Source organism: Streptomyces violaceorubidus (assembly GCF_000717995.1).
Taxonomy (GTDB): Bacteria; Actinomycetota; Actinomycetes; order Streptomycetales; family Streptomycetaceae; genus Streptomyces; species Streptomyces violaceorubidus.
In genome coordinates, this window is record NZ_JODM01000001.1 from 221,616 (window position 1) to 333,951 (window position 112,336).

At 70.9% G+C, this 112,336-nt stretch carries 114 protein-coding genes and 1 pseudogene (2 of these 115 only partly in view); 86 read left to right on the top strand and 29 right to left on the bottom strand.

Annotated elements, in window-relative coordinates; genetic code table 11:
- From nusG to IE94_RS0101150, 9 genes are all read left to right on the top strand, one after another.
- Positions 1 to 686, top strand: partial view of a transcription termination/antitermination protein NusG gene (nusG, locus tag IE94_RS0101110; protein ID WP_030145436.1) — the 3' portion only. The gene continues 172 nt to the left of window position 1, outside the view; 686 of the gene's 858 nt are visible here — the last part of the coding sequence; its start codon lies off the left edge, out of view; the stop codon is at positions 684 to 686.
- A 178-nt stretch (positions 687 to 864) separates the two neighbouring features.
- Complete coding sequence (gene rplK / locus IE94_RS0101115) at positions 865 to 1,299, top strand: 50S ribosomal protein L11 (RefSeq protein ID WP_003974315.1); 435 nt, start codon at positions 865 to 867, stop codon at positions 1,297 to 1,299.
- Between the two features lie 85 nt (positions 1,300 to 1,384).
- Positions 1,385 to 2,110, top strand: coding sequence for a 50S ribosomal protein L1 (gene rplA, locus IE94_RS0101120; protein WP_030145437.1), 726 nt, complete (start codon positions 1,385 to 1,387; stop codon positions 2,108 to 2,110).
- Positions 2,111 to 2,255: 145 nt separating this feature from the next.
- Positions 2,256 to 3,122, top strand: a complete 867-nt coding sequence (locus IE94_RS0101125) for an SCO4651 family lipoprotein (RefSeq protein ID WP_030145438.1) — start codon at positions 2,256 to 2,258, stop codon at positions 3,120 to 3,122.
- Positions 3,123 to 3,293: 171 nt separating this feature from the next.
- The gene (locus IE94_RS0101130) at positions 3,294 to 4,142 is read left to right on the top strand and encodes an SCO4651 family lipoprotein (RefSeq protein WP_030145439.1); all 849 of its coding nucleotides are present in this window, start codon (positions 3,294 to 3,296) and stop codon (positions 4,140 to 4,142) included.
- Between the two features lie 315 nt (positions 4,143 to 4,457).
- Positions 4,458 to 4,988 carry a 50S ribosomal protein L10 gene (gene rplJ / locus IE94_RS0101135; protein WP_030145440.1) on the top strand — a complete coding sequence of 177 codons (531 nt, stop codon included), beginning with the start codon at positions 4,458 to 4,460 and terminating at the stop codon, positions 4,986 to 4,988.
- Between the two features lie 117 nt (positions 4,989 to 5,105).
- A complete protein-coding gene (gene rplL / locus IE94_RS0101140; protein ID WP_030145441.1) occupies positions 5,106 to 5,492 on the top strand; it encodes a 50S ribosomal protein L7/L12 in 387 nt (128 codons plus the stop codon).
- Positions 5,493 to 6,080: 588 nt separating this feature from the next.
- A complete protein-coding gene (gene rpoB / locus IE94_RS0101145; RefSeq protein ID WP_030145442.1) occupies positions 6,081 to 9,566 on the top strand; it encodes a DNA-directed RNA polymerase subunit beta in 3,486 nt (1,161 codons plus the stop codon).
- Positions 9,567 to 9,663: 97 nt separating this feature from the next.
- Positions 9,664 to 13,563, top strand: a complete 3,900-nt coding sequence (locus tag IE94_RS0101150) for a DNA-directed RNA polymerase subunit beta' (RefSeq protein ID WP_030145443.1) — start codon at positions 9,664 to 9,666, stop codon at positions 13,561 to 13,563.
- Between the two features lie 61 nt (positions 13,564 to 13,624).
- Here the strand turns inward: IE94_RS0101150 and IE94_RS0101155 are convergent, their stop codons facing one another.
- From IE94_RS0101155 to IE94_RS0101185, 7 genes are all read right to left on the bottom strand, one after another.
- Positions 13,625 to 14,626 (bottom strand): M48 family metalloprotease, encoded by a 1,002-nt coding sequence (locus tag IE94_RS0101155; protein WP_030145444.1) that lies wholly within the window; start codon positions 14,624 to 14,626, stop codon positions 13,625 to 13,627.
- A 45-nt stretch (positions 14,627 to 14,671) separates the two neighbouring features.
- Positions 14,672 to 15,190, bottom strand: coding sequence for a Pycsar system effector family protein (locus IE94_RS0101160; protein WP_051777150.1), 519 nt, complete (start codon positions 15,188 to 15,190; stop codon positions 14,672 to 14,674).
- Positions 15,187 to 16,209, bottom strand: a complete 1,023-nt coding sequence (locus IE94_RS0101165; RefSeq protein WP_063829697.1) for an SPFH domain-containing protein — start codon at positions 16,207 to 16,209, stop codon at positions 15,187 to 15,189. Before IE94_RS0101165 ends, IE94_RS0101160 begins: the two co-directional genes overlap by 4 nt.
- A gap of 20 nt (positions 16,210 to 16,229) precedes the next feature.
- Positions 16,230 to 18,356, bottom strand: a complete 2,127-nt coding sequence (locus IE94_RS0101170; RefSeq protein WP_030145447.1) for a hypothetical protein — start codon at positions 18,354 to 18,356, stop codon at positions 16,230 to 16,232.
- Entirely contained in the window at positions 18,353 to 19,096 is a 744-nt protein-coding gene (locus IE94_RS0101175; RefSeq protein WP_209441019.1) for a hypothetical protein, read from the bottom strand. Before IE94_RS0101175 ends, IE94_RS0101170 begins: the two co-directional genes overlap by 4 nt.
- Before the next feature lie 136 nt (positions 19,097 to 19,232).
- The gene (locus IE94_RS0101180; RefSeq protein WP_030145449.1) at positions 19,233 to 19,949 is read right to left on the bottom strand and encodes a Crp/Fnr family transcriptional regulator; all 717 of its coding nucleotides are present in this window, start codon (positions 19,947 to 19,949) and stop codon (positions 19,233 to 19,235) included.
- Positions 19,950 to 20,070: 121 nt separating this feature from the next.
- Complete coding sequence (locus IE94_RS0101185) at positions 20,071 to 21,372, bottom strand: hypothetical protein (protein WP_106977674.1); 1,302 nt, start codon at positions 21,370 to 21,372, stop codon at positions 20,071 to 20,073.
- 91 nt (positions 21,373 to 21,463) lie between these two features.
- Here IE94_RS0101185 and IE94_RS0101190 point away from each other — a divergent pair, with 91 nt between their 5' ends.
- From IE94_RS0101190 to tuf, 5 genes are all read left to right on the top strand, one after another.
- Entirely contained in the window at positions 21,464 to 22,549 is a 1,086-nt protein-coding gene (locus IE94_RS0101190; protein WP_245235145.1) for a glycosyltransferase family 2 protein, read from the top strand.
- A 289-nt stretch (positions 22,550 to 22,838) separates the two neighbouring features.
- Positions 22,839 to 23,210, top strand: coding sequence for a 30S ribosomal protein S12 (gene rpsL / locus IE94_RS0101195; protein WP_003948652.1), 372 nt, complete (start codon positions 22,839 to 22,841; stop codon positions 23,208 to 23,210).
- A 2-nt stretch (positions 23,211 to 23,212) separates the two neighbouring features.
- Complete coding sequence (gene rpsG, locus IE94_RS0101200) at positions 23,213 to 23,683, top strand: 30S ribosomal protein S7 (protein ID WP_003974303.1); 471 nt, start codon at positions 23,213 to 23,215, stop codon at positions 23,681 to 23,683.
- A gap of 39 nt (positions 23,684 to 23,722) precedes the next feature.
- Positions 23,723 to 25,849 carry an elongation factor G gene (fusA, locus tag IE94_RS0101205; protein ID WP_030145452.1) on the top strand — a complete coding sequence of 709 codons (2,127 nt, stop codon included), beginning with the start codon at positions 23,723 to 23,725 and terminating at the stop codon, positions 25,847 to 25,849.
- 171 nt (positions 25,850 to 26,020) lie between these two features.
- Positions 26,021 to 27,214 (top strand): elongation factor Tu, encoded by a 1,194-nt coding sequence (gene tuf, locus IE94_RS0101210; protein ID WP_030145453.1) that lies wholly within the window; start codon positions 26,021 to 26,023, stop codon positions 27,212 to 27,214.
- 162 nt (positions 27,215 to 27,376) lie between these two features.
- On the opposite strand, the gene IE94_RS0101215 is transcribed toward tuf, so the two are convergent.
- Positions 27,377 to 29,869 (bottom strand): ABC transporter permease, encoded by a 2,493-nt coding sequence (locus tag IE94_RS0101215; protein ID WP_030145454.1) that lies wholly within the window; start codon positions 29,867 to 29,869, stop codon positions 27,377 to 27,379.
- Between the two features lie 214 nt (positions 29,870 to 30,083).
- Positions 30,084 to 30,983 carry an ABC transporter ATP-binding protein gene (locus IE94_RS0101220; RefSeq protein WP_078606367.1) on the bottom strand — a complete coding sequence of 300 codons (900 nt, stop codon included), beginning with the start codon at positions 30,981 to 30,983 and terminating at the stop codon, positions 30,084 to 30,086.
- A gap of 188 nt (positions 30,984 to 31,171) precedes the next feature.
- On the opposite strand from IE94_RS0101220, the gene IE94_RS0101225 reads away from it, so the two are divergent.
- Positions 31,172 to 32,578 carry a sensor histidine kinase gene (locus IE94_RS0101225; RefSeq protein ID WP_078606368.1) on the top strand — a complete coding sequence of 469 codons (1,407 nt, stop codon included), beginning with the start codon at positions 31,172 to 31,174 and terminating at the stop codon, positions 32,576 to 32,578.
- Complete coding sequence (locus IE94_RS0101230; protein ID WP_030145457.1) at positions 32,551 to 33,210, top strand: response regulator transcription factor; 660 nt, start codon at positions 32,551 to 32,553, stop codon at positions 33,208 to 33,210. Before IE94_RS0101225 ends, IE94_RS0101230 begins: the two co-directional genes overlap by 28 nt.
- A 139-nt stretch (positions 33,211 to 33,349) precedes the next feature.
- Here the strand turns inward: IE94_RS0101230 and IE94_RS0101235 are convergent, their stop codons facing one another.
- From IE94_RS0101235 to IE94_RS0101245, 3 genes are all read right to left on the bottom strand, one after another.
- On the bottom strand, positions 33,350 to 34,726 hold the full coding sequence (locus IE94_RS0101235) for a carbohydrate-binding protein (protein ID WP_030145458.1): 1,377 nt from the start codon (positions 34,724 to 34,726) through the stop codon (positions 33,350 to 33,352).
- A gap of 92 nt (positions 34,727 to 34,818) precedes the next feature.
- Positions 34,819 to 35,766 (bottom strand): LysR family transcriptional regulator, encoded by a 948-nt coding sequence (locus IE94_RS0101240; protein ID WP_030145459.1) that lies wholly within the window; start codon positions 35,764 to 35,766, stop codon positions 34,819 to 34,821.
- Positions 35,767 to 35,830: 64 nt separating this feature from the next.
- Positions 35,831 to 36,796: a helix-turn-helix transcriptional regulator gene (locus IE94_RS0101245; protein ID WP_030145460.1), complete on the bottom strand. Its 966-nt coding sequence runs from the start codon at positions 36,794 to 36,796 to the stop codon at positions 35,831 to 35,833.
- 74 nt (positions 36,797 to 36,870) lie between these two features.
- Between IE94_RS0101245 and IE94_RS0101250 the strand changes: the two genes are divergently transcribed.
- Positions 36,871 to 37,263, top strand: coding sequence for a VOC family protein (locus tag IE94_RS0101250; protein ID WP_030145461.1), 393 nt, complete (start codon positions 36,871 to 36,873; stop codon positions 37,261 to 37,263).
- Positions 37,264 to 37,275: 12 nt separating this feature from the next.
- Here IE94_RS0101250 and IE94_RS0101255 read toward each other — a convergent pair whose 3' ends face one another.
- The 3 genes from IE94_RS0101255 to IE94_RS35110 all read right to left on the bottom strand — a co-directional run bounded on the left by IE94_RS0101255 (position 37,276) and on the right by IE94_RS35110 (position 39,685).
- Complete coding sequence (locus IE94_RS0101255; RefSeq protein ID WP_030145462.1) at positions 37,276 to 38,160, bottom strand: RpnC/YadD family protein; 885 nt, start codon at positions 38,158 to 38,160, stop codon at positions 37,276 to 37,278.
- A gap of 17 nt (positions 38,161 to 38,177) precedes the next feature.
- Entirely contained in the window at positions 38,178 to 39,053 is an 876-nt protein-coding gene (locus IE94_RS0101260; protein WP_030145463.1) for a helix-turn-helix domain-containing protein, read from the bottom strand.
- Positions 39,054 to 39,301: 248 nt separating this feature from the next.
- Positions 39,302 to 39,685 carry an ATP-binding protein gene (locus IE94_RS35110; RefSeq protein ID WP_051777152.1) on the bottom strand — a complete coding sequence of 128 codons (384 nt, stop codon included), beginning with the start codon at positions 39,683 to 39,685 and terminating at the stop codon, positions 39,302 to 39,304.
- A 205-nt stretch (positions 39,686 to 39,890) separates the two neighbouring features.
- Between IE94_RS35110 and IE94_RS35115 the strand changes: the two are divergent.
- Both IE94_RS35115 and IE94_RS0101275 read left to right on the top strand, forming a co-directional pair.
- Positions 39,891 to 40,740: pseudogene (locus tag IE94_RS35115) on the top strand (helix-turn-helix domain-containing protein).
- On the top strand, positions 40,737 to 40,928 hold the full coding sequence (locus IE94_RS0101275) for a DUF397 domain-containing protein (RefSeq protein ID WP_030145464.1): 192 nt from the start codon (positions 40,737 to 40,739) through the stop codon (positions 40,926 to 40,928). Before IE94_RS35115 ends, IE94_RS0101275 begins: the two are co-directional and overlap by 4 nt.
- Here IE94_RS0101275 and IE94_RS0101280 read toward each other — a convergent pair.
- Positions 40,879 to 41,769 carry a helix-turn-helix transcriptional regulator gene (locus IE94_RS0101280; protein WP_037921430.1) on the bottom strand — a complete coding sequence of 297 codons (891 nt, stop codon included), beginning with the start codon at positions 41,767 to 41,769 and terminating at the stop codon, positions 40,879 to 40,881. The genes IE94_RS0101275 and IE94_RS0101280 overlap by 50 nt on opposite strands.
- An 86-nt stretch (positions 41,770 to 41,855) precedes the next feature.
- On the opposite strand from IE94_RS0101280, the gene IE94_RS0101285 reads away from it, so the two are divergent.
- From IE94_RS0101285 to gdhA, 3 genes are all read left to right on the top strand, one after another.
- The gene (locus IE94_RS0101285) at positions 41,856 to 42,638 is read left to right on the top strand and encodes an SDR family oxidoreductase (protein WP_030145466.1); all 783 of its coding nucleotides are present in this window, start codon (positions 41,856 to 41,858) and stop codon (positions 42,636 to 42,638) included.
- A 1-nt stretch (position 42,639) separates the two neighbouring features.
- Positions 42,640 to 42,849, top strand: coding sequence for a 4-oxalocrotonate tautomerase family protein (locus IE94_RS0101290; protein WP_030145467.1), 210 nt, complete (start codon positions 42,640 to 42,642; stop codon positions 42,847 to 42,849).
- Positions 42,850 to 43,006: 157 nt separating this feature from the next.
- A complete protein-coding gene (gene gdhA / locus IE94_RS0101295; protein ID WP_030145468.1) occupies positions 43,007 to 44,365 on the top strand; it encodes an NADP-specific glutamate dehydrogenase in 1,359 nt (452 codons plus the stop codon).
- A gap of 99 nt (positions 44,366 to 44,464) precedes the next feature.
- Here the strand turns inward: gdhA and IE94_RS0101300 are convergent, their stop codons facing one another.
- Both IE94_RS0101300 and IE94_RS0101305 read right to left on the bottom strand, forming a co-directional pair.
- A complete protein-coding gene (locus tag IE94_RS0101300; protein ID WP_030145469.1) occupies positions 44,465 to 44,824 on the bottom strand; it encodes a hypothetical protein in 360 nt (119 codons plus the stop codon).
- A gap of 49 nt (positions 44,825 to 44,873) precedes the next feature.
- Positions 44,874 to 45,230 (bottom strand): MerR family transcriptional regulator, encoded by a 357-nt coding sequence (locus IE94_RS0101305; RefSeq protein ID WP_030145470.1) that lies wholly within the window; start codon positions 45,228 to 45,230, stop codon positions 44,874 to 44,876.
- A 402-nt stretch (positions 45,231 to 45,632) separates the two neighbouring features.
- Between IE94_RS0101305 and IE94_RS0101310 the strand changes: the two genes are divergently transcribed.
- From IE94_RS0101310 to truA, 34 genes are all read left to right on the top strand, one after another.
- Positions 45,633 to 46,280, top strand: a complete 648-nt coding sequence (locus IE94_RS0101310; RefSeq protein WP_030145471.1) for a hypothetical protein — start codon at positions 45,633 to 45,635, stop codon at positions 46,278 to 46,280.
- Between the two features lie 161 nt (positions 46,281 to 46,441).
- The gene (locus tag IE94_RS0101315) at positions 46,442 to 50,971 is read left to right on the top strand and encodes a DUF6531 domain-containing protein (RefSeq protein ID WP_051777155.1); all 4,530 of its coding nucleotides are present in this window, start codon (positions 46,442 to 46,444) and stop codon (positions 50,969 to 50,971) included.
- A 42-nt stretch (positions 50,972 to 51,013) separates the two neighbouring features.
- Positions 51,014 to 51,637 carry a hypothetical protein gene (locus IE94_RS0101320; protein WP_030145473.1) on the top strand — a complete coding sequence of 208 codons (624 nt, stop codon included), beginning with the start codon at positions 51,014 to 51,016 and terminating at the stop codon, positions 51,635 to 51,637.
- A gap of 451 nt (positions 51,638 to 52,088) precedes the next feature.
- The gene (gene rpsJ / locus IE94_RS0101325; RefSeq protein WP_003948644.1) at positions 52,089 to 52,397 is read left to right on the top strand and encodes a 30S ribosomal protein S10; all 309 of its coding nucleotides are present in this window, start codon (positions 52,089 to 52,091) and stop codon (positions 52,395 to 52,397) included.
- A 17-nt stretch (positions 52,398 to 52,414) separates the two neighbouring features.
- Positions 52,415 to 53,059: a 50S ribosomal protein L3 gene (gene rplC, locus IE94_RS0101330; RefSeq protein WP_030145474.1), complete on the top strand. Its 645-nt coding sequence runs from the start codon at positions 52,415 to 52,417 to the stop codon at positions 53,057 to 53,059.
- A gap of 8 nt (positions 53,060 to 53,067) precedes the next feature.
- Positions 53,068 to 53,727 (top strand): 50S ribosomal protein L4, encoded by a 660-nt coding sequence (gene rplD, locus IE94_RS0101335; RefSeq protein ID WP_030145475.1) that lies wholly within the window; start codon positions 53,068 to 53,070, stop codon positions 53,725 to 53,727.
- Complete coding sequence (gene rplW / locus IE94_RS0101340; RefSeq protein WP_007443985.1) at positions 53,727 to 54,146, top strand: 50S ribosomal protein L23; 420 nt, start codon at positions 53,727 to 53,729, stop codon at positions 54,144 to 54,146. The genes rplD and rplW overlap by 1 nt, the downstream gene beginning before the upstream one ends.
- 40 nt (positions 54,147 to 54,186) lie before the next feature.
- On the top strand, positions 54,187 to 55,023 hold the full coding sequence (gene rplB, locus IE94_RS0101345; RefSeq protein WP_030145476.1) for a 50S ribosomal protein L2: 837 nt from the start codon (positions 54,187 to 54,189) through the stop codon (positions 55,021 to 55,023).
- A 12-nt stretch (positions 55,024 to 55,035) separates the two neighbouring features.
- Entirely contained in the window at positions 55,036 to 55,317 is a 282-nt protein-coding gene (gene rpsS / locus IE94_RS0101350; RefSeq protein ID WP_003974263.1) for a 30S ribosomal protein S19, read from the top strand.
- Between the two features lie 42 nt (positions 55,318 to 55,359).
- On the top strand, positions 55,360 to 55,707 hold the full coding sequence (rplV, locus tag IE94_RS0101355; protein ID WP_019329637.1) for a 50S ribosomal protein L22: 348 nt from the start codon (positions 55,360 to 55,362) through the stop codon (positions 55,705 to 55,707).
- On the top strand, positions 55,707 to 56,540 hold the full coding sequence (gene rpsC / locus IE94_RS0101360; protein ID WP_030145477.1) for a 30S ribosomal protein S3: 834 nt from the start codon (positions 55,707 to 55,709) through the stop codon (positions 56,538 to 56,540). The genes rplV and rpsC overlap by 1 nt, the downstream gene beginning before the upstream one ends.
- 5 nt (positions 56,541 to 56,545) lie before the next feature.
- Positions 56,546 to 56,965 carry a 50S ribosomal protein L16 gene (gene rplP, locus IE94_RS0101365; protein WP_004927269.1) on the top strand — a complete coding sequence of 140 codons (420 nt, stop codon included), beginning with the start codon at positions 56,546 to 56,548 and terminating at the stop codon, positions 56,963 to 56,965.
- Complete coding sequence (gene rpmC / locus IE94_RS0101370) at positions 56,965 to 57,189, top strand: 50S ribosomal protein L29 (RefSeq protein ID WP_007494763.1); 225 nt, start codon at positions 56,965 to 56,967, stop codon at positions 57,187 to 57,189. The genes rplP and rpmC overlap by 1 nt, the downstream gene beginning before the upstream one ends.
- Positions 57,189 to 57,476, top strand: a complete 288-nt coding sequence (gene rpsQ, locus IE94_RS0101375) for a 30S ribosomal protein S17 (protein ID WP_019329634.1) — start codon at positions 57,189 to 57,191, stop codon at positions 57,474 to 57,476. The genes rpmC and rpsQ overlap by 1 nt, the downstream gene beginning before the upstream one ends.
- A gap of 107 nt (positions 57,477 to 57,583) precedes the next feature.
- The gene (gene rplN / locus IE94_RS0101380; RefSeq protein WP_003974257.1) at positions 57,584 to 57,952 is read left to right on the top strand and encodes a 50S ribosomal protein L14; all 369 of its coding nucleotides are present in this window, start codon (positions 57,584 to 57,586) and stop codon (positions 57,950 to 57,952) included.
- A 2-nt stretch (positions 57,953 to 57,954) separates the two neighbouring features.
- On the top strand, positions 57,955 to 58,278 hold the full coding sequence (gene rplX, locus IE94_RS0101385; RefSeq protein ID WP_003992365.1) for a 50S ribosomal protein L24: 324 nt from the start codon (positions 57,955 to 57,957) through the stop codon (positions 58,276 to 58,278).
- Entirely contained in the window at positions 58,278 to 58,835 is a 558-nt protein-coding gene (gene rplE, locus IE94_RS0101390) for a 50S ribosomal protein L5 (RefSeq protein WP_003974255.1), read from the top strand. Before rplX ends, rplE begins: the two co-directional genes overlap by 1 nt.
- A gap of 5 nt (positions 58,836 to 58,840) precedes the next feature.
- Positions 58,841 to 59,026 (top strand): type Z 30S ribosomal protein S14, encoded by a 186-nt coding sequence (locus tag IE94_RS0101395; RefSeq protein ID WP_003948630.1) that lies wholly within the window; start codon positions 58,841 to 58,843, stop codon positions 59,024 to 59,026.
- Between the two features lie 209 nt (positions 59,027 to 59,235).
- Complete coding sequence (gene rpsH / locus IE94_RS0101400; protein WP_026248232.1) at positions 59,236 to 59,634, top strand: 30S ribosomal protein S8; 399 nt, start codon at positions 59,236 to 59,238, stop codon at positions 59,632 to 59,634.
- A gap of 24 nt (positions 59,635 to 59,658) precedes the next feature.
- Entirely contained in the window at positions 59,659 to 60,198 is a 540-nt protein-coding gene (gene rplF / locus IE94_RS0101405) for a 50S ribosomal protein L6 (RefSeq protein WP_030145478.1), read from the top strand.
- Between the two features lie 3 nt (positions 60,199 to 60,201).
- A complete protein-coding gene (gene rplR, locus IE94_RS0101410) occupies positions 60,202 to 60,585 on the top strand; it encodes a 50S ribosomal protein L18 (RefSeq protein ID WP_030145479.1) in 384 nt (127 codons plus the stop codon).
- Positions 60,586 to 60,628: 43 nt separating this feature from the next.
- Complete coding sequence (gene rpsE, locus IE94_RS0101415) at positions 60,629 to 61,234, top strand: 30S ribosomal protein S5 (RefSeq protein ID WP_003974251.1); 606 nt, start codon at positions 60,629 to 60,631, stop codon at positions 61,232 to 61,234.
- A 2-nt stretch (positions 61,235 to 61,236) separates the two neighbouring features.
- Positions 61,237 to 61,419, top strand: coding sequence for a 50S ribosomal protein L30 (gene rpmD / locus IE94_RS0101420; RefSeq protein ID WP_003974250.1), 183 nt, complete (start codon positions 61,237 to 61,239; stop codon positions 61,417 to 61,419).
- Between the two features lie 2 nt (positions 61,420 to 61,421).
- Positions 61,422 to 61,877, top strand: a complete 456-nt coding sequence (gene rplO, locus IE94_RS0101425; protein ID WP_023547373.1) for a 50S ribosomal protein L15 — start codon at positions 61,422 to 61,424, stop codon at positions 61,875 to 61,877.
- 256 nt (positions 61,878 to 62,133) lie between these two features.
- Positions 62,134 to 63,447: a preprotein translocase subunit SecY gene (gene secY / locus IE94_RS0101430; protein ID WP_030145480.1), complete on the top strand. Its 1,314-nt coding sequence runs from the start codon at positions 62,134 to 62,136 to the stop codon at positions 63,445 to 63,447.
- Entirely contained in the window at positions 63,447 to 64,100 is a 654-nt protein-coding gene (locus IE94_RS0101435) for an adenylate kinase (RefSeq protein WP_030145481.1), read from the top strand. Before secY ends, IE94_RS0101435 begins: the two co-directional genes overlap by 1 nt.
- Positions 64,101 to 64,250: 150 nt before the next feature.
- The gene (gene map, locus IE94_RS0101440) at positions 64,251 to 65,087 is read left to right on the top strand and encodes a type I methionyl aminopeptidase (RefSeq protein WP_030145482.1); all 837 of its coding nucleotides are present in this window, start codon (positions 64,251 to 64,253) and stop codon (positions 65,085 to 65,087) included.
- A gap of 141 nt (positions 65,088 to 65,228) precedes the next feature.
- Positions 65,229 to 65,450 carry a translation initiation factor IF-1 gene (gene infA, locus IE94_RS0101445; protein WP_003948620.1) on the top strand — a complete coding sequence of 74 codons (222 nt, stop codon included), beginning with the start codon at positions 65,229 to 65,231 and terminating at the stop codon, positions 65,448 to 65,450.
- A gap of 68 nt (positions 65,451 to 65,518) precedes the next feature.
- Positions 65,519 to 65,632: a 50S ribosomal protein L36 gene (rpmJ, locus tag IE94_RS0101450; protein ID WP_003974245.1), complete on the top strand. Its 114-nt coding sequence runs from the start codon at positions 65,519 to 65,521 to the stop codon at positions 65,630 to 65,632.
- Positions 65,633 to 65,820: 188 nt separating this feature from the next.
- Positions 65,821 to 66,201, top strand: a complete 381-nt coding sequence (rpsM, locus tag IE94_RS0101455; RefSeq protein WP_003974244.1) for a 30S ribosomal protein S13 — start codon at positions 65,821 to 65,823, stop codon at positions 66,199 to 66,201.
- Between the two features lie 66 nt (positions 66,202 to 66,267).
- Positions 66,268 to 66,672, top strand: coding sequence for a 30S ribosomal protein S11 (gene rpsK, locus IE94_RS0101460; RefSeq protein WP_003948617.1), 405 nt, complete (start codon positions 66,268 to 66,270; stop codon positions 66,670 to 66,672).
- Positions 66,673 to 66,812: 140 nt separating this feature from the next.
- Positions 66,813 to 67,835, top strand: a complete 1,023-nt coding sequence (locus IE94_RS0101465; RefSeq protein WP_003966937.1) for a DNA-directed RNA polymerase subunit alpha — start codon at positions 66,813 to 66,815, stop codon at positions 67,833 to 67,835.
- A 183-nt stretch (positions 67,836 to 68,018) separates the two neighbouring features.
- Positions 68,019 to 68,525 (top strand): 50S ribosomal protein L17, encoded by a 507-nt coding sequence (rplQ, locus tag IE94_RS0101470; protein WP_030145483.1) that lies wholly within the window; start codon positions 68,019 to 68,021, stop codon positions 68,523 to 68,525.
- A 141-nt stretch (positions 68,526 to 68,666) separates the two neighbouring features.
- Entirely contained in the window at positions 68,667 to 69,521 is an 855-nt protein-coding gene (gene truA / locus IE94_RS0101475) for a tRNA pseudouridine(38-40) synthase TruA (protein WP_030145484.1), read from the top strand.
- A 24-nt stretch (positions 69,522 to 69,545) separates the two neighbouring features.
- Here the strand turns inward: truA and IE94_RS0101480 are convergent, their stop codons facing one another.
- A complete protein-coding gene (locus tag IE94_RS0101480) occupies positions 69,546 to 70,451 on the bottom strand; it encodes a hypothetical protein (protein WP_030145485.1) in 906 nt (301 codons plus the stop codon).
- 74 nt (positions 70,452 to 70,525) lie between these two features.
- On the opposite strand from IE94_RS0101480, the gene IE94_RS0101485 reads away from it, so the two are divergent.
- The 4 genes from IE94_RS0101485 to glmM all read left to right on the top strand — a co-directional run bounded on the left by IE94_RS0101485 (position 70,526) and on the right by glmM (position 74,510).
- Positions 70,526 to 71,731, top strand: a complete 1,206-nt coding sequence (locus IE94_RS0101485; protein ID WP_245235146.1) for a glycosyltransferase family 87 protein — start codon at positions 70,526 to 70,528, stop codon at positions 71,729 to 71,731.
- A gap of 207 nt (positions 71,732 to 71,938) precedes the next feature.
- A complete protein-coding gene (gene rplM, locus IE94_RS0101490; RefSeq protein ID WP_030145487.1) occupies positions 71,939 to 72,382 on the top strand; it encodes a 50S ribosomal protein L13 in 444 nt (147 codons plus the stop codon).
- Between the two features lie 42 nt (positions 72,383 to 72,424).
- Positions 72,425 to 72,937, top strand: coding sequence for a 30S ribosomal protein S9 (gene rpsI / locus IE94_RS0101495; protein WP_030145488.1), 513 nt, complete (start codon positions 72,425 to 72,427; stop codon positions 72,935 to 72,937).
- A 214-nt stretch (positions 72,938 to 73,151) separates the two neighbouring features.
- Entirely contained in the window at positions 73,152 to 74,510 is a 1,359-nt protein-coding gene (gene glmM, locus IE94_RS0101500) for a phosphoglucosamine mutase (protein WP_030145489.1), read from the top strand.
- A gap of 151 nt (positions 74,511 to 74,661) precedes the next feature.
- Here glmM and IE94_RS0101505 read toward each other — a convergent pair whose 3' ends face one another.
- Both IE94_RS0101505 and coaA read right to left on the bottom strand, forming a co-directional pair.
- The gene (locus IE94_RS0101505) at positions 74,662 to 75,603 is read right to left on the bottom strand and encodes a DUF389 domain-containing protein (RefSeq protein WP_030145490.1); all 942 of its coding nucleotides are present in this window, start codon (positions 75,601 to 75,603) and stop codon (positions 74,662 to 74,664) included.
- 50 nt (positions 75,604 to 75,653) lie between these two features.
- A complete protein-coding gene (gene coaA, locus IE94_RS0101510) occupies positions 75,654 to 76,643 on the bottom strand; it encodes a type I pantothenate kinase (RefSeq protein ID WP_030145491.1) in 990 nt (329 codons plus the stop codon).
- 237 nt (positions 76,644 to 76,880) lie between these two features.
- On the opposite strand from coaA, the gene IE94_RS0101515 reads away from it, so the two are divergent.
- Together IE94_RS0101515 and glmS are read left to right on the top strand one after the other, a co-directional pair.
- On the top strand, positions 76,881 to 77,687 hold the full coding sequence (locus tag IE94_RS0101515; RefSeq protein WP_030145492.1) for a hypothetical protein: 807 nt from the start codon (positions 76,881 to 76,883) through the stop codon (positions 77,685 to 77,687).
- Between the two features lie 114 nt (positions 77,688 to 77,801).
- A complete protein-coding gene (gene glmS, locus IE94_RS0101520; protein WP_030145493.1) occupies positions 77,802 to 79,652 on the top strand; it encodes a glutamine--fructose-6-phosphate transaminase (isomerizing) in 1,851 nt (616 codons plus the stop codon).
- Positions 79,653 to 79,818: 166 nt separating this feature from the next.
- Here glmS and IE94_RS0101525 read toward each other — a convergent pair whose 3' ends face one another.
- Entirely contained in the window at positions 79,819 to 81,276 is a 1,458-nt protein-coding gene (locus IE94_RS0101525) for a bifunctional ADP-dependent NAD(P)H-hydrate dehydratase/NAD(P)H-hydrate epimerase (RefSeq protein WP_030145494.1), read from the bottom strand.
- Between the two features lie 78 nt (positions 81,277 to 81,354).
- Here IE94_RS0101525 and IE94_RS0101530 point away from each other — a divergent pair, with 78 nt between their 5' ends.
- A complete protein-coding gene (locus IE94_RS0101530) occupies positions 81,355 to 81,963 on the top strand; it encodes a helix-turn-helix domain-containing protein (protein WP_030145495.1) in 609 nt (202 codons plus the stop codon).
- Between the two features lie 312 nt (positions 81,964 to 82,275).
- Here IE94_RS0101530 and IE94_RS0101535 read toward each other — a convergent pair whose 3' ends face one another.
- Positions 82,276 to 82,647, bottom strand: a complete 372-nt coding sequence (locus IE94_RS0101535; protein ID WP_030145496.1) for a holo-ACP synthase — start codon at positions 82,645 to 82,647, stop codon at positions 82,276 to 82,278.
- Between the two features lie 89 nt (positions 82,648 to 82,736).
- On the opposite strand from IE94_RS0101535, the gene alr reads away from it, so the two are divergent.
- The 4 genes from alr to IE94_RS0101555 all read left to right on the top strand — a co-directional run bounded on the left by alr (position 82,737) and on the right by IE94_RS0101555 (position 86,218).
- Positions 82,737 to 83,906, top strand: coding sequence for an alanine racemase (gene alr / locus IE94_RS0101540; RefSeq protein WP_030145497.1), 1,170 nt, complete (start codon positions 82,737 to 82,739; stop codon positions 83,904 to 83,906).
- Between the two features lie 138 nt (positions 83,907 to 84,044).
- Positions 84,045 to 85,304, top strand: coding sequence for an alpha/beta fold hydrolase (locus IE94_RS0101545; RefSeq protein WP_030145498.1), 1,260 nt, complete (start codon positions 84,045 to 84,047; stop codon positions 85,302 to 85,304).
- Complete coding sequence (tsaE, locus tag IE94_RS0101550) at positions 85,270 to 85,845, top strand: tRNA (adenosine(37)-N6)-threonylcarbamoyltransferase complex ATPase subunit type 1 TsaE (protein WP_167343932.1); 576 nt, start codon at positions 85,270 to 85,272, stop codon at positions 85,843 to 85,845. Before IE94_RS0101545 ends, tsaE begins: the two co-directional genes overlap by 35 nt.
- Positions 85,846 to 86,005: 160 nt before the next feature.
- Entirely contained in the window at positions 86,006 to 86,218 is a 213-nt protein-coding gene (locus IE94_RS0101555) for a hypothetical protein (RefSeq protein WP_037921433.1), read from the top strand.
- 125 nt (positions 86,219 to 86,343) lie between these two features.
- Here the strand turns inward: IE94_RS0101555 and IE94_RS0101560 are convergent, their stop codons facing one another.
- On the bottom strand, positions 86,344 to 86,901 hold the full coding sequence (locus IE94_RS0101560) for a hypothetical protein (protein WP_030145501.1): 558 nt from the start codon (positions 86,899 to 86,901) through the stop codon (positions 86,344 to 86,346).
- 182 nt (positions 86,902 to 87,083) lie between these two features.
- Here IE94_RS0101560 and tsaB point away from each other — a divergent pair, with 182 nt between their 5' ends.
- From tsaB to IE94_RS0101620, 12 genes are all read left to right on the top strand, one after another.
- Positions 87,084 to 87,737 (top strand): tRNA (adenosine(37)-N6)-threonylcarbamoyltransferase complex dimerization subunit type 1 TsaB, encoded by a 654-nt coding sequence (tsaB, locus tag IE94_RS0101565; RefSeq protein ID WP_030145502.1) that lies wholly within the window; start codon positions 87,084 to 87,086, stop codon positions 87,735 to 87,737.
- The gene (gene rimI, locus IE94_RS0101570; protein WP_030145503.1) at positions 87,734 to 88,267 is read left to right on the top strand and encodes a ribosomal protein S18-alanine N-acetyltransferase; all 534 of its coding nucleotides are present in this window, start codon (positions 87,734 to 87,736) and stop codon (positions 88,265 to 88,267) included. Before tsaB ends, rimI begins: the two co-directional genes overlap by 4 nt.
- Positions 88,260 to 89,378 carry a tRNA (adenosine(37)-N6)-threonylcarbamoyltransferase complex transferase subunit TsaD gene (gene tsaD / locus IE94_RS0101575; protein WP_030145504.1) on the top strand — a complete coding sequence of 373 codons (1,119 nt, stop codon included), beginning with the start codon at positions 88,260 to 88,262 and terminating at the stop codon, positions 89,376 to 89,378. The genes rimI and tsaD overlap by 8 nt, the downstream gene beginning before the upstream one ends.
- Entirely contained in the window at positions 89,375 to 89,629 is a 255-nt protein-coding gene (locus IE94_RS0101580) for a hypothetical protein (RefSeq protein WP_030145505.1), read from the top strand. The genes tsaD and IE94_RS0101580 overlap by 4 nt, the downstream gene beginning before the upstream one ends.
- Positions 89,630 to 89,845: 216 nt before the next feature.
- Positions 89,846 to 90,250, top strand: coding sequence for a CU044_2847 family protein (locus IE94_RS0101585; RefSeq protein ID WP_030145506.1), 405 nt, complete (start codon positions 89,846 to 89,848; stop codon positions 90,248 to 90,250).
- 3 nt (positions 90,251 to 90,253) lie between these two features.
- Entirely contained in the window at positions 90,254 to 92,401 is a 2,148-nt protein-coding gene (locus IE94_RS0101590) for a VMAP-C domain-containing protein (RefSeq protein ID WP_030145507.1), read from the top strand.
- Positions 92,398 to 93,348 (top strand): AAA family ATPase, encoded by a 951-nt coding sequence (locus IE94_RS0101595; RefSeq protein WP_030145508.1) that lies wholly within the window; start codon positions 92,398 to 92,400, stop codon positions 93,346 to 93,348. Before IE94_RS0101590 ends, IE94_RS0101595 begins: the two co-directional genes overlap by 4 nt.
- 2 nt (positions 93,349 to 93,350) lie before the next feature.
- A complete protein-coding gene (locus tag IE94_RS0101600) occupies positions 93,351 to 96,680 on the top strand; it encodes an SAV_2336 N-terminal domain-related protein (protein ID WP_167343933.1) in 3,330 nt (1,109 codons plus the stop codon).
- Positions 96,681 to 96,831: 151 nt separating this feature from the next.
- Positions 96,832 to 97,884, top strand: coding sequence for a LacI family DNA-binding transcriptional regulator (locus tag IE94_RS0101605; protein ID WP_030145510.1), 1,053 nt, complete (start codon positions 96,832 to 96,834; stop codon positions 97,882 to 97,884).
- A gap of 128 nt (positions 97,885 to 98,012) precedes the next feature.
- Positions 98,013 to 99,050 carry an LCP family protein gene (locus IE94_RS0101610; protein WP_030145511.1) on the top strand — a complete coding sequence of 346 codons (1,038 nt, stop codon included), beginning with the start codon at positions 98,013 to 98,015 and terminating at the stop codon, positions 99,048 to 99,050.
- A gap of 114 nt (positions 99,051 to 99,164) precedes the next feature.
- On the top strand, positions 99,165 to 99,521 hold the full coding sequence (locus IE94_RS0101615; protein WP_030145512.1) for a YciI family protein: 357 nt from the start codon (positions 99,165 to 99,167) through the stop codon (positions 99,519 to 99,521).
- Between the two features lie 64 nt (positions 99,522 to 99,585).
- A complete protein-coding gene (locus tag IE94_RS0101620; RefSeq protein WP_030145513.1) occupies positions 99,586 to 100,836 on the top strand; it encodes an RNA polymerase sigma factor in 1,251 nt (416 codons plus the stop codon).
- Here IE94_RS0101620 and IE94_RS0101625 read toward each other — a convergent pair.
- Positions 100,833 to 102,023, bottom strand: coding sequence for a class I SAM-dependent methyltransferase (locus IE94_RS0101625; RefSeq protein WP_030145514.1), 1,191 nt, complete (start codon positions 102,021 to 102,023; stop codon positions 100,833 to 100,835). The genes IE94_RS0101620 and IE94_RS0101625 overlap by 4 nt on opposite strands.
- Positions 102,024 to 102,113: 90 nt before the next feature.
- Between IE94_RS0101625 and IE94_RS0101630 the strand changes: the two genes are divergently transcribed.
- The 4 genes from IE94_RS0101630 (at position 102,114) to groL (ending at position 106,163) form a co-directional block, all read left to right on the top strand.
- A complete protein-coding gene (locus IE94_RS0101630) occupies positions 102,114 to 103,040 on the top strand; it encodes a polysaccharide deacetylase family protein (RefSeq protein ID WP_209441020.1) in 927 nt (308 codons plus the stop codon).
- Positions 103,037 to 103,771 carry a polysaccharide deacetylase family protein gene (locus tag IE94_RS0101635; protein WP_030145516.1) on the top strand — a complete coding sequence of 245 codons (735 nt, stop codon included), beginning with the start codon at positions 103,037 to 103,039 and terminating at the stop codon, positions 103,769 to 103,771. The genes IE94_RS0101630 and IE94_RS0101635 overlap by 4 nt, the downstream gene beginning before the upstream one ends.
- A 343-nt stretch (positions 103,772 to 104,114) precedes the next feature.
- Positions 104,115 to 104,423, top strand: coding sequence for a co-chaperone GroES (gene groES / locus IE94_RS0101640; RefSeq protein ID WP_019329594.1), 309 nt, complete (start codon positions 104,115 to 104,117; stop codon positions 104,421 to 104,423).
- A 120-nt stretch (positions 104,424 to 104,543) separates the two neighbouring features.
- Positions 104,544 to 106,163, top strand: coding sequence for a chaperonin GroEL (gene groL, locus IE94_RS0101645; RefSeq protein ID WP_030145517.1), 1,620 nt, complete (start codon positions 104,544 to 104,546; stop codon positions 106,161 to 106,163).
- Positions 106,164 to 106,306: 143 nt separating this feature from the next.
- On the opposite strand, the gene IE94_RS0101650 is transcribed toward groL, so the two are convergent.
- From IE94_RS0101650 to IE94_RS0101660, 3 genes are all read right to left on the bottom strand, one after another.
- Positions 106,307 to 107,569, bottom strand: coding sequence for a hypothetical protein (locus IE94_RS0101650; protein ID WP_030145518.1), 1,263 nt, complete (start codon positions 107,567 to 107,569; stop codon positions 106,307 to 106,309).
- 174 nt (positions 107,570 to 107,743) lie between these two features.
- On the bottom strand, positions 107,744 to 108,517 hold the full coding sequence (locus tag IE94_RS0101655; protein WP_030145519.1) for an SDR family NAD(P)-dependent oxidoreductase: 774 nt from the start codon (positions 108,515 to 108,517) through the stop codon (positions 107,744 to 107,746).
- A 54-nt stretch (positions 108,518 to 108,571) separates the two neighbouring features.
- Positions 108,572 to 109,240 carry an MOSC domain-containing protein gene (locus tag IE94_RS0101660; RefSeq protein ID WP_209441021.1) on the bottom strand — a complete coding sequence of 223 codons (669 nt, stop codon included), beginning with the start codon at positions 109,238 to 109,240 and terminating at the stop codon, positions 108,572 to 108,574.
- A gap of 96 nt (positions 109,241 to 109,336) precedes the next feature.
- Between IE94_RS0101660 and IE94_RS0101665 the strand changes: the two genes are divergently transcribed.
- Complete coding sequence (locus IE94_RS0101665; RefSeq protein WP_030145521.1) at positions 109,337 to 110,251, top strand: LysR family transcriptional regulator; 915 nt, start codon at positions 109,337 to 109,339, stop codon at positions 110,249 to 110,251.
- 83 nt (positions 110,252 to 110,334) lie between these two features.
- Here IE94_RS0101665 and IE94_RS0101670 read toward each other — a convergent pair whose 3' ends face one another.
- Entirely contained in the window at positions 110,335 to 110,670 is a 336-nt protein-coding gene (locus IE94_RS0101670) for a WhiB family transcriptional regulator (protein ID WP_030145522.1), read from the bottom strand.
- Positions 110,671 to 111,051: 381 nt separating this feature from the next.
- Between IE94_RS0101670 and IE94_RS0101675 the strand changes: the two genes are divergently transcribed.
- Together IE94_RS0101675 and IE94_RS0101680 are read left to right on the top strand one after the other, a co-directional pair.
- Positions 111,052 to 111,663 carry a response regulator transcription factor gene (locus tag IE94_RS0101675; protein WP_003948568.1) on the top strand — a complete coding sequence of 204 codons (612 nt, stop codon included), beginning with the start codon at positions 111,052 to 111,054 and terminating at the stop codon, positions 111,661 to 111,663.
- A 287-nt stretch (positions 111,664 to 111,950) separates the two neighbouring features.
- Positions 111,951 to 112,336: the 5' portion of a sigma-70 family RNA polymerase sigma factor gene (locus IE94_RS0101680; protein ID WP_030145523.1), read on the top strand. The gene runs 202 nt beyond the window's last position; 386 of the gene's 588 nt are visible here — the first part of the coding sequence; its start codon is at positions 111,951 to 111,953; the stop codon falls past the right edge of the window.

Here is a 112,336-nt window from a genome sequence, read left to right on the forward strand (position 1 = left end):
ACGAGACCGCCGGGGCCGAGTCCGACGAGGACGCCACCGAGGCGGAGGCCGAGGCCGAGGAGCCCGACCTCGACCCGATCGAGAAGCTCCGCCAGGAGCTGCGCGTCCTGCCCGGCGAGTGGTACGTCATCCACACCTACGCCGGTTACGAGAACCGCGTGAAGACCAACCTCGAACAGCGCGCCGTCTCGCTCAACGTCGAGGACTACATCTTCCAGGCCGAGGTGCCGCAGGAAGAGGTCGTCCAGATCAAGAACGGCGACCGCAAGACGATCCGCCAGAACAAGCTGCCGGGTTACGTCCTGGTCCGCATGGACCTCACCAACGAGTCCTGGGGCGTCGTCCGCAACACCCCCGGCGTCACCGGCTTCGTCGGCAACGCCTACGACCCGTACCCGCTGACCCTGGACGAGATCGTCAAGATGCTCGCCCCGGAGGCCGAGGAGAAGGCCGCCCGCGAGGCCGCCGAGGCCGAGGGCAAGCCGGCGCCGCAGCGCAAGGTCGAGGTCCAGGTCCTGGACTTCGAGGTCGGCGACTCGGTCACCGTCACCGACGGCCCGTTCGCGACGCTCCAGGCCACCATCAACGAGATCAACGCCGACTCGAAGAAGGTCAAGGGCCTCGTCGAGATCTTCGGCCGCGAGACCCCGGTCGAGCTGAGCTTCGACCAGATCCAGAAGAACTAGTACCTCACCGGTACCTCTGGACGTACTGCTTCCGACCAGGTCAGGCTGCCGCTCACGCGGCGTCTGACCTGCTCGGTTTTTGGCCGCGCATCTATACCCGTTATCGTTGTGCGGTATGCCTGTGTCCGGGTAGCTCCCGAACGCGGGCAGGACCCGAATCGAAAGGACCCGGAGAGCTATGCCTCCCAAGAAGAAGAAGGTCACGGGGCTCATCAAGCTCCAGATCCAGGCCGGTGCCGCGAACCCGGCTCCGCCGGTCGGCCCCGCGCTGGGTCAGCACGGCGTCAACATCATGGAGTTCTGCAAGGCCTACAACGCCGCGACCGAGTCGCAGCGCGGCTGGGTCATCCCGGTGGAGATCACGGTCTACGAGGACCGCTCCTTCACCTTCATCACCAAGACGCCGCCGGCCGCCAAGATGATCCTCAAGGCCGCGGGCGTGGAGAAGGGCTCCGGCGAGCCGCACAAGACCAAGGTCGCGAAGATCACGCGTGACCAGGTCCGCGAGATCGCCACCACCAAGATGCCCGACCTCAACGCCAACGACCTGGACCAGGCGGAGAAGATCATCGCCGGTACCGCGCGTTCCATGGGCGTCACGGTCGAGGGCTGACCCTCCACCCCCGTAAGCAAGCAGTAGTAGTGGCAGGGCCTGCTCGGCCCGCACCACGACTCCTCAGAAGCCAACAGGAGCAGTAGTGAGCAAGCGCAGCAAGTCTCTCCGCGCTGCGGACGCCAAGATCGACCGGGACAAGCTCTACGCCCCGCTCGAGGCCGTGCGTCTCGCCAAGGAGACCTCCACCTCCAAGTTCGACGGCACCGTCGAGGTCGCCTTCCGTCTGGGTGTCGACCCGCGCAAGGCGGACCAGATGGTCCGTGGCACCGTGAACCTCCCGCACGGCACCGGTAAGACCGCCCGGGTCCTGGTCTTCGCGACCGGTGACCGTGCCGAGGCCGCGCGTGCCGCCGGCGCCGACATCGTCGGTGCCGACGAACTGATCGACGAGGTGTCGAAGGGGCGTCTGGACTTCGACGCCGTCGTCGCCACCCCGGACCTCATGGGCAAGGTCGGCCGCCTCGGCCGCGTGCTCGGTCCCCGTGGTCTCATGCCGAACCCCAAGACCGGCACCGTGACCCCGGACGTCGCCAAGGCTGTCAACGACATCAAGGGCGGCAAGATCGAGTTCCGCGTCGACAAGCACTCGAACCTGCACTTCATCATCGGCAAGACGTCGTTCGACGACACCAAGCTGGTGGAGAACTACGGCGCGGCGCTGGAGGAGATCCTCCGTCTGAAGCCGTCCGCCGCCAAGGGCCGCTACATCAAGAAGGCCGCCATCAGCACCACGATGGGCCCCGGCATCCCGCTCGACTCCAACCGCACCCGCAACCTCCTCGTCGAGGAGGACCCGGCCGCGGTCTGAGCGTAACGGCTCGCCCCACCGGTTCACGGGCCCCGCACCTTTCGAGGTGCGGGCCCGTCCCTTTTCCCGGCGCCCTGGGTTAGCGTGCGGGCAACGGACCCGCGCACGGGGCGCGGGAGTCGTACGGGGCGCAAGGGGTGGGCGGATGACGGGCACGAGGGCACGCCGTACGGTCGTCTCGGTAGGGGTGTCGGCGGCACTGGCGTGCGTCACCGCGTGCACCGGCCCCGGCGGATCCGACGGCTCCGGCGACGCCGCCCCTCCCGCCGCGTCCGCCGGTTCGACCGCGCCCTCCGCCTCCGCCCCGCCGTCCTCGCGCCCTCCGGCCGTCACCGGCCCTTCGGCGGACGCCTTGCGGGCCGTGGAGCGGGCCACCGGGCGGGCGGGTTCGGCGCGGGTGGAGTCCACGACGGTGATGGGCAGCGAACTGTCCCTGGACGCCGCGGGCGCCCTCGGCTGGGACGCCGGCCTCACCGGCACCCTGACGATCACCTACACGGGCGGCACGACCGCCGAGACCATGCGCCGCCTGGGCACCACCGCGATGGAGGCCCGCTACCTGCCCGACGCCTACTACGCCAGGATGGGCGACGCGTTCGCCGAGCGGCTGGACGGCCGGCACTGGATCAAGTACGTGTACGAGGACCTGGAGGAGCTCGACGGCGGCGCGGGCGACGACTTCGCCGAGCAGATGCGCAACACCACGCCCCACCGGGCGGTGAAGCTGCTGCTGACCGCCGAAGACGTGCGCAGGGTGGGCGAGGAGACGACGCGCGGCCGTCGCACCACGCACTGGTCCGGCACGGTGGGCGGGGCCACCGAGCAGACCGTCGACATCTGGGTCGACGACCGGGACCTGCTGGTCAAGAAGGTCGAGCGGGGACGCACGAAGACCGGGGAGATGACCCAGACCGCGTACTACGGCGACTACGGCGTCGCGGTCTCCGCCGAACGCCCGCCGGCCGCGGACACGGCGGACTTCAAGGAACTGCTGGCGTCGCAGGGGAGCTAGGACCGGACCGGGCGGACCGGAGCGTCGGAGAAATCACAAGATCGTTCGAACCGATTCGGCTAGGCTCGCGTCCTTGTCTCAAAGAACCGCAAAGAACTGCTGTGGAGCGACGGTGCGTCTCCTGTGCCCCTTCATGCTCCCGTGCTCCTGGAATCCCGTGGGGGGATATCGATGAAGACTTCCGTACGTATGCCCGTCGGCGCCGGACTCGCCGCGCTGCTGCTCGCCGCGGGGGCGGTGGGCTGCTCCAAGGACGACACGGCCTCCGAGTCCCCGGAGATGACGCCCGCGGCCGCCGTCGCCAAGGCGGCGAAGAACAGCGAGGAGATCAACTCCCTGCGCTACCGCATGACCGGCAAGGTCCCCGAGGAGGGCCGGGTCAAGGCCGAGGCGCAGATGCAGATCAAGCCGACGCTCGCGATGAGCATGAAGATGACGGCGCTCGACCAGGGTGCCGACGGCACCGCCGAGATCCGGCTCGTCGACAAGGCCATGTACATCGGCGGCGGCCCCGAGGCGGCCAAGGAGATGGACGGCAAGAGCTGGATCAAGTTCGACCTGTCCGCGATGGGCGCCGGTGACGAGCTGAACCAGCTGGGCGGCGCTTCCCAGGCCGACAAGAACCCGGCGACCGAGTCCACCTTCCTCACCGGGGCCAAGGACGTCGAGAAGGTCGGCACCGAGACCGTCGACGGCGTGAAGACCACCCACTACAAGGGCACGGTCGCCCTCGCCGACCTGGAGAAGTCGCTCGGCGACGAGGACAAGGCCACCCGGGAAAAGCGCCAGAAGAGCCTTGAGCAGTACGACAAGATGGGCCTCGACAAGCTCACGATGGACATGTGGGTCGACGGCGACGACCAGACCAAGCAGTTCCGCATGCGCGGCGACGCCGACAAGGGGCCGCTGGACATGACCATCACCTTCCTCGGGTTCAACGAGCCGGTGAAGGTCACCGCCCCGCCGGCCGCGGAGACCGCCGACCTGGGCGAGATGATGAAGGGCGCCCAGCAGGGCTGAGCCCGTGCGCCCGGCCCCTCCGGTCGCCGCGGGGGCGGATTTGCTTGACACTGCCCCGTTCACGTACGCTTCCACAGAAGCCAAAGACCGCTGGTCGTTGCCGTGTGTTCGAAAGAGGACACGGTGGCCGAAGGATCCGCTGAACTGCGGACGACCCGCGCAGGTGACTGTGGATGAGCTCCCGGAAGTCCCCGCCCCGTGCGGATGACGAACGGTCGAGCCACGCCCCGTGCGCCTGCGCCGGGGCGTTTCGTTTTCCCCAGTCCTCCTTCGGGTCCGCGCGGTCCGAATCACCCGGAAGGAGGCCGAGGCTCTATGGCGACGCCCGAAAAGGCTGCCGCGGTTGCCGAGCTGACGGACAAGTTCCGCAGCTCGAACGCCGCCGTGCTGACCGAGTACCGCGGTCTCACCGTGGCGCAGCTCAAGACGCTGCGCCGGTCGCTCGGTGAGAACGCCCAGTACGCCGTGGTGAAGAACACGCTGACCAAGATTGCGGCCAACGAGGCCGGGATCACGCTCGACGACCAGCTCTTCGCTGGTCCGACGGCCGTCGCCTTCGTCACCGGTGACCCGGTGGAGTCGGCGAAGGGTCTGCGCGACTTCGCCAAGGACAACCCGAATCTCGTCATCAAGGGCGGTGTCCTTGACGGCAAGGCGATGACCGCCGACGAGATCAAGAAGCTTGCGGACCTCGAGTCCCGCGAGGTTCTGCTCTCCAAGCTGGCCGGTGCCTTCAAGGCGAAGCAGTCCCAGGCTGCCTCCGTCTTCCAGGCGCTGCCCTCGAAGCTCGTCCGCACCGTGGACGCGCTCCGTGCCAAGCAGGACGAGCAGGGCGGTGCCGAGTAACTCGGCTCGCTTTCTGGTCCGGGCCGCCTGAGCGCGGCGCGGATCGCAGCGGGCCGACGTACGCCCGCCACACCCCGTACATCCGGCACCTGCCGAATTAGTGGAAGGACCGCCATCATGGCGAAGCTCAGCCAGGACGACCTGCTCGCCCAGTTCGAGGAGATGACCCTCATCGAGCTCTCCGAGTTCGTGAAGGCCTTCGAGGAGAAGTTCGACGTCACCGCCGCCGCGGCCGCCCCGGTCGTCGTCGCCGGCCAGGGTGGCGGCGCCGCCGCCGAGCAGGCCGAGGAGAAGGACGAGTTCGACGTCATCCTCACCGGTGCCGGCGACAAGAAGATCCAGGTCATCAAGGTCGTGCGCGAGCTGACCTCCCTGGGTCTCAAGGAGGCCAAGGACCTCGTGGACGGCGCCCCGAAGCCGGTCCTCGAGAAGGTCGCCAAGGACGCCGCGGAGAAGGCCAAGGAGTCCCTCGAGGGCGCCGGCGCCTCCGTCGAGGTCAAGTAAGACCGCACCGGCACCACGGATCCGTCAGGGTCTGTAACGCCGTAGCACCGAAGAGCGATCATCCATCCGGGTGGTCGCTCTTCGGCGTATCCGGCGTCCGGCGGCGGTCGCCTTGCACGCGTGACGGTGAAGAGTAGGGTGATCTTCGTCGTGCCGTCGCCGGGGCCCTGAGAGCCCCCTGGCGACAACCGGTCGGGGCAAGGGGGGCCTTGACGAACCGCACGCAGCGCGCAATTCTCAGGGCGTCGTCAAAGGATCCGAATCCGAGGCATGGATCGACGGCGAAGAGGGCAGTATCTGGGTGCGTTGAGGGCGAGGCCTTGCCGCACAGGTGGTGAGAACAACGAGGAGTGAACACGGTCCCCGAGAACCGCACTGGACATCAGTGTGCCAAGTGGCTACACTGTCCCTTTGCGCTGCCTGTTAGCTGCCCCCTGCCCGTCACCAGGGGTCTGCCCTCGCCCGAGCACTGACGACCAGAGCATGCCTGACCTGGCTTTTCAGCCACAGAAGGCACCCCCTGTCTCCGTGTGCGGAAGAGGGGCCGGTACGCGCGTAGTGAGTCCGAGCCCTCGGAAGGACCCCCTCTTGGCCGCCTCGCGCAATGCCTCGACCGCGAATACGAACAACGCTGCCAGCACCGCCCCGCTGCGCATCTCCTTTGCAAAGATCAAGGAGCCCCTCGAGGTTCCGAACCTTCTCGCGCTGCAAACCGAGAGCTTCGACTGGCTCCTCGGCAACGACGCCTGGAAGGCTCGCGTCGAGTCGGCTCTGGAGTCCGGTCAGGACGTCCCCACCAAGTCCGGCCTCGAGGAGATCTTCGAGGAGATCTCCCCGATCGAGGACTTCTCCGGGTCGATGTCGCTGACGTTCCGCGACCACCGCTTCGAGCCCCCGAAGAACAGCATCGACGAGTGCAAGGACCGTGACTTCACGTACGCGGCCCCGCTCTTCGTCACCGCCGAGTTCACCAACAACGAGACCGGCGAGATCAAGTCCCAGACGGTCTTCATGGGCGACTTCCCGCTCATGACGAACAAGGGCACCTTCGTCATCAACGGCACCGAGCGTGTCGTCGTGTCGCAGCTCGTCCGCTCGCCGGGCGTCTACTTCGACTCCTCCATCGACAAGACGTCCGACAAGGACATCTTCTCCGCCAAGATCATCCCGTCCCGGGGTGCCTGGCTGGAGATGGAGATCGACAAGCGCGACATGGTCGGTGTGCGCATCGACCGCAAGCGCAAGCAGTCCGTGACCGTCCTGCTCAAGGCCCTCGGTTGGACGACCGAGCAGATCCTCGAGGAGTTCGGCGAGTACGAGTCCATGCGCGCCACCCTGGAGAAGGACCACACCCAGGGCCAGGACGACGCGCTGCTCGACATCTACCGCAAGCTGCGTCCGGGCGAGCCCCCCACGCGTGAGGCCGCGCAGACGCTGCTCGAGAACCTCTACTTCAACCCGAAGCGCTACGACCTCGCCAAGGTCGGCCGCTACAAGGTGAACAAGAAGCTCGGCGCGGACGAGCCGCTGGACGCCGGCGTGCTCACCACCGACGACATCATCGCCACCATCAAGTACCTGGTGAAGCTGCACGCCGGTGAGACCGAGACGGTCGGCGAGTCGGGCCGGGAGATCGTCGTCGAGACCGACGACATCGACCACTTCGGCAACCGCCGCATCCGCAACGTCGGCGAGCTGATCCAGAACCAGGTCCGTACGGGTCTGGCCCGTATGGAGCGCGTCGTGCGCGAGCGCATGACCACCCAGGACGTCGAGGCGATCACGCCGCAGACCCTGATCAACATCCGGCCGGTCGTCGCCTCCATCAAGGAGTTCTTCGGCACCAGCCAGCTGTCCCAGTTCATGGACCAGAACAACCCGCTGTCGGGGCTGACGCACAAGCGTCGTCTGAACGCCCTCGGCCCGGGTGGTCTCTCCCGTGAGCGGGCCGGCTTCGAGGTCCGCGACGTGCACCCGTCGCACTACGGCCGCATGTGCCCGATCGAGACGCCCGAAGGCCCGAACATCGGTCTGATCGGCTCGCTCGCCTCGTACGGCCGGATCAACCCCTTCGGCTTCATCGAGACGCCGTACCGCAAGGTCGTCGAGGGCCGGGTCACCGACGAGGTCGACTACCTGACCGCCGACGAGGAGGACCGCTTCGTCATCGCGCAGGCCAACGCCACGCTCAACGACGACATGCGGTTCGCCGAGGCCCGCGTCCTGGTCCGCCGTCGTGGCGGCGAGGTCGACTACGTCCCCGGTGACGACGTCGACTACATGGACGTCTCGCCGCGCCAGATGGTGTCGGTCGCGACCGCGATGATCCCGTTCCTGGAGCACGACGACGCCAACCGTGCCCTCATGGGCGCGAACATGATGCGTCAGGCCGTGCCGCTCATCAAGAGCGAGTCCCCGCTGGTCGGCACCGGCATGGAGTACCGCTCCGCCGCCGACGCCGGTGACGTGGTCAAGGCCGAGAAGCCGGGTGTGGTCCAGGAGGTCTCCGCGGACTACATCACCACGACCAACGACGACGGCACGTACATCACGTACCGCCTGGCCAAGTTCTCCCGGTCCAACCAGGGCACCTCGGTCAACCAGAAGGTCATCGTCTCCGAGGGCGACCGCGTCATCGAGGGCCAGGTCCTCGCCGACGGTCCGGCCACCGAGAACGGCGAGATGGCGCTCGGCAAGAACCTGCTGGTCGCGTTCATGCCGTGGGAGGGTCACAACTACGAGGACGCGATCATCCTGTCGCAGCGCCTCGTGCAGGACGACGTCCTCTCCTCGATCCACATCGAGGAGCACGAGGTCGACGCCCGTGACACCAAGCTCGGCCCCGAGGAGATCACCCGGGACATCCCGAACGTCTCCGAGGAGGTCCTCGCCGACCTCGACGAGCGCGGCATCATCCGCATCGGTGCCGAGGTCGTCGCCGGCGACATCCTGGTCGGCAAGGTCACGCCCAAGGGTGAGACCGAGCTGACCCCGGAGGAGCGCCTGCTCCGCGCGATCTTCGGTGAGAAGGCCCGCGAGGTGCGCGACACCTCGCTGAAGGTCCCGCACGGCGAGATCGGCAAGGTCATCGGCGTCCGCGTCTTCGACCGCGAGGAGGGCGACGAGCTTCCCCCCGGTGTGAACCAGCTGGTGCGCGTGTACGTGGCGCAGAAGCGCAAGATCACCGACGGTGACAAGCTCGCCGGCCGCCACGGCAACAAGGGCGTCATCTCCAAGATCAACCCGATCGAGGACATGCCGTTCCTGGAGGACGGCACGCCCGTCGACATCATCCTGAACCCGCTGGGTGTCCCGTCCCGAATGAACCCGGGGCAGGTCCTGGAGATCCACCTCGGCTGGCTCGCCAGCCGCGGCTGGGACGTCTCCGGCCTCGCGGAGGAGTGGGCGCAGCGGCTCCAGGCCATCGGCGCCGACAAGGTCGAGCCCGGCACCAACGTCGCCACCCCGGTCTTCGACGGTGCGCGCGAGGACGAGCTGGCCGGCCTGCTCCAGCACACCATCCCGAACCGGGACGGCGAGCGCATGGTGCTCCCGTCCGGCAAGGCGCGGCTGTTCGACGGCCGCAGCGGTGAGCCGTTCCCGGAGCCGATCTCGGTCGGCTACATGTACATCCTCAAGCTCCACCACCTGGTCGACGACAAGCTGCACGCCCGGTCGACCGGCCCGTACTCGATGATCACCCAGCAGCCGCTGGGTGGTAAGGCCCAGTTCGGTGGCCAGCGCTTCGGTGAGATGGAGGTGTGGGCGCTGGAGGCTTACGGCGCCGCGTACGCCCTCCAGGAGCTGCTGACGATCAAGTCCGACGACGTGACCGGCCGCGTGAAGGTCTACGAGGCCATCGTCAAGGGCGAGAACATCCCTGAGCCCGGCATCCCCGAGTCCTTCAAGGTGCTCATCAAGGAGATGCAGTCCCTGTGCCTCAACGTGGAGGTGCTGTCCTCGGACGGCATGTCCATCGAGATGCGTGACACCGACGAGGACGTCTTCCGCGCAGCGGAGGAGCTCGGCATCGACCTGTCGCGGCGCGAGCCGAGCAGCGTCGAAGAGGTCTGACGGGAGTCAGGCGGGGCCTCTCACCCAGAGGCCCCGCCGATCCCGCGACCCCCGTTTCAGACCACAGACTTACAACCCTGAGAGGGATTGACGCATAGTGCTCGACGTCAACTTCTTCGACGAGCTCCGGATCGGTCTGGCCACCGCTGACGACATCCGTCAGTGGAGCCACGGCGAGGTCAAGAAGCCCGAGACCATCAACTACCGCACCCTCAAGCCCGAGAAGGACGGACTCTTCTGCGAGAAGATCTTCGGTCCGACCCGGGACTGGGAGTGCTACTGCGGCAAGTACAAGCGCGTCCGCTTCAAGGGCATCATCTGCGAGCGCTGCGGCGTCGAGGTCACTCGCGCCAAGGTGCGCCGTGAGCGGATGGGCCACATCGAGCTGGCCGCTCCCGTCACCCACATCTGGTACTTCAAGGGCGTCCCGTCGCGCCTGGGCTACCTGCTGGACCTGGCGCCGAAGGACCTCGAGAAGGTCATCTACTTCGCCGCGTACATGATCACCTTCGTGGACGAGGAGCGCCGTACGCGCGACCTGCCCTCGCTGGAGGCCCACGTCTCCGTCGAGCGCCAGCAGATCGAGCAGCGCCGCGACTCCGACCTGGAGGCCCGCGCCAAGAAGCTCGAGACGGACCTCGCCGAGCTGGAGGCCGAGGGCGCCAAGGCCGACGTGCGCCGCAAGGTGCGCGAGGGTGCCGAGCGTGAGATGAAGCAGCTGCGCGACCGTGCGCAGCGCGAGATCGACCGCCTCGACGAGGTGTGGAACCGGTTCAAGAACCTCAAGGTCCAGGACCTGGAGGGCGACGAGCTGCTCTACCGCGAGCTGCGCGACCGCTTCGGCACCTACTTCGACGGCTCCATGGGTGCGGCTGCCCTGCAGAAGCGCCTGGAGTCCTTCGACCTCGACGAGGAGGCCGAGCGCCTCCGCGAGATCATCCGCACCGGCAAGGGCCAGAAGAAGACCCGTGCGCTCAAGCGCCTCAAGGTCGTCTCCGCGTTCCTGCAGACCAGCAACAGCCCCAAGGGCATGGTGCTGGACTGCGTGCCGGTCATCCCGCCGGACCTGCGTCCGATGGTGCAGCTGGACGGTGGCCGCTTCGCGACCTCCGACCTGAACGACCTGTACCGCCGCGTGATCAACCGCAACAACCGCCTGAAGCGGCTTCTCGACCTCGGTGCGCCCGAGATCATCGTGAACAACGAGAAGCGCATGCTCCAGGAGGCCGTGGACGCCCTCTTCGACAACGGTCGTCGCGGTCGCCCGGTCACCGGCCCCGGCAACCGCCCGCTGAAGTCCCTGAGCGACATGCTCAAGGGCAAGCAGGGTCGTTTCCGTCAGAACCTGCTCGGCAAGCGCGTGGACTACTCCGCGCGTTCCGTGATCGTCGTCGGTCCGCAGCTCAAGCTGCACCAGTGCGGTCTGCCGAAGGCGATGGCGCTGGAGCTCTTCAAGCCGTTCGTGATGAAGCGCCTGGTCGACCTGAACCACGCGCAGAACATCAAGAGCGCCAAGCGCATGGTCGAGCGCGGCCGCACGGTCGTGTACGACGTGCTCGAAGAGGTCATCGCCGAGCACCCGGTCCTGCTGAACCGTGCGCCCACCCTGCACCGCCTCGGCATCCAGGCCTTCGAGCCGCAGCTGGTCGAGGGCAAGGCCATCCAGATCCACCCGCTCGTCTGCACCGCGTTCAACGCGGACTTCGACGGTGACCAGATGGCCGTGCACCTGCCGCTGTCCGCGGAGGCGCAGGCCGAGGCCCGCATCCTGATGCTGTCCTCGAACAACATCCTCAAGCCGGCCGACGGCCGTCCGGTGACGATGCCGACCCAGGACATGGTCCTCGGTCTGTTCTTCCTCACCACCGACGGCGAGGGCCGCGACCTCAAGGGCGAGGGCCGTGCCTTCGGGTCCGCCGCCGAGGCGATCATGGCGTTCGACGCGGGCGACCTGTCGCTCCAGTCGAAGGTCGACATCCGCTTCCCGGTGGGCACCATCCCGCCCCGCGGCTGGGAGCCCCCGGCCCGCGAGGAGGGTGAGCCGGAGTGGCAGCAGGGTGACACCTTCACCCTGAAGACCACGCTGGGCCGCGCGCTCTTCAACGAGCTGCTGCCCGAGGACTACCCCTTCGTCGACTACGAGGTCGGCAAGAAGCAGCTCTCCGAGATCGTCAACGACCTCGCCGAGCGCTACCCGAAGGTCATCGTGGCGGCGACGCTCGACAACCTGAAGGCGTCCGGCTTCTTCTGGGCGACCCGTTCCGGCGTCACCGTGGCCATCTCCGACGTCGTCGTTCCCGAGGCGAAGAAGGAGATCGTCAAGGGCTACGAGGCGCAGGACGAGAAGGTCCAGAAGCAGTACGAGCGCGGTCTGATCACCAAGGACGAGCGCACGCAGGAGCTCATCGCGATCTGGACCAAGGCGACCAACGAGGTCGCCGAGGCGATGAACGACAACTTCCCGAAGACCAACCCGATCTTCATGATGGTGAACTCGGGCGCACGAGGCAACATGATGCAGATGCGTCAGATCGCCGGTATGCGTGGTCTGGTGTCGAACGCGAAGAACGAGACGATCCCGCGTCCGATCAAGGCGTCCTTCCGTGAGGGCCTGTCCGTGCTGGAGTACTTCATCTCCACGCACGGTGCCCGTAAGGGTCTGGCGGACACCGCTCTGCGTACCGCCGACTCGGGTTACCTCACGCGTCGTCTGGTCGACGTCTCGCAGGACGTCATCATCCGCGAGGAGGACTGCGGCACCGAGCGCGGTCTCAAGCTGCCGATCGCCGTGCGCGACGCGGACGGCACGCTGCGCAAGGCGGACGACGTCGAGACCAGCGTGTACGCCCGCATGCTCGCCGAGGACGTCGTCATCGACGGCAAGGTGATCGCGCCGGCCAACGTCGACCTCGGTGACGTCCTGATCGACGCCCTGGTCGCCCACGGCGTCGAGGAGGTCAAGACCCGTTCGATCCTGACCTGCGAGTCCCAGGTCGGCACCTGCGCCATGTGCTACGGCCGCTCGCTGGCCACCGGCAAGCTGGTCGACATCGGTGAGGCGGTCGGCATCATCGCCGCCCAGTCCATCGGTGAGCCCGGTACCCAGCTGACGATGCGTACCTTCCACACCGGTGGTGTGGCCGGTGACGACATCACGCAGGGTCTGCCGCGTGTCGTCGAGCTCTTCGAGGCCCGTACCCCGAAGGGTGTCGCCCCGATCTCCGAAGCCTCCGGCCGCGTCCGGATCGAGGAGACCGAGAAGACGAAGAAGATCGTCGTCACCCCGGACGACGGCAGCGACGAGACGGCGTTCCCGATCTCGAAGCGCGCCCGTCTGCTGGTGGGCGAGGGCGACCACGTCGAGGTGGGCCAGAAGCTCACCGTGGGTGCCACCAACCCGCACGACGTGCTGCGCATCCTGGGTCAGCGTGCCGTCCAGGTCCACCTGGTCGGCGAGGTCCAGAAGGTCTACAACTCGCAGGGCGTGTCGATCCACGACAAGCACATCGAGATCATCATCCGGCAGATGCTGCGCCGCGTGACGATCATCGAGTCCGGCGACGCCGAGCTGCTGCCCGGCGAGCTGGTCGAGCGGACGAAGTTCGAGACCGAGAACCGTCGTGTGGTCCAGGAGGGCGGTCACCCGGCCTCCGGTCGTCCGCAGCTGATGGGTATCACCAAGGCTTCGCTGGCGACGGAGTCCTGGCTGTCGGCCGCCTCCTTCCAGGAGACGACCAGGGTCCTGACGGACGCGGCGATCAACGCCAAGTCCGACAGCCTCATCGGCCTCAAGGAGAACGTCATCATCGGTAAGCTCATCCCGGCCGGTACGGGCCTGTCCCGCTACCGCAACATCCGGGTGGAGCCGACCGAGGAGGCCAAGGCCGCGATGTACTCGGCCGTCGGCTACGACGACATCGACTACTCGCCGTTCGGCACGGGCTCCGGCCAGGCCGTTCCGCTGGAGGACTACGACTACGGTCCGTACAACCAGTAAGCGGGCAGCTTGATACGACCGAAGGGCGGTCACCCCGAGTGGGTGGCCGCCCTTCGGCGTGTCAGCGCCCGCTCTTCACGTGGGCCCGCAGGTGATGCAGCCGGGTGTGAACGTCGGGGTGCGAGTCCAGCAGTCGTGCGACGACTCCCTCGTCCTTGGCCGGTAGGTCCAGGGCTGCGGCGCGGGCCCGTGCGGCCTCTTCGCGCTCGTGTTCCTCGTGCAGCACTGTGATCAGCTGCGACGCGAAGCCGAGGTGCGCAGCGTGCTCGTCGGCGCGCAGCTCGGCGCGCCGGGACACGGCGGCTGCCAGGTAGGGCGTGAGGAAGGGCAGGAGGACCAGTCCATACGTGGCCGTCGCGAGGGCGACCGTGGCGGCGCCCACGAGGCCGATCAACACGGCCGCGATCCCCACGGGAATCCGGTCGACGCGGGAGGCGAGCATCCGGACCAGACGCCAGGTGAGTCGGCCGGGCAGCGCGTACCAGAAGGTGAGCAGTGAGGTCCAGGAGTGACCTCGGGTGTGGTGGCCGAGTTCGTGTGCGAGGACGCCTGCGAGCTGCGCGGCCGGCAGGTGCCTGAGTGAGTGTCGGGTGACACCGATGATGTGGCCGGCGGCGGCCATGGCGTTGACCCCATCGCTGTCCTCGACCCAAAGGTGGTATGCGGCCGAGTTCACCCCGGCGCGTGCGGTGACCTCGCGCCATACGGGGCGCAGTACGCGGTCCTCGTCGGGGGTCGGATGGCGCAGGCCGAACAGGCGGCGGGCGAGTATTCGCTCGCAGGGGCGGTGGAAGACAAGCCCGCCGCTCAGCACCCATGTGCCGCAGATGATCCACCAGGGTGGTCCTCCTAGCCTGTCGAGGAGGTGGGCCGCCCCGCAGACGACGGCCAGACTCGCGCAGGCGTGCGGGAGATGCAGTGCCAGGTGGCCGAGAGCGGTGCCGTCGGCACCACGCTGACGTGCCGCGATGACGATCCTTCCGGGACGCGGCGGTAGGCCCTCGTCGTGTGGGAGAGGTGGTTCCGGTTCAGCCGGGTTGCCGTGCTCGGAGCTGATGGGCATGACGCTTCCTTCCGGTACGAGTGGGCGGCGCGGCAGAAGGCTGGCTCACGTGAAAAGCAGGGACGCGGGCAGCAGAAGCGCAGCGCAGCCGAAGGCGATCAGCCCCGCACGGATCCAGAAGTGCTTGCGGGCCGCGATGCCGCTCGTCTCGGCAAGGGCGATCAGCATGCCGTGAGCAGGGTCGCGTCCGGTGTCCGCCAGGGCGGCGGAAAGGCGCCCGGACCTGGATGCCCTTCGTACGTCGCCGAAGTAGGTGAGAGGCCGTCCGGGAGCCCAACGGCTGGGGCGGTAGCGGGGGACGACCGCCAGCAGGGCGGCCAGCAGGGCCGTAAGCAGCAGGGCCGTGCCGGCCCACCACAGCACGGCAGCCGGTGCGGGAAGCGGGGCCGGACGCCAACGGGAATTGGCCAGCAAGGCGGTGGGAACGCCGGCCGACAGACCGAGCGCCGCCACCAGGACGGCTGCTTTGGCGTCAGCCCGGGCGATCTCCGCTCGGAGGTCGGTAAGCAAGTGTGCGCCGGCTTCCAGCAGGACGGCGTCCGACGACGGGCCGGTCGTGCTCACGTGCCCGACTCCGGCGTCGCCGCGGGAGGTGTCGACTCGCTCGCCGGTGATTGCGTAACGGGGTACGGCGGTGACTTCACCGCTGGGTCGGTGGCTCCCAGGATGGCGGTCATGCGGTCCGCGATGAGCTGGTGTGGCTCGTCCAGGTGGTGGTCCTCCAGCCGCTTGCTGTCCAGGGCCCGGTCGATCAGATGGAGCTGGGTCTCGACCAGTTTGGCCTGCTCGTCACGGAGGTGTCCGAGGACCAGCTGGGTGTCGTCGGGGTGTACCGACAGGTGCAGCGCGAGCGCGGCGATGCCACCGCGTTCCAGGTGATGCTCGTAGAAGCGGATCTTTTCCGCGGTGCGACTCGCCTCGTACGTCTGCTGAAGAACCGCCGCCTTGTGTTCGGGTTCCACGGCCTCCGCATCGTGCCGGGCGGTCCGCAGCCGCGCTTGGTGGTTCCGTTCGGACGCGTCGCGGCGCAGCCGGACCGAGCAAGCCGTGCGCAGACCCAGATCCTCACCGAGCCACGAGGTGTCGTTCACCACCTGTTGCACGGCCCGTTCGGCGGCCGCGCTCTCGTCGATGGGGTAACCACGACTGGCCGCGCGAAGCACGGGAAGCACTCTGCGGGTGACGAGTCCCGGCACGTCCCGCTCCTGGCTGCGGACGAACCGCTCCGCATCCATGACGCGCCAGGTGAGGTCCGCGGTGGCCTCGAACTCGAAACTGTCGACCTTGCTCGGCAGAAGCACGTTCAGCTGGAAGGCGTGGGGATCGGTGTCCACCTCGTACAGGGCGACATAGCGCCGTGTGGAGGCGGGGCGGGCCGGTGGCGGGAAGGTCTCGTACAACCCGGTGCGCGTGACGCAGACCAGCGCGTAGTCGATGCGTCCCATGAAGCGGCGGCGGCCGATGTGGAAGCGGGGGAGTTGCCAGACGGTGCGGACCGGGTCCTCGAAGGTGCGGGTCGGGGCCGGGGACGGCGGTGGTTGCCGGAACCAGTCGAGCTCGTCAGGTTGCTGGGGATGTTCCATGGTCTGCCTTCCGTGAGCGGTCAGGCGGGGGAGAGGTGCTTCAGCAGGCGGTCGGCGGCTGGAGAAGGGACGCCACCGGAGTCGCGGACCGTACGCAGCAGGTGGGTGATGCGCCGATGGTTGACGGGGGTTTCGGCGAGTTCGTACAGCAACGGGACGAGCGCCCGTTCCGACTCGGGGTCGGTGTCGGCCGTGCGTACCCAGCCGCGCAGTACGGCAAGGGCCTGCGCGGTGTGCGTCCGGTCGGCAAGGAGCGCGTCCCAGAACTGGACGAGGTGCCGCGTGACCGTCCTGTCTCCCGCTTCCAGAGCCTCCCTGTACCAGTCGAGGACCATGGGGCGTCCGCTGTCTTCCTCCTTCGACTGGGTGCAGGCCTGGAAGAAGGCCAGCAGCGCGTATGGGCGGGCCGTACGGTCGGTGTGGTCCGGGTCGAGCTGCTTGGCGAGTTGGGCCAGCACAGGGTTCTTCACGGCGAGAAGCAGCAGTTCCAAGGCGTCCGCGAACTGCTTGGTCGCCTCCGACGGCTTGTCGTCCTCGTTATCGACGTCGTTCTCGTCGGGCGGCTGCCGGCGAGCCGCGTCCAGGAGCGCTTCCAGGGCTTCCTCGTGGTGCACGGGGCCCAGCAGGCCGAAGGCTCGAATGGCGGTCCAGCGGCGGCTCTCCACCTCTCCGGTGCACCATTCATGCAGAATGCGCAGAACGGTAGGCACCTCCAGGAGCTGGGCCATGGTGAGCGCGTTGGCCGCCGCCAGCCAGGAGTGGGAGTCACGGGCGTCTGCCCACGGTTCGATGAGATGCGCCAGCGCGGACGAAAGGTCGAACTGGGCGAGCTGGGCGGCGGCGGAGGCAGCCCTGGTCCGCACCAGAGGGCGGCGGTCCTCGGCGAGTTTGCGCAGCCACTCGGCGACTGCGGGGCGGGCCGAGGGGTGACGGTTCCACACCTCCTCCAGCAGTAGAGGGGATGTCTGCCGGTCGCGGAATTCGGCGACGAAGGTGCCGATGACGGGTCCGTGTTCCGTGACCTCCGTACCCACGTAGCCCCTGGCGCGGGCAAGTCGCAGTCGTTCCTCGCGCGAGGTGCCAAAGACGGGGATGCGTGGAGCGTCGTGGGGGTCCTCGATCTTCTGCAATCGCACGAACAGGCTGTCGCCGACCTCCGCGGCCACCGCGTACGGGGCCTTGTCGAAGACCGCGAGCGAGATCAGGAAGGCCTTTTCCCGCAGGATGGGCTCGACCTCCGTGAGCCAGCGGGAGACTTGGCCGCGTACGGCGGCCGCCCCGTATGCGGCCAGCCGCCGTTCGTCGGTTTGACCGAGGTGCAGGGCGACGACTTCCTTCGCGAAGTGCTCGATCTGGCGCGGCGGGTGCTGCTGGGCGAGGAACTCCTTGACCGCCGCGCGTTCACGCAGTTGCGGCCAAGCGCTCTCGCCGGTCACCGGGGCGACGTGAGCGTGCAGTATGTCCTCGGCGGACGGGGGGTCCCACCGTACGGAGGAGATGTCTCCCAGCGCCGCCGACGGTTCCACGGTGATCACCAGGTAGGCCCCCCGGCGTTCCAGTTCCCGACGCAGTGCCAGGAGGTGCGGTTGCCGCAGAGGGCGGTTGCGGCTGACGGTCAGATCGCACAGGACGTGACCCGCGCCGGTGTCCAACTGGTCGGAGAGCGCGGGGAAGGCTGTGGGCGGCTCCAGCTCGAAGAATCGGTCGAGGCCGAGCCGGTGCAGCAGCATCAGCGCGGCGGTTCTGCGGCCCGTCTCCCGTCCGCCGGACAGGATGAGGAACCGCTCCGCCTTGAGTCGGGTGAGCACCTCGTCGAAGTCCTGAGCCTCCTGGAAGGCGCTGGCCAGTCTCTCCACCTCTGTCACGGGGACGGGACCGGGGGTGGCAACGGATGCTTCGGCCCGGCCGCCGCCGATGTGAATGATCGTGTCGCCGTAGTGCGAGCCGCCCGACTGGCCGAACTGGTCCCCGCCGACCAGGGTGGAGATGAACTCGGGGCCGTGCGCGATCAGGTCCCGGCGTGCTGCCCATGCCTTCTGGCGCGGTTGTTCCTGGCCTTCGGCGGACTCCTCCTGCTCTTTGCGCTCGCCGTCCTGCGCGGTCTCGTCGGCCTGCTTGGCCGGGGCCGCCACCTCCGCCTGGCTCATCGGCGCTCGTCCCGTTCGCGGCGGGTGAAGTCGAACCGCTGGCCGCCGTGGACCGTGCCTCCGCTCACGCCGTACTGGTCGCCGTGCACGTGGGTGGTGGCCGCGGGCCCGGAGAGGGCCGGGTCCGCGACCGGCGCAGAGTCCTCAGTGGCGGCCCGGGAGGCGTCTGCGTCGGACACCCCGTGCACCCAGGCCACCGTGGGCCCCTCCTTCGTCTCCACGGTGACGCGGCGGAACTCGTCCGGGCGTACGCCGAGCGGGCCGTGCCGCACGACTCCCGTGTAGATGCCGTCGGACACGCACAGCACACTGTGGTCGTCGCGCTGCTTGAGGGCGTCCCGCAGCGGGTCGGAGTTGAGCAGGCGCACGGCGTGATTGAGGTCCGAGCCGACCCAGCCGTCGAGTTCGTCGACCGCGACGTACCCGGCGGACAGCACCATGCGCAGCCGCATTCGGGCGCTGCTCGCGATGAGCCGGTTCTTGCTGTGCAGCAGGGCGGGAGCCTCGGTGAGCAGGGTCTTGACGAGCGCCGGGACCGAAGCCTGGACGTCGATGAGCTCCATCACGGCGTCACCGCGGTCCGCGCGCAGCCGCGCCGATTCGTCGATGCCCGCGGCGAGGAGTGTGGCGTCGACGACCTCGTACAGGAGTCGGCGCAGGAACGCCTGCTCCACGTCGTCGCGGGAGCCGAACTGCTCGATGTCGAAAAGGAGGATGGTGCGGTACATGGGGTCTGTCACGGTTCTTCCTCTCGTGCTTGCCTGATGAAGCAGCACGATGGCGGACGGACGACCGGTGTCAGAGGGCCGATGACACGGACCAAGTGTGACCGTGTGCACAGAAGACAGCCTGTACGACGGCCTGTCAGGCGGGCTGTCAGGCGGGCTGTCCCCCGATGATGCGACGCAGGATGTCGGGGCGCAGGACGACGATGCGTCGGCGTCGGGTGACCACGACGTGCCGGTCCCGCAGTTCCCTGAGGAGCCGGGCAACCGCCTCGCGCGAGGAGCCGACCGATCCGGCGAACTCCTGCTGGCTGAGGCCGATGGTCAGCTCGACGCCCTCGTCGGTGCGGGTTCCGTGCGTGCGGACCAGCTCCAGCAGAAGCACTGCCAGACGCTCACGCACCGTGAGGGCCGCCCACTCCAGCCGCCGGCGGTCGGTCGAGCGCTGCCGGTCGGTGGTCAGGCTCAGCAACCGCAGGGCGGCTCCGGGGTGTGCCGTGAGGAAGGCGGTGAAGCGGGGCTCGTCGATGACGACCGCTTCGACGGCGTCGAGCGCGGTGACGGTTGCCGAACGATGACGCCCGCTGAGGGCTGCGCCCTCGCCCACGATGTCTCCCGGCCCTCGAAGGGCCAGGAGGGCTTCGTAGCCGTTCGCCGCGATCGCCGTCACCTTGGTCCAGCCGTGCAGCAGGAGAAGTACATGCGAGGAGGGTTCGTCCTGGTGGAGGATGACGCTGCGGGCCCGGTAGCGCAGCGGCCGTCCGGCCCGGAGCAGGGCCGTGCGGTCCTCCTTCTCCAGTCGCGCGAGGAAGGGCACGCCGTCGTCGAACCCGTCGTCGTCCCAAGCGTGTGTCCGTCCGCCGGTCATCCCGCCGCCCCCGCGTTCGCTGTGCCAATGCCGCGCTTCGTAACCAGACAACGTACTTGACCAGGGCATACGGGCAACGGGCGACAATCGGCCGCCGTGGCTGAGAGGGCTCTTCGGGCGGCTACGGCACGCCCAGTTCGAAGATCACGTAGTGGGCGTACCAGCCGGAGGCGATCGACGCGGTGGTGAAGAAGACCACCAGGGTCGGGAGTTTGAGGCGGCTCAGGGCTGCTGCCGGGGCGAGGAGGAGGGGGAAGGCGGGGAGCAGGTAGCGCATCGTGTTGCCGAACATCTGCTGGGTGCCCAGGACCGTGACGATCGTCGCCAGGGTGTAGGCGACCAGGACCAGCGGGGGCCTCTTGCGCAGCATCAGGGCGATGAGGAAGGGCAGCGCCAGGACCAGCTGGAGGGAGAGCAGGTCCGGGGTGGAGAAGGCGAAGGGGTAGTCGCCGCGGCCCACCGCGAGGTTGCGCAGCACGTCCCAGGTGTAGGCGCCGTAGTCGAAGAAGTGCGCCCAGCCCTCGCGCTGGAGGGTGAAGTAGGCCGTGGCCTCGCCGGTGCTCCAGCCGACCCAGGCGATGTAGGAGAGCAGGCCGAGCGGCGCGACGAGCATCGCGTACACCGGGCCGCGTACGCCGTGCTCGCGCCGGGACGCGGGGCGGGCCAGGGTCACCAGCGCGGCGAGGCCCACGGCGCCTATGAGGACGGCGGAGGTGGGGCGGTTCAGGCCCGCGGTGAAGGCCAGCAGGCCCGCCGCCACCCAGCGCCCCTTCATCACGGCGTAGCAGGTCCAGGCGGCGATGGCGACGAACAGGGACTCGGAGTACACCGCCCACTCGACGCCCGCGCCGGGCGCCACCGCCCACAGTCCGGCCGCGACGGTGCCCGCCCGTGCTCCGGCGATCAGCGAGACCACGGCGTAGATCCCGGCCGCGGCGACGAACGACGTGAGGACGGAGACCAGGATCCCGGAGCCGTACAGGCCGAGGCCGGTGGACTCCGAGACCATGCGGATGAGCGCCGGGTAGAGCGGGAAGAACGCGACCGAGTTCTGCTGGACCGTGAACAGGCCGTCGCCGCCGAGCCGCACCAGGGAAGGGCTGTAGCCGTGCTCGGCGACCTGGAGGTACCACCAGCCGTCCCAGGTGGCCAGTACGTCCCACCAGTGGGCGCCGCCGCCGAAGCGCGGGTTCTTGCCCCGGAAGTCCCCGGCGTAGGTGAGGAGGGAGGCGAAGACCCCCAGGCCGACGAGCTTGGTGACGCCGTACAGCACCAGAGGGGCGAGATAGGGCCGCGCGCCGGCCGGGAGGGCGGGGGGCCAGCTCCGCCAGGAGCGGGCCGCGGTCCCGCCGGGACGGCGTTCGCCGGTGCCGGCCGGTCCGTCGGTCACCGTGTCGTCGGCAGCCGTGTCCATGGCTGTCATCCCCCTCGGGCCACCCTCAACCGTCAACTGCTGCCATAAGATCGCACAAGAGTCGCACATCTGTACTCAAGGTCATGCGGAGGGAGGCGCGGTGCCCGAGGGACGGGACGCGGAGCGGCACGAACCGGTCGTGCTGTCGGTCGTCATTCCGATGTTCAACGAGGAGGACGTCCTGCCCGCGCTGGTCACCAGGCTGCGGCCGGTCCTGACGGAGCTGGGCGTGCCGCACGAGGTCGTCGCCGTCGACGACGGCAGCGGCGACCGCACCCCCGAGCTGCTCGACGCCTTCCGGCTGGGCTGGCCGGAGCTGCGCGTGGTCGCCCTGCGGCGCAACTCCGGCCATCAGGCGGCCCTCACGGCGGGGCTGGACCGGGCCCGCGGCGCGTACGTGGTCAGCCTGGACGCCGACCTCCAGGACCCGCCGGAGAAGATCCCCGACATGCTGGCGCTGGCCCGTCGCGAGGGGCTGGACATCGTCTACGGCGTGCGCGCCGACCGCAGCAGCGACTCCGGGTTCAAGCGGTGGACGGCGGGCGTCTACTACCGCCTCATGCGGCGCCTGGCGGGCCCCTCCGTCCCGGCCCAGGCCGGCGACTTCCGGCTGCTCAGCCGGGCCGCCGTGGACGCCCTCAAGGCCCTTCCCGACCAGCAGCGGGTGTACCGCCTGCTGGTGCCCTGGCTGGGTTTCCCGAGCGGGCAGGTGACCTACGAGCGCGCTCCGCGCACGGCGGGCCGTACGAAGTACCCGCTGGGCCGGATGATCCGGCTGGCGGTCGACAGCGTCACCGGCTTCTCCGCGGCCCCGCTGCGCATCGCCACCTGGCTGGGCGGCGGTGCCTTCGTGGTGTGCCTGGGGCTGCTGGTCTACACCCTGACCGCGTTCGCCCTGGGGCGCACGGTCCCCGGCTGGACCTCGCTGTTCACCGGCATCGTCTTCATCGGCGCGGTGCAGCTGGTCTGCGTCGGACTGCTCGGCGAATACGTCGGGCGCATATACACGGCCGTGCAGAACCGGCCGACCTACTTCGTCCGCCACGACACGGCGGTGCCCGCACCGGTACCCGAACCCACGCCCACGCCCGCACCCGGAGCCGCGCCCGCACCCGGAGCCGCGCCCGCGCCCGCGTCGGACGGCACGGACGGCGAGGAGCGGCGCGTGCCGCTGCCGCGGGCCTGAGACCCGCCCCGTCGAACGGGGTAAAACGGTGCGAAACGGGCGGGGATGCCGGTGTCGCCCATTTGTTTTGACCGCAGCGAATGCGCTAGGTACGCTCAGACCTTGTGCCTGGGGTGTGCCCTGGCCCTCGTGCGTGTCTACAGCCGCACCGGGGGCCGTGCGTGGCCACCGCATTTCGCGTCTCCTTCCGCCTCGCGGCCGGAGTGCGCGACTTCGACACACCCGACCGCGTGGGTCGGTGGCGTTCCAGGTTAGCTTCACCATTCGGCACACAGAAACCGGAGAAGTAGTGCCTACGATCCAGCAGCTGGTCCGTAAGGGCCGGCAGGACAAGGTCGAGAAGAACAAGACGCCCGCACTCGAGGGATCCCCTCAGCGCCGTGGCGTCTGCACGCGTGTGTTCACGACCACCCCGAAGAAGCCGAACTCGGCCCTGCGTAAGGTCGCGCGTGTGCGTCTGACCAGCGGGATCGAGGTCACCGCTTACATTCCGGGTGAGGGGCACAACCTGCAGGAGCACTCCATCGTGCTCGTGCGCGGCGGCCGTGTGAAGGACCTGCCGGGTGTTCGCTACAAGATCATCCGCGGCTCCCTCGACACCCAGGGTGTCAAGAACCGCAAGCAGGCCCGCAGCCGCTACGGCGCCAAGAAGGAGAAGTAAGAATGCCTCGTAAGGGCCCCGCCCCGAAGCGCCCGGTCATCATCGACCCGGTCTACGGTTCTCCTCTGGTGACCTCCCTGATCAACAAGGTGCTGCTGAACGGCAAGCGCTCCACCGCCGAGCGCATCGTCTACGGCGCCATGGAGGGCCTGCGCGAGAAGACCGGCAACGACCCGGTCATCACGCTCAAGCGCGCTCTCGAGAACATCAAGCCGACCCTCGAGGTCAAGTCCCGCCGTGTCGGTGGTGCGACGTACCAGGTGCCGATCGAGGTCAAGCCCGGCCGCGCCAACACCCTCGCGCTGCGCTGGCTGGTCGGTTACTCCCGCGCCCGTCGCGAGAAGACCATGACCGAGCGTCTGCTCAACGAGCTCCTCGACGCCTCCAACGGCCTGGGTGCCGCTGTGAAGAAGCGCGAGGACACGCACAAGATGGCCGAGTCCAACAAGGCCTTCGCGCACTACCGCTGGTAGTCGCTACCCACATCGAGACCGAGAGAAGACTGAAGCCTTATGGCTACCACTTCACTTGACCTGGCCAAGGTCCGCAACATCGGGATCATGGCCCACATCGACGCGGGCAAGACGACCACCACCGAGCGGATCCTGTTCTACACCGGTGTGTCGTACAAGATCGGTGAGGTCCACGACGGTGCCGCCACAATGGACTGGATGGAGCAGGAGCAGGAGCGTGGCATCACGATCACGTCTGCTGCGACCACCTGTCACTGGCCGCTCGAGGACAACGACTACACGATCAACATCATCGACACCCCGGGGCACGTCGACTTCACCGTCGAGGTGGAGCGTTCCCTGCGTGTGCTCGACGGTGCCGTGACCGTGTTCGACGGTGTCGCCGGTGTCGAGCCGCAGTCCGAGACGGTGTGGCGTCAGGCCGACCGCTACGGCGTGCCGCGTATCTGCTTCGTCAACAAGCTGGACCGCACCGGCGCCGAGTTCCACCGCTGCGTGGAGATGATCTCGGACCGCCTGGGTGCCCAGCCGCTGGTCATGCAGCTCCCGATCGGTGCCGAGGCCGACTTCAAGGGCGTCGTGGACCTGGTCCGCATGAAGGCGCTCGTGTGGTCCGCCGAGGCCGCCAAGGGCGAGATGTACGACGTCGTCGACATCCCGGCCACGCACACCGAGGCCGCCGAGGAGTGGCGCGGCAAGCTGGTCGAGGCCGTCGCGGAGAACGACGAAGAGGTCATGGAGCTGTTCCTGGAGGGCCAGGAGCCCACCGAGGAGCAGCTGTACGCCGCGATCCGTCGCATCACCATCGCCTCCGGCAAGTCCAGCGACACCACGGTCACCCCGGTGTTCTGCGGCACCGCGTTCAAGAACAAGGGCGTCCAGCCCCTGCTCGACGCGGTCGTGCGCTACCTGCCGACCCCCCTCGACGTCGAGGCCATCGAGGGCCACGACGTCAAGGACCCCGAGGTCGTCGTCAAGCGCAAGCCGTCGGAGGACGAGCCGCTCGCCGCGCTCGCCTTCAAGATCATGAGCGACCCGCACCTCGGCAAGCTCACCTTCGTCCGGGTGTACTCCGGCCGCCTGGAGTCCGGCACCGCGGTGCTGAACTCCGTCAAGGGCCGCAAGGAGCGCATCGGCAAGATCTACCGCATGCACGCCAACAAGCGTGAGGAGATCGAGTCGGTGGGCGCCGGTGACATCGTCGCCGTGATGGGTCTGAAGCAGACCACCACCGGTGAGACGCTGTCCGACGACAAGAGCCCGGTGATCCTGGAGTCCATGGACTTCCCGGCGCCGGTCATCCAGGTCGCCATCGAGCCCAAGTCGAAGGGCGACCAGGAGAAGCTCGGCGTCGCGATCCAGCGCCTGGCCGAGGAGGACCCGTCCTTCCAGGTCCACACGAACGAGGAGACGGGCCAGACCATCATCGGTGGTATGGGCGAGCTGCACCTCGAGGTGCTGGTCGACCGCATGCGCCGTGAGTTCAAGGTCGAGGCCAACGTCGGCAAGCCCCAGGTCGCCTACCGCGAGACGATCCGCAAGGCCGTCGAGCGCGTGGACTACACCCACAAGAAGCAGACCGGTGGTACCGGTCAGTTCGCCAAGGTGCAGATCGCGATCGAGCCGATCGAGGGCGGCGACGCCTCGTACGAGTTCGTGAACAAGGTCACCGGTGGCCGCATCCCGAAGGAGTACATCCCTTCGGTGGACGCCGGTGCGCAGGAGGCCATGCAGTTCGGCATCCTGGCCGGCTACGAGATGACGGGCGTCCGCGTCACGCTCATCGACGGTGGCTACCACGAGGTCGACTCCTCCGAGCTCGCCTTCAAGATCGCCGGTTCGCAGGCCTTCAAGGAGGCCGCGCGCAAGGCTTCGCCGGTGCTCCTGGAGCCGATGATGGCCGTCGAGGTCACCACGCCCGAGGACTACATGGGTGACGTCATCGGCGACATCAACTCCCGCCGTGGCCAGATCCAGGCCATGGAGGAGCGGATGGGTGCCCGCGTCGTGAAGGGCCTCGTGCCGCTGTCGGAGATGTTCGGCTACGTCGGAGACCTCCGCAGCAAGACGTCGGGTCGCGCAAGCTACTCGATGCAGTTCGACTCCTACGCCGAGGTTCCCCGGAACGTCGCCGAGGAGATCATCGCGAAGGCCAAGGGCGAGTAACGGGCTACTCCGTTCAACGGACCCCGTTCTCACGCTTTAGGCTTGACCCCGGAGCCTGCATGGGGCATTCCGCCGTGAACCCGGTGGAATGCCCCGGGCCCGGGTTTCCCAGCAAAGATCACCTGGCGCCGATGAGTAAGGCGTACAGAACCACTCCACAGGAGGACCCCAGTGGCGAAGGCGAAGTTCGAGCGGACTAAGCCGCACGTCAACATCGGCACCATCGGTCACATCGACCACGGTAAGACGACCCTCACGGCCGCCATTACCAAGGTGCTGCACGACGCGTACCCGGACCTGAACGAGGCCTCGGCCTTCGACCAGATCGACAAGGCTCCCGAGGAGCGCCAGCGCGGTATCACCATCTCCATCGCGCACGTCGAGTACCAGACGGAGACCCGTCACTACGCCCACGTCGACTGCCCCGGTCACGCGGACTACATCAAGAACATGATCACGGGTGCGGCGCAGATGGACGGCGCCATCCTCGTGGTCGCCGCCACCGACGGCCCGATGCCGCAGACCAAGGAGCACGTGCTTCTGGCCCGCCAGGTCGGCGTTCCGTACATCGTCGTCGCCCTGAACAAGGCCGACATGGTGGACGACGAGGAGATCCTGGAGCTCGTCGAGCTCGAGGTGCGTGAGCTCCTCTCCGAGTACGAGTTCCCGGGCGACGAGCTTCCGGTCGTCAAGGTCTCCGCTCTGAAGGCCCTCGAGGGCGACAAGGAGTGGGGCAACTCGGTCCTCGAGCTCATGAAGGCCGTGGACGAGGCCATCCCGGAGCCCGAGCGCGACGTCGACAAGCCGTTCCTGATGCCGATCGAGGACGTCTTCACCATCACCGGTCGCGGTACGGTCGTCACCGGCCGCATCGAGCGTGGTGTCCTCAAGGTCAACGAGACCGTCGACATCATCGGCATCAAGACCGAGAAGACCACCACCACGGTCACCGGCATCGAGATGTTCCGCAAGCTCCTCGACGAGGGCCAGGCCGGTGAGAACGTCGGTCTGCTCCTCCGTGGCATCAAGCGCGAGGACGTCGAGCGCGGCCAGGTCATCATCAAGCCGGGCTCGGTCACCCCGCACACCGAGTTCGAGGCCCAGGCCTACATCCTGTCGAAGGACGAGGGTGGCCGTCACACCCCCTTCTTCAACAACTACCGTCCGCAGTTCTACTTCCGTACGACGGACGTGACCGGCGTCGTGACCCTCCCCGAGGGCACCGAGATGGTCATGCCGGGTGACAACACCGAGATGAAGGTGGAGCTCATCCAGCCCGTCGCCATGGAAGAGGGCCTGAAGTTCGCCATCCGCGAGGGTGGCCGGACCGTGGGCGCCGGCCAGGTCACCAAGATCAACAAGTAAGCTCCGCTTGCTTGTCGGTCAACGCGACCTGACATGGGCTGATGCCTGAAAGGGCCCGTACGACTCCGGTCGTACGGGCCCTTTCGTCGTTCCCTACCGTTCCACGCCGTTCCCTACCGTTCCATGCCGTTCCCTGCCGTTCCCTGCCGGTTCCACCGGCCGTCATCCGCGCAGGCCGGCGGAGCCCACCGCCCGGCGGCGCAGGGCCAGGCCGGCCGGGACCACCGAGGCGACCACCGCGAGCACGGCGCAGGCGCCGGCCGCCGTCCCGACGGCCGCCCACGGCACCACCGGCGCGGCGGGGACCGAGAGCAGGCGCAGCGCCGCCCCCATCCCGGCCAGGTCGAGCCCGGCGACGAGCAGCCCGAGGAGGGCCCCGGCCGCCGCCACCGTCAGCGACTCCACGGCGACGAGCCGCAGCACCTGTCCGTCGGTGGCCCCGGCGAGCCGCAGTACCGCCAGGTCGCGGACCCGGTCGGACGTCGCCATCACCAGGGTGTTGACCACGGAGATCCCGGTGTAGAGCAGGGCGATGCCGAGGACCAGGAGAAGGCCCGCCCGCGTCGCGCCCCGGGACCCGGGCGAGGCCGCCGCGGCCCACTCGTCCCCGCTCGACACCCGGCCGCCGGTCGCCGCCACCGCCCCGCGCAGCCCGGCGGCCACCGCGTGGGCGTCGGCGCCGTCGGCGAGGGCCACGTCCACCCGGTCGACGGGGGCGCCGGCGGCGTTGGCCGCGGTGACGTAGACGCCGTTGTCACCGGTGCCGGTGCGCAGCACCGCGGCGATGCGCAGCGTCTTCGCCGTGCCGTCCCCGAGCCGGACCCGCACGCTCCGGCCGACCGTGTGCTGCTCCCACTCCTCGTTCACGACGACCGAGTGGTCGTCCAGGTCGGTGACCCGCCCCCGTGCGACCGGGAGCCGGGCGGTCGCGGCGAGGGCGCCGGAGTCGGCGACGGCACGCGCGTCGGAGCGGATCAGGGCCACGCCGTCCTCCAGGGCGTACACCGCGCTCGACGCGCTCGGGGAGATCCGGGCCGCCCCCGGCACCGCGCGCAGGCGCTCCACGGCCGCCGCGTCGAAGCCCGACCCGGCCGGGGCCGCGACCACGAAGTCGGCGGTGGTCCGCTCCCGGGTCTCGGCGGCCCTCGCCCCGTCCAGCGTCGCGACGGCGCCCAGCAGCGAGCCCGTGAGCGCGACCGTGGCCAGCACCGGCGCCGCGACGGCCGCGGTACGGCGGACACCGGCCGCGGCGTTCTCCCGGACGAGCAGGCCGGTGGCGCCCGGCAGACGGGCCGGCAGCCAGGTCAGCAGCCGGGTCAGCGGGCGCACCACGACCGGGGCGAGCAGCGCGGCAGCGGCGATCAGCAGCATCGGGCGCGTCACATAGGTCTTGCGGTGCAGCAGGTCGCCGGGGTCGTCCACGAGGGCGAGGCCGAGGGTCACCAGGGCGGTCAGCCCCAGGCCCAGTCCCGACAGCCACCGCCCGCGGGTCATCGCCCCGGCGTCCACCGACGCCTCCCGCAAGGCCTCGGCCGGTGCGGTGCGCCCCGCCCGCCAGGACGCCGCGACCACGCCGCACAGAGCGGTCAGCAGGCCGGTCCAGAAGGCCAGGTGAAAGGGCCAGGTGTGGTCGCCGAGGGCGAACCAGGACGGGGCCAGGCCCTCGTCGACCACCCGGCGCACCAGCGGCGGCGCACCGTACGCGCCGAGCACGCAGCCCGTGCCGGAGGCGAGTACGCCGACCAGCGCGGCCTCGGCGACCACCGTCCGGCGGAGCTGCCCCGGCGTGGCCCCCGCCGTGCGCAGCAGCCCGAACTCGCGGCGGCGCTGGGCGACCGCGAAGGCGAAGGTGGACGCCACGACGAACACCGACACGAAGGCGGTGACGCCGCCGGCCGTGCCGAACAGGGCGTTCAGGGCGGTGAGCGCCTCGGCGTCCCGGTCGGGGTCGGCGTCCGCGTACCGCCGCTCGTCCCCGGTGAGCACCCGGACACCGGCGCTGCCCGGCACCGAGTCCCGTACGGCGTCCCGTACCGCCTCCCGTACGGCGGACGCCTCCGCGTCGACCGCCGACTGGACGCTGAGCGGAGCGAGTTCGGCGGCCCGCGCGTCGGTGAAGAAGACGGCATCCTCGAAACCGAGGCCGGGCACGGTCCCCACCACCCGCAGGGTGCCCCGGTCCGTGCGCACCCGCTCGCCCGGGGCGGCCCAGCCGCCGGTGACGACGACCTCGCCGGCGGTGCGGGGTGCGCGGCCCGTGTCGATCCGGTACGGGGCGAACGCGGCCGTGGACCAGGGGTGGCCCACCAGCTCACCGGGGCCGTGCCCGCCCCGGACGCGTACCGGGAAGGACCGGTCCGCGACGACGGTGCCGAGCCGCTCCAGGCGGGCCAGGACGGCGCCGGGCACGGCCCGCGGCAGCGCCAGCCGCTGCGTACGCTCCCCGGCGGGCGTCGGCACCCGCAGGGTGTCCTGCCCCCGCACCACCACGGGCGCGGCGGCGAAGCGTTCCGGTGCCCGGTCGGGGGAGTCCAGCGAGGCGGCCAGCGCAAGCCCCGTGACGGTGAGCAGCGCGACACCCAGCGCCAACGCCACGAAGCTCCCGACGAAGGTGACCCAACGGGCGCGCAGGGTGCACAGGGTGAGGGTCAGCACGGGGTGGCCTCCGGGTGGGGTGGGTGGAGCGTGGCTCGCGGGTGGGGTGGGGCGGTGGTCGGCACGGGGTGGGCTCCGGCCGGGGTGGGGGTGGGGTGGCCGGTGCCAATGCCGGTGCCGGTGCCGGTGTGGTGTGGGTGCCGGTGCCGGTGCCGGTGCCGGTGCCGGTGCCGGTGGGGGTGAGGGCGGGGGAGCGGGGGGTGCGGGGCGGTGGTCAGCACGGGGTGGGCTCCAGGTGGGTCATGCGGGCGGCGATGACATCGGCTCCGGCGCCGGTCAGTTCGTCGTGGACGCGGCCGTCGACCAGGAACAGCACGCGGTCGGCGCGGGCGGCGGCCACCGGGTCGTGGGTGACCATGACGACCGTCTGGCCGTCGACGTCGACCATGCCGCGCAGCAGGGCCAGCACCTCGCGGCCGGTGTGCGAGTCCAACGCCCCCGTCGGCTCGTCGGCGAACAGCACCTCCGGGCGGGTGATCAACGCCCTGGCCAGTGCGACGCGTTGCTGCTGGCCGCCGGACAACTCGGTGGGCCGGTGCCGGGCGCGGTCGGCGAGACCCACCCGGCGCAGCACCTCGCGCACCCGCCCGCGGGGAGGGCGGCGTCCGGCCAGCCGCAGGGGGAGGGCGACGTTCTGCTCGGCGGTCAGGGACGGCAGCAGGTTGAACGCCTGGAAGACGAAGCCGACGCGTTCCCGGCGCAGCAGGGTCAGCCGCCGCTCGCTCAGCCCGGTCAGCTCGGTGCCGCCGAGGACGACCGACCCCGACGTGGGCCGGTCGAGACCGGCCGCGCACTGCAGGAGGGTCGACTTGCCCGAGCCGGAGGGGCCCATCACCGCGGTGAACGTACCCCGGCGGAAGCCGGCGGAGACGGCGTCGAGGGCCGTCACCGCGCTGTCGCCCACCCCGTACCGCCGGCTCACGGCGCGCAGCCGGACCGCGTCGTCGTCCGTGGGGGTGGTGTGGGTGATGTGGTCGGTGAGGTCCGTGCGGTCTGTGCGATCTGTGTGGCTGCTGCGGTCCGTGCGGCCTGTGTTGCTGCTGCGGTCGGTGCGTTCCGTGCGTTCCGTGCGGCCTTTGTGGCTCGTGCGGTCGATGTGGCCGGTGTCGTTCATGTGTCCCCGTCCGCCGGGCGCCGGGAAGGGCGCCTGCCTGGTCACTCGCTGACCGGCACCACGAAACCGCCCGCGGCGGTCCCGGCGCAGTGCGGCAGGGGCGAGAACGGGGGTGGGGCGGGCCATACCCCCCGCACGCCCACTGGACCGATGGTGGCGCCGCACGCACGGGTCCTACGGTGATCCGCATGCACCCCGGCCCCGATCCCCGCTCCCGACTCCGTCCGCGCACCGTGTGGCAGGCCCGCTCCCGACTCCGTCCGCGCACCGTGTGGCAGGCCCGCTCCCGACTCCGTCCGCGGACCGTGTGGCAGGCCCTGCCCGCCCGCGGCTACCTGCTCTCGGCGTGGCCCTGGCGCGCCGTCGCCTACCTGGTGAGCGGGGCGGTGGCCGGTGCCCTGGTCCTGGTGGGGCTCGTGGCCGCCCTCGTCCTCGCGGGCGTGCTCTCGGTCGTCCTGGTGGGCCTGCCGCTGCTGGTGCTCACCGCCCTGGCCGGCATCCCCGTGGCCCGCCTGGAGCGGCACCGGCTGCGCCTGGTCGACCGCGCCCCCGCACCCGCCCGCCGGGTACGGCAGCCGCCCGCGACCGGCCCCTGGCCCTGGCTGGTCACCCGGCTGCGCGAGCGGGCGACCTGGCGGGAGCTGGGCCACGCGTCGCTGTTCGCCGTGCTGCTGTGGCCGCTGGACGCCGTGGTCGTCGCGTTCGCCCTGGCGGCACCGCTCCACCTGGCCGCCACCCCGCTGGTGATGGCCTCGTACGGCGGGGGCGAGGAGGCGAAGGTCCTCAAGCAGTGGACGGTCACCACCTGGCCGGCCGCGACCGGCGTCGCGGTGCTCGGGCTGCTGCTCCTCGCCCTCGGCGGCTACGCGCTGGGTCTGGCGGCGGGCGCGCGCGCCGAGCTGGCCCGCGTCCTCGTGGGCGCCCCGCGCGAGGGCGATCCGGAGGCCAGGGTCGTCGAACTCACCCGCTCCCGGGTGCGGTTGGTGGACGCCTTCGAGGCCGAGCGGCGCCGGATCGAACGCGACCTGCACGACGGTGCCCAGCAGCGCCTGGTCGCCCTGACCATGGCTCTCGGCCTGGCCCGTCTGGACGCCCCGCCGGGGCCGCTGGCCGACCAGCTCGCCAAGGCGCACGGCGAGGCGGGCAAGGCCCTGGAGGAGCTGCGCGAACTCATCCACGGCATCCACCCCAAGGTCCTCGCCGACTACGGCCTGCCGGCGGCCGTCGCCGACGCCGCCGACCGGTCCGCCGTCCCCGTCGACGTCGCCCTGGAGCTGCCCGGACGGCTGCCCCAGGCGGTGGAGGCCGCCGCCTACTTCGTGGTCTGCGAGGCCCTCGCCAACATCGGCCGGCACAGCGGCGCCTCCCGCGCGGAGGTGACCGGCGGCCACCGCGACGGGCGGCTCGTCCTGCGGGTCGGTGACGACGGCCGGGGCGGGGCCGACGCGGCGGCGGGCAGCGGGCTGACCGGGCTCGCCGACCGGGTATCGGTCCTGGATGGCAGACTCTCCCTGTCCAGCCCGCCGGGCGGACCGACCCTGCTGAGCGTGGAGATTCCTTGCGATCCTTGCGGCCCTCGCGATCCTTGCGCGTAGTACTGGCCGAGGACAGCGTGCTGCTGCGGGACGGCCTGACCGGCCTGCTCACCCGCTTCGGTCACGAGGTCGTGGCAGCCGTCGGCGACGCGGACGCCCTCGTCGCGGCCGTGACGGAGCACGCCCCGGACGTCGTCGTCACGGATGTGCGCATGCCGCCCGGCTTCCAGGACGAGGGCCTGCACGCGGCCGTACGCCTGCGCGGGGAGCGGCCCACGCTGCCCGTGCTCGTCCTCAGCCAGTACGTGCAACGGGCCTACGCGGCCGAGCTGCTGGACTCCGGCGACGGCACCGGCGTGGGCTACCTGCTCAAGGACCGGGTCGGCCAGGTCGAGGAGTTCGTCGAGGCGCTGGCCGAGGTCGCCGAGGGCGGCACGGTCGTCGACCCGGAGGTGGTACGCCAGTTGCTGCGCCGCCGCCGGGACCCCCTGGAGCGGCTCAGCCCGCGCGAGCGCGAGGTGCTCGCGTTGATCGCTCAGGGCAGGTCCAACGCGGCCATCGCCCGCGAACTCGTCGTATCCGAGGCGGCCGTGGGCAAGCACATCGGCAGCATCCTCACCAAGCTCGACCTGCCCCCGGCGACCGAGACCCACCGCAGGGTGCTGGCGGTGCTGACGTATCTCCGCGCGTGACGCGGACGCGACCATGACGCCGACGCCGACGCCGACGCCGACGCCGACGCCGACGCCGACGTGACCGGGCCCGGGCGCTCTCCCTCACGCACGCCCGGACCCGTCCCCCGTTGTCCCCCTGTGGGGGGTCAGTGGGGTGTCACACCCGCTGCCACAGCGCCGGAACGTTCGGCGGCTCCCAGCCCGCGTATGCCTGGTGGCCCTGGAGGCAGCGGTAGGTGGTGCCGCCGTACGTCACGGTGTCGCCGGGCTGGTAGACGGTGCCGGCCGCCCAGGTGCCGCCGGGCTCGCCAGGCTCGCCGGGCTCCTCGCCGCCGTCGCCGCTGGTCGTCTTGAGCGTGAGCCCGTAGTTCTGGAGCAGCGCGTTGATCGGCTGGAAGAAGGTCTCCCCGCCGGAGCGGCAGTCCCCGGAGCCGCCCGAGGTGACGCCCTGCGCCTGGCTGCCGGAGATGTACGAGCCGCCGGAGTCGCCGGGCTCCGCGCACACCGTGGTCTTGGTGACCGGGGAGATGGTGCCTTCCTGGTAGGTGACGCTGGAGTTCAGCTGCGTGACGGTGCCGCAGTGCCAGCCGGTCGTCGAGCCCGAGCGGCACACGGACGCGCCGACCGGAGCCGCCGTGGAACCGGTCACCTGGACGTTCTGCCCACCGGCGCCGAGGACGTACGGGGTCGCCGTCCAGCTGGAGTTGGTGGCCACCCACGCCATGTCGCGGCCCGGGAAGACCGAGCCCTGGAAGGTGCCCTGGGCCACCCGGTTGGCGCCCGTCGTGGCGGCGCCGGCCCGGCCGCAGTGGCCCGCGGTGGCGAAGCCCTGCTGGGTGCCCTTGGTGACGGGGAAGCCGATCGAGCAGCGGCTGCTGTTGTTGATGTAGTACGCCTCGCCGCCGCGCAGGTCGTAGAAGGTGCGGGGCCGCTCGGTGCGGGACTCGACGCGGGTGAGGGACCGGTCGACACCGGCCGCCGCCAGCAGCGCACGGGCCGCGGCCGGACGTATCGCCTCGACGACGACGGTGTTGTCGCGGGTGTCGACGTACCAGATGGGCGCGTCGGCGGTGTTCAGGCCGGCCGCCGCCTCGTCCAGGCGGGCCTTGGCCGCGTCCAGGTCGGCGAGCGAGTGGCGTACGACCTTCGCCTCGGCGCCCCGCGCCTCGATCGCGGCGACGTCGCCCGCGTCGGTCGTCGCCACGGTCAGGGTGCCGGACTCGGCGCCGCGCACCCACGCGCCCGCGAAGTCGCCGCCGAGCGCGGCCCGCAGCCGGCCCGCCGTGGCGCCCGCCTCGGCCTCGTTGACGAGGCGGCGCTCCGCCTGCCCGCGGTCCAGTCCGAGGTCCCGCCGCATGGCCTTGAGGAGAGCCGGGGGCGCGGCGTCGGTGCGCAGGGTCTCGGCCGCGGTGGGGGAGGAACCGGCGGGTGCCGTCCCGGCGCTCGCGGAGCCGCTGAGCCCGGCCACGAGCAGGGCCGCGGTCGCGGCGACGGCGGCACCCACGGCTCTGTGGTGTCGGTGTCGGTGGGACATGGGGGATCTCCTCGGTCTCGGTGGGGAGGTGCCGAAACCGTAGGGAGGGCCGACCGGCCGCCATAAGACGTCAGTCGTCCCTCTCCCCGGTGTTATGGAACCCGGTGGGCCGACATCCACTCCGTGTAGCTGTCGCTGTTCGCGGCCACGCCCGCGTGCGCCATGCGCGCCTGCGAGAGCACGGCCGCGGCGGTGTCCTGCCGCTGCGTCGCCGCGTGCCAGCCGAGCAGGTGCCGCCAGGTCAGCGGGGTGCCGGTCAGGGGCCGGGTCACGATCTGCGGCGTGGTCGGAAAGGCCGCCCGGCACAGCCCGACCGCCCGCCCCACCTGCACCAGGTGCACGAGCGACGCGGTGTCCGTCTCGTACATGCGGCGCGGGGTGAAGCCCGCGCGGGCGCAGGACGCGGTGAAGCAGTCGCCGAAGCAGCCGTCGCCGGGTACGCAGGCCCACTCCTCGTCGGCCAGCTCGGTCAGGTCCACCTCCGCGCGGTGGGCGAGCGGGTGGCCCTCGGTCATCATGACGAACACCGGGTCGACGGCGACCTCCCGCCACACCAGCCCCTCACCGGCGGGCGGTGCCGCGGTGCCGCAGGTCCCGGCCAGCGCGAAGTCCAACCGCCCCTCGGAGAGCTGACCGGCCAGCTCCCGCTCGGACCAGGAAGTGCAGGTCGTCATCCGGGCGTCGGGCGCCACCCCGGCCAGCCGGTCGAGCAGGGCGCCCAGCAGGGGCCCGTGGGTGCCGCCGATCCGCAGCCGCTCCGCCGTGCGCGGCGCACGGGCGAACCGGGCCGCCTCCTGCTGCAGCTCGGTCACCGCCGGGAGCACGATCCGGCTGCGCTCCAGCACCAGTTCGCCCAGCGCGGTGGCCCGCACTCCGTGCCGACCGCGCACGAACAGCGCGCCGCCCAGGGCCCGTTCGATCCGCTTGAGCTGTGCGCTCAACGCGGGCTGCGCGAGGCCGAGAGCCGTCGCCGCCCTGGTGAGGCTGCCGGCGTCGGCGATGGCCCGGACCGTCTTGAGATGCCGCAACTCCAGCTCCATGAGGGGAGCTTGCGACGCGGGAAGGACGGGGGCAAGGGGTTGGTACGGACCTGTGGAGGAAACTTCAAGTACGTGCTTCCTCGTTCGCGGCGGTCAACTCCCGGGTCCGGCGCAGCAGCTCCTCCCGTACGGAGTCCGGTGCCAGCACGCGCAACGGCGTGGCGAGGCTGAACAGATACCGGGCCAGCCCCTCCGTGCTCGATCCGCCGATCTCGACGACCGTGGCGTCCGGCCCGTCGGCCCGGTGCAGTCCGACCGTGGCGGGGATGGACCGCAGCGCCTGCTCCATGGGTACCGGCAGGCGGACGGTGGCCAGTACCGCGTACGGTCCGGTCGCGCTCGCGCGGGACACGAGCAGCGCCGGATCGGGCGGCGGTTCGGTGAACTCGACGGCCCGCCCGGTCGTCTGCAACCGCTCGACCCGGTCGGCCCGGAAGGTCCGCCACTCGCCCCGCTCGACGTCCCGTGCCACGAAGTACCAACGCCGCCCGGTGTGCACGAGCCGGTAGGGATCGACGGCCCGCACACTCGCGCGCCCCTCGTAGTCCCGGTACGCCATCCGGGCCCGCTCGCCCCGCCGGCAGGCCGCCGCCAGCTCCAGCAGCGTCCCCGCCGCGACCTGCGGCTCACCGGCCCGCGGCGTCTGCACGAACGCGGCGTCCATGTCCCCGAGCCGGTCGCCCAGCCGCTTGGGCAGCACCTGCCGCAGCTTCAGCAGCGCCGACAACGCCGCCTGGTCCCCGCCGAGCGCCCCGCTCAGCGCGGCCTCCCGCAGCCCGACGGCCACGGCGAGGGCCTCCTCGTCGTCCAGGATCAACGGCGGCGTACGCGTCCCCGGCCGCAGCCGGTACCCGCCCCAGGGCCCCGGGTCGGAGTCGACGGTGTACCCCAGCTCCCGCAGCCGCGCGACATCCCGCCGCACCGTCCGCTCCGTGACCTCCATCCGCTCGGCCAGCTCACCGCAGGTCCAGGCGGGACGGACGGCGAGGAGGGAGACCAGCCGCAGCAGCCGGGCGGAAGTACTGAGCACGGTGGGGAAGTCTGCCACGATCCACCGACGTGACCAGGACCGAACCTGTCCTGGTCACGTCCTACGGTCTCTCCATGACGACAACGCAGAACGACCCGGCGCCGACCTTCCGCTTCTCGGCCGTCACCTTCGACTGCTCCGACCCCGCCGCGCTGGCCCGCTTCTGGGCCGAGGCCCTCGACCTCCCGGTGGCCTTCAACACCGACGACTTCTACCTCCTCGGCGGCAAGGACGGCGCGCCCGGCCTCGGCTTCTGCCGCCTCGCCGACTACCGTCCGCCGACCTGGCCGGGCACCGACCAGGAGAAGCAGGCCCACATCGACGTCGGCGTCGACGACCTGGACGCGGGGGAGGCCCGCCTGCTCGCCCTGGGCGCCACGAAGCCCGACTTCCAGCCGTCTCCGGACCGCTGGCGGGTGCTGCTGGACCCGGCGGGGCACCCGTTCTGCGTGTCGAGGGTGGCGTGAGCTGGGAGGGGACTACTCGCCCTCGAAGACGGCCTCGGCCGAGGGCGCGGTGACGGCCCGTGCGAGCCAGTGACGGAGAACCTCGGGGTCGCCGCACTCCGTGATGCGCGTACGGACCTCGTCGGAGACGTCGAGTCCACGCTGTTCCAAGACCAGCAGGACGTCCTGGGCGCCTTGCTGGGCGCGGCCCTGTTCACGGCCTTCGTCGCGGATCTCTTCGGAGATGTACGACTTGTAGAAGGAGAGGTCCGTGGCCACCAGGTTCCTCCAGAGATGCTTGGCCGGGCGGTTGCCCAGACCGTGTGCGGTGAATTCGACGATGGGGTCGGCGATGTCTTCGGGCGCGTCCCGCAGAGCGGTGGACAGGGCCTTCAGTATCGCATTGACGACCGGTTCCGTGGCGTGTGTGATGGCCGCCAGGCTGGCCAGGATCAGGTCGGCACGGGCTTCGTCCGGTTCGGTGATCACCGGCATGTTGTGCGGGCCGACGACCAGGGGACGCAGGGTGAGGGCAGGCATCTGGGCCGGTCCGCTGGTGACCGGTTGCTGAGCCCACTTGGCTGTGGCGTAGTCCTGGCAGACGACCAGGAGCGCCGTGGGCAGCCGGTATTTGGTCCACAGGTACGCGACGTAGTACGCCCAGCTCGCGGGCTTGTCGGGGTCCTTCTTGCCTTGTGCCTCAATGGCCAGCAGGAAGGGCCCCTGTTCTGCCGTCTCGAAGCGCAGGAGCGTGTCCACGCGGCGTTCGACGGGGCTGGCCTCGGTGAGGTCGGTCGGCAGGGCCGTCGCACCGGTGGGCTTCGGAATGTCGACGCCGAGGAAACGTGAGACGCGACTGAACAGTCCGGGGTCGTGCTGGAAGATGCGGTGCATCGCCTCGTGGGGCGGGCTGACCATGGGGTTTCTTGCCTGGTTCAGGGAGGGGAGGCGGCTGCGGTGCGGCAGTCGCGGCAGTGGGATTCGGTCTCGGGGGCGCGGAAACCCCGGTCGCAGCCGTCGCAGTTCTGAAGTGGGAGGCGCGGTGGCGGTACGGCGGCCGACGGAGTACGGAACGGCGGCGGCGGTGGCAGCCGGTCGGCGAGTCGGTGGGCCAGCAGCGCGGCCGGGCGGCGCAGGGGCTGGTCCGGGAGGCGGGCGGTCAGGGCGTGGCGTACGGCGGCGGGGGCGACGTCCCGCTCCAGCCAGGCCGCGACGCCCGGAACCAGGTGGGCCGTGTCGGTCGCGGAGAGCAGCAGCCGGGAGTCGTGTCGCCGCAGGTCGGCCAGCAGGTCGAGGGCCGTCTGGAGGAGCGCGGGGGCGGTGCTGCTCGGCTGCGGTACGGCGGGGAGCGCCTTGGGTCCCGTACGGCCGGACGGCGGAGGCGTGCGCTTGGCGGGCGGACACCCCGTGTCGACCGGTTCGCGGCGGCTCGCGCGCGGCTGGTTGCAGGAGACCGTGCGGGTGACGATCCGGCCGGTCTCCGTGCGGTGGCGTTCGCGGCGCAGGTAGCCGTGGGCCTCCAGCTCGCGCAGGGCGGCTGCGATACGGGTCGGGCCCTCCGGGAAGCGGGCGGCGAGCGACTTGATGTCGGCGCCCGCGCCGGTCGGAAGCGACTGGAGGTGGCAGCTCAGGCCGATCGCGAGGAGCGACAGCTCTTTGTGCTGGACCAGGTGGTTGCCGATCACCACGAAGCGGGTGGTGTGGCGGGTGTTGTCGTGGGTGATGCCCGCGACATGGCGACGCGTACGGGACGGATTGTCAGCAGGGGCTGACTGGCCGCGCGGGGGCGCGCTAGGGTCTCGAGTATCCATCGGGAAGGTCCTTGCTTCCTAGGTGGTAGGCCCTCGCCCCGGGATGCCAGTCCCAGCGGGGGCCGATGTCTTTTCGGTTGTGCCTGCTTGCGCTGAGAGTAGGGGAGTTGGGGACCCGGAAATCCAGCTGAGCCGGTGATGTTCACCCGCCCGAGTGATGGCGTGCCTTGGGTGGGAGGGGTGGGGCTTGGATGGGGTCTTTTCTCCCGGGTTTCTTGTCTTGGTAGGGCACCGACGCCACCGGGACCTCAGAACGTGGGTTCCGGTGGCGTACAGCGCAGTTCGGCCCAGACCGTCTTGCGCGGGAAGCGGCCCTCCGTCACTCCCCAGCGGCTCGCCAGCGCCTCGACCAGCAGCAGGCCCCGCCCGGACTCGGCGTCGGGCGCGGGTGCTTGGGGTCGCGGCACTTCCTGGCCACGGGTGTCGGTGACCTCGATGCGGAGGATGTCGCCGACGACGTAGAGGGTGAGCCGGAAATCGCGGCCGGGAACGCGCCCGTGGTCCGCCGCGTTGTTGGCGAGCTCGGCCACGAGCAGGCGGGCCGGGTCCAGGGGCAGCCCCCAGGAGCGGAGCTGTTCGGTCGCGAGCAGACGGGCGAGGCGGGCACCGCGCGGCGTGGGGGAGAGCTGCACGCTGAAGTTGCGGACGGACGTCGGGAGTTCGGCGGATTACTGGTTCACGTCACTCAGCGTGGCGGTGAGTGCGTACCGTGAAAAGTGACTCAGCGGGTACGTGCCGTGACTGTCCGGTGGTTGTCCATCGCTGTCGGGGCTGTCGGTAGGTGCCGTACGGGTAGGGCGCTGGGGCAACACGGCGAGCACGACGAAGGGGTGCGGGATGGCGGTCGAGACGGACGAGTCGGGGTGGGAGGTCGACCCCGACGACGAGTGGGGTGTCGCGGTCATCACCACGGTGGGACGGCAGTTGAAGCTCCGCCGCGAGGCTGCCGGGATGCGCGCCGGCGAGTTCGGAGTGGCGGTCGGGTACGGGGAGGACCTGGTCTACAAGGTCGAGGGCGGCAAGCGGATTCCCCGGCAGGAGTACCTGGACAGGGCCGACGAGGTGCTCGGAGCCGGTGGGCTCATCTCGGCGGCGTGGGAGGACGTGAAGAAGGTTCGGTACCCCGAAGAGGGTTCGGGAACTGGGGAAGTTGGAGGGGAAGGCTGTTGAGATCGGCCTGTACGAGTGCAACATCATCGCTGGCCTCTTGCAGACCCCGGAGCACGCGCGAACGCTGATCGAGGCAGCGCAGCCGCCGTACTCACCCGACGACGTCGACCGTATGGTGGCCGCACGGTTGGCTCGGCAGTCGGTCTACGAGCGCGATCCGGCTCCCTCGATGCACTTCGTGCTGGAAGAGGCGCCATTGCGTCGGCAGGTTGGGGGCACAATGGTGTGGCGACAGCAGCTCGAACGTCTGCTGGAGATGGGGCGATTGCACAACGTCACGCTTCAGGTGATGCCGACGAATGCTGACGCCCATCCAGGGCTGGACGGCAGGATCGAGTTGTTGAAGTTCCCGGACGGTACAGCGGTGGGGCGCTCTGACGGGGCGTTCAACGGACGGCCGATCACCGACCCGAAACACCTGCGCGTTGTCGAGCTGCGGTATGGCACGATCCGGGCGCAGGCTCTCTCCCCCAGGGAGTCGTTGGCCTTCATCGAGACACTGCTGGGAGAAACATGATCCGCGAGGCCGAACTGGTCTGGTTCAAGAGCAGCTACAGCGGCGGTACCGACGGCAACTCCTGCGTCGAGCTGGCCCTGACCCCCGCCACCATCCACGTCCGGGACTCCAAGCACACCGACGGCCCCCGCCTCACCCTCACCCCCGCCGCTTGGGCGAGCTTCCTGCCGTACGCGTCGCGGCGCTGACCTCCTGCGTGCCGAGCACGGCCAGCAGCTCCAGCAGCCCCGCGCTGTCCGTGCCGACGGCCGGGGTGAACCACAGGAGCCGCTGGCGGCCGTCCTCGCTGAAGAGGTTGAGGCAGTTGACCTCGATCAGGCCGATCACCGGGTGGACCAGCCGCTTCCGGTCCTCGCGCCGGAAGGCCACCTCGTGGTCGGCCCACAGCGCGGCGAACTCGGGGGAGACGCCGCGCAGCGTACGGATCATCGAGCCGACCTCCGCGTCCTTGGCGTCCCGCCGGGCGGCGGCGGCCCGCAGGTCGGCGACGAAGGAACGGGACTGGTACGCGTGGTCGGCCTCGGGATACAGCTTCCGGGCCTCCGGCTCGGTGAACCACCGGTGCACGAAGCTGGCGCGGGGCCCCCGGTAACCGGACTGGTCCCCGAGCAGCGCCACGGCCAGCGGATTCTGGACGAGGGTGACGTGCAGGTCGGTGATCACCTGCGCCGGGGTCGAGGACATGCGCTCCAGCAGGTCCAGCATGCCGGGGTGCACGTGCGAGGCGGGCCCGCCCTGGACGGGCACCGGCCGGTCGGCGAGCCGGTACAGGTAGTCCCGCTCGTCGGCGGACAGCCGCAGCGCACGCGCCAGCGAGGCGATCATCTGCTCGGACGGCTGCGACCCGGCGCCGCGCTCCAGCTCGTTGTAGTAGTCCACGGAGGCACCGGCGAGCTGGGCCACCTCCTCACGGCGCAGCCCCGGCACCCGGCGGCGCGGACCGGCGGGGAGCCCCACGTCGGCGGGGCGGATGCGCTCGCGCCGCGAACGCAGGAACGCTCCCAGCTCGGCGTACTTCGCAGCACTCATACCGTCCATTCTGCGCGGGGCCGGGCCGGTGACCCAGGGGATGGCATCCCCTGGCTGCGCCGCGCGACCGGCCGCATCGTGGAGTCATGACCACGCATACGCACCACACGAACCAGCAGACAGCAGAACCGGGCGACGGCGGCACACGGGTCGCCGTCGTCACCGGCGGATCGCGCGGCATCGGCCGTGCGGTCGCCCGGAAGCTCGCCGAGGACGGTCTGGCCGTCGTCGTGAACTACGCCCGCGGCACCGCCGCCGCCGACGAGACGGTGGCGGCGATCACCGGGGCCGGCGGACGAGCCGTCTCCGTACAGGCCGACGTGGCGGAGGAGAAGGAGGTCGCCGCACTGTTCGACCGGGCGGAGGAGGAGTTCGGCGGCGTCGACGTGGTCGTGAACGCGGCCGGGCAGATGAGACTGGCGCCGATCGCCGACCTGGACCTGGCGGCGCTCGACGCCATGCACCGCACCAACATCCGCGGCACCTTCGTCGTCGCCCGGCAGGCGGCGCGGCGACTGCGCGCGGGAGGCGCCTTCGTCGGGGTCTCGACCTCCGTCGTGGGGACGCAGGCCCCCACGTACGCCGGCTACGCGGCGAGCAAGGGCGCCGTGGAGGCCATGACGTTGATCATGGCGCGGGAGCTGCGCGGGCGGGACATCTCCGTGAACACGGTCGCGCCCGGGCCGACGGCCACCGACCTCTTCCTCGACGGCAAGACGGCCGAGGAGATCGACCGGCTCGCGAAGACGCCGCCCCTGGAGCGGCTGGGCACCCCGGAGGACATCGCGGCGGTGATCGCCTTCCTGGGCAGCCCCGCCGGGCACTGGGTGAACGGCCAGATCCTGCGTGCCAACGGAGGGCTGGTCTGACATGCCCTTCGCCCACTTCAAGGTCCCGGCGGGCACCCTCACGCCACAGGACAAGCAGAAGATCGTCGAACGCACCACCGACCTCTACGCCGAGATCTACGGGGAGCGAGCCCGCCCGACCACCGTCGTCCTCGTCGACGAGGTCCCGGACGGCGGCTGGGGCGTCGCCGGCAACGTCCTGACCGCCGCGATGCTGAACGGGGAGGAGTAGCGGCACCCGGAGTTCTTCGTCTCATCCAGTGAGCGGGTGCTGGCCACGAGGTTTACACGCGCGTAACACTTGAGTGTCCCGCGCGCGGCAACGGCGCCGAGCGCCTCCCACCGGTCGCTGCACGCGACCGGTGCCCGCCGTGCCAGAAAGGGCCCCTGTGACGACCCGAAGCGAGACGCAGACCACCCTCGACCACCTCCTCACCGAGATCGAGCACCGCAATCCGGCCCAGCCGGAGTTCCACCAGGCTGTGCACGAGGTCCTGGAAACACTCGCCCCGGTCGTCGCGGCCCGCCCCGAGTACGCGGAGCCCGGCCTCGTCGAGCGGCTGGTCGAGCCGGAGCGCCAGGTGATCTTCCGGGTGCCGTGGCAGGACGACCGGGGCCGCGTCCACGTCAACCGGGGCTTCCGCGTCGAGTTCAACAGCGCGCTGGGCCCGTACAAGGGCGGCCTGCGCTTCCACCCGTCCGTCAACCTGGGCGTCATCAAGTTCCTGGGCTTCGAGCAGATCTTCAAGAACGCGCTGACCGGCCTCGGCATCGGCGGTGGCAAGGGCGGCAGCGACTTCGACCCGCACGGGCGCAGCGACGCCGAGGTCATGCGGTTCTGCCAGTCCTTCATGACGGAGCTGTACCGGCACATCGGCGAGCACACGGACGTCCCGGCCGGGGACATCGGCGTCGGCGGCCGGGAGATCGGCTACCTCTTCGGCCAGTACCGCCGGATCACCAACCGCTGGGAGTCCGGCGTCCTCACCGGCAAGGGCCAGGGCTGGGGCGGTTCGCTGATCCGCCCGGAGGCGACGGGCTACGGCAACGTGCTCTTCGCGGCGGCGATGCTGCGCGAGCGCGGTGAGGACCTGGAGGGCCAGACCGCGGTCGTCTCGGGCTCCGGCAACGTGGCGATCTACACCATCGAGAAGCTGACCGCCCTCGGCGCGAACGCCGTCACCTGCTCCGACTCCTCCGGCTACGTCGTCGACGAGAAGGGCATCGACCTCGACCTGCTCAAGCAGATCAAGGAGGTCGAGCGAGGCCGCGTCGACGCGTACGCCGAGCGCCGGGGCGCCTCGGCCCGCTTCGTCCCCGGCGGGCGCGTCTGGGAGGTCCCGGCGGACCTGGCCCTGCCGTCGGCCACGCAGAACGAGCTGGACGAGAACGACGCCGCGGCCCTGGTCCGCAACGGCGTCAAGGCGGTCTCCGAGGGCGCGAACATGCCGACGACCCCCGCCGCCGTCCACCTGCTCCAGAAGGCGGGCGTCGCCTTCGGCCCCGGCAAGGCGGCCAACGCGGGCGGCGTCGCGGTCAGCGCCCTGGAGATGGCGCAGAACCACGCCCGTACGTCGTGGACGGCGGCGCGTGTGGAGGAGGAGCTGGCGGACATCATGACCAGCATCCACACCACCTGCCACGAGACCGCCGAGCGCTACGGCGCCCCCGGCGACTACGTCACCGGCGCGAACATCGCCGGCTTCGAGCGGGTGGCCGACGCGATGCTGGCGCAGGGCGTCATCTGAGGGGCGACGGGTGCGCGGACACGGGGGCGGATGCCCCGTCCGGCGCACAAGGTCGGGGCCCGCACCCTGCTGAGTGCGGGCCCCGGCTGCCATGGCGGGTCAGTGGTCGGAGTAGCTGAAGTCCCCCACGGTCCAGGCGCTGACGTCCTCGATCGCCACGCGGTACATTCCGCCGGTTTCGGGGATCCCCATCGTGCCCTGGAGGATCCGGGCGACGTGGAAGTGCAGGTGTGTGGGTGCCTCCACCTTCTGTGCCGGGGCGTCGAAGGCGGCGGAGAAGGCGCCCAGGTCCGCGGAGTCGGTCAGCACTTCCGACACCCGCTGCCGCCACACGGACTCGGGGGCCAGGCGGCCGGTGATAACAGCGCCGTGGGTGACCACGGTCAAGGACATTCGACTGCTCTGCGCGGACTCCACACGGGCGGCAATGTCAACGAGCAGCTCGTCAGGCTTCGACATGAGAACGGATTTTATCCGCAGGCCCGCGCGGGCGGGCGGGTCGGTGGCACTAGCGGGCAGAACGAGCACTCCCCGACGTGTCCCCGGACGCCCCGGCGCCACCGCGCCGCAGCTCCGCGTTGATGCGCTGAGCCTCTTCGAGCTGGTCTTCCAGGATGATGATGCGGCAGGCCGCCTCGATGGACGTGCCCTGGTCGACCATCTCGCGGGCGCGAGCGGCGATGCGCAGCTGGTAGCGGGAGTAGCGGCGATGGCCCCCCTCCGAGCGCAGCGGCGTGATCAGCCGGGCCTCTCCGAGGGCTCGCAGGAAGGCGGGCGTGGTGCCCAGCATCTCGGCCGCCCGCCCCATGGTGTACGCGGGGTAGTCGTCGTCGTCGATGCGGTCGAGCGGTGTGTCTGCGGTCATCTGCACCTCTGTTCGCGGAATGCGTCGAGGGGCCTTGGTGCCGTACGGCACCAAGGCCCCGAGGGATTTGTAACACCATCCGCCGGCCTACTGCACTGCCGGCCTTCTGTTGAGGGATCGCGGATGCGTGACCGTGGGACCACCTTCCGTTCCGGGGCCTGCGGTACCCGGTGAGAGCGTGCTCGACCGGGCGATCCTGATGGCGTCCTCCTCCTTGCCTCGCTTCACTGACTTCTTGGCTACGACAGAAGACTAACCACGGCGGCGAGGGAATGTCTACAGCAGCCACAACAGATTTTCATCCAAACGGGTGAACGGCTTTCTGTATCGAGGGCGCATGGGCCGTGTGGGACGATGACGGGGCAACTGTTCGAGCGACTGACGGGGGAGGCCGGGCAGGACATGGCCCGTTACACGGAAGCACTGACCGTCGAACGGGGCGGGTTCCGCATCAAGGTGCCGGAGACCTGGTGGGAGTTCGACGTGCGCCCGGAGTCCCGGGACGACTCGATCCGCCGCATGGTCGACGACCGCGTCCGCCGGTACCCGGAGCTGAAGCCCTCCCGGTCCGCGTACCTCACCTTCCTCCAGCAGGCGGCGTCCGACGCGTGGAAGTCGGGCGCGCTGTACTGCGGTTGCATGGCGGAGAGCTTCGGCGGCGACACCCCGATCACCGGCTCGGTCACGGTCTCCCTGATCGGCGGCCGCACGTCCTCCGGCGACCCCCTCCCCACCGACCCGGCGGCCATCGCGGGGCAGTTGGCCGTCAAGGAGGCGAGGAAACCCGGCGACTCCTGGCGCAAGGTCACCACGGTCGACATCCCCGGCGTGGGCCCCGCCGCCCGCACCCGGGGCGTGGAGGACATCCCGGTCCCGGGGGACGCTCTGAACCGCACGGTCCGCGCGGTGCTCATGCAGACGTACATCCCGGTCCCCGGCCAGGAGGGCAAGGTCGCCCTGGTGGCGGGCAGCAGCCAGGTCCTCGACCTCGCGGACTCCTTCTTCGACATCTTCGACGCGATCACGTCGACGTTCCGGTTCGTGGACTGAGGGCGCGGGGGCGGGCGTAGGCGCGCGGCTCCTTCGTCGCCCACGACGCCGCAGGCCGTTTCCTTTCAGGACCGTCTTTCTTCGTACGTCCGTGCCTTGTAAGTTCGCATGCGCGTAGGGGTGGTTGGCGGTGCGGCGCGTGAGTTGACGGGGGTAGCGCGATGGTGGGCCACAGGCCGAGTGACTGGCATGTCCTGGACCTGGACAAGGACCCGACCCCGGGGGATCCGCAGCGGGTGCGCACGCTCGCCAAGACGTTGCACGACTTCGCCGACGACGTGTCCGAGGCGCTGCGTCTGGTGAAGGGGATGGCGGGGGAGTCGACGCTCGCGGAGTGGGCGGGGAAGTCGGCGACGGTCTTCAAGGAGGAGTTCTCCGGGGTACCCAAGAACCTGAAGAAGCTGGAGAAGTCGTACGGGATGTGCGGCGACGCGCTCGCGGACTTCTGGCCGAAGCTGGAGCGGGCGCAGGCGCTGGCGGACCGGGCGCTCGTCAAGGCGCGGGAGGCCCGCCAGGACCTGACCTCGGCGCAGTCGAAGCTGTCCTCGGCGGACTCGTGGGTGACGCGGGCGTCGAAGGAGGCGGACAAGTACAAGGACGACCCGACCGGCAGCAAGTCGGACGCCGACAAGCCGGACGAGGCGAAGGTCCGCGCGGCCACCCGCGACGTGCAGCACGCCAGGACGGCGCAGACCGACGCGCAGTCGGCCGTCGACTCGGCGCAGGGGGCGCTGGACGCGGCGAAGAAGATGGCCGAGGACGCGCGCAAGATGCGTGAGGACGCCGCCCGGGAGGCCAAGCACAAGATCGACGAGGCGTCCGACGCCGGCATCCAGAACCGGTCCTGGTGGGAGGAGGTCGGCGACTGGTTCACCGACAACTGGGACACCATCGTCGCCGTCTGCAAGGTCGTCGTCGCGGTCGTCGGCATCATCGCGATGATCATCGGCGGCCCGATCCTCGGCGCGATCGTCCTGGTCGCCGCCCTCGTGGTCCTCGCCGACACGCTCTACAAATACAGCAAGGGCCAAGCGTCCCTGTGGGACGTGGGGTTCGCCGCGCTGGACTGCATACCCGGCATGAAGGGCCTCACCACCCTCGGCGGGCTCGCCAAGGGTGCGAAGGCACTGGGCAAGATGGGGCTGAAGGGCATGGCCCTCAGCGCGCGAGGCGTCGCCAAGAACGCCAGGACAGCGGTGGCCGACGGTGCCAGGGGCGCCTACAACCGACTGAAGAGCAAGATCAGAGGCTGCGGCGACCCGGTCGACGTCGCCACTGGAGAGACGTTCCTGACCGAGACGGACGTGTCCCTTCCCGGAACCCTGCCCCTGACGTTCATTCGCCGTGCCGCGTCCGACTACGGATGCGGATGGTGGTTCGGCCCTGGTTGGTCCTCGACTCTGGATCAGCGCTTGGAGATGGACGCGGACGGCGTCTGTTTCGTCACGGAGGACGGGATGATCCTCGTCTACCGAGTCGAAGGCGAGGTGGGGCGTCCCTGGCTGCCCGAGGCGGGGCCCCGTATGCCCCTCAGCCGGGAGGCCGATGGAACGTATCGAGTGGACGATCCCTGGACCGGCCTCAGCCGCCGCTTCGCCCCACAGCCCGACGGCACTGCCCGTATCACCAGCATCACCGACCGCAACACCAACAGTCTCACCTTCGAGTACGACGAGTCCGGTGTTCCGCTCGGGATTCGGCACTCGGGCGGTTACCACGTCACGTTCACCACTTCCGACGGCCGTGTCACAGCCCTGCGTCTGACCGATGCGGAGGACGGTTCGAACACCGTTGTCAGGCGCTACGGCTACGACGACGGCAACCTCACCGAGGTCGTCAACTCCTCCGGGCTGACCCTCGCGTTCACCTACGACGCGTACCTGCGTATGACGTCATGGACCGACCGCAACGGCCATCGGTACACCTACGTCTACGACGATCACGGGCGGTGCGTCTCACAGGCCGGACAAGCCGGACACGTCGCCGGCACGTTCACGTACGACGAGGCACTCTCCGCTTGGCCGGGATGCCGGATCACCCGTCATACGACGTCCGACGGCGCGACCACTCGGTTCGTTGTCAACGACAACAGCCAGGTCATTGCCGAGATCGACCCCCTTGGCCACTGCACTCGCACCGAGTACGACGACCACCACCACCTGCTCTCCCGTACCGATCCCCTCGGGCACGGCACGCGCTATGAGGTGGACGCGGTCGGTCGGCCGACGCACGTTTCGCTGCCGGACGGCGGTGTCATCACCGTGGTGTACAACGCACTGCACCTGCCGACCCGCGTCAACCTGCCGGACGGGACGAGCTGGCAGCACACCTACGACGCACGAGGCAACCGGCTTGAGACCATCGCACCGGACGGTGCGCGCACGGGGTTCGCGTATGACGCCCACGGGGCGATCGCCTCGGTCACCGACCCACTCGGCGCCACGACAACCGTGCGGTGCAACGCCGTCGGCCTACGATGCGAGACCACCAGTGCTCTGGGGGAGCGCACCACACGCACGTACGACTCCTTCGGCCGGCTCAGCGCCCTTACGGGGCCCCTGGGAGAAACGACCAGGCTGTGGTGGACCGTCGAAGGCCGTCCGACCCGGGTGCTCGGCCCCGACGGCACCCAGGAGACGTGGACGTATGACGGTGAGGGCAACTGCACGTCCCACGTGAAGCCGGACGGTGCCCTGACGACCTTCCAATACGGTCCTTTCGACCTGCTCACCACGCAGACGGAACCCGACGGAGGACGGTACGCATTCGAGTACGACGCGTCGCTTCGGCTTACGTGTGCGATCAATCCCCTCGGCCTGCGTTGGGCATATACCTACGACGCGGCCGGCCGGCTCGTCGCCGAAACGGACTTCGACGAACAGCGGACGACCTACGAGCGGGACGCGGCCGGCCGGTTGTCGAAGCGGCTGAACCCGACGAGCCAGGAGGTCGCGTTCACGTACGACCCGGTGGGGCGGCTTCGTACCAAAGCCGTCGGCGCCGAGTCCACCGAGTACGTCCACGACGCCATGGGGCGGTTGGTCCGTGCCGTGGGACCGGGCTGCGACCTGAGGCTGGAGCGGGATCCCGCCGGACGGGTGGTCGCCGAGTGGGTGAACGGCCGGTCGACAGTGTCGACGTACGACTCCGCCGGCCGCCGTGTCGAGCGAGTCACGCCCTCCGGCGCGCGTGCCCTGTACGGATATGACGCCGTCGGACGAATGATCCGTCTGAATACCTCCGGCCACGCCATCGAATTCGGTCGCGATGCCGCCGGACAGGAAATCAGCCGTCGCATCGGTGCTTCGCTGCGCCTCGACCAGTCGTGGGACGCGAACGGTCAGCCCGTGGAAGAACGGTGGACGACCGCGGACCGGCTGGTCCAGGGCCGCGCGTACAGCTACGGGACGCGGCACGATCCCAGCCAGGTGTCCGATGCCGTCGACGGCCGTGTCGTCCTGACCACCGACTCGATGAGGCGCGTCAGGAGCCTGGAGGGGGAGGGGCGTTCGGAAAGCTACGACTATGACCTCGCAGGACGCGTCACTTCTGCTTCATGGTCCGGATATCCGGGACCGGACGCGGCGCAGGGCCGCCGTTCCTACGCCGGAAGCCGCCTGGAGCGGGCGGGAGGACTGCGCTATGTCCACGATGCTGCCGGACGGGTCGTGGAGCGCCGCAAAAAGCGTCTGTCCCGGAAGCCCGCGGTCTGGCGGTACGCCTGGGACGCCGAGGACCGACTCACCTCCGTCAGGACCCCGGACGGCGCGGTCTGGCGCTACTCCTACGACCCGCTCGGTCGCCGTATCGCCAAGGAGCGACGCGGCGACGACGGCCATTCAGTCGTGGAGCGGACGGACTTCACATGGGACGGCCCGGTCCTCGTGGAGGAGATCACCAGCGACCCGGCTCTGCCGAATGCGGTCACCCTGACCTGGGACCACTCCGGCCTGCGACCGATCGCCCAGACCGAACGACTGACCGACTCGGCCACGCAGGAAGAAGTGGACGCGCGCTTCTTCGCGATCGTCACCGACCTGGTCGGGACTCCGACCCAGCTCGTCGATCCGCACGGCGAGGTGAGCTGGAAAGCCCGCCGGACGACATGGGGCACCACGGCCTGGCCCCGCAGGAGCCGGGCGTACACCCCGCTGCGCTTTCCCGGTCAGTACCAGGACCAAGAGACAGGACTGCACTACAACTACCACCGCCACTACGACCCGGAGAGCGGTCGATACACCTCGCTGGACCCCCTCGGACTGGCGCCCGCTCCGGACCCCTACAGCTACGTGACCCACCCGTGGCGGCAGACCGACCCCTTCGGTCTGATGTCCTGCGACGAGGAAAGCGTGGTTCTCTACCATGGCTCACGGGACTGGAGCGGCGGGGAATTCTCATTGGGCCGCTCTCACGACATGCAGCGTGAATACACACCGGACGCCGGCGTATACCTCACCGACGACTTCAACAGGGCGGCCACACAGTACGCCGGTCCCGACGGAGTCGTGGTGCGGACCGAAGTGCCGAGATCATTCGCTGATTCGGTGCTCCGCGAGCACAGTGGGCCCGCCGGGCGCCAGCCGGAGTACTTCGTGGACACTCAGGAGGGGGTCGACATCCTGAACGCGGGTTCTCCACGCGTACTACCGCAGCGAGACGCGGTGATTCAGCACATGATGGGCCAATTTTAGAGTTTTGCGAGGAGCGCGGTAGTGGCAGGTTCGATCGTTCCCATGTCGGAGAGCATGCTGGCTCGTGGTGTCTTCGGCCCGCTCGGCGGTGTCGTGGAGGTCGGGGCCGTGAACGCGACGGGTACGTGGTCCGTCTCGGACGTCTCGGTCGGCCGTTTCCTGGACGAGCGGTCCGAGGACGTGGGGCGCCTGCTCGGTGGCATCCGGTCGGTCTGCCGGTTCAGCGACTCGGGCATGGCCGTTGTCGACGAGCTGGGACGGCTGCGCGATCACGAAGTGCCCGCGGCTTTTCTGCTCCTGTGGTCCGCGGGTGTCACAGGGGTCCCCGAGCCTCTGGCGAAGCTGGAGGAGCCGGCGCTGGTTCGCCGCATGTGCCGTATGGCAGCGGACCTGCAGCTCACGCTTCTGCTTCAGGCGCTCGTCACCGCGGCCGTCGCGGCCGGCACCGAGGCCGTCCGGGGCGGGGAGCAGATCGCCGAGGTGTTGACGATCGCCTGCGCCCTGGCGGACCCGAGCGGCGGGAGCACCCCCGGCCTGGTCTTCCGGATGTGGCGTGTCGCACACCTGCCGGGCATCCTGCGACCCGAGTCGGACGCCCCCGACGAGGGCAAGGCCGGATTCCGGGCCTACGACGAGATTCTGGAGCAGTTGCTCGGTGTGTCCTGACGGGGCAGCCGTCCGGCGCGGCGCCAGGGTTTGATCCCCGTCACCCCCGGGGTACAGTCATCCGCTTCGATTGGCCAGCCCCCCGCCCCGTATGGCAGACTAGCGGGGTTGCTCGGTCGAGTGCCGATGCTGCGCGCCTCCCGCCGGGGGGACCGGAAGCGAGTCCCACAGTACTCGTCGTCCCACGCATTACATCGAAAGGTGTAGGGGCGGACGTACGGGAATCTTCCGGGAAGTGTCAGCGGGGTGCAGGCCAGGCACCCGGTGGGCCTCTCGCCCCCGGTCTGCGGTTCCGGAAGGGCCCGCGACTCCCACTGCAGGGAAGTCCCGAAAAGGGACATCCATGTCAGCGAGAGCGCGACACGCCCGACCGCGTGGGTCGGAGGGGGAGCGGAATGGACAAGGACCACCGGGTCCAGAGCGTTACGAGAGACAGGACTACTGAGTAGCCATGGCGGGACAGAAGATCCGCATCCGGCTCAAGGCCTACGACCACGAGGTCATCGACTCCTCGGCGAAGAAGATCGTCGAGACGGTGACCCGCACTGGTGCGTCGGTCGCGGGCCCGGTGCCGCTGCCCACTGAGAAGAACGTGTACTGCGTCATCAAGTCGCCGCACAAGTACAAGGACTCGCGCGAGCACTTCGAGATGCGCACGCACAAGCGCCTGATCGACATCCTCGACCCGACCCCCAAGACCGTTGACTCTCTGATGCGACTCGACCTCCCGGCCGGTGTCGACATCGAGATCAAGCTCTGAAGGCCGGTGATCTGAGAATGGCTAAGCAGATCAAGGGCATCCTGGGCGAGAAGCTCGGCATGACGCAGGTGTGGGACGCGAACAACCGTGTTGTTCCGGTCACCGTCGTCAAGGCCGGCCCCAATGTCGTCACCCAGGTCCGCACGAACGACGTCGACGGCTACGAGTCCGTCCAGATCGCGTTCGGCGAGATCGACCCGCGCAAGGTGAACAAGCCCCTCAAGGGCCACTTCGCCAAGGCCGACGTCACCCCCCGTCGCCACCTCGTCGAGATCCGTACGGCCGACGCCGCCGAGTACACCCTCGGTCAGGAAGTCACCGCCGAGGTCTTCGAGGCCGGCGTGAAGGTCGACGTCACCGGCAAGAGCAAGGGCAAGGGCTTCGCCGGTGTCATGAAGCGTCACAACTTCCGTGGCCTCGGCGCCGGACACGGCACCCAGCGCAAGCACCGCGCTCCCGGCTCCATCGGCGGATGTGCCACCCCGGGCCGCGTGTTCAAGGGCATGCGCATGGCCGGCCGCATGGGCAACGAGCGGGTCACCACCCAGAACCTGACCGTCCACGCCGTTGACGCGGAGAAGGGTCTGCTGCTCATCAAGGGCGCGGTTCCCGGTCCGAACGGCGGCCTCGTCCTGGTCCGCACCGCGGCCAAGGGGGCCTGAGGTAACCGATGAGCACTGTTGACATCCTTTCGCCTGCCGGCGAGAAGACCGGAAGCGTCGAACTCCCCGCGGAGATCTTCGGCGTGGAGAAGATCAGCATCCCGCTGATCCACCAGGTCGTCGTCGCGCAGAACGCCGCTGCCCGTCAGGGCACGCACAAGACCAAGCGTCGCGGCGAGGTCCGTGGTGGCGGCAAGAAGCCGTACCGCCAGAAGGGCACCGGCCGCGCCCGCCAGGGTTCGACCCGTGCGCCGCAGTTCGCCGGCGGTGGCGTCGTCCACGGCCCCGTGCCGCGTGACTACTCGCAGCGGACGCCCAAGAAGATGAAGGCCGCGGCCCTGCGCCACGCCCTCACCGACCGGGCCCGCCACAACCGCATCCACGTCGTCACCGGCGTCATCGAGGGCGAGACCCCGTCCACGAAGGCCGCCCGGACGCTGTTCGGCAAGATCTCGGAGCGCAAGAACCTGCTCCTGGTCGTCGACCGCGCCGACGAGGCCGCGTGGCTGTCCGCCCGCAACCTGCCCCAGATCCACATCCTGGAGCCGGGCCAGCTGAACACGTACGACGTTCTCGTCTCGGACGACGTGGTCTTCACCCAGGCCGCTTTCGAGTCCTTCGTGTCTGGCCCCGACAAGGCCATTGACACCGAAGGGAGCGAAGCCTGATGGCTACGCGTCACCCGAGCATCGCCTCCAAGGCGGCCAAGGCCGCCAAGGCCGCGCGCGTCGCCAAGGCGCGCCGCCACGAGGCCGAGGGCAAGAACACCGTCGTCACCCCGGCCAGCAAGGCGTTCACGGACCCCCGTGACGTGCTGCTGAAGCCGGTCGTGTCCGAGAAGAGCTACGCGCTCCTCGACGAGAACAAGTACACGTTCATCGTCGCGCCGGGCTCCAACAAGACCCAGATCAAGGAGGCCGTCCAGGCGGTCTTCTCGGTCAAGGTCACCGGGGTCAACACGATCAACCGCCAGGGCAAGCGGAAGCGGACCCGCACGGGCTTCGGCAAGCGTGCCGACAGCAAGCGCGCGATCGTGACCCTCGCCGAGGGCGACCGTATCGACATCTTCGGCGGTCCGACCTCCTGACGGAGGTCCGGATCGTCCGGAATCGGACGAGGACTGAGAAATGGGAATCCGCAAGTACAAGCCGACGACGCCGGGCCGCCGTGGCTCCTCCGTCGCCGACTTCGTCGAGGTCACGCGGTCCACGCCGGAGAAGTCGCTGGTCCGCCCGCTGCACAGCAAGGGCGGCCGTAACAACGCCGGTCGTGTGACCGTTCGCCACCAGGGTGGCGGACACAAGCGCGCCTACCGTGTCATCGACTTCCGTCGGCACGACAAGGACGGCGTGCCGGCGAAGGTCGCGCACATCGAGTACGACCCCAACCGCACCGCGCGCATCGCGCTGCTGCACTACGCCGACGGCGAGAAGCGCTACATCCTCGCCCCGCGCAACCTGCAGCAGGGCGACCGCGTCGAGAACGGTCCCGGGGCCGACATCAAGCCGGGCAACAACCTGGCGCTCCGCAACATCCCGGTCGGTACCACGATCCACGCGATCGAGCTCCGTCCCGGTGGCGGTGCCAAGTTCGCCCGCTCCGCCGGTGCCTCCGTGCAGCTGCTCGCGAAGGAGGGCTCGATGGCCCACCTGCGCATGCCGTCCGGTGAGATCCGCCTGGTCGACCAGCGCTGCCGCGCCACGGTCGGCGAGGTCGGCAACGCCGAGCAGAGCAACATCAACTGGGGCAAGGCGGGCCGCAAGCGGTGGCTGGGCGTTCGCCCGAGCGTCCGTGGTGTGGTCATGAACCCGGTGGACCACCCGCACGGTGGTGGTGAGGGCCGGACCTCCGGTGGTCGTCACCCCGTGTCCCCGTGGGGCAAGAAGGAAGGCCGTACTCGTTCGCCCAAGAAGGCGTCGAACAAGTACATCGTCCGCCGCCGCAAGACGAACAAGAAGCGCTAAGGACGGGTTGAGATGCCTCGTAGCTTGAAGAAGGGACCCTTCGTCGACGACCACCTGATCAAGAAGGTGGACACGCAGAACGAAGCCGGTACCAAGAACGTCATCAAGACCTGGTCCCGTCGCTCGATGATCGTCCCGGCGATGCTCGGCCACACGATCGCGGTGCACAACGGCAAGACCCACATCCCGGTGTTTGTCACCGAGTCCATGGTCGGCCACAAGCTCGGCGAGTTCTCGCCGACGCGCACCTTCCGGGGTCACGTCAAGGACGACCGGAAGTCGAAGCGCCGCTAACAGCGGGGTGGAATGACCATGACAAACACTGAAGGGACAACCATGGAAGCCAGGGCCCAGGCGCGGTACATCCGCGTCACGCCCATGAAGGCCCGCCGCGTGGTGGACCTCATCCGTGGCATGGATGCCACGGAGGCTCAGGCGGTCCTGCGTTTCGCCCCGCAGGCCGCGAGCGTGCCGGTCGGCAAGGTGCTGGACAGCGCCATCGCCAACGCCGCGCACAACTACGACCACACCGACGCCGACAGCCTCTACATCTCCGAGGCGTACGTCGACGAGGGCCCGACCCTGAAGCGGTTCCGGCCGCGTGCCCAGGGCCGCGCCTACCGGATCCGCAAGCGGACCAGCCACATCACCGTGGTCGTCAGCAGCAAGGAAGGAACCCGGTAATGGGCCAGAAGGTAAACCCGCACGGGTTCCGGCTCGGTGTCACGACCGACTTCAAGTCGCGTTGGTACGCCGACAAGCTGTACAAGGACTACGTCAAGGAAGACGTCGCCATCCGTCGGATGCTGACGTCCGGCATGGAGCGCGCCGGCATCTCCAAGGTCGAGATCGAGCGCACCCGTGACCGCGTCCGCGTGGACATCCACACGGCTCGTCCGGGCATCGTCATCGGCCGCCGCGGTGCGGAGGCCGACAAGATCCGCGGTCAGCTCGAGAAGCTCACGGGCAAGCAGGTCCAGCTGAACATCCTCGAGGTCAAGAGCCCCGAGACGGACGCTCAGCTGGTCGCCCAGGCCGTCGCCGAGCAGCTGTCCTCCCGCGTCTCCTTCCGTCGTGCCATGCGCAAGAGCATGCAGGGCACCATGAAGGCCGGCGCCAAGGGCATCAAGATCCAGTGTGGTGGCCGTCTCGGCGGCGCCGAGATGTCCCGCTCGGAGTTCTACCGCGAGGGCCGTGTGCCCCTGCACACGCTCCGCGCGAACGTGGACTACGGCTTCTTCGAGGCCAAGACGACCTTCGGCCGCATCGGTGTGAAGGTCTGGATCTACAAGGGCGACGTCAAGAACATCGCCGAGGTCCGCGCCGAGAACGCCGCCGCGCGTGCGGGCAACCGCCCGGCCCGCGGTGGCGGCAACGACCGCCCGGCCCGTGGTGGCCGCGGTGGCGAGCGTCGCGGGCGCAAGCCGCAGCAGCAGTCGGCTCCGGCCGCCGAGGCCCCCAAGGCCGAGGCGCCCGCCGCTGCCGCTCCGGCTGAGAGCACCGGAACGGAGGCCTGACCGTCATGCTGATCCCCCGTAGGGTCAAGCACCGCAAGCAGCACCACCCGAAGCGCCGTGGTCAGGCCAAGGGCGGTACGACGGTCGCGTTCGGCGAGTACGGCATTCAGGCCCTCACGCCGGCGTACGTGACCAACCGCCAGATCGAGGCGGCCCGTATCGCGATGACCCGCCACATCAAGCGTGGTGGCAAGGTCTGGATCAACATCTACCCGGACCGCCCGCTCACGAAGAAGCCGGCCGAAACCCGCATGGGTTCCGGTAAGGGTTCTCCGGAGTGGTGGATCGCGAACGTGCACCCGGGTCGGGTCATGTTCGAGCTGTCCTACCCCAACGAGAAGATCGCCCGTGAGGCGCTGACTCGTGCGGCCCACAAGCTGCCGATGAAGTGCCGGATCGTCAAGCGCGAGGCAGGTGAAGCGTGATGTCGGCCGGTACCAAGGCGTCCGAGCTGCGCGAGCTGGGCAACGAGGAGCTTCTGGCGAAGCTCCGCGAGGCCAAGGAAGAGCTGTTCAACCTCCGCTTCCAGGCGGCCACGGGTCAGCTCGAGAACCACGGCCGTCTCAAGGCGGTCCGCAAGGACATCGCCCGTATCTACACCCTCATGCGTGAGCGTGAGCTCGGCATCGAGACGGTGGAGAACGCCTGATGAGCGAGAGCAACGTGACTGAAGAGACGAAGGCCGCCCGCGGCTTCCGCAAGACCCGTGAGGGTCTGGTCGTCAGCGACAAGATGGACAAGACCGTCGTCGTCGCCGTCGAGGACCGCGTCAAGCACGCCCTGTACGGCAAGGTCATCCGCCGTACCGAGAAGCTGAAGGCGCACGACGAGCAGAACGCCGCGGGTGTCGGCGACCGCGTCCTCCTCATGGAGACCCGGCCGCTGTCCGCGACGAAGCGCTGGCGCGTCGTCGAGATCCTCGAGAAGGCCAAGTAAAAGATCTCCTGCGAGGCATTCCCCGCAGGACAGTTCCGCCAGGCTCCGGGAGCCGTTCACCCAGGTGATCGGCTCCCGGGGAACCGGCAGACATTCAGGAGATAGACGTGATCCAGCAGGAGTCGCGACTGCGCGTCGCCGACAACACGGGTGCGAAGGAAATCCTCACCATCCGTGTGCTCGGTGGCTCCGGTCGCCGCTACGCGGGTATCGGTGACGTCATCGTCGCCACCGTCAAGGACGCGATCCCCGGTGGCAACGTGAAGAAGGGTGACGTCGTCAAGGCGGTCATCGTTCGCACCGTCAAGGAGCGCCGCCGTCCGGACGGCTCGTACATCCGCTTCGACGAGAACGCCGCCGTCATTCTGAAGAACGACGGCGACCCTCGCGGCACCCGTATCTTCGGCCCGGTCGGCCGTGAGCTGCGCGAGAAGAAGTTCATGAAGATCATCTCCCTCGCGCCGGAGGTGCTGTGAGCATGAAGATCAAGAAGGGCGACCTGGTCCAGGTCATCACCGGTAAGGACAAGGGCAAGCAGGGCAAGGTCATCGCGGCCTTCCCCCGCGAGGACCGCGTCCTGGTCGAGGGTGTCAACCGGGTCAAGAAGCACACCAAGGCCGGTCCGACCGCTCGCGGTTCGCAGGCCGGCGGCATCGTGACCACCGAGGCCCCGATCCACGTCTCCAACGTCCAGTTGGTCGTGGAGAAGGACGGCAACAAGGTCGTCACGCGCGTCGGTTACCGCTTCGACGACGAGGGCAACAAGATCCGCGTTGCCAAGCGGACGGGTGAGGACATCTGATGGCTACCACCACCACTCCGCGTCTCAAGACGAAGTACCGCGAGGAGATCGCGGGCAAGCTGCGTGAGGAGTTCTCCTACGAGAACGTCATGCAGATCCCCGGCCTCGTGAAGATCGTGGTCAACATGGGTGTCGGCGACGCCGCCCGTGACTCGAAGCTGATCGAGGGCGCGATCCGCGACCTGACCACCATCACCGGTCAGAAGCCGGCCGTCACCAAGGCCCGCAAGTCCATCGCGCAGTTCAAGCTGCGTGAGGGTCAGCCGATCGGTGCCCACGTCACGCTCCGTGGCGACCGCATGTGGGAGTTCCTGGACCGCACCCTGTCGCTGGCGCTGCCGCGCATCCGCGACTTCCGTGGTCTGTCCCCCAAGCAGTTCGACGGCCGTGGCAACTACACCTTCGGTCTCACCGAGCAGGTCATGTTCCACGAGATCGACCAGGACAAGATCGACCGCACCCGGGGTATGGACATCACCGTGGTGACCACGGCGACCAACGACGCTGAGGGCCGCGCGCTCCTCCGTCACCTCGGCTTCCCCTTCAAGGAGGCGTGAGCGAGATGGCGAAGAAGGCTCTGATTGCCAAGGCTGCTCGCAAGCCCAAGTTCGGTGTCCGCGGCTACACGCGCTGCCAGCGCTGCGGCCGTCCGCACTCCGTCTACCGCAAGTTCGGCCTGTGCCGCGTGTGCCTTCGTGAGATGGCTCACCGTGGCGAGCTGCCGGGCGTGACCAAGAGCTCCTGGTAATCCGGTAATCCCGGGTTATTCAGACTCTCGGTAAGCATCTGGGTCGGCAGAAGCCCGTCCGCGCATGCCGTAGGCTTGCGGGGTTGGGCGTCTGCCGCCCGTACGACTTACTACGCCGTAGGTCCACCGCGCCGCACCCGTCCCGTCTCGGATCGGGGAGAGGGATGGCGCACCAGGAAACCCCGGCGAGAGAGGCCGAAGGCCAATTCATGACCATGACTGATCCGATCGCAGACATGCTTACGCGTCTGCGGAACGCGAACTCGGCGTACCACGACTCCGTGACGATGCCGGCGTCCAAGATCAAGTCTCACATCGCGGAGATCCTCCAGCAGGAGGGCTTCATCACGGGCTGGAAGACCGAGGACGCCGAGGTCGGCAAGAACCTCGTCCTCGAGCTGAAGTTCGGCCCGAACCGTGAGCGCTCCATCGCGGGCATCAAGCGGATCTCCAAGCCCGGTCTCCGGGTGTACGCGAAGTCCACCAACCTGCCCAAGGTGCTGGGTGGCCTCGGCGTGGCGATCATCTCCACGTCCCACGGGCTCCTCACCGACAAGCAGGCCGGCAAGAAGGGCGTAGGCGGAGAAGTCCTCGCCTACGTCTGGTAACGGAAGGGAACGGAGGAAACAGCTATGTCGCGCATCGGCAAGCTCCCCATCGCGGTTCCCGCCGGCGTGGACGTCACCATCGACGGCCGTACGGTCTCGGTCAAGGGCCCGAAGGGCACGCTGACCCACACCGTCGTGGCACCGATCGACATCGCCAAGGGTGAGGACGGCGTTCTGAACGTCACCCGCCCCAACGACGAGCGTCAGAGCAAGGCCCTGCACGGCCTGTCCCGCACGCTGGTGGCGAACATGATCACCGGCGTGACCCAGGGTTACGTGAAGAAGCTCGAGATCAGCGGTGTCGGTTACCGCGTGCTCGCCAAGGGTTCGAACCTGGAGTTCTCCCTCGGCTACAGCCACCCGATCCTCGTCGAGGCCCCCGAGGGAATCACCTTCAAGGTGGAGAACCCGACCCACTTCTCGGTCGAGGGCATCGACAAGCAGAAGGTCGGCGAGGTTGCGGCCAACATCCGCAAGCTGCGCAAGCCCGACCCGTACAAGGCCAAGGGCGTCAAGTACGAGGGCGAAGTCATCCGCCGCAAGGTCGGAAAGGCGGGTAAGTAAGCCATGGCATACGGACAGAAGATCCTCAAGGGCGACGCCTACAAGCGCGCCGCGATCAAGCGCCGTCACATCCGGATCCGCAAGCGGATCGCCGGTACGGCGGAGCGTCCCCGTCTGGTCGTTACCCGCTCGAACCGCCACATCGTGGCCCAGGTGATCGACGACATCAAGGGTCACACCCTGGCGTCGGCGTCCACCCTGGACACCTCGATCCGTGGCGGCGAGGCCGACAAGTCCGCGCAGGCCAAGCAGGTCGGCGCTCTGGTCGCCGAGCGCGCCAAGGCCGCCGGCGTCGAGGCTGTCGTGTTCGACCGTGGTGGCAACCAGTACGCCGGGCGCATCGCAGCCCTGGCGGACGCCGCCCGCGAAGCCGGACTGAAGTTCTGAGCCGGTTCCGTATCGCTAGCGGAAACAGAGAGAGGTAATTCCAATGGCTGGACCCCAGCGCCGCGGCAGCGGTGCCGGTGGCGGCGAGCGGCGGGACCGGAAGGGCCGTGACGGTGGCGCAGGTGCCGCCGAGAAGACCGCTTACGTTGAGCGCGTCGTCGCGATCAACCGCGTCGCCAAGGTTGTGAAGGGTGGTCGTCGCTTCAGCTTCACCGCGCTGGTCGTGGTGGGCGACGGTGACGGCACCGTGGGTGTCGGATACGGCAAGGCCAAGGAGGTGCCGGCCGCCATCGCCAAGGGCGTTGAGGAGGCCAAGAAGCACTTCTTCAAGGTCCCCCGCATCCAGGGCACCATCCCGCACCCCATCCAGGGTGAGAAGGCTGCCGGCGTCGTGCTGCTCAAGCCCGCGTCCCCCGGTACCGGCGTGATCGCCGGTGGTCCGGTGCGCGCCGTGCTCGAGTGCGCCGGTATCCACGACGTGCTGTCGAAGTCGCTCGGCTCCGACAACCAGATCAACATCGTGCACGCGACCGTGGAGGCCCTCAAGGGCCTGCAGCGTCCCGAGGAGATCGCGGCCCGCCGTGGTCTGCCGCTCGAGGACGTCGCCCCCGCGGCCCTTCTCCGTGCGCGTGCCGGGGCGGGTGCGTAATCATGGCGCAGCTCAAGATTACGCAGGTCAAGTCCTACATCGGCAGCAAGCAGAACCACCGTGACACCCTGCGTTCCCTTGGTCTCAAGGGGATCAACACGCAGGTCGTCAAGGAGGACCGCCCCGAGTTCCGCGGCATGGTGCACACCGTCCGCCACCTCGTGACGGTCGAGGAGGTCGACTGATCATGGCGGAGCAGAACCCGCTCAAGATCCACAACCTCCGTCCCGCCCCGGGCGCCAAGACCGCCAAGACCCGTGTCGGTCGTGGTGAGGCGTCGAAGGGTAAGACGGCCGGTCGTGGTACCAAGGGCACGAAGGCCCGTTACCAGGTTCCGGAGCGCTTCGAGGGTGGCCAGATGCCCCTCCACATGCGTCTTCCGAAGCTGAAGGGCTTCAAGAACCCGTTCAAGACCGAGTTCCAGGTCGTGAACCTCGACAAGCTGGCCGCGCTGTACCCCGAGGGTGGCGAGGTCACCGTCGAGGGCCTGGTGGCCAAGGGTGCCGTTCGCAAGAACAGCCTCGTCAAGGTGCTCGGCCAGGGCGAGATCTCCGTGGCGCTGCAGGTGACGGTCGACGCCGTCTCCGGCTCCGCCAAGGAGAAGATCACCGCCGCCGGCGGTACCGTCACCGAGCTCGTCTGAACCACTCAGGCGTGTCGATGACATGAGCGATCCCGACCGGGGATGCCCCACAAAAGGGGTATCCCCGGTTGGTCGTTCCAAGGGGAGTGCTCCCGCCGGTAAGGTGGCCTGCGCTGCCCTCTTTCACGGGTGCGTCACATGAGGCACTCTTGGCGGCGGTTCAGCGTTACTTCCTCAGCCGTCCACTTATCAGTCGTCAGTCGAACCTCAAGACCGTCACCCTTGACGCAGTAGCGCGGGGGTCGCAGGAGGCACCGTGCTCACCGCGTTCGCCCGGGCGTTCAAGACGCCCGACCTGCGCAAGAAGCTGCTCTTCACGCTCGGCATCATCGTGGTGTACCGCCTCGGTACCCACATCCCCATTCCCGGTGTCGACTACAAGAACGTCCAGGAGTGCGTGGACCAGGCGTCCGGCAACCAGGGCCTCTTCGGCCTGGTCAACATGTTCAGCGGTGGCGCCCTGCTGCAGATCACGGTCTTCGCGCTCGGCATCCTGCCGTACATCACGGCGAGCATCATTCTGCAGCTCCTCACCGTCGTGATCCCGCGTCTGGAGGCCCTCAAGAAGGAGGGCCAGTCCGGTACGGCGAAGATCACGCAGTACACCCGTTACCTGACCATCGCGCTGGCCATCCTCCAGGGCACCGGCCTCGTGGCCACCGCCCGCAGCGGTGCCCTCTTCTCGGGCTGCACCGTCGCGGGTCAGATTGTTCCGGACCAGTCGATCTTCACCACCGTGGTCATGGTGGTCACGATGACCAGTGGCACCGCCGTCGTCATGTGGCTCGGCGAGTTGGTCACCGACCGCGGCATCGGCAACGGCATGTCGATCCTGATGTTCATCTCGATTGCCGCGTCCTTCCCGTCCGCCCTGTGGGCGATCAAGAAGCAGGGCGAGCTGGCGGACGGCTGGATCGAGTTCGGCACCGTCCTGATCGTGGGCTTCGTGATGGTCGCCCTGGTCGTCTTCGTGGAGCAGGCCCAGCGCCGAATCCCCGTGCAGTACGCCAAGCGCATGATCGGCCGCCGCTCCTACGGCGGCACCTCGACGTACATCCCCCTCAAGGTGAACCAGGCGGGTGTCATCCCCGTCATCTTCGCCTCGTCGCTGCTCTACATCCCGGCACTGATCGTTCAGTTCTCCGGCTCGACCGCGGGCTGGGCCACCTGGATCCAGAAGAACCTCGCCGACCCGGCCGCGACTCCGCACCTGGTCCTGTACTTCTTCCTGATCGTCTTCTTCGCCTTCTTCTACGTGGCCATCTCGTTCAACCCCGAGGAAGTCGCGGACAACATGAAGAAGTATGGTGGCTTCATCCCGGGCATCCGGGCTGGCCGACCGACCGCTGAGTATCTGAGCTACGTACTCAACCGGATCACCTGGCCGGGTTCGCTGTACTTGGGTCTGATCGCTCTCGTCCCGACAATGGCGTTGGCTGGTTTCGGGGCAAACCAGAACTTCCCGTTCGGTGGCACCAGCATCCTGATCATCGTGGGTGTCGGTCTCGAGACGGTGAAGCAGATCGAGAGCCAGCTCCAGCAGCGCAATTACGAAGGGTTCCTCCGCTGATGCGAATCGTCCTCGTCGGGCCTCCGGGTGCCGGAAAGGGAACGCAGGCCACCCGCCTTGCCGAGACGCTGCACATTCCGCACATCTCCACGGGCGACCTGTTCCGCGCGAACATCAGCCAGCAGACCGAACTGGGCAAGCTCGCGAAGTCCTACATGGACGCCGGCAACCTCGTGCCGGACGAGGTCACGATCGCCATGGCGAAGGACCGCATGGAGCAGCCCGACGCCGAGGGCGGCTTCCTGCTGGACGGCTTCCCGCGCAACGTCTCCCAGGCCGAGGCGCTGGACGAGCTGCTCGAGACCGAGGACATGAAGCTCGACGCGGTGCTGGACCTGGAGGCCCCGGAGGACGAGGTCGTCAAGCGAATCGCCGGCCGGCGCGTCTGCCGCAACGACTCGGCGCACGTCTTCCACGTGACGTACACCCCGCCGAAGAAGGAAGGCGTCTGCGACGTCTGCGGCGGCGAGCTGTACCAGCGGGACGACGACTCCGAGGAGACGGTCCGCAAGCGGCTGGAGGTCTACCACACGCAGACCGAGCCGATCATCGACTACTACAAGGCGCAGGGCCTGGTCGCCACCATCGCCGCGACGGGCCCCGTGGACGAGGTCACCCGCCGCGCGCTGGAGGCGCTCAAGCGCGACCAGTAGTACGCCGCCCGGCTTGCAGCCGCGGTCCCTCGCTCAGGGGGCCGCGGCTGTGCTGTGGGGTGGGGCGGCCCCGCCCCGTATCGTGGGAGGCGTTTCCCGTCCCGCCCGCTTCTTCCCCGGTCCGTCCAGTCCAGAAAGGCCGCAGCCCCCATGGTGCAGATCAAGAACCCCGAGCAGATCGCCAAGATGCGCGAGGCGGGGCTGGTCGTCGCCGCCATCCACGCGGCCACCCGCGAGGCCGCCGTGCCCGGCGCGACGACCAAGGACCTGGACCAGGTCGCCCGCAAGGTCCTCGCGGAGCACGACGCGAAGCCGAACTTCCTCGGGTACGGCGGCTTCCCCGCCACCATCTGCACGTCGGTGAACGAGGTCGTCGTCCACGGCATCCCGTCCGACGACGTGGTCCTCAAGGACGGCGACGTCATCTCCATCGACTGCGGCGCGATCATCGACGGCTGGCACGGCGACGCCGCCTACACGGCCTTCGTCGGCTCCGGTCACTCACCGGAGCTGATCGAGCTGTCCCGGGTGACCGAGGAGTCCATGTGGGCGGGCATCGCGGCCATGAAGCAGGGCAACCGCCTGGTGGACGTCTCCCGCGCCATCGAGACCTACATCCGCCGCCAGCCCAAGCCCGGCGGCGGCAGGTACGGGATCATCGAGGACTACGGCGGCCACGGCATCGGCACCGAGATGCACATGGACCCGCATCTGCTGAACTACGTCGACCGGCGCCGCGGCAAGGGCCCGAAGCTCGTCCCCGGCTTCTGCCTCGCCATCGAGCCGATGGTCTCCCTCGGCACCCCGCGCACCGAGGTCCTCTCCGACGAGTGGACCGTCATCACCACGGACGGCACGTGGTCCTCCCACTGGGAGCACTCGGTGGCCCTGACGGAACAGGGCCCGCTGGTCCTGACGTCCCCCGACGGGGGCAGGGCGAAGCTGGCCGAGTTGGGCGTCACGGCCGCGCCGGACCCCCTTGCATAACGATCTCGTATCCGGGGCAGACTTCCTCGTTTCGCCTTTCCGGGGTCGCTGACGTAGACTGACTCGTCGGCTCACGTGTGCCCGCATGTCCTGCGGGTTGCACGAGGAGTCGATCAAGGTAGTCGATTCGAAGGGCGAAGCGTGGCCAAGAAGCAAGGTGCCATCGAGATCGAGGGCACTGTCGTCGAGTCTCTTCCGAACGCCATGTTCAAGGTCGAGCTCCAGAACGGCCACCAGGTCCTGGCACACATCAGCGGCAAGATGCGCATGCACTACATCCGCATCCTCCCTGACGACCGGGTCGTGGTGGAGCTGTCTCCGTACGACCTGACGCGTGGCCGGATCGTCTACCGGTACAAGTAGATCTTGCCCACGTCCCGCGCGCCCCGCGTGCGGGTCCGCCGGCAACTGACCCGGAGAACCTCACACCCATGAAGGTCAAGCCGAGCGTCAAGAAGATCTGCGACAAGTGCAGGGTGATCCGCCGTCACGGTCGGGTCATGGTCATCTGCGACAACCCGCGCCACAAGCAGCGCCAGGGCTGACGCCTGACCGTTCCCTCCGCGATTCGCAGGACTTCGCGCGACGCGAGCTGAACATGTTCATACGCAGGACCCGGGCGAGCGATCGCCCGACACCCCCGGTTCGGAGGCCGGGGACCCGATCCGTACCTCATACGGCGGCCGGGGACCGGTTCTGTGGAAGACCTCCGACAACCAACTGGAGCCATTGAATGGCACGCGTTTCCGGTGTTGACATCCCGCGCGAAAAGCGCGTGGAGATCGCCCTCACCTACGTGTTCGGCATCGGCCGGACCCTCTCGCAGCAGACGCTCGCCGCCACCGGCGTGGACCCGAACACCCGTGTTCGGGACCTCTCCGAGGAGCAGCTCGTCGCGATCCGCGAGTACGTCGACAACAACATCAAGACCGAGGGTGACCTCCGTCGCGAGGTCCAGGCCGACATCCGCCGCAAGGTGGAGATCGGTACCTACCAGGGTCTCCGTCACCGTCGTGGTCTGCCCGTCCGCGGTCAGCGCACCAGCACCAACGCTCGCACCCGCAAGGGCCCGCGTCGCGCCATCGCCGGCAAGAAGAAGCCGGGCAAGAAGTAGTCCACAGCGGACTCGCCGTCCAGCGGTCTTCGCTGTAGGACCGACCACCTCCCGTAGGAGTTATAGATGCCCCCCAAGGGTCGTCAGGGCGCTGCCAAGAAGGTGCGCCGCAAGGAAAAGAAGAACGTCGCTCACGGCCACGCGCACATCAAGAGCACGTTCAACAACACGATCGTGTCCATCACGGACCCGACCGGCAACGTGATCTCCTGGGCCTCCGCCGGCCACGTCGGCTTCAAGGGCTCCCGGAAGTCCACGCCGTTCGCCGCGCAGATGGCCGCCGAGTCGGCAGCCCGCCGCGCGCAGGAGCACGGCATGCGCAAGGTCGACGTCTTCGTCAAGGGCCCGGGTTCCGGTCGCGAGACCGCCATCCGCTCCCTGCAGGCGACCGGCCTCGAGGTCGGCTCCATCCAGGACGTCACGCCCACCCCGCACAACGGCTGCCGTCCGCCGAAGCGTCGTCGCGTCTGATCTCGCCCCACGGCGACGTCGCTTCCACGCTTCACCAGGGTTTCGCGGGCGGTACGGCTCCTTCGGGTCGTGCCGCCCGTACCCTTGCAGTACAGAGTCGGGCGTCAAATAGCGGGCGCCCCTGACTGAAGGATCACCACATGCTGATCGCTCAGCGTCCCTCGTTGACCGAAGAGGTCGTCGACGAGTTCCGCTCCCGGTTCGTCATCGAGCCGCTGGAGCCGGGCTTCGGCTACACCCTCGGCAACTCCCTCCGCCGCACCCTCCTCTCGTCGATCCCCGGCGCTGCTGTCACCAGCATCCGCATCGACGGTGTCCTGCACGAGTTCACCACCGTGCCGGGCGTCAAGGAGGACGTCACCGACCTGATCCTCAACATCAAGCAGCTGGTCGTCTCCTCGGAGCACGACGAGCCGGTCGTGATGTACCTGCGCAAGCAGGGCCCGGGTCTGGTCACCGCCGCCGACATCGCGCCCCCGGCCGGTGTCGAGGTGCACAACCCCGACCTCGTCCTCGCCACGCTCAACGGCAAGGGCAAGCTGGAGATGGAGCTGACCGTCGAGCGCGGTCGCGGCTACGTCTCCGCCGTGCAGAACAAGCAGGTGGGCCAGGAGATCGGCCGTATCCCGGTCGACTCGATCTACTCGCCGGTTCTCAAGGTCACCTACAAGGTCGAGGCCACGCGTGTCGAGCAGCGCACCGACTTCGACAAGCTGATCGTCGACGTCGAGACCAAGCAGGCGATGCGTCCGCGTGACGCCATGGCCTCCGCCGGCAAGACCCTGGTCGAGCTGTTCGGTCTCGCCCGCGAGCTGAACATCGACGCCGAGGGCATCGACATGGGTCCGTCCCCGACGGACGCCGCGCTCGCCGCCGACCTGGCGCTGCCGATCGAGGAGCTGGAGCTCACCGTTCGGTCGTACAACTGCCTCAAGCGCGAGGGCATCCACTCCGTGGGTGAGCTCGTGGCCCGTTCCGAGGCGGACCTGCTCGACATCCGCAACTTCGGTGCGAAGTCCATCGACGAGGTCAAGGCCAAGCTGGCCGGCATGGGCCTCGCGCTGAAGGACTCGCCTCCCGGCTTCGACCCGACCGCCGCCGCGGACGCCTTCGGCGCGGACGACGACGCGGATGCGGGCTTCGTGGAGACCGAGCAGTACTGAGAGCTCGGGCCAGCTGGTCCGTTCTCGGGTGCGGGTGCGCTGTGGCTTGTCGCGCAGTTCCCCGCGCCCCTTCCGAGCACGGTCCCTCCGGGACCTTTGCTCGGATCTCCGACAGGCAACCGCCTGCTCGGATACTGACTCCGGTACCTGATACGGCCGGGGCAGACACCTAGGAGAAACACCATGCCGAAGCCCACCAAGGGTGCCCGTTTGGGCGGCAGCGCCGCGCACGAGAAGCTGCTCCTCGCGAACCTGGCGAAGAGCCTCTTCGAGCACGGCCGGATCACCACCACCGAGGCGAAGGCGCGCAAGCTGCGTCCGTACGCCGAGCGTCTGGTCACCAAGGCGAAGAAGGGCGACCTTCACAACCGCCGCCAGGTGCTCCAGGTGATCACGGACAAGAGCATCGTCCACACGCTCTTCACCGAGATCGGCCCGCGCTACGAGAACCGTCCCGGTGGCTACACCCGGATCACCAAGATCGGTAACCGTCGGGGCGACAACGCGCCCATGGCCGTCATCGAGCTGGTCGAGGCGCTGACCGTGGCGCAGCAGGCCACGGGCGAGGCCGAGGCCGCGACGAAGCGTGCCGCCAAGGACGCGGAGGGCTCCGCCGAGGTTTCCGAGGCCAAGGTCGACACGGCCAAGGCCGACGACGAGGCCGCGGACGAGGAGTCGAAGGACGCGTAAGCGTTCTGCCGGGTGGCTGTGCGATTGCGGCTGCGGCTTCGTCGTGGTTGCTCGCGCAGTTCCCCGCGCCCCTTAACGGCGTTTGCGGGTCCGTCCTTTTCAAGGGCGGGCCCGCTTTCGTGTTGCTGAGAGGATCTCTGGGTGAGTGATGAAGTTGAGGCCGGGTTCGTGCGGGTGCGGCTGGATCTCTCCTATGACGGGAGTGAGTTCTCCGGTTGGGCCAAGCAGGCCGGAGGTCGGCGGACCGTGCAGGGGGAGATCGAGGACGCGCTGCGGACGGTCACCCGGTCGGGGACGACGTACGAGCTGACCGTGGCGGGGCGGACCGACGCCGGGGTGCACGCCCGGGGGCAGGTGGCCCATGTCGACCTGCCGCGCGAGGTGTGGGCCGAGCACCACGTGAAGCTGCTCAAGCGGCTCGCCGGGCGGCTGCCCAGGGACGTACGGGTGTGGGCGCTCAGGGAGGCGCCCAGCGGCTTCAACGCCCGGTTCTCCGCGGTCTGGCGGCGCTACGCCTACCGGGTCACCGACAACCCCGGCGGCGTCGACCCGCTGCTGCGCGGGCACGTCCTGTGGCACGACTGGCCGCTCGACGTGGACGCCATGAACGAGGCCGCCCGGGGGCTGCTGGGCGGGCACGACTTCGCCGCCTACTGCAAGAAGCGGGAGGGGGCGACCACCATCCGGACGCTTCAGGAGCTGAGTCTCGCGCGGGGCGAGGACGGGATCGTCACCGCCACCGTGCGGGCCGACGCCTTCTGCCACAACATGGTGCGCTCGCTGATCGGGGCGCTGCTGTTCGTCGGCGACGGGCACCGCGGGCCCGACTGGCCGGCGAAGGTGCTGGCCGCCGGCGTACGGGACTCCGCCGTGCACGTCGTCCGGCCGCACGGGCTGACGCTGGAGGAGGTCGGCTACCCGGCCGACGAGCTGCTGGCCGCCCGGAACAAGGAGGCGCGCAACAAGCGGTCGCTGCCGGGAGCCGGCTGCTGCTGAACGAGGAGCGGGGAGTGGGGGCCGTCAGCCCTCCGCCGCCGCCGACGCCTGGGCCTCACCGCGGCGGCGGATCTGCCGGAAGGCGAACTCGGCCAGGTCGTCACCGGCCCGGAACACGCCGGTGGACTTCTCCGTGACGTCCTTGCCGTTCGTGAACCCGGCGACGGTGAAGTAGGCGTAGCGGCCGTAGGAGTTGGTGGTGGAGCGGCAGACGGCGCCGGTGCAGAAGGACGTGACGCCGCCGCCGGACAGGGAGCGCACGATGCTCCTCTTGTCGGCGTCCTTCTTGGCCTTCGTGGCCTGCGCCTCGCTGTCGAAGACGGCCACGCCGACGGTCACGGCCGTGTCGCCCTTGGTGTAGGTGACGCGGAGCAGGCGCGTGCACTTGTTGGCGTCGAGGACCTTCGGCAGGGTGGCCTGGGCGGCGGAGCCGCAGGTGCGGGTGTCGGCCGTCGGGCCCTTCTTGTACACCGTCTCGCCCATGGTGAGCTGGGTCCCGGGGAAGAGCAGGTCCGGGCTGAGCGGGGCCTTGTCCTTCTTGACGCTGGAGACGAAGTCCTTCGGGTCCAGCGGAGGCGGGGCGCTGGTCGGGGCGAAGGACGGCTCGGTGGCCGTCGCGCTGGGTATGTCCGCCGTCGAGGGGAGCTGCGAGGAGGGGCCGTCGGACGCCTGGTCCGAGCCGCCCGCCGAGACCACGGCCACCGCGACGGCACCGGCTATCGCCACGGTGGCCAGCGCGCCGCCACCGATGAGGAACAGCCGGCGCCGCTTGGCACGGGCCTCGGAGGCCTCGGCGAGGGCGGCCCAGTCCGGGGTGTCGTCACCGTTCCCGCTGTTCCAGGGCTGCTGCGACTGCTGGGACTGCGGCTGCTGCGATTGCGGTGTCCAGGGATCCCACTGCGACTGAGGTCCCCCCTGCCCAAAGCTCATGGGGCGCATCTTAGACGGGCCGAAGGGCGTGCTGGTGCGGGGACTTGGGGGGCCGAGGGCCTAGCGTTCCGTTCATGCGGAAGGGCAAAAGCGACATCTCCGGGTGGTTGGTGCGACCGGCGGGAGGGCATCCGTGGGCGGTGCTCGTGGCGGTGCTGGCGGCGACCGCCGCGCACGCGGCCCGGACCACCCCGGACGGCGGGATGGACAACGCGATCGTCGTGCGGGCGGCCCGCACCTGGCTGGCCGGCGGCTCCCCCTACGACGACCCGCACTTCCTCTATCTGCCGAGCGCCGTCCTGGCCGCCGTCCCGCAGGCGCTGCTGCCCGGCGCCGTGCTGCGGGTGCTGGTGCCGTGCGCGGTGACGGTCCTGCTGACCCTGGCCTGGGCCTGCGCGCTGCGCCTGCACCGGGTGCCGCTGGGCAGCCGCCTCGCGGTCCTCGGGCTGACCGGGCTCGCGCTGGGCTTCGCGCCGTTCGGGCACCTGGTGCGGCTCGGCAACTGGACGGTGACGGCGACGGTGGCGCTGCCACTGGCCCTGCTGCTGGCGAGCCGGGGGCGCTGGACGGGGGCGGGGGTCGTGATCGGGGCGGCGGTGGCGCTCAAGCCGCTGCTCGCGCCGGTCGTCCTGCTCTTCCTCTTCGCCGGGCGGTGGCGGGCGCTGGGCGCCGCCGTCCTGGTGCCGGCGCTGGTCTCCGCCGCGGCGGCCCTGGCGATGCCCGACCCGGCGGGCTTCTTCACCCGCACGCTGCCCTTCCTGCTGCACGGCGACGACGGCTTCGTACGGCTCTACGAGGCGTCCCCGGCCGCCGTACTGCCCCGGCTCGGGGTGCCGCCGGCGCTCGCGCAGGGGCTCGCGGTGGCGGCGGCCTCGGCCGGGGTGCTGTGCGCGTACCGGCGCTGGCGCCGCGCCGACGCCGGTCCGCTGCGGCTCGCGGAGACCGGCGCGGGGCTGATGCTCTCGGCGTTCCTGGTGTCGCGGCCGTCCTACGACCACTACCTCCTGGTCGTGCTGCCGCTGCTGCTCGCCGGGCTGCCCAGCGCCGGGTCGGTGGCCCGCGGGGTGTGGTTCTGGATCGCCCTGGTGCCCCAGGTGCCCGGTCTGACCTGGCCCTGGCTGGAGGGGGAGCGGCGGCGGGCCTTCCGGGACGCGTTCACGCTGTGCGTGCTGGCGGTGACGGTCGCCCGCCAGGCCGGGACCGGTGCGGCGGGTGCGGGCGAGCGGGTGCCACGGGGGCGTGCGCCGGAGCGGGAGCGGGCCGCGGCGGCCCCGTTTTGACCCGGCCGCCGGGGCCCGGGTATTCTGCACAGTCGTATGTGTATTGGCTTGCTCATTCTCACGTGAGGGGCCCTTACACCGGTCCACCGGGACCGATGACCAGCGACCTGCACGCGGTTTGCGTCACCGCAGTGCGGTCAGGGCTGTCGTGATCGTCTTCGGTGACCATGTCAGGACCACTCACTGAAGAAGCGAAGGCTACGAACCGTGCGTACGTACAGCCCCAAGCCCGGCGATGTGACGCGCCAGTGGCACGTCATCGACGCTCAGGACGTCGTCCTGGGTCGTCTGGCCTCCACTGCGGCCTCCATCCTGCGCGGCAAGCACAAGCCGATCTACGCGCCCCACGTCGACACCGGTGACTTCGTCATCATCATCAACGCCGACAAGGTGCACCTCTCGGGTAACAAGCGGAGCCAGAAGCTGGCGTACCGCCACTCCGGCTACCCGGGCGGCCTGCGCTCCGTGCGCTACGACGATCTGCTCGACAAGAACCCGGAGAAGGCCGTCGAGAAGGCCGTCCGGGGCATGCTCCCCAAGAACTCCCTGGGCCGTCAGATGCTCTCGAAGCTGAAGGTCTACAAGGGTGACCAGCACCCGCACGGCGCGCAGCAGCCGCAGCCGTTCGAGATCACCCAGGTCGCGCAGTAAGTCCGGCCACCCCCTAAGACTGAAGAGAATCTGAGGAGCATCGTGGCCGAGACCACTGCCGAGCAGCCGCTCGAAGAGCTTGACATCGACAGCTACACCACCGAGTCCGAGGTCCCCGTCGAGGGCGAGTACACCTCGGAGTCCCTGGCCTCCGCGTTCGGCGAGCCCCAGCCGGCCGCCGGCCTGGGCCGCCGCAAGAACGCCATCGCCCGTGTCCGGATCGTCCCGGGCACCGGCAAGTGGAAGATCAACGGCCGCACCCTCGAGGACTACTTCCCGAACAAGGTGCACCAGCAGGAAGTCAACGAGCCCTTCAAGGTGCTCGAGCTGGACGGTCGTTACGACGTCATCGCCCGCATCGCCGGTGGCGGTGTCTCCGGCCAGGCCGGCGCGCTCCGTCTCGGTGTCGCCCGCGCCCTGAACGAGGCCGACGTCGACAACAACCGCGGCGCGCTCAAGAAGGCCGGCTTCCTGCGCCGCGACGACCGCGCGGTCGAGCGGAAGAAGGCCGGTCTGAAGAAGGCCCGCAAGGCCCCGCAGTACAGCAAGCGCTAAGTCGTACCGGCTGTACTCCGAACGCCCCGGCGGCACGCCACTGTGCTGCCGGGGCATTCGTTTATCCCTGCCGTTGGGCGTATAACGGCACAAGACGTTCTAAGGCTTATGTGATCGTTGGTCGGGCGATGCGTGCCCGGGTCTTCGGGAGCCGACTGCGTGGGCCGCACTCATCGGCAGCCGCTTCCGGAATGACGTTTCCTCAGGAGGACAAGTGGGACGACTCTTCGGCACGGACGGTGTGCGCGGTGTCGCCAACGCGGATCTGACGGCCGAGCTGGCGCTGGGCCTCTCCGTCGCCGCGGCGCACGTACTGGCCGAGGCGGGCACCTTCGCCGGGCACCGGGCGACCGCGGTGGTCGGCCGGGACCCACGCGCCTCCGGGGAGTTCCTGGAGGCCGCCGTGGTCGCGGGCCTGGCCAGCGCCGGTGTGGACGTGCTGCGGGTCGGTGTGCTGCCGACGCCCGCGGTGGCCCACCTCACCGGCGCGCTCGGCGCCGACCTCGGCGTGATGCTGTCCGCCAGCCACAACGCCATGCCCGACAACGGCATCAAGTTCTTCGCCCGCGGCGGCCACAAGCTCGCCGACGAGCTGGAGGACCGCATCGAGTCCGTCTACGCCGAGCACCGCACCGGCGCCCCCTGGGACCGCCCGACCGGCGCCGGCGTCGGCCGCGTCCGGGACTACGACGAGGGGCTCGACCAGTACGTCGCCCACCTCGTCGGCGTGCTCCCCAACCGTCTCGACGGACTGAAGATCGTCCTCGACGAGGCGCACGGCGCGGCCTCCCGGGTCTCGCCCGAGGCCTTCGCGCGGGCCGGTGCCGAACTGGTCACCATCGGCGCGGTGCCCGACGGCCTCAACATCAACGACGGCTGCGGCTCCACCCACCTCGATCTGCTCAAGGCCGCCGTCGTCGAGCACGGCGCCGACCTCGGCATCGCCCACGACGGCGACGCCGACCGCTGCCTGGCCGTGGACCACACCGGTGCGGAGGTCGACGGCGACCAGATCCTCGCGGTGCTCGCGCTGGCCATGCGGGAGCGGGACGCGCTGCGGTCCGACACCGTGGTCGCCACCGTCATGTCCAACCTGGGCTTCAAGCTGGCCATGGAGCGCGAGGGCATCGAGTTCGTGCAGACCGGCGTCGGCGACCGGTACGTGCTGGAGGCGATGAAGGAGCACGGCTACGCCCTCGGCGGCGAGCAGTCCGGGCACGTCATCATCCTCGACCACGCCACGACGGGTGACGGCACGCTGACCGGCCTGATGCTGGCGGCGCGGGTCGCGCAGACCGGCCGTACGCTGCGGGACCTCGCCTCCGTGATGGAGCGGCTGCCGCAGGTGCTGGTCAATGTGCCGGACGTGGACAAGTCGCGGGTGAGCACCTCTGCCGAGCTGGCCGCGGCGGTGTCCGAGGCGGAGCGGGAGCTGGGGAGCACCGGGCGGGTGTTGCTGCGTCCCTCCGGGACCGAGCCCTTGGTGCGGGTGATGGTGGAGGCTGCCGACATCGAGCAGGCTCGGTCTGTGGCGGGGCGGTTGGCCGATTCGGTGAAGTCCGCGCTCGGTTAGTTTTCGGGGCCGGGGCCGGGGCCGGGGCCGGGGCCGGGGCCGGGGCCGGGGCCGGGTCCGAGGTGGGGGTTCTGTGTGATGCGGGCTGCGGGTCCGTTGTGGCTGGTCGCGCCCGCGCGGCGGAGCCGCATATCAGCAGAGCCCCGCGCCCCTAGGAGGGCTTGCTCATCCGGCCTTGTTGGGTTGACCAGAGGGCCTTCTGGGCCAGCAAGGTCAGGGTTCCGGCTACCACGATGCCTGCCAGGTTGAGCAGGAGTTGTTCGGTGGAGCCCACCGTCTGGTTGGTGTCGCCGAAGCTCAGGGCGACGGCGGCGTTCGCGGCCGCCGGGACCGTGGTGACGGAGATGGCGACGCCCACCAGGGCGCCGGACTTCGCCGAGGTGAGGGACAGCGTGCCCGCGATGCCGGCGAGGACCGCCACCACGAAGGAGAAGGCGTCGGGGGCGTAGACGAAGCCGGTGTTGGGGCGGTCGCCCTCCAACTTGCCCTCGCTGAACAGGTCGAGGGCGGACATGATCCAGCTGAAGCCCACCGTCACCGCCATCGCCACGGCGAAGCCCACCAGCAGGGCGATCGCCGAGCGCAGGGCGAGCCGCGGGGCCCGCTGGACGATCGCCGTGCAGATCCCGGCCAGCGGGCCGAACTCCGGGCCGACCGCCATCGCGCCCACGATCAGGATCGCGTTGTCGAGGACGACACCGCAGGCCGCGATCATCGTGGCCAGCGTGATGAAGGCGACGTAGGTGATGGAGAGCGTCGACTCCTCGTGCGTCGCCTCCTCCAACTGCTCCCACAGCACCGCGTCGGCGGCCTCGCCGGGCGCGTCCCGCTCCGCCTGGTCGGCGCGCTCGGACAGCGACAGGTCGATGTTCTCGGCGGTGATGGCGCCGCAGTTGGCGATGCCCAACGCCCGCAGCCCGTTGATGAGTTCGTCACCGGCCTCGCGGGCCACGTCGCACATGACGACGTCGCCCTCGGGTTCGCGGGCGGCGCCCGGCAGCACGACGAGATGGGTGGTGCCGACCGTACGGTCGATCAGGCGGACCACCTCGTCGGTGCGGTCGGCGGGAGTGATCAGGCGCAGATGCAGCATCCGGTATTTCTATCGCGTCGCCCGCCGCGGCCCGGCACCCGCCGCCCGCCTCACAACTTGCGCAGGCTCAGCCGCTGCACGGTGTGGTCGGGGCCCTTGCGCAGCACCAGGGTGGCCCGGCCCCGGGTGGGGGCCACGTTCTCCACCAGGTTGGGCTTGTTGATGGTGCGCCAGGTGGTCCGGGCGTAGTCGAGGGCCTCCTCCTCCGACACCTGCGTGTACTTGCGGAAGTACGAGGACGGGTTCTGGAAGGCGGTCGCGCGCAGCTTGCGGAAGCGGTTGAGGTACCAGCGCTCGATGTCCTCGGTGCGCGCGTCCACGTACACGCTGAAGTCGAAGTAGTCGGCGAGTCCGACCCTGGTACGGCCGTCCTTGCCGGGCAGCGCGGGCTGGAGCACGTTGAGGCCCTCGACGATCAGGATGTCGGGGCGGCGGACGACGAGGCGCTGGTCCGGGACGATGTCGTAGGTGAGGTGGGAGTAGACCGGGGCGGTCACCTCGGCCTTGCCCGCCTTGATGTCCGCGACGAAGCGGGTCAGCGCCCTGCGGTCGTACGACTCGGGGAAACCTTTCCGCGACATCAGGCCCCGCGCCTCCAGTTCCCGCGTCGGCAGCAGGAAGCCGTCCGTGGTGACCAGTTCCACGCGCGGGTGCTCGGGCCAGCGGGAGAGCAGCGCCTGGAGCAGGCGGGCGACGGTGGACTTGCCGACCGCGACCGAGCCGGCGACCCCTATGACGAAGGGGGTGCCGGACTGGGAGCCCTGCTCGCCGAGGAACGTGTTCAGCGCGCCGCGCAGCGTGTCGGTGGCGCCGACGTAGAGGTTGAGGAGCCGGGACAGCGGGAGGTAGATGTCCCGCACCTCGTCGAGGTCGATGACGTCGCCGAGGCCGCGCAGCTTCTCGACCTCCTCGGCGGTCAGCGGCAGCGGCGTCTTGTCGCGCAGCGCGCTCCACTCGGGGCGGGTGAGGTCGACGTAGGGAGTCGCCTCCGGCCGATGCCGGTGGGCGCTCCGGGGGATCGAGGGGACCGGAGAGATCACAGTCCATTGTTAACGGAGTACGAACGGGGCGGCAGGTGGGGTGCGTCACGCCCCGGTGGGATCACGGTCGGGTCTCGGGTGACCGGTTTCGATCGTGCGTGCGAGTGCCATAGGTAAGGTGCGGGCAAAGTCGACCGGATTCACACCTCTGTCCCGACGTGACGCGACGGAATCCGGCGCAATCCGCCATCACCGGACCCTTCGGTCCCACCCGCATCCTGACGAAAGAGTGCCGACGTGAGTTCGACCGCTGTCCGCCGTACCGTCCTCGCGGCCTTTGCCGCCGCCCTGGCCCTGCTCGCCACCGCCTGCGGCGGGTCGTCCGACGGCGACTCCGCGGCCGGTGACGGCAAGGCGAAGGCGGAGCAGTCCGCCCCGGCGGAGGGTGCCGAGGAGTCCGCACCGGCGGGCAAGGCGCTGACCGCCGAGGAACTGGAGAAGGTCGCCCTGGCCCAGGCCGACGTCAAGAACGGCGAGGTCGCCACCGAACTGTCGGCGGACGACCAGGTGGCCAAGGACCGGATCTCGGCGGACGACCAGGCATGCCTGCCGCTCGTCCACGTCCAGGGCGCGGTGGCCCAGGGCGAGCCGGCGGCGGACGTGCAACGCTCCTGGCAGGGCCAGTCGGAGTCGCCCTCCGAGAGCAAGGGCCCGGACGGCCAGGACATGACCGACATCGACGTGAACAAGATCATGCTGAACGTGGCCTCCTACGCGGACGGCGGCGCCGAGGAGGCGATGGCGGGCCTGAAGGCGGCCGTCGAGAAGTGCGCGGACGGCTTCGACGCCACCGTGGGCGGCGACAGGATGCGGGTCACCAAGGTGAGCGGCCTGGATCGCCTCAAGGCCGGCGACGAAGGGCTGACCGTCGACATCGGTGTGGCCACCGGCGAGGACACCGACGGGCTCATGAAGCTCGTCGTGGTCCGCAAGGGCGCCACCCTCGCCACCTTCAGCGCCGTCAACCTCTCCTCGATGATGACCGGCGCGCAGTTCGAGGTCCCCGCCGAGGTCGTCGACGCGCAGGTCGCCAAGCTCGGCTGACAAGCCGGAGACCGGCGGGCGGCGTTCGTACCCCGGTGGGAATTTCCGATTTCGGGCACAGGAAGCCCGCTGTGCGGCCGCCGCCGCGCCGATCCTGCTCGTAGGCTGCCGCTTATGTGCGGAATCGTGGGATACGTAGGGCCTCAGTCGGCGCTCGACGTCGTGATGGCCGGACTGAAGCGGCTCGAATACCGGGGATACGACTCGGCGGGCGTCGCCGTGCTCGCCGACGGCGGCCTCGCCACCGCCAAGCGGGCCGGCAAGCTCGTCAACCTCGACAAGGAACTGTCCGAACACCCGCTGCCGTCCGCCGCCACCGGCATCGGCCACACCCGCTGGGCCACCCACGGCGGGCCCACCGACGCCAACGCCCACCCGCACCTCGACAACGCGGGCCGGGTGGCCGTGGTGCACAACGGCATCATCGAGAACTTCGCGCCGCTGCGGGCCGAGCTGGCGGAGCGCGGCCACGACCTGCCCTCCGAGACCGACACCGAGGTCGTCGCCCACCTGCTCGCCGAGGAGTACTCGGCCTGCACCGACCTGGCCGAGGCGATGCGGCTGGTGTGCCGGCGGCTGGAGGGCGCGTTCACCCTGGTCGCGGTGCACGCGGACGCGCCGGACGTGGTGGTGGGCGCGCGCCGCAACTCCCCGCTCGTGGTGGGCGTGGGGGAGGGCGAGTACTTCCTCGCCTCGGACGTCGCGGCCTTCATCGCCCACACCCGGGACGCCGTCGAGCTGGGCCAGGACCAGGTCGTCGAACTGCGCCGGGACGAGGGCGTCAGCGTCACCGCCTTCGACGGCACCCCGGCCGAGGTCCGCTCCTACCACGTCGACTGGGACGCCTCGGCCGCCGAGAAGGCCGGCTACGCCTCCTTCATGCTCAAGGAGATCGCCGAGCAGCCGAAGGCCGTCGCCGACACCCTCCTCGGCCGCATCGACGGCTCCGGCACGCTGAGCCTGGACGAGGTGCGCATCCCGCCCCAGGTGCTCCGGGAGGTCGACAAGGTCGTCGTCGTCGCCTGCGGTACGGCCTTCCACGCCGGACTGATCGCCAAGTACGCCATCGAGCACTGGACGCGGATCCCCTGCGAGGTGGAGCTGGCCAGCGAGTTCCGCTACCGCGACCCGATCCTCGACCAGCAGACCCTGGTCGTCGCGATCTCCCAGTCCGGCGAGACCATGGACACCCTCATGGCCCTGCGCCACGCCCGCGAACAGGGCGCCAGGGTCCTCGCCATCTGCAACACCAACGGCTCGACGATCCCCCGCGAGTCCGACGCCGTGCTCTACACCCATGCGGGCCCCGAGGTCGCCGTCGCCTCCACCAAGGCCTTCCTCACCCAGCTCGTGGCCTGCTACCTGGTCGCCCTGTACCTGGGCCAGGTGCGCGGCACGAAGTACGGCGACGAGATCGGCGACGTGGTCCGCGACCTGTCCGGCATCTCCGGCGCGGTCGAACAGGTCCTGGGGACCATGGACCCCGTGCGCGAACTGGCCCGCTCCCTGGCCCACAAGAAGACGGTGCTCTTCCTCGGCCGGCACGTCGGGCACCCCGTCGCCCTCGAAGGCGCCCTCAAGCTCAAGGAGTTGGCGTACATGCACGCGGAGGGCTTCGCGGCGGGCGAGCTGAAGCACGGGCCGATCGCGCTGATCGAGGAGGACCTGCCGGTCGTCGTGGTGGTGCCGTCCCCGCGGGGGCGGTCGATCCTGCACGACAAGATCGTGTCCAACATCCAGGAGATCCGCGCCCGCGGCGCCCGCACCATCGTCATCGCCGAGGAGGGCGACGAGGCGGTCGTCCCCTACGCCGACCACCTCGTCCGGATCCCGGCCACCCCGACCCTGCTGCAACCCCTGGTGGCCACGGTGCCCTTGCAGGTCTTCGCCTGCGAACTGGCCACGGCCCGCGGCAACGAGGTGGACCAGCCGCGCAACCTCGCGAAGTCGGTGACGGTGGAGTAGGCGGAGTCGGCCCCCCTTCCGGCCCCTGGCAGCGGGTCGCCCTCGTGCTCCGCGCAGGGGGCCGGGGGAGGCCGGACCGGAGCCGGAGCGCCTTGGGGTCAGTCCCCCCGCACGTCCCGCCAGGCCCGCGGGATCGCCTCGGCCACTGACCCGGAGGGCCTTGGGGTCAGTCCCCCCGCACGTCCCGCCAGGCCCGCGGGATCGCCTCGGCCACGTCGTGAGCCCCCGCCGGTGCCCCCTCCGTCGCGAAGCGGCCCGCCAGACCGTGCAGGTACGCGCCCACGCTTCCGGCGTCCAGCGCCGCGAGGCCCGCCGCGAGCAGCGACCCCGCCAGGCCGGACAGCACGTCCCCGCTGCCGGCCGTGGCCAGCCACGAGGTCCCCGTGGCGTTGACCCGGACGGGGCCGCCCTTCGCACCGGCCACCAGCGTCGTCGAGCCCTTCAGCAGCACCGTCGCCCCGTAGCGGGCCGCCAACTCGCGCACCGCGGCCAGCCGGGCCCCCTCGACCTCCTCCCGGGCCACCCCGAGCAGCGCCGCCGCCTCCCCGGCGTGCGGGGTCATCAGCGTCGGGGCCGTACGCGCCCGTACCGCGTCCGCGTCGGCCAGCCGCAGCCCGTCCGCGTCGATCAGCACCGGCACCTCGGCCGCCAGCACCTCAGCCACCGTCGCCGCGTCGTCACCGGCGCCCGGCCCGACCACCCACGCCTGCACCCGCCCCGCCCGCCTCGGCCCCTGGTCGGACACGAGCGTCTCCGGGTAACGGGCGATCACCGCGTCCCCGGCCGGGCCGACGTACCGCACCGCCCCGGCCCCGCCCCGCAGCGCGCCCGCGACGGCGAGCACGGCCGCGCCGGGGTAGCGGGCCGACCCGGCGGCGATGCCCACGACCCCGCGCCGGTACTTGTCGCTCTCGGCCGCCGGAACCGGCAGCAGGCGTGCCACGTCCGTGTGCTGCAACGCCTCCAGCTCGGCCGCCTCGGCGGGCAGCGGCAGGCCGATGTCCACCAGCCGCACCGCCCCCGCGTACTCCCGCGCCGGATCGATCAGCAGCCCCGGCTTGTGCGTCCCGAACGTCACCGTCAGGTCGGCGCGGACCGCCTCCCCCCGCACCCGACCCGTGTCCGCGTCGACACCGCTCGGCAGGTCGACGGCGACGACGGCGGCCCGGGAGCGCGCGGCCGCGTCCGCCAGCGGCACCGCCGCCTCCCGCAGCCCGCCCTTGCCGCCGATCCCGACGATGCCGTCCAGGACCAGGTCGGCCCGCGCGATCGCCTCGCCGGCGGCGCCGGACGCCCCGCCCTCCACGACCCGCCCGCCGGCCCGCCGCAGCGCCGCCAGCCCGCCGGCGTGCGCCCGGTCCGGCGCGAGCAGCACCGCCGTCACGCCCGCGCCCCGCCGGGCCAGACGGGCGCCCGCGTACAGGGCGTCGCCGCCGTTGTCGCCACTGCCGACCAGCAGCACCACCCGGCTGCCGTAGACCCGCCCGGCCACCCGGGCCAGCACCTGGGCGCAGGCGGCGGCCAGCCCGGCCGCGGCCCGTTGCATCAGCGCCCCCTCCGGCAGCCGTGCCATCAGCTCCCGTTCGGCGTTCCTGACCGTTTCCACGCTGTACGCAGTCCGCATGCCGTCGAGTCTTCCCCGTACGCCGGGAACACGCACGGCCCTCGTCGGGCGGGACCCGCGATGAGGGACAGTGGTCTCATGAGCGGCGGCGACGACGAGACGGCACAGGTGATGACCTCGCTCGGGGCACGCCTGCGTGCCGTCCGGCAGGCCCGCGGGCTCACGCTGGCCCAGCTCGCCGCCGCCACCGGCATCTCCGTGAGCACCCTGTCCCGGCTGGAGTCGGGGCAGCGCGAGCCGGGGCTGCGGCACCTGCTGCCGCTGGCCCGGGCACACCGGCTGCCCCTGGACGACCTCGTCGGCTCGCGCACCGGCGACCCCCGCGTCCACCCCCGCCCCTTCACCCGGCACGGACAGACCTGGGTCCCGCTCACCCGGAACCCCAACGACGGCCTGCACGCCTACAAGCAGATCCTCCCCGCCCCGGCCGCCCCGCGGACCGAGTGGACGCCCCGCCCCGAACAGGGATCGCACGAGGGCCACGAGTGGCTCTACGTCCTCTCCGGCCGCCTGCTCCTCGCCCTCGGCGAGCACGACCTGGTCCTGACGGCGGGGGAGACAGCCGAGTTCGACACCCGCGTCCCGCACGGCGTCGCCAACGCCGGGGACCGGCCCGTCGAGTGGCTCGCCCTGTACGGCGCACAGGGCGAGCGCATGCACATCCGGGTCCGCCCGACCACCGACTGACGGCACCGGGATCCGGGCCCGGACCACCGGGACCGTACGGCGGACCACGCCCCGGGCGGGGCCGTGCCCGGCGACGCACCGGCACCCGCCACCGGGCAGCCGCAACGAGCCACCGCGACGTCCCCGCGTTCCCGCACCCCGGCGGACCGGGGTCGCGGACGCGGACGCGGACGGAGACGCAGACGTGGATGTGGATGCGGATGCGGATGCGGACGTGGACGCGGGCACCCATGTCCGCGGCCCTCTCCGGCGTTCTTCAAGGGCCGTGCGGGGCCGGGGCTTGACGCGAGCCGTTCCGCCGCACACACCCCCCTAACCCTCCGCGATCACCACCGCCGACGCGATCCCCGCGTCATGGCTCAGCGAGACGTGCCACGACGCCACGCCCAGCTCCGCCGCCCGCGCCGCCACCGTCCCCGTGACCCGCAGCCGCGGCTGCCCGCTGTCCTCGACGTACACCTCGGCGTCCGTCCACAGCAGGCCCGCCGGTGCGCCCAGCGCCTTGGCCAGCGCCTCCTTCGCGGCGAAGCGGGCGGCGAGCGAGGCGACGCCCCGGCGGCCGCCGCCGGGCAGCAGCAGCTCGCTCTCCAGGAAGAGCCGCCCCGCCAGGGCCGGTGTGCGCTCCAGCGACGCCCCGAACCGCTCGACCTCGGCCACGTCGATCCCGACCCCGATGATGCTCATGTCCGGCACCCTAACCACAGCCCGGCGCCCACCACCTTCGGGCGGCGCGGAGCGGGGGCGGCCGGGTGCTCTGAGAGACTGGGGGCACGATGAGTGAGACAGCTGCTCGGCGGGACGCGGTACTGCGCGCCCGGGCCGAGATCGACCTGGCCGCCCTGCGGGCCAACGTCCGCGCCCTGCGCGAGCGGGCCCCCGGGGCGGCTCTCATGGCCGTCGTCAAGGCGGACGCCTACGGCCACGGCGCCCTCCCCTGCGCCCGTGCCGCCGTCGAGGCGGGCGCGACCTGGCTCGGCACCGCCACCCCGCAGGAGGCCCTCGCCCTGCGGGCGGCGGGGGCCGGAGTGCCGGACGACGTACGCGTCATGTGCTGGCTGTGGACACCGGGCGGGCCCTGGCGGGAGGCCGTCGAGGCCCGTCTGGACGTGTCCGTCAGCGCGATGTGGGCCATGGAGGAGGTCGTCGGGGCGGCACGGGCGGCCGGGGTGCCCGCGCGCGTGCAGCTCAAGGCCGACACCGGACTCGGCCGGGGCGGCTGCCAGCCCGGCGAGGACTGGGCGGAGCTGGTCGGGGCCGCCCTGCGCGCCGAGGGGGAGGGGCTGGCGCGGGTCACCGGGCTCTGGTCCCACTTCGCCTGCGCCGACGAGCCCGGCCACCCCTCCATCGCCGCGCAGCTCACCCGCTTCCGGGAGATGACGGCGTACGCCGAGCGGCAGGGCCTGCGTCCCGAGGTGCGGCACATCGCCAACTCGCCGGCCACCCTCACCCTCCCCGACGCCCACTTCGACCTCGTACGGCCCGGCATCGCGATGTACGGCGTCTCGCCCAGCCCCGAGATCGGCACGCCCGCCGACTTCGGGCTGCGCCCCGTGATGACGCTGGCCGCCTCGCTGGCCCTGGTCAAGCAGGTCCCCGGCGGCCACGGCGTCAGCTACGGGCACCACTACACCACCCCGGGCGAGACCACCCTCGGCCTCGTCCCGCTCGGCTACGCGGACGGCGTCCCGCGCCACGCCTCCTCCACCGGCCCCGTCCTGGTCGACGGCAAGTGGCGCACGGTCGCGGGGCGGATCGCGATGGACCAGTTCGTCGTCGACCTGGGCGGGGACCGGCCCGCGCCGGGCGCCGAGGCGGTGCTGTTCGGGCCCGGCGACCGTGGCGAGCCCACCGCCGAGGACTGGGCCCAGGCGGCGGGCACCATCGGGTACGAGATCGTCACCCGGATCGGAAGCCGCGTCCCGCGCGTCTACGTCAACGAGTGACCGGTCGACGGCGACGCGCGTCCAGGTGAATCAGCGATCGGCAGCGGGTAGGCGCACAACGGCCCGGTGAACCCGGTGAACCCGGTGAACCCGGCGAACCCGGTGAACCCGGTGACCCGGTGAAGAGGAGCGGTGTACGTGAGCGAGAGCAGCGGGGAGGCCGTCGCGGCGGCCGTCGCCTCCGCCACGGAGGCCGCCGCCGAGGCCGCCGCCGGCGGCTGGCGCCGGGCGACCGGCATCGCCGGGGTCGCGATAGGCGTGGTCGCGGCGGGCGCCGCGGCCGGAGTGGCGATAGAACGGCTCACCGTCGGCCGCGGGATGCGCCGCAAGGCCCGCCTCGCCCTCGACTCGGCGGGCCCGTACGGCGGTCTGCGCGGCACCCCCGGCAAGGCGTACGCCGAGGACGGCACCGAGCTCTACTACGAGGTCGACGACCCCGACCCGGAGACCGGGGCCGACCGCGCCCCGCGCCGCAGGCGGCTGTTCGGCCGCAAGGCCCCCGCGCCCGTCACCGTCGTCTTCAGCCACGGCTACTGCCTCAACCAGGACTCCTGGCACTTCCAGCGGGCGGCCCTCAGGGGCGTCGTCCGCACCGTCTACTGGGACCAGCGCAGCCACGGCCGGTCCGGACGGGGCGTGGCCCAGACGCGGGACGACCGGCCGGTCAGCATCGAGGAGCTGGGCCGCGACCTGAAGGCCGTCATCGACGCCGCCGCACCCGAGGGCCCGATCGTGCTGGTCGGGCACTCCATGGGCGGCATGACCGTGATGGCGCTGGCCGACGCCTTCCCCGAGCTGATCCGCGAGCGCGTCGTCGCCGTCGCCCTCGTGGGCACGTCCTCCGGGCGCCTCGGCGAGGTCAACTTCGGGCTTCCGGTGGCCGGCGTCAACGCGGTGCGGCGGGTGCTGCCGGGCGTGCTCAAGGCGCTGGGGCAGCGGGCCGAGCTGGTGGAGCGGGGACGGCGGGCGACGGCGGACCTGTTCGCCGGGATCATCAAGCGGTACTCCTTCGCGTCCCGGGACGTCGACCCGGCCGTGGCCCGCTTCGCCGAGCGGATGATCGAGTCGACGCCGATCGACGTCGTCGCCGAGTACTACCCGGCCTTCAACGACCACGACAAGACCGAGGCGCTCGCCCACTTCGCCGGCCTCCCGGTCCTGGTCCTGGCCGGGGTGCGGGACCTGGTGACGCCGAGCGAGCACAGCGAGGCGATCGCCGGCCTGCTGCCGGACGCGGAGCTGGTGCTCGTCCCCGACGCGGGGCACCTGGTGATGCTGGAGCACCCCGAGCTGGTCACCGACCGCCTCGCCGACCTGCTCGCCCGCGCGGGCGCCGTGCCGGCAGCGGCTACCGTGGACGGCTATGGAAGCACCAGCAGCAGCACGGGGCCCGGCTGAGCCCTCCGGTCCCTCCTCGGTCCCGTCCCCCGGCGCCCCCTCCCCGGACGTCGCCCCGCCCGGCGTCGAGATCACCGTCACCTCGCCCGAGCAGATGCGGGAGCTGGGCCGCCGGCTCGCCAAGCTGCTGCGCGCCGGGGACCTGGTCATGCTCAGCGGCGAGCTGGGCGCGGGCAAGACCACGCTGACCCGGGGGCTCGGCGAGGGCCTCGGCGTGCGGGGCGCGGTGACCTCCCCGACCTTCGTGATCGCCCGTGTGCACCCGCCGCTCGGCGACGGTCCGCCGCTCGTCCACGTGGACGCCTACCGGCTGTCCGGCGGCCTGGACGAGATGGAGGACCTCGACCTCGACGTCTCCCTGTCCGACTCGGTGATCGTGGTCGAGTGGGGCGAGGGCAAGGTCGAGGAGCTGACCGAGGACCGGCTGCGGGTCCGGATCGACCGGGCCGTCGGTGACACCGCCGACGAGGTGCGGCACGTGACGGTGACCGGCCTCGGCGAGCGGTGGGCGACGGCCGACGTCAGCGTCCTCACCGGCTGAGCCGCCCGGCGGCGCCCCTCCCGACGGGATTTCCCGACGGGATTTTCCGACAGGGCGTCGGCAAAAGATTGCGTTCCGGGTCTCGCGCGTGGTCACATGGTACTCAGTTCGTAGTTAGGCATGCCTTACTGCGCCCGCCCCCGAGCTCCAGGAGGCGTCCATGTCGTCCACGTCCCAGGCCCAGCCGCAGGGCCGCCCGAGCCCTCAGTCGTCCGCGTCCACCGGGGTGTCGATGCGGGACCTGCTCGCCTCCTGCGCCGCCGCGGCGGCGGTCTCCACGCCACCGACCGCCCCCGAGCCGGGGACGCGCCGGACGGTTCGCGACCGGCCGGGCCACCACCGCGACGACCGCGACCACCGCGAGGCCGCCTGACACCCGGCGGCAGCCGCCCGCCCGCCCCGCCGCGCAAGCCCCACCGGTCCCACCGGTCCCACCGGTCCCACCGGTCCCACCGGTCCCACAGGGCCCACAGGGCCCGCGGCGCTCCGCGCGCGTCTTCAGGGGACGACGACGACCTGCCGTCCGATCGTCGCGAACTTCCACATCGCGTCGCCGTCCGCGCGCGTCTCGCGGATGCCGCCGGTGGGCCGGTCCGGGTCGGGCCGGGCCGTCGAGCCGTCGACCGCCGCGCTGAACCCGATGGCCACGCCCTGGGCGCCGGCGAAGCGCACCACGTGCTCGACGGGGATGCCGTCGGACCCGGTGACCAGCTTGGACCGGGACGTGACCGTGTAGGCGCCCGGCGTCGGATCGACCGTACTGGGAGTGACCTCGAAGGTGCGCCGCACCTCGTTCCCGGGGCCGACCAGCCACACGCGGTCGTCGTCCACGGAGTACACCACCCGTTCACCCGTTCCGGACATCGTGGGCAGGGCGTCGGGGTGCCGGCGGTCGCGCGGCGCCTTGGCGGCGCCCGGGGCGGGGCTGGTGGTCGCGCGGGTCGTCGGGCCGAGGTCGGCCGGGGCGCCGACGGACGCCTGGTGGCCGAGGACGCCGATGGTCACGAGGGCCGCCATGGTGAGGCCGGTGACGATACCGGCGCTGCTGCTTGCCACTGCGACCACCTCGTCGTCGTACTCGTGCGTCCCGCGTGCCGTGCCTCCGGGCGACGGTAGCAGTAGGTGAGCGAGCGGACGCGGAGCGCGACACCGGGTGAGCGGGTGGTGCCGGTCGAGCGGTACCCGAGGTTGTCCACAGGGCGTCCGACACGGGTCCCGCGGCGCCGTAGGCTGTTTGCGTGCTCTTGCTCGCTCTGGATACCGCCACGCCCGCCGTCACCGTCGCGCTGCACGACGGTACGGACGTCATCGCCTCGTCGAGCCAGGTCGACGCCCGCCGCCACGGTGAGCTGCTGCTGCCCGCCGTGGACCGGGTGCTCGCCGAGGCCGGTCTGCGCCTCGACGCCGTCACCGGCATCGTCGCCGGCACCGGCCCCGGGCCGTACACGGGGCTGCGCGTCGGCCTGATGACCGCGGACGCCTTCGGGCTCGCGCTCGGCGTGCCCGTGCACGGGGTGTGCACGCTGGACGGCCTCGCCTTCGCCGCCGACCTGGAGGGCCCCTTCGTGGTGGCGACCGACGCCCGCCGCAAAGAGGTCTACTGGGCGCGGTACGCCGACTCCCGCACCCGGCTCACCGACCCGGCCGTCGACCGGCCCGCCGAGATCGCGGAGCAGGTGGCCGGGCTCCCGGCCGTCGGCGCGGGCGCGCTGCTGTACCCCGACACCTTCCCCCGGGCGCACGAGCCGGAGCACGTCTCCGCCGCCGCCCTGGCCCGGCTGGCCGCCGAGAAGCTGGCGGCGGGGGAGGATCTGCCCGCGCCCCGGCCGCTGTACCTGCGCCGGCCCGACGCCCAGGTCCCCAAGAACTACAAGGTGGTCACCCCGAAGTGACCGAGCCAGCCACTGCCGAGTCCACCGCCGCCGCGCTGCGCGAGATGCGCTGGTGGGACATCGACCCCGTCCTGCGCATGGAGCGGGAGCTGTTCCCGGAGGACGCCTGGTCGCGGGGCATGTTCTGGTCCGAGCTGGCGCACGCGCGCGGGCCCGGGGCCACCCGGCGCTACCTCGTCGCCGAGGAGGCCGGTCACGTCGTCGGGTACGCGGGCCTGGTCACCTCCGGGGAGCAGGCCGACGTGCAGACCGTCGCCGTCGCCCGCGACCACTGGGGCACCGGCCTCGGCGCGCGGCTGCTGACCGAGCTGCTGCGCGCGGCGACCGACTTCGAGTGCACCGAGGTGCTCCTCGAGTGCCGGGTGGACAACACCCGCGCCCAGCGCCTCTACGAGCGCTTCGGCTTCGAGCCCATCGGCTTCAGACGCGGGTACTACCAGCCGGGGAACGTGGACGCCCTGGTGATGCGCCTGACCGACCCGTCCACCTCCGTACCGGGAACCGAACGAGGAACCGAGAACCATGGCTGACTCACGCGACGAGCCTCTCGTACTGGGGATCGAGACCTCCTGCGACGAGACCGGCGTCGGTGTCGTGCGCGGCACCACCCTGCTGGCCGACGCCGTCGCGTCCAGCGTCGACGAGCACGCCCGCTTCGGCGGCGTCGTCCCGGAGGTGGCGAGCCGAGCCCACCTGGAGGCGATGGTGCCGACCATCGACCGCGCCCTCAAGGAGGCGGGGGTGAGCCCGCGCGACCTCGACGGCATCGCCGTCACCGCCGGACCCGGCCTCGCCGGCGCCCTGCTGGTCGGCGTCTCGGCGGCGAAGGCGTACGCCTACGCGCTCGGCAAGCCGCTGTACGGCGTCAACCACCTCGCCTCGCACATCTGCGTCGACCAGCTCGAACACGGGGCGCTGCCGGAGCCGACGATGGCCCTGCTGGTCTCCGGCGGGCACTCCTCCCTGCTCCTGTCCACGGACATCACCTCCGACGTCCGCCCGCTGGGCGCCACCATCGACGACGCGGCCGGCGAGGCCTTCGACAAGATCGCCCGCGTGCTGAACCTGGGCTTCCCCGGCGGCCCGGTCATCGACCGGTACGCGCGCGAGGGCGACCCGGACGCGATCGCCTTCCCGCGCGGGCTGACCGGCCCGCGCGACCCGGCGTACGACTTCTCCTTCTCCGGCCTCAAGACGGCCGTGGCCCGCTGGATCGAGGCGAAGCGGGCGGCGGGGGAGGAGGTGCCGGTGCGCGACGTGTCGGCCTCCTTCCAGGAGGCGGTCGTGGACGTGCTGACCCGCAAGGCCGTGCGGGCCTGCAAGGACGAGGGCGTCGACCACCTGATGATCGGCGGCGGCGTGGCCGCCAACTCGCGGCTGCGGGCCCTGGCACAGGAGCGCTGCGAGGCGGCCGGCATCCGGCTGCGGGTGCCGCGCCCCAAGCTGTGCACGGACAACGGCGCGATGGTCGCCGCGCTCGGCGCCGAGATGGTCGCCCGCAACCGGGCCGCCTCCGACTGGGACCTCTCGGCCGACTCCTCCCTCCCGGTGACCGACCCGCACGTGCCGGGACACGGCCACGGCCACACGCACACGCACGACCACGTGCACGAGGTCAGCAAGGAGAACCTGTACTCGTGACCGTCGCGCTGATGTGGGAGGCGCGGGCCGTGCCCGGCCGGGGCGGGGAACTGCTCGCCTGGGCCCGGGCACGGCCCCTCGGCGGCACCCCGCTGCGCCGGGAGCACTTCCGTGCCCCGCAGGACCGCGTGCTGGTCGTCACCTGGTGGGACGCGCCCTACGACGCCGAGCTCCCGGAGCTGCCCGACCCGGAGGCGGACCTGGTCACGAGACCGGTGCACCGCTGGCGGTTCGAGTCGGTCGGCGAGTGACCGGGGCGGTGCGTGATGGGGGCGGTGCGTGGCGGGGGCGGTGCGTGGCCGGGCGGTGCGTGGCCGGGCGGTGCGTGACGGGGGCGGTGCGTGGGCGGGCGGGGCGTGGCGGGGGCGGTCCACGACCGGGTCGGTGACTGATCGCGTAGGCAATGCATCGATCGCGTAACCGAGTTGGCGGAGCTCGCTGCCGAAAGGACCACCGCCGACGACAATATGAGCGTGTCCACTACACCTGACGTCACGCTGGACGACGGCACCCCGGTCCGTTTCCTGCTCGTACCCGGGGACGGCACGTTCCCCGAGCCCCACGACGACGACCTGCCGGAGGGCATGGGCCGGGCGGTGCCCGTGGCGCGGGGCACGGGCAGCGTCGCCCGGTTCGCGGCCGGGGCCCTGCGCGGCGCGCTCAGTCCGCTGGGACCGCTGATCCAGGAGGTCCACGACGCGGCCACGGCCGTGCCCGACCCTCCCACCGAACTGAGCGTCACCTTCGGTGTCCAGGTCGGCCAGGACCTCAAGCTCGGGATCGTGGGCGGCACGGGCACCGCCCACCTCACCGTCACCGCGAGCTGGAGCCCGACCGCGTCCGCCTCCGGCGCCGCGACCGCCGCGGACTGACGCGTGGGCTGGTTCAGAACCGCGGGGCACGGTGCCGCGGACCCCTCCCGGTACGTCGTCTCGATCGGCCGGCCCGCGAGCGGCAGCCCCGTCGGAGCCGGCTTCGTGCTCGGCGCCGACACCGTGCTGACCTGCGCGCACGTGGTCAACGCCGCCCTGGAGCGGCCCCTGCTGGAGCCGACGGAGCCCGGCCCGGACAGGATCACGCTCACGGTGCGCGACGACCTGGGCGCCACCCGCTGGTACGCCGCCCGGGTGGCCCACTGGATCGCCCCGCGCACCCGCGACGGCGCACCGGTGCCCGCGGGAGACGGCGAGTGGTTCGGCGACCTCGCCGTCCTGCGGGTCGAGACCGGCTCCGCCGCACTGCCCCCCGGGCCCCGGCCGGCGCCCATGGCGGTGGGCCAGGCGGTGGAGGCCTGGCACGGCTCCGGCGAGCCGGCCACCTTCGCCCGCCTCACCGTCCACGGCACGAACGGCTCCCGGGCCTACCTGGACGGGGCGCCCACCGGCATGGCGGTCGGCCGCGGCTACAGCGGCGGCCCGCTGTGGTGCCCGGAGCAGCAGGCCGTCGTGGGACTGGTCGTCGCCCACTTCATGCCGGCCCGCGACCCCGCCACCGGCAAGCCGCTCCCCCACAGCCCCCAGCACATGGCGCGGCGCAGCTGGGGGGTGCCCTGGCAGTGCGTCGAGGCGGAACTGGGCCCGCTGGGCGCGCTGGACAGCGCGGCGTCCGCCCGGCCCGACCCGGACGACCCGGCGCTCCTGCTGCTGACCGAGGCGGTCGAGGACGTCTTCCCCTCGCCGAGCAGCCTGGTCACCGGCGCCCAGCGGCTCGCCCGCGCCTGCGGGGTCGCGCCCGGCAGCTCCGTCACCCCGCCCGAGCCGCAGGAGTTCGCCGCCTTCCTCCTCACCCACCCGCGGGCCCTGGCCGCACTCGTCGGGCACCTGCGGCGCGACGCCCCCCGGGACGCCGACCGCGTCCTGGCCGCCGGCGGCCTGTCCCGCACGCCCCGGCTGCTGGCCCCGCAGGAGCACACCGCCCTGCGCGGGCACCTGCGTGCCATGGAAGCCGACGTGCTCGCGCGCTTCCCCGAGGCCGTCCGCGCCGCCCTGCCGCACCTGGCGGCGCTGCCCGGCGACGACACCCCGGAGGCCCTCCTCGACCATCTGGAGGAGCTGCCCGGCGACGGCCGGGCCACCGGCGGGGAGCGCAGGGTTCCGGCGCTGCTGCGGGTCATGGAGTACGTCGGCGCCCTGTGCCCGGGCGCGAAACGGGCGGAACTGCGGCTGTGGGCGGACGGGGTGGCGGCCCGGCTCGGCATCGCACGGGCCGCGCTCGGCGAACGCCGCTCCGACGCCCAGGAGTGGGTGCGCTCGCTGCGCGCGCGGACGGCCCGGGTCCGGGTGCTGGTCCAGGTGACCCGGGCCGGGCAGGGCCGGCACCGGCTGCGGATCTGGTGCGACGAGGGCGCCGGGCCGCGGCAGGTCTCCACGGACAGCGTGCGCTCGTACTCGGCGCCGGAGGCGGCCCGCGAGGTGCTGCGCGTGCTCGACTCCCTCACCCCGCCCGCCGAGGACGAACGGCCGCCCCTGGTCGAGGTGCTGGTCGACCGCGCAGGCCTCAACCTGCCCGTGGACGAGTGGACGGCACGGGACCCGGAGGAGCTGGTGCCCGGAGTGCTCGGGGTGGAGTTCCCGCTGGTGGTGCACTGTCCCGAACTGCTGCGCCGACACGGGCGCTTCACGTCCCACTGGCGCAGCCGCTGGAACCGGCTCGACTCGGGCAAGACCTTCGTGGTCTCCGAGGCGATGGACCGGGACACCATCTACTCCCGGCTCGTCAACCAACTCGACACCGTACGCGTCTGTGTGGACGTACCCCCCGGTCCGCGGGACGGCATCGTGCAGACCTGCCTCGCCCTGGGCATACCGGTAGTGGTGTGGGACCGGGGCCGGGACGGCGCCGCGCACGCCGTCCGGTACATGGCGGAGGTCGCCACCCGGGAGATGCCCGACGGAGTACGCGACTACCGCGCCCACGCCAAGGCCAGCCCGCCCGACTACCCCGGCCGCCCGGTACTCGCCTGGGCCGACGCCGACCGCACCGTGCCCCGCCTGCACCTGACCGAGCCACAGGAGAGCGCATGACATCCGCCGGCGACGCCGAATGGCGTCTGTTCCGCGGCGACGGCGTCCCACGGTCCGTCGCCCTGCCCTCGGCACCGCCCTGGCGCCGCTTCGTCCCGGCCCGGTCCATGCGGCCGGAGCTGCCCTACGTGATCGCCCCGGCCCACGCCGACGTCGTCAACGCCGCGCTGCACCTGCGTCGTCCGCTGCTGGTCACCGGTCCGGCCGGCACCGGCAAGTCCTCGCTCGCCCGGGCCGTCGCCCACGAACTGAGCCTCGGCGAACTGCTGCGCTGGCCGGTCAACAGCCGGTCCACCGTGAAGGACGCCCTCTACCAGTACGACGCGATCGGCCGGCTGCGCGAGACGACCCTCAGCCGGGACCGCGGCGAACGCGAACCGTCCATCGGCACCTTCATCCGGCTCGGCCCGCTCGGCACCGCGCTGGTGCCCTCGGCGAGCCCCCGCTGCCTGCTCATCGACGAGATGGACAAGGGGGACGTCGACCTTCCCAACGACCTCCTCACCGTCTTCGAGGAGGGCTTCTTCGACATCCCCGAACTGACCCGGCTGCCCGAGGACATGGCCGACGTCGAGGTGCAGACCCACGACCACCGGGGCACCGTCCGCGTGCACCAGGGGCTCGTGCAGTGCGCCGAGTTCCCGGTCGTCGTCATCACCAGCAACGGCGAGCGCGACTTCCCGCCCGCCTTCCTGCGCCGCTGCCTCAGGCTCGACCTGCCGCTGCCCGACGAGGAGCGGCTGCGCACCATCGTCGCCGCGCACCTCGGCGAGGAGGCGATGCGGGAGGCGGACGACCTGATCGAGGCGTTCCTGCGGCGCCGCGCCCTGGGCGAGCTGGCCACCGACCAACTGCTCAACGCGGTGTTCCTGCGCACCGGCGGCGTCGACCTGGACGCGGAAGGGCTGCTGGACGCCGTCCTGCACCAGCTCACCGGGGCGATGTGACCGTGCCGGCCGGGGGAGAGCGGCTCGCCGAGACGCTGCGGCTGCTCGGCGCCTGCCGCGTGGACCTGGACGCCGACCAGGTCCTGGACGTGCTGTGGCTGGCCCGGCGGCTGCCGGCCGGAGTCGAGGCGCCCCTGCACCGGCAGGTGCCCGCCCGGCCCCCGCAGCCCCGGTCGCCCGAGGGACCGGAGACGGAGGACCGGCCCGCACCGCAGCAGCCCCCGCCCGAGCCCGGCGACCAGGAGCTGCCGGACCTCACCAGCCCCACCACCCTGCACGCGGCGGTCCGCAACACCCCGGAACCGCGACCGCGGCCCGCGCCCACCGGCCGGGAACCCCGGCGGGCCCTGCCGGTGCGGATCCCGGAGGAGAAGGCCCTCGGCAACGAGCTGGAACTGGGACGGTCGCTGCGCCCGCTGCGCCGCCGCCACGACAGCCGCCACCGCACGGAGATCGACGAGGACCGCACGGCCGCCGAACTCGCCGAGACCAACCTGCCCGACGTGGTGGAACGGCCGGTGCGCGAGCGTTGGCTGAACCTCACCCTGCTCGTCGACGACGGACTGTCGATGCTGCTGTGGCACCGGCTCGGCACCGAACTGCGCACCCTGCTGGAACGCCTGGGCGCCTTCGCCCTCACCCGGGTCCTCGGCCTCGACACCCGCAACGCGGGCGGGCCGCGCCTGCACGCCCGGCCGTTCCGCTCCGGGAGCACCGAACTGCCGCTGAGCACCGTCAACGACCCCTCCGGGCGCTCCCTGCTGCTCGTCGTCAGTGACGGCATGGGCCCCGCCTGGCGGTCCGGCGCGATGCACGGGCTGCTGGCCGAGCGGGCGGCCCGGGGCCCCGTCGCCGTGCTGCACACCCTCCCCCCGGACATGTGGGAGGCCTCCGGCATCTTCGCCGAGCACTGGCGGGCCACCACCCGCCGGGTGGGCGGCGCCAACACCTCGTGGAAGATCGTCGACCCGGTCCTGCCGCCGGAGCTGAGCCGTTTCGACGACATCCCGGTCCCCGTCCTCGAACCCACCGCCGCCTCCCTCGGCACCTGGGCCCGCCTGCTCGCCTCCCCGGGCACCACGGTCGAACTCCCGCTGCTGACCCGCCCCGACCGGCACGCGCCCCTCGCCCCCGCGCGCGACCTGAGCAGCGCCCAGCACTTCCGGGACGCGGCCACCCCGGAGGCGTACCGGCTGGCCGCCCACCTCGCGGCGGTCGCCCCGCTGTCCGTGCCCGTGATGCGGCTGGTGCAGACGGCGGTGCCCTGGCCGGCCACCACCTCCCACCTGGCCGAGGTGTTCCTCGGCGGCCTGGTCCGGCCCCACCCGGCGCCCGTGGCGGGCCCGCTGCCCGCCAAACACCGAGTCTTCGACTTCTCCGACGCCTCCAAGGCCGTACTCCTGGACGCCGTCCCGCAGGCCGAACTGCTGCTCACCGGGCGGCGGATCGGGCGCCGCCTGGAGGAACTGGCCGGCAACTCGCCGGACTTCCCCGCCTGGCTCCTCCACCCGGACGGCTCCGACACCCTCCCCGGCTCCCAGCAGCCCTTCACGCGCGTCGAACGCCGGCTGCTCGCACGGTTCGGGGTGTCGCTCGGCGCCGCCCGCCCCGCCCCGGGAGCCGGCCCGCAGGACCCCGGCACCGCCACCGACGACTGGGAGCCGCTCACCGACGCGGACCCGCGCCGCATCGGCAGATACGAACTGCACGGCCGCCGGCGTGGTCGGCGCACGGTCGTCTACCGGGGCGTCGACCACCGGGGCCGCGAGGCCGTGCTGCGGGTGCCGCGCCCCGACCTGCCCGCCGCCAACGCCCGACTCGTCGCGGTCGAGGCCGAGGCGCTGACCCGCCTCCAGGGGCAGTACGCGCCCGTGCTGCTGGGCACCGGCCTCCGGGACTCCCCGCCCTGGCTCGCCATGACCCCGATCGCGGACGCCCAGGCACCCGACGCCCAGCCGCCGCGACTCGCCGAGATCTTCACCCGGGCCCTGACCGACGGCAGAGCCCCCTTCGACATCCTCCAGGGCCTGCTCGTCTCCTGCTACCTCGCCAACGCGGTCGCCCTCTGCCACCTCAACGGCCTGGTGCCCGCCACCCTGGACGCCGAGAGCGTGTACGTGCTGCGGCGCACCGTCGTGCTGGGCGACCTGTCGGACTGCGCCGTCGACGGCACGTACCTGGGCTCGGCCGCGGCACCCACCCGCGAGGACAACGTGCGGGCCCTCGGGGAGCTGCTCCAGGTCATCAGCAGCAAGGCCGGCTGGGACATGCCGGGCCTGCCCGAGGGCATGCACCTGTGGCAGGGCGACACGTGGGAGCAACTGCGCCGGCTCGTCCTGCGCTGCGTGGACCCGGAGCCGTCCGCGCGGCCCGCCGCCAGCGAGGTCGCCGAGATCCTGGCCCGGTACGTGGCGCGCACCCGCCTCCAACTGGGCGAGGCCGGGGTGCGCGGGGCGCAGGGCGGGCAGACCGCCCGTGTGCCGCTGACCCCGCCCGCCACGGACCCCGGCACGGCGCGGCCCGCGCTGCGGCTGCCGCGCTTCGGCACCGCCCGCAAGGAGTCCCGGCACCGGTGGGAGCGGCTGAAGGCGCCCGTGCGGCACAGCAGGCACCTCACCCTGATCGGCGCCTACCACTACAGCGGACGCGCCACCACCACGATGGTGCTCGGCTCCGTCCTGGCCGCCGCGCGCGGCGAACCGGTCCTGGCCCTCGACGGCTCCGCCTCGGAAGGCTCCCTGGGCGCCTTCCTCACCGACCGCAACCCGGCCGTCGTGCGGGACCTCGGCGTCCTGGCGCCCGCGTCGTCCTACGAGGAGATCCGGGCCCGCACGACCCGGCTGCCGTCCGGCCTCGAAGTCGTCGCCCACCGCGCCGGGCACTTCGGCCCCAACCCGGCCCACCAGCAGGAGTACGCGCACGTACTGGAGCTGACGGCGCGCTACTACCCCTTCGTCCTCACCGACTGGTCGCCGCTGCGGCTCGACCGGTCGGCCGACGTCGTCCTCGACCTCACCGACCGGCTGATCCTGTGCTGCGGCACCGCGGAGTGGTTCCTGGACGCGGCGGTACGCACCCTCGCCATCCTCCGGGGGACCGGCCGCGAGGAACTGGCGCGGCGGGCCCTGGTCGTCGCGACCGACCTCGACGGGCCCTCCGGTCGCGGCCTGCCGGGGACCTTCCCCCGGCGGCTGCGCGTGGAACCCGGGCAGGTGGTGCACGTCCCCTTCGACGGGGCCCTCCAGGCCCCCGACTGGGAGCTGCACCGGTTGCGTCCGGCCACGGCGGAGGCGTTCCTGCGACTGGCCGAACTGGTGGCACGGGAGGACTGACCCGGCCGGTCCGGGGCGCCTCCGTCCCCAGCCGTCGTCGAATGTTGCGCCCGTCGGACCGAACCTTCCGAAGGGCGGAGCGGGGTCGGGGAGGAGACCGGCGTGCTCCGACGGGTTCGTCACGGCTGCCCGCAGGGTTACGATCGCAGCCATGACATCCCCGCAGCCCGCTGAAACCCGGACGCAAAAGCGGTCCGCCCAGACCGCGACCCTCGCCGAGATCGCGCGCGAGGCCGGTGTGTCGGCGCCGACTGTTTCGAAGGTGCTCAACGGCCGGGCCGACGTCGCCCCCTCGACCCGGGCCCGCGTCGAGGAACTGCTCCGCGTCCACGGCTACCGGCGCAGGCGGGCCGAATCGACCCGCTCGCCCCTGATCGACCTGGTCTTCCACGAGCTGGAGAGCGCCTGGGCGATGGAGGTCATCCGCGGCGTGGAGAACGTGGCCAGGGACGCCGGGCTCAGCGTCGTGCTCTCCGAGAGCGCGGGACGCCTCACCCCCGGCCGGACCTGGGCCGACCAGGTCGCCGCCCGCCGCCCGCACGGCGTGATCCTGGTCCTGTCCGGCCTCGACGAGTCCCAGCGGGCCCTGCTCACCAGCCGCTCCATCCCGTTCGTGGTGATGGACCCGGCCGGAGACCCGGGGGCCGACGTGCCGTCCATCGGCGCCACCAACTGGCAGGGCGGCCTCGCCGCCACCCGGCACCTGGTCGACCTCGGCCACACCCGCATCGGCGCCATCAGCGGACCCACCCGCATGATGTGCAGCCGGGCCCGCGTCGACGGCTACCGGGCGGCGTTGGAGACGGCGGGGCTGCCGGTCGACCCCGGCCTGATCGTGACCGGCGACTTCCACCACGAGGCCGGCTACCGCCAGGGCCTCGAACTGCTGCGCCGCCCGGACCGGCCGACCGCCGTCTTCGCCGGCAACGACCTCCAGGCGCTCGGACTGTACGAGGCCGCGCGCGAGCTGGGGCTGCGCATCCCGCACGACCTGAGCGTGGTCGGGTTCGACGACCTGCCGGTGGCCCGCTGGGTGGGGCCGCCGCTGACGACCGTACGGCAGCCGCTGATGGAGATGGCCGAGGCGGCGGCCCGCCTGGTGCTGGACCTCGGGCGGGACGACGGCTCCTCGACGGCGACCCGCGTGGAGCTGGCCACCAGCCTGGAGGTGCGCAGCAGCACGGCGCCGCCCGCCGAGGGATGAGCGGCGCGTCTGAGAATTTCCGCAGAAGTCCGACCCACCTGTTCCAGTTTCAATAATTCGGACTTATGTTCCTTCCGGCGGGGCATCCGGGTGGGGACCCGAACGGACGCAGGGGCGGGGGCTGACGCATGGCGGCGCGGGGCGGACAGGACGGGCGCGGCGGCCGGCGCCGGGGCCTGAAGGTGGCCGGCCTCGCCCTGGCCGGTTCCCTGCTGCTCGGCGCCGGGGCGGCGGGCTGGGCCTACTGGCACCTGAACAGCAACATCACGAGCGTCGACATCAACGGCGCGCTCGGCGACGACCGCCCCGCGCGACCGGTCACCGTCCCCTCCGCCTCGCCCTCCGCGTCCCCGGTGCCCACCGGCGCCCTGAACCTCCTCGTCCTCGGCTCCGACTCGCGCGACGGCGAGGAGAACCGGGAACTGGGCGGCGGGGACAGCGGGGGCGCCCGCTCGGACACCGCGATGGTCGTCCACTTCGACGCGGGCCGCACCGCCGCCACCGTCGTCAGCATCCCGCGCGACACGCTCGTCGACCGCCCCTCCTGCCCGCTGCCGTCCGGCGGGACGACCCGCGCGGCGAGTGGCGCGATGTTCAACACCGCCTACGAACTGGGCGGCCCGGTCTGCGCGGTCAAAACCGTCGAGTCGCTCACCGGCGTGCGCATGGACCACTACGTCGAGGTCGACTTCTCCGGCTTCGCCGACCTGGTCGACGCGCTCGGCGGGGTCACCGTCACCACCGACGTCGACATCGACGACGACAAGAGCCACCTGCACCTGGACGCCGGCACCCACCACCTCGACGGCACCGAGGCCCTCGGCCTGGCCCGCACCCGGTACGGGCTGGCGGGCGGCAGCGACCTCGCCCGGATAGAGCTCCAGCACAAGCTCGTCAAGGCGCTGCTGGAGCAGATCTCCGCCACCGACCTGCTCACCGACCCCGCGCGCCTCTACCAGGTCGCCGACGCCCTCACCGGGAGCCTCACCACCGACACCGGCCTGGACTCGCTGGGCGAGCTGACGGACCTGGGCCGCAGCCTCGGGGACCTCGACGCGGACGACGTACGCACGCTGACGATGCCGGTGCTGCCCGCGCCCTCGGACCCCAACCGGGTGGTGGCCGACCAGCCGGACGCCGCCGACCTGTGGGAATCCCTGCGCTGAAAAGATTCTCCGGAACATCTGGCGGCGGGTGTCGATCCGGGGCCCGCCCGCTCGACACCAGGAGTGAGAGGCCGGGGAGGAACCCCGGCCGCCGGACCACTCCGAGGAGTCACCATGCCCCGCTACCTGTCGCTCATCCGCATCGAGGAGACCGACACCCCCGCCGGCGGCCCCAGCCCCGAGCTGATGGAGCGGATGGAGAAGCTGATGGAGGAGATGACCAAGGCCGGCGTCCTGCTGGACACGGCCGGCCTGACCCCCACCGCCGAGGGCACCCGCGTCCACTACGAGGGCGGCCGGCTCTCCGTCACCGACGGGCCCTTCACCGAGACCAAGGAGGTCATCGGCGGCTACGCCCTGCTCCAGGCCAAGGACCGGGCCGAGGCGATCGAGTGGACCAAGCGGTTCCTGAAGACGCACGAGGAGTACTGGACGGTGACCTGCGAGGTGCGGCAGCTGATGGAGGGCTGAGCCGACCGGGGGCCGACCGCGTCCCGTTTTGCCCCGGCTCCCCGAGGGTGTTGCATGGTGGGCTGTGGAACCACAGCCCACCGCCGCCCTCGAAACCGTCTTCCGGCTGGAGTCGCCCCGCGTCATCGCCGGCGTGGCCCGGCTCGTCCGGGACGTCGGCATCGCCGAGGAACTCACCCAGGACGCCCTGGTCGCGGCCCTGGAGCAGTGGCCCCGGGACGGAGTGCCCGACAACCCGGGCGCCTGGCTCATGGTCACCGCCCGCCGCCGCGCCGTCGACCTGATCCGGCGCCGGGAGACCTACGCCCGCAAGCTCGCGGAGATCGGCCGGGACCTGCCCGCCTCCACGCCCGCGCCCGAGGAGCCCGCCGACCCCGAGGACATCGACGACGACCTGCTGCGCCTGGTCTTCACCGCCTGCCACCCGGTGCTGTCCGCCGAGGCCCGCATCGCCCTCACCCTGCGCCTGCTCGGCGGACTGACCGTGCCGGAGATCGCCCGCGCCTGCCTGGTCCCCGAACCGACGGTCGCCCAGCGCATCGTGCGCGCCAAACGCACCCTGGCCAGGAAGAACATCGACTTCGAGGTGCCGTACGGCCCGGACCGCGCGGCCCGCCTCGGCTCGGTCCTGGAGGTCATCTACCTGATCTTCAACGAGGGGTACGCGGCCACCGCCGGCGACGACTGGCTCCGCCCCGCCCTGTGCGAGGACGCCCTGCGCCTGGCCCGCGTCCTGTCCGCCCTGATGCCGAAGGAACCCGAGGTCCACGGCCTGACCGCGCTGCTGGAGTTCCAGTCCTCCCGTGCCGCCGCGCGCACCGGCCCCGACGGCGAGCCCGTCCTGCTCCAGGACCAGAACCGCCACCGCTGGGACCGCCTGCTCATCGCCCGCGGCATCACCGCCCTCGACCACGCCCACGCCGGCTCCGGCGCCCCCGGCCCGTACGTCCTCCAGGCCGCGATCGCCGCCTGTCACGCGACGGCCTACTCGTACGAGGAGACCGACTGGGCGCGCATCGCCACGCTCTACGGCCTGCTCGCGGCCCGCGCGCCGTCCCCGGTCGTCGAACTCAACCGCGCGGTCGCCGTCTCCATGGCCGAGGGCCCCGCCCCCGCCCTGGCCCTCGTGGACGCCCTCGCCGCCGAACCCGCCCTGCGCGACTACCACCTGCTCCCCAGCGTCCGCGGCGACCTCCTGCTCCGCCTGGACCGTACGGCCGAGGCCCGCGCGGAGTTCGAACGGGCCGCGTCCCTGACCCGCAACGCACCCGAACGCGCCCTCCTGCTGCGCCGGGCCCGGGAGGCGGCCGGTTAGCGGGCGGGGTGCCCGATCAGCATCGTCGGCGCCCCCGCGACCCGGGTCAGGAACACGGTCGCGGCGTTCGGCCCCTGCGGTTTGACCTTCTTCCGCAGCTCCTCCGGCTCCACCGCCGAGCCCCGCTTCTTCACGGTCAGCGTGCCGACCCCGCGCTCCCGCAGCAGCGCCTTCAGCTTCTTGACGTTGAACGGGAGTTGATCGGTGATCTCGTAGGCGGTGGCGTACGGCGTGCGGTGCCGTTCGTCGGCGGTGACGTAGGCGATGGTCGGGTCGATCAGCCCGCCCGCCAGGTCCTCGGCCACCTCGGCGACCAGATGGGCGCGGATGACGGCGCCGTCGGGCTCGTACAGGTACCTCCCGACCGGCCGGGCCTCGGGGTCCGGCAGCATGGTCGCGGGCGTCGCGTAGATCCCCGCCCCGGCGGGCAGCAGCGTCGCCCGCCGCGCCCCCGGCGTCACGTCCGGGCCGAACCACAGCACGGCCTCCTTGACGTCCCCGCCGTCCGAGACCCACTCGGCCGTCGCCTCCGGGGGGATCGCCTCGTGCGGGATGCCGGGCGCGATCTTCAGCAGGCCCAGCGGCGCCCCGAGCGCGGCGGACACCGCCCAGGACAGGGGCGGGGAGTAGGCCTCCGGGTCGAAGATCCGGCCGCGCTTGGAGGAGCGCCGGGCGGGATCGACGAACACGGCGTCGTAGCCGGCCGTGTCCACCTCCGTCACATCTGCCTCGCGCACCTCGATCAGACCGGCGAGACCGAGCGCGTCGGCGTTGGCGCGGGCCGCCGCGACGGTGACCGGGTCGCGGTCCACGGCGAGGACCCTGATCCCGGCTCGGGCGAACGCGATCGCGTCGCCGCCGATACCGCAGCACAGGTCGGCGACGGATCGCACACCGAGCGCCTGGAGGCTCTCGGCCCGGTACGCCGCCACGCTCGCCCGCGTGGACTGCTCCACCCCGTTCGGCGTGAAGAACATCCGCCGCGCGTCCTCGGCCCCGAACTTCGCAACCGCCCGCTGCCGCAGCCGCGCCTGCCCGAGCGCCGCCGACACCAGCTCGGCGGGGTGCGTGCGCCGCAGCCGGGTCGCGACCGCCAACTCCCGCGCGGGGTCGGTGTCGCGGACCTCGTCGAGGAGCGCGCGGCCTTCGGGGGCGAGCAGGGCGAGGAGGGAGTCCAGGTCGTTCACCGACTCATTGTGGGCCAGTCGGTGGACGGTGTGCCTGCGGCGCGGTGTCGGGCCGGGTTCGGCGGCCGGGGACTGCGAGGATCCGGCACCATGCGAGCAGTCGTACAAAATGACAAAAGTCGGGCGTTGCGTCGCGTGTCCCGGGCGCCTCGTGCCACCGCCGTCCTCGCCGTCGCCGTAGCCGCCCTCGCCGCCGGCTGCGCGCAGGGCGACGACCAGGGGGTGCGGGGCGCCGCAGGCCAGCAGGCGCCCCCGGCCCGCGCCGTCGACGGTGCGGCCAAGGCGCGCGAGGCCCGGGCGGCCCTGGTCGCCGCCGCCAAGCGCTGGGACCTGAAGAGGGTCCCGCTGGCGGCCCCCGCGCCCCCCGCGAAGAAGCCGGAGATCAAGGCCCGCGAGGGCTTCGAGGTCGACGGCCAGGAGTCGGACGGCCTCCCGCCGGTCTTCACCACGATCCCCATCAAGGAGAAGATCGTCTTCCTCACCATCGACGACGGCGCCGAGAAGGACCCGGCGTTCCTCAGGATGATGAGCGAACTGAGGATCCCGTACACCGTCTTCCTCACCGACGAGGAGATCAAGGACGACTACGGCTACTTCAGGAAGATGCAGGCCCGCGGCGTCACCCTCAACAACCACACCCTGAGCCACCCCTACCTCCCCGCGCTCTCCTACGAGGAGCAGAAACGGGAGATCTGCGGCATGCAGGACGTGATGGAGAAGCGCTACGGCAAGCGCCCCGTCCTCTTCCGCCCGCCCTACGGCAACTACGACGGCGACACCCTGCGCGCCGCCAAGTCCTGCGGGATCAAGTACGCCCCGATCTGGAGCGAGGAGGTGTACGTCGACCACTGGGAGTACCGCGAGTGGGACCAGGACCTGCACCCCGGCGACATCGTCCTCACCCACTTCCGGGGCACCGACGACTGGGACGGCACGATGACCGACATGGTCCGCCGCTTCCTGGACCGGATCACCGCCGACGGGTACGCGGTGGCCCGCCTGGAGGACTACCTGTGAGGCGGGGGCGGTCCCGCCGCCCGGCCGTCGCCGCCTTGGCCGCCCTGTTGCTCCCGCTGGCCGCCTGCGACCGGCTCGCCGCCCCCGCCGAGCACGCGGCGGCGGTCGGGGACCCAGTCCAGGACAGCGGCCGGGGGCGCCGGCCGCCGCCGCCCGTCGTGGACCACGTCCGCACCGACGACCCGGTCGTCTTCCTCACCTACGACGACAGCGCCGAGCGCGACCCCGCCTTCCCCGGCCTGGTCCGTGACCGGCGCCTCCCGGTCACCCTGTTCCTCACCGGCACCGTCGCCGGACCGGCGTACGGCGACCTCGCGCGGCTGCGCCCGTTCGGCGCGAGCCTGCAGAACCACACCCTCGACCACCGCTCCCTGCGCGGCCTGCCCTACGCCGGCCAGCGCGCCGAGATCTGCGGCCAGCAGACCAAGCTCAGGTCCCGCTTCGGCGTCCGCGCCCACCTCTTCCGCCCGCCGCACGGCACGTACGACACCACGACTCTGCGGGCCGCCGCCGACTGCGGCATCACGGCTCTGGTCCTGTGGCGCGCCACCCTCGACGCCGACGGCGACCTCACCTACACCCGCGGCGAGCCCCGCCTCCACCCCGGCGACATCATCGCCGTGGACCCGGACCACCCGACGGCCACGAACCTGACGGCCCGCACGGAGCGCCTGCTGGAGACGATCGAGGAGCAGGGGCTGAGGGTGGGCAACCTGGAGGACTACGTCTGACGCCTTGACGCCGGTCGGCATCACCCAGCCCGTCCGGCGTTTGAGGACGAGGCCCGTTCAGGGCCGAAGCGGGGGTCTGGGGGCGGCAGCCCCCAGCGACGCCCACACCCACGCAGGGTGCCTTCACAAACCGGCGTTCACACGAAAACCCGGCCGACGCGCCGCCGGCATTGGCACTCCGCTTGACCGAGTGCTAATCGCGGTCATAGTCTCGGCTCTGGCACTCCCCACCGGAGAGTGCCAACACAGCGACGGGCAGGTCCGGCACCCGCGACGACGGATCGACCTGGTCGCCACCTCAGACAGTTAACCCCGTGAGATCTCCGAAGGGGGAGGTCGGATCGTGACGACCGCCAGCTCCAAGGTTGCCATCAAGCCGCTCGAGGACCGCATCGTGGTCCAGCCGCTCGACGCCGAGCAGACCACGGCTTCGGGCCTGGTCATTCCGGACACCGCCAAGGAGAAGCCCCAGGAGGGCGTCGTCCTGGCCGTGGGCCCGGGCCGCTTCGAGGACGGCAACCGTCTTCCGCTCGACGTCAGCGTCGGCGACGTCGTGCTCTACAGCAAGTACGGCGGCACCGAGGTGAAGTACAACGGCGAGGAGTACCTCGTCCTCTCGGCCCGCGACGTGCTCGCGATCGTCGAGAAGTAGTTCACCCGAAGCACCTTGCTTTCCAGCTGCGCCCCTGGCTCCCGCGACCATAAAAAGCCGGGCGTCGGGGGCGCAGTTGCCGTATAACCCCAAGATTTCCGGAAGAGGGCTCACGCTCCCATGGCGAAGATCCTGAAGTTCGACGAGGACGCCCGTCGCGCCCTCGAGCGCGGCGTCAACAAGCTTGCCGACACGGTGAAGGTGACGATCGGCCCCAAGGGCCGCAACGTCGTCATCGACAAGAAGTTCGGCGCCCCCACCATCACCAACGACGGCGTCACCATCGCCCGCGAGGTCGAGATCGAGGACCCGTACGAGAACCTCGGCGCCCAGCTGGTGAAGGAGGTGGCGACCAAGACCAACGACATCGCGGGTGACGGCACCACCACCGCCACCGTGCTCGCCCAGGCGCTCGTGCGCGAGGGCCTGAAGAACGTCGCCGCGGGTGCCTCCCCGGCGCTGCTGAAGAAGGGCATCGACGCGGCCGTCGCCGCCGTGTCGGAGGACCTCCTCGCCACCGCCCGCCCGATCGACGAGAAGTCTGACATCGCCGCCGTGGCCGCGCTGTCCGCCCAGGATCAGCAGGTCGGCGAGCTGATCGCCGAGGCCATGGACAAGGTCGGCAAGGACGGTGTCATCACCGTCGAGGAGTCCAACACCTTCGGTCTGGAGCTGGACTTCACCGAGGGCATGGCCTTCGACAAGGGCTACCTGTCGCCGTACTTCGTGACGGACCAGGAGCGCATGGAGGCCGTCCTCGAGGACCCGTACATCCTGATCAACCAGGGCAAGATCTCCTCCATCGCGGACCTGCTGCCGCTGCTGGAGAAGGTCATCCAGGCCAACGCCTCCAAGCCGCTGCTGATCATCGCCGAGGACCTGGAGGGCGAGGCGCTCTCCACCCTCGTCGTCAACAAGATCCGCGGCACCTTCAACGCGGTGGCCGTCAAGGCCCCGGGCTTCGGCGACCGCCGCAAGGCGATGCTCCAGGACATGGCCGTCCTCACCGGCGCCACGGTCATCTCCGAGGAGGTCGGCCTCAAGCTCGACCAGGTCGGCCTGGACGTGCTCGGCACCGCCCGCCGCATCACCGTCACCAAGGACGACACCACCATCGTCGACGGTGCCGGCAAGCGCGACGAGGTCGAGGGCCGCATCAACCAGATCAAGGCCGAGATCGAGTCCACGGACTCCGACTGGGACCGCGAGAAGCTCCAGGAGCGCCTCGCGAAGCTGGCCGGCGGCGTGTGCGTGATCAAGGTCGGCGCCGCCACCGAGGTGGAGCTCAAGGAGCGCAAGCACCGTCTGGAGGACGCCATCTCCGCGACCCGCGCCGCGGTCGAGGAGGGCATCGTCTCCGGTGGTGGCTCCGCGCTGGTCCACGCCGTCAAGGTGCTGGACGGCAACCTCGGCAAGACCGGCGACGAGGCCACCGGTGTCGCGGTGGTCCGCCGCGCCGCCGTCGAGCCGCTGCGCTGGATCGCCGAGAACGCCGGCCTGGAGGGCTACGTCATCACCTCCAAGGTCGCCGATCTCGACAAGGGCCAGGGCTTCAACGCCGCCACCGGCGAGTACGGCGACCTGGTCAAGGCCGGCGTCATCGACCCGGTCAAGGTCACCCGCTCCGCCCTGGAGAACGCCGCCTCCATCGCCTCCCTCCTGCTGACGACCGAGACCCTGGTCGTCGAGAAGAAGGAAGAGGAAGAGCCGGCCGCCGCGGGCCACGGCCACGCCCACTGAGTGCTGCGCCGAGCCGAGCATTGAGCTGAACCGAACGGTGCCCAGCACCCCCGCCGGGGGTGCTGGGCACCGTCCGTCTGCCCGCCCCTACGGGGTGCTTTCCCCGACGGGCCCCACGGGCGTCACGACACGGCGAGGAGCCGTCACACCAGCCCGCTCAGCGGCAGCACGCGCTCGGCGAGCCGCCCCCGCAGCCTCCCCCCGGCGGTGTCGGCCTCCTCCATGAGCCAGCCGGCGGCGACCAGCAGTCCGACGTGCTCGGCGACGTCCTCGGGGGGCACGGCGCAGAACGAGGCGACCCTGTCCAGCGCGAGGCCGTCGACCTCCTCACCGGCGCCCGCGAGGCGCCCGTCGGGACGGCTGTGGGCCGCGGTGTACACGGCGAGGAGCCTCGTGGCCGCACCGGCCTTCTTCTTCCTGAGCTTGCGGTCACCCACCACCTTCTGCGCCCACCCCGAGAGCCTCGCCCGGGTGACCTTGCCGAAGAAGAACGGGCGGGGCTGCGTGGGAATCAGCGTGGGCACCGTGACCTGGGTGGGTTCCTCGGGCCGGGCCATCAGCACGTCGTCGACACCGACGTCATCCGGCAGCAGCAGCCAGCCCACGTCGACCAGTTGCTGGACCACCCGCTCGCCGTCCGACGGCAACCAGCCGCCGAGGTCCTGCCCGGTGACGTTGCCGGTACCGGCGCGCGCGGCCCGCAGGGTGAGCATCAGCACCGCGAGCCGCGCCTCGGCCCCGGGGAGCGGGGCGGCGACCCGCACGTGCTCCAGCACATTGCGGACGTGCACGCCCTGGCCCCGGGTCAGCAACCGGTCGACCACCGGCCCCTCCCCGTCCACCGGGACGCCGCGACGGTTGGCGTCCATCTCGCGGGTGGTCCCCGCGGCCGCCGCGGCCCGGTCCGCTTCCTCGCGCAGGGACGCGTCGTCGGTGACATCGGCCCACAGCGCGAAGGCGCGGGCCTTGCGGTCGAGCAGGTCGGCGAGGACGGCGAGATCCGGTTCGGGCCGGCGCTGATAGGCGCGGAACGCGTCCCCGAGCTCGGTCAGCTCCACGCGCAGCACCTCGGGCTGGAGGTCGTCCGGCACGATCCGCTGTGCGACCTTCGCCCACCGCCCCGCCTTCCGGGACTCGGCGGGGACACCGCCGGGCCGGGGACGGGGGGCGGGCCGCGCCTGCGGGACGGAGGCGGCCCGGGCGGCGGCGCCGGCCCGGCGGACCCGGGCCGCGGTCGGCACCCCGGCGCCGGGAGCACCGGAAGCACCGGGAGCGCCGGGAGCGTCGGAGAACATCACCGTCCCGCCCCCGCCCACGGCCCCCAGACCCCTTCGCACCCTGTCCGTGCGCCCCTTGTCCGTGCCGTCGACGAACACTTCGCCCCGGTCACCAGTGCCCGCGTTCACGTGATGCCGCCCTCTCCCTCGCTCAGCTGCGACCTCCCGCCCGCCGCGGGCGCAGCCACCCGACGCTACGTCCCGCCGCCACCGGGCCAGGCGAGGGACCGGGATGGACCACACGTTCGGGTGACGACCCCGGTCGGCGGCGCCCCACCCGCCGAGCCACTTCCCTACTGCTCCCTACTGCGGCCCGTACTTCCGACCCGTCCGGGACGTGATCCCGCCCAGCAGTCCCCGCGGCACCAGCTTCGCCGCGCCCATCAGGGCCTTGTAGCGGGGGTCGGGGATCGACACGGACTTCCCGCGCGACAGGTCGGCGAGGGCCGCCGCGACGACCTTGTCCGCGTCGAGCCACATCCAGTTGGGGATGTTGTCCGTGCCCATGCCGGCCCGCTCGTGGAACTCCGTGCGCACGAAGCCCGGGGCCAGCGCCATCAGGCGTACGCCGCTGCCGGCCAGGTCCTTCGCCACGCCCTGGGTGAACTGCACGACCCATGCCTTGGAGGCGCCGTAGGTGCCGCGCGGGACGAAGGCGGCGACCGAGGCCACGTTGACGACGCCGCCGCGGCCCCGCTCCCGCATCGCCTCCACCGCCGCCGAGGTCAGCCGGAGCACCGCCTCGCAGTGCACCTTGAGCATGGTCAGCTCGTCGGCCATGGGCACGTCGAGGAAACGGCCCTTGTTGCCGAAACCGGCGTTGTTGATCAGCAGGTCGACGGGGTTCCTGCGGTCCCCCAGCCGGGCGGCCACCGCGTCGATGCCGGCGTCCGTGGACAGGTCCGCCGTCAGCACCTCGGCCTCGATGCCGTGCCGGTCGTGCAGTTCGGTGGCCTGTTCGCGCAGCCGCTTGGTGTCCCGGGCCACCAGCACCAGGTCGTGCCCGTCGGCCGCCAGCCGACGCGCGAACGCGGCGCCGAGTCCCGCCGTCGATCCCGTAATCAATGCCGTTGTCATGGCGCAAGGTTAGGGCGCGGGATCACCGGTGCGGACCGAGCACCTCCGCTTCGCTCAGGCGCCGTACTGCGCCACGTACTTCCGCGCCGACGCCAGGGCCTCGGGGTGCAGCGCGTCGCCCGCCGCGAGCAGCCGGGGGAGCAGCTCCCGCTGGGTGGTCACCGCGCGGAACTGCAGGGCCACCGTCACCTCGTGGGCGGGCCGGTGCACGATCCGCACCGGGTCGCCCGCGCGGATCTCACCGGGTTCGAGGACGCGGAAGTAGACGCCCGGCGCACCCTTCTCCGTGAAGCGCTTCACCCAGCGCTGCTCACCCATGTGGCCCTGGAAGGTGCGGCAGGGAATGCGCCCGGACGTCACCTCCAGGAGCAGCTCCGGGCCCACCCGCCAGCGCTCGCCGATGAGGGCACCGCCGAGGTCCAGGCCGGTGGTGGTCAGGTTCTCGCCGAACGAGCCGTTCGTCAGCTCGCGGCCCAGTTCGCGCTCCCAGTCGTCCAGGTCCTCGCGCGCCACCGCGTACACCGCCTGGTCCTCGCCGCCGTGGTGCCGGGTGTCGCAGACCCGGTCGCCGGCCAGGCCGCTCGCCCCGAAGCCCTCCGACCCGGGCGCCGCGACCCGCACGGGGCCGTCGGCCGGCCGCTTGTCGATGCCGGTGACGCCCTCGGGCTGGTCCGTGTACGGCACCGCCTTCGCGCGTCCCAGGTTGACGGACAGGAGTCTCATGGCGGCAAGGTGCATGCGAGAACGGTAGGCCATCCGAGCTCAAAGCGGCGACGCGTTGTTCGGCGTTCGGTCAAAGGGTCGCTTATCCTCGGGAGGGTGATCGAGGCCCGTCATCTCCGCGTGCTGCGCGCCGTGGCATCCACCGGTTCCTTCTCCGCCGCGGGGCGCGAGCTGGGCTGCACCCAGCCCGCCGTCAGCCAGCAGATGAAGGCCCTGGAGTCCTCCGTCGGCACCCCCCTGCTCGTGCGCACCGGGCGCGAGATGCGGCTGACCCAGGCCGGAGAGGCGCTGGTGCGGCACGCCGCCGGGATCATCGCCGGGCTGACGGCGGCCGAGGAGGAGGTCGCCGCCATCGCCGGGCTGCGCGCCGGCCGGGTCCGGCTGGTCTCCTTCCCCAGCGGCAGCTCCACCCTCGTACCGACCGCCCTGGCCGCGCTGCGCGCCGCGCACCCCGGCACCCGGGTCTTCCTGGAGGAGGCCGAACCGCCGAAGTCCGTCGAGCTGCTGCGCGAGGGCGACTGCGACGTGGCGCTCGCCTTCCGCTACGAGGGCGCGGCCGGTGCGGAGGAGTGGGACGACCTCGTCGTACGGCCGCTGCTGACCGACCGCCTGGTGGCGCTGGTCCCCGAGGGGCACCGGCTGGCCCGCACCGAAGGGTCCGTGGCCATCGGCGAGCTGGCCCGGGAGTCCTGGATCGCGGGCTGCCCGCGCTGCCGAGGCCAGCTGGTCGAGGTGTGCGAGGAGGCCGGTTTCCTCCCCCGCATCGACTTCGCGACCGACGACTACCCGGCGGTCGTCGGCCTGGTCGGCGCGGGTCTCGGCGTGGCCGTCCTGCCCCAGCTCGCCGTCGAGTCCGTACGGCCCCGGGGAGTGCGGACGGTCGCGCTGGAGCCGGCCGTGCGGCGGGAGATCGTCGCCCTGACGCTGCCCGACCTGGCGCAGGTGCCGGCGGTGACGGCCACGCTGGACGAGCTGGCCCGGGCGGGCGCGCACCAGCCGGCGGCGCGCTGACCGCGTCGGGGAACCCTGGGTCGGGGAGCCCTGGGACGGCTCCTTGAGGGCTGGTCGTCGCGTTCGCCCAGAGAAACGTTCCTTCAGTGAGGCGAGGCCGCATCCCCGCCGGCCGACGCCGATGCCGCCGCCACCAGGCGGTTGCGGGCCCGTCCCATGAGCTCCTCGCGCTCGTCCTCGGTCAGTCCGCCCCACACCCCGTACGGCTCGCGCACCGCCAGCGCGTGCGCGGCGCACTCGGCGCGGACCGGGCACCTCATGCAGACCTCCTTGGCCGAGTTCTCGCGAGCACTCCGTGCCGCACCGCGTTCGCCTTCCGGATGGAAGAAGAGCGAGCTGTCCACCCCGCGGCACGCAGCCAGGAGCTGCCAGTCCCACAGGTCCGCGTTCGGTCCGGGAAGGCGGGAGAAATCTGCCATTGCGTGACCCCTTGTAGCCGTTCTGGGTGGATACGGTGTCCACGACCGTACAACTACGATCTAAGGAGATGAAAATATGACTCATTGCGAATCTAGCCGCAGACACCAGCGAAGCGGAAGAAAAGCGGCTAAATGGGGCACTGCTTGTGATGAAACGGCGCGGGTCCGACGCGCATGTCTGCTGCGTGGCCGCCCCCTCACGTAGAGTGCCGAAGACGACACACAGCCCCGTAACTCTTTCGAGTGACCATCGTTGAGAGTGCGGAGGCGGTTGAAGGAACAAGTGCTCGGGCGGGCGTCCGGGACGGTCGACCGCACAGGTGACGATTTCGTACCAGCCTGGAGGCTCAACGTGACGCGCAAGAGCTGCGGAGGACGGCCATGACTTCCGTCCTCGTCTGCGACGACTCCCCGCTTGCCCGAGAGGCGCTCCGCCGCGCGGTCGCGACCGTGCCCGGCGTCGAGCGCGTGACGACGGCCGCCAACGGCGAGGAAGTCCTCCGCCGCTGGGGAGCCGACCGCTCGGACCTGATTCTGATGGACGTGCGCATGCCCGGTCTGGGCGGCGTCGAGACCGTCCGGCGGCTGCTGTCCGCCGACCCCGGCGCACGCATCATCATGCTCACCGTCGCCGAGGACCTGGACGGCGTGGCCCTCGCGGTCGCCGCCGGTGCCCGTGGCTACCTGCACAAGGACGCCTCGCGCGCCGAGCTGCGCGCCACCGTCACCCAGGCCCTCGCCGACCCGACCTGGCGGCTCGCCCCGCGCCGGCTGCGCTCGGCCGAGATGGGCGCCGCGCCCACGCTCACCGCGCGTGAGATCCAGGTGCTGGAGGGCATGAGCCATGGCCGCTCCAACGCGGAGATCGGCCGTGAGCTGTTCCTCTCCGAGGACACCGTCAAGACCCACGCCCGTCGGCTCTTCAAGAAGCTCGGCGCCTCGGACCGGGCGCACGCGGTGGCGCTCGGCTTCCGGTGGGGCCTCGTCCGCTAGGCCTTGGGGAGCCCCCGTGCGATGGAGTCCGGCAGGGCCCGTCCGGGACGTGGCGATCCCCGCTTATCGCGAGGTGAGCGGGGGTGACAAGGCGACCCGCCGGATGCCCGCTGCTCGTTTCGCCGCGGATGACGCATCCTTGAGGTGTGGAGTTCCTCGGGGACGAGTCGGTCGAGCGGAAGGGGAGGGCGCAGGGGATGAGTTCCGGCGCACCTGCTCATAACGCTTCGGTGCACAACAACGGGCACGGAGCCACGGATCGGACGGCCGCAAGGCACGATGGACCGATGCGTGACGACGAGGCGCCCCCGGACCAGGAGACGGTCGGTGGGCTCGTGCACCGCGCCGTAGACGGGGACGAGCAGGCCACGCACGACCTGCTCGCCCATGTCCACCCCCTGGCGCTGCGCTACTGCCGTACGCGGCTGTCCCGGCTGCCCGGCGACGCCCGGCACTTCGTCGAGGACCTCGCCCAGGAGGTCTGCGTCGCGGTGCTGCTCGCGCTGCCCCGGTACAAGGACACCGGACGCCCCTTCGAGGCGTTCGTCTTCGCCATCGCCGCCCACAAGGTCGCCGACCTCCAGCGCGCCGCGATGCGCCACCCCGGCTCGACGGCCGTGCCCTCCGACGAGATGCCCGAGCGGCCGGACGACTCACTGGGCCCCGAGGAGCG

Coding starts and splice junctions, on each gene's coding strand:
- rplK (WP_003974315.1), top strand. CDS start 865: ATGCCTCCCAAGAAGAAGAAGGTCACGGGGCTCATCAAGCTCCAGATC.
- IE94_RS0101125 (WP_030145438.1), top strand. CDS start 2,256: ATGACGGGCACGAGGGCACGCCGTACGGTCGTCTCGGTAGGGGTGTCG.
- IE94_RS0101130 (WP_030145439.1), top strand. CDS start 3,294: ATGAAGACTTCCGTACGTATGCCCGTCGGCGCCGGACTCGCCGCGCTG.
- rplJ (WP_030145440.1), top strand. CDS start 4,458: ATGGCGACGCCCGAAAAGGCTGCCGCGGTTGCCGAGCTGACGGACAAG.
- rplL (WP_030145441.1), top strand. CDS start 5,106: ATGGCGAAGCTCAGCCAGGACGACCTGCTCGCCCAGTTCGAGGAGATG.
- IE94_RS0101155 (WP_030145444.1), bottom strand. CDS start 14,626: ATGCCCATCAGCTCCGAGCACGGCAACCCGGCTGAACCGGAACCACCT.
- IE94_RS0101165 (WP_063829697.1), bottom strand. CDS start 16,209: ATGGAACATCCCCAGCAACCTGACGAGCTCGACTGGTTCCGGCAACCA.
- IE94_RS0101170 (WP_030145447.1), bottom strand. CDS start 18,356: ATGAGCCAGGCGGAGGTGGCGGCCCCGGCCAAGCAGGCCGACGAGACC.
- IE94_RS0101180 (WP_030145449.1), bottom strand. CDS start 19,949: ATGACCGGCGGACGGACACACGCTTGGGACGACGACGGGTTCGACGAC.
- IE94_RS0101185 (WP_106977674.1), bottom strand. CDS start 21,372: ATGACAGCCATGGACACGGCTGCCGACGACACGGTGACCGACGGACCG.
- rpsG (WP_003974303.1), top strand. CDS start 23,213: ATGCCTCGTAAGGGCCCCGCCCCGAAGCGCCCGGTCATCATCGACCCG.
- fusA (WP_030145452.1), top strand. CDS start 23,723: ATGGCTACCACTTCACTTGACCTGGCCAAGGTCCGCAACATCGGGATC.
- IE94_RS0101220 (WP_078606367.1), bottom strand. CDS start 30,983: ATGAACGACACCGGCCACATCGACCGCACGAGCCACAAAGGCCGCACG.
- IE94_RS0101225 (WP_078606368.1), top strand. CDS start 31,172: ATGCACCCCGGCCCCGATCCCCGCTCCCGACTCCGTCCGCGCACCGTG.
- IE94_RS0101235 (WP_030145458.1), bottom strand. CDS start 34,726: ATGTCCCACCGACACCGACACCACAGAGCCGTGGGTGCCGCCGTCGCC.
- IE94_RS0101240 (WP_030145459.1), bottom strand. CDS start 35,766: ATGGAGCTGGAGTTGCGGCATCTCAAGACGGTCCGGGCCATCGCCGAC.
- IE94_RS0101250 (WP_030145461.1), top strand. CDS start 36,871: ATGACGACAACGCAGAACGACCCGGCGCCGACCTTCCGCTTCTCGGCC.
- IE94_RS0101255 (WP_030145462.1), bottom strand. CDS start 38,160: ATGGTCAGCCCGCCCCACGAGGCGATGCACCGCATCTTCCAGCACGAC.
- IE94_RS0101260 (WP_030145463.1), bottom strand. CDS start 39,053: ATGGATACTCGAGACCCTAGCGCGCCCCCGCGCGGCCAGTCAGCCCCT.
- IE94_RS0101275 (WP_030145464.1), top strand. CDS start 40,737: ATGATCCGCGAGGCCGAACTGGTCTGGTTCAAGAGCAGCTACAGCGGC.
- IE94_RS0101280 (WP_037921430.1), bottom strand. CDS start 41,769: ATGAGTGCTGCGAAGTACGCCGAGCTGGGAGCGTTCCTGCGTTCGCGG.
- IE94_RS0101285 (WP_030145466.1), top strand. CDS start 41,856: ATGACCACGCATACGCACCACACGAACCAGCAGACAGCAGAACCGGGC.
- IE94_RS0101290 (WP_030145467.1), top strand. CDS start 42,640: ATGCCCTTCGCCCACTTCAAGGTCCCGGCGGGCACCCTCACGCCACAG.
- IE94_RS0101300 (WP_030145469.1), bottom strand. CDS start 44,824: ATGTCGAAGCCTGACGAGCTGCTCGTTGACATTGCCGCCCGTGTGGAG.
- IE94_RS0101305 (WP_030145470.1), bottom strand. CDS start 45,230: ATGACCGCAGACACACCGCTCGACCGCATCGACGACGACGACTACCCC.
- IE94_RS0101310 (WP_030145471.1), top strand. CDS start 45,633: ATGGCCCGTTACACGGAAGCACTGACCGTCGAACGGGGCGGGTTCCGC.
- IE94_RS0101315 (WP_051777155.1), top strand. CDS start 46,442: ATGGTGGGCCACAGGCCGAGTGACTGGCATGTCCTGGACCTGGACAAG.
- IE94_RS0101320 (WP_030145473.1), top strand. CDS start 51,014: ATGTCGGAGAGCATGCTGGCTCGTGGTGTCTTCGGCCCGCTCGGCGGT.
- rpsJ (WP_003948644.1), top strand. CDS start 52,089: ATGGCGGGACAGAAGATCCGCATCCGGCTCAAGGCCTACGACCACGAG.
- rplC (WP_030145474.1), top strand. CDS start 52,415: ATGGCTAAGCAGATCAAGGGCATCCTGGGCGAGAAGCTCGGCATGACG.
- rplD (WP_030145475.1), top strand. CDS start 53,068: ATGAGCACTGTTGACATCCTTTCGCCTGCCGGCGAGAAGACCGGAAGC.
- rplW (WP_007443985.1), top strand. CDS start 53,727: ATGGCTACGCGTCACCCGAGCATCGCCTCCAAGGCGGCCAAGGCCGCC.
- rplB (WP_030145476.1), top strand. CDS start 54,187: ATGGGAATCCGCAAGTACAAGCCGACGACGCCGGGCCGCCGTGGCTCC.
- rpsS (WP_003974263.1), top strand. CDS start 55,036: ATGCCTCGTAGCTTGAAGAAGGGACCCTTCGTCGACGACCACCTGATC.
- rplV (WP_019329637.1), top strand. CDS start 55,360: ATGGAAGCCAGGGCCCAGGCGCGGTACATCCGCGTCACGCCCATGAAG.
- rpsC (WP_030145477.1), top strand. CDS start 55,707: ATGGGCCAGAAGGTAAACCCGCACGGGTTCCGGCTCGGTGTCACGACC.
- rplP (WP_004927269.1), top strand. CDS start 56,546: ATGCTGATCCCCCGTAGGGTCAAGCACCGCAAGCAGCACCACCCGAAG.
- rpmC (WP_007494763.1), top strand. CDS start 56,965: ATGTCGGCCGGTACCAAGGCGTCCGAGCTGCGCGAGCTGGGCAACGAG.
- rpsQ (WP_019329634.1), top strand. CDS start 57,189: ATGAGCGAGAGCAACGTGACTGAAGAGACGAAGGCCGCCCGCGGCTTC.
- rplX (WP_003992365.1), top strand. CDS start 57,955: ATGAAGATCAAGAAGGGCGACCTGGTCCAGGTCATCACCGGTAAGGAC.
- rplE (WP_003974255.1), top strand. CDS start 58,278: ATGGCTACCACCACCACTCCGCGTCTCAAGACGAAGTACCGCGAGGAG.
- IE94_RS0101395 (WP_003948630.1), top strand. CDS start 58,841: ATGGCGAAGAAGGCTCTGATTGCCAAGGCTGCTCGCAAGCCCAAGTTC.
- rpsH (WP_026248232.1), top strand. CDS start 59,236: ATGACCATGACTGATCCGATCGCAGACATGCTTACGCGTCTGCGGAAC.
- rplF (WP_030145478.1), top strand. CDS start 59,659: ATGTCGCGCATCGGCAAGCTCCCCATCGCGGTTCCCGCCGGCGTGGAC.
- rplR (WP_030145479.1), top strand. CDS start 60,202: ATGGCATACGGACAGAAGATCCTCAAGGGCGACGCCTACAAGCGCGCC.
- rpsE (WP_003974251.1), top strand. CDS start 60,629: ATGGCTGGACCCCAGCGCCGCGGCAGCGGTGCCGGTGGCGGCGAGCGG.
- rpmD (WP_003974250.1), top strand. CDS start 61,237: ATGGCGCAGCTCAAGATTACGCAGGTCAAGTCCTACATCGGCAGCAAG.
- rplO (WP_023547373.1), top strand. CDS start 61,422: ATGGCGGAGCAGAACCCGCTCAAGATCCACAACCTCCGTCCCGCCCCG.
- IE94_RS0101435 (WP_030145481.1), top strand. CDS start 63,447: ATGCGAATCGTCCTCGTCGGGCCTCCGGGTGCCGGAAAGGGAACGCAG.
- map (WP_030145482.1), top strand. CDS start 64,251: ATGGTGCAGATCAAGAACCCCGAGCAGATCGCCAAGATGCGCGAGGCG.
- rpmJ (WP_003974245.1), top strand. CDS start 65,519: ATGAAGGTCAAGCCGAGCGTCAAGAAGATCTGCGACAAGTGCAGGGTG.
- rpsM (WP_003974244.1), top strand. CDS start 65,821: ATGGCACGCGTTTCCGGTGTTGACATCCCGCGCGAAAAGCGCGTGGAG.
- rpsK (WP_003948617.1), top strand. CDS start 66,268: ATGCCCCCCAAGGGTCGTCAGGGCGCTGCCAAGAAGGTGCGCCGCAAG.
- IE94_RS0101465 (WP_003966937.1), top strand. CDS start 66,813: ATGCTGATCGCTCAGCGTCCCTCGTTGACCGAAGAGGTCGTCGACGAG.
- rplQ (WP_030145483.1), top strand. CDS start 68,019: ATGCCGAAGCCCACCAAGGGTGCCCGTTTGGGCGGCAGCGCCGCGCAC.
- IE94_RS0101480 (WP_030145485.1), bottom strand. CDS start 70,451: ATGAGCTTTGGGCAGGGGGGACCTCAGTCGCAGTGGGATCCCTGGACA.
- IE94_RS0101485 (WP_245235146.1), top strand. CDS start 70,526: ATGCGGAAGGGCAAAAGCGACATCTCCGGGTGGTTGGTGCGACCGGCG.
- IE94_RS0101505 (WP_030145490.1), bottom strand. CDS start 75,603: ATGCTGCATCTGCGCCTGATCACTCCCGCCGACCGCACCGACGAGGTG.
- glmS (WP_030145493.1), top strand. CDS start 77,802: ATGTGCGGAATCGTGGGATACGTAGGGCCTCAGTCGGCGCTCGACGTC.
- IE94_RS0101525 (WP_030145494.1), bottom strand. CDS start 81,276: ATGCGGACTGCGTACAGCGTGGAAACGGTCAGGAACGCCGAACGGGAG.
- IE94_RS0101530 (WP_030145495.1), top strand. CDS start 81,355: ATGAGCGGCGGCGACGACGAGACGGCACAGGTGATGACCTCGCTCGGG.
- IE94_RS0101535 (WP_030145496.1), bottom strand. CDS start 82,647: ATGAGCATCATCGGGGTCGGGATCGACGTGGCCGAGGTCGAGCGGTTC.
- alr (WP_030145497.1), top strand. CDS start 82,737: ATGAGTGAGACAGCTGCTCGGCGGGACGCGGTACTGCGCGCCCGGGCC.
- tsaE (WP_167343932.1), top strand. CDS start 85,270: ATGGAAGCACCAGCAGCAGCACGGGGCCCGGCTGAGCCCTCCGGTCCC.
- IE94_RS0101555 (WP_037921433.1), top strand. CDS start 86,006: ATGTCGTCCACGTCCCAGGCCCAGCCGCAGGGCCGCCCGAGCCCTCAG.
- tsaD (WP_030145504.1), top strand. CDS start 88,260: ATGGCTGACTCACGCGACGAGCCTCTCGTACTGGGGATCGAGACCTCC.
- IE94_RS0101585 (WP_030145506.1), top strand. CDS start 89,846: ATGAGCGTGTCCACTACACCTGACGTCACGCTGGACGACGGCACCCCG.
- IE94_RS0101595 (WP_030145508.1), top strand. CDS start 92,398: ATGACATCCGCCGGCGACGCCGAATGGCGTCTGTTCCGCGGCGACGGC.
- IE94_RS0101605 (WP_030145510.1), top strand. CDS start 96,832: ATGACATCCCCGCAGCCCGCTGAAACCCGGACGCAAAAGCGGTCCGCC.
- IE94_RS0101610 (WP_030145511.1), top strand. CDS start 98,013: ATGGCGGCGCGGGGCGGACAGGACGGGCGCGGCGGCCGGCGCCGGGGC.
- IE94_RS0101615 (WP_030145512.1), top strand. CDS start 99,165: ATGCCCCGCTACCTGTCGCTCATCCGCATCGAGGAGACCGACACCCCC.
- IE94_RS0101630 (WP_209441020.1), top strand. CDS start 102,114: ATGCGAGCAGTCGTACAAAATGACAAAAGTCGGGCGTTGCGTCGCGTG.
- groL (WP_030145517.1), top strand. CDS start 104,544: ATGGCGAAGATCCTGAAGTTCGACGAGGACGCCCGTCGCGCCCTCGAG.
- IE94_RS0101655 (WP_030145519.1), bottom strand. CDS start 108,517: ATGACAACGGCATTGATTACGGGATCGACGGCGGGACTCGGCGCCGCG.
- IE94_RS0101660 (WP_209441021.1), bottom strand. CDS start 109,240: ATGAGACTCCTGTCCGTCAACCTGGGACGCGCGAAGGCGGTGCCGTAC.
- IE94_RS0101670 (WP_030145522.1), bottom strand. CDS start 110,670: ATGGCAGATTTCTCCCGCCTTCCCGGACCGAACGCGGACCTGTGGGAC.
- IE94_RS0101675 (WP_003948568.1), top strand. CDS start 111,052: ATGACTTCCGTCCTCGTCTGCGACGACTCCCCGCTTGCCCGAGAGGCG.